General features: G+C 64.5%; 105 protein-coding genes, 2 tRNA genes and 3 pseudogenes. 41 read left to right on the top strand and 69 right to left on the bottom strand.

The window, feature by feature from the left end:
- Positions 1-26 precede the first annotated feature (26 nt).
- The 5 genes and pseudogenes from J2R78_RS36060 to J2R78_RS36040 form a co-directional block, all read right to left on the bottom strand.
- Positions 27-98 (bottom strand): annotated as a pseudogene (locus tag J2R78_RS36060).
- Between the two features lie 354 nt (positions 99-452).
- Positions 453-1097 (bottom strand): hypothetical protein, encoded by a 645-nt coding sequence (locus J2R78_RS36055; protein ID WP_253608565.1) that lies wholly within the window; start codon positions 1095-1097, stop codon positions 453-455.
- 222 nt (positions 1098-1319) lie between these two features.
- Positions 1320-1871, bottom strand: a complete 552-nt coding sequence (locus tag J2R78_RS36050; RefSeq protein WP_253608564.1) for a hypothetical protein — start codon at positions 1869-1871, stop codon at positions 1320-1322.
- Entirely contained in the window at positions 1868-2404 is a 537-nt protein-coding gene (locus J2R78_RS36045) for a hypothetical protein (protein WP_253608563.1), read from the bottom strand. The genes J2R78_RS36050 and J2R78_RS36045 overlap by 4 nt, the downstream gene beginning before the upstream one ends.
- A gap of 560 nt (positions 2405-2964) precedes the next feature.
- On the bottom strand, positions 2965-3945 hold the full coding sequence (locus tag J2R78_RS36040) for a hypothetical protein (RefSeq protein ID WP_253636034.1): 981 nt from the start codon (positions 3943-3945) through the stop codon (positions 2965-2967).
- Positions 3946-4071: 126 nt separating this feature from the next.
- On the opposite strand from J2R78_RS36040, the gene J2R78_RS36035 reads away from it, so the two are divergent.
- From J2R78_RS36035 to J2R78_RS36015, 5 genes are all read left to right on the top strand, one after another.
- A complete protein-coding gene (locus tag J2R78_RS36035; RefSeq protein ID WP_253608561.1) occupies positions 4072-4545 on the top strand; it encodes a hypothetical protein in 474 nt (157 codons plus the stop codon).
- Between the two features lie 459 nt (positions 4546-5004).
- Positions 5005-5697 (top strand): hypothetical protein, encoded by a 693-nt coding sequence (locus J2R78_RS36030; protein ID WP_253608560.1) that lies wholly within the window; start codon positions 5005-5007, stop codon positions 5695-5697.
- Between the two features lie 121 nt (positions 5698-5818).
- Entirely contained in the window at positions 5819-6025 is a 207-nt protein-coding gene (locus J2R78_RS36025) for a hypothetical protein (RefSeq protein WP_253608559.1), read from the top strand.
- Positions 6026-6445: 420 nt separating this feature from the next.
- The gene (locus J2R78_RS36020; RefSeq protein WP_253608558.1) at positions 6446-6901 is read left to right on the top strand and encodes a phage regulatory CII family protein; all 456 of its coding nucleotides are present in this window, start codon (positions 6446-6448) and stop codon (positions 6899-6901) included.
- A 27-nt stretch (positions 6902-6928) separates the two neighbouring features.
- Entirely contained in the window at positions 6929-7177 is a 249-nt protein-coding gene (locus tag J2R78_RS36015; protein ID WP_253608557.1) for a hypothetical protein, read from the top strand.
- A 111-nt stretch (positions 7178-7288) separates the two neighbouring features.
- Here the strand turns inward: J2R78_RS36015 and J2R78_RS36010 are convergent, their stop codons facing one another.
- The 13 genes from J2R78_RS36010 to J2R78_RS35950 form a co-directional block, all read right to left on the bottom strand.
- Positions 7289-8008: a hypothetical protein gene (locus J2R78_RS36010; protein WP_253608556.1), complete on the bottom strand. Its 720-nt coding sequence runs from the start codon at positions 8006-8008 to the stop codon at positions 7289-7291.
- Position 8009: 1 nt separating this feature from the next.
- On the bottom strand, positions 8010-8657 hold the full coding sequence (locus J2R78_RS36005) for an ATP-dependent Clp protease proteolytic subunit (protein WP_253608555.1): 648 nt from the start codon (positions 8655-8657) through the stop codon (positions 8010-8012).
- A 4-nt stretch (positions 8658-8661) separates the two neighbouring features.
- The gene (locus tag J2R78_RS36000; protein WP_253608554.1) at positions 8662-9687 is read right to left on the bottom strand and encodes a hypothetical protein; all 1026 of its coding nucleotides are present in this window, start codon (positions 9685-9687) and stop codon (positions 8662-8664) included.
- A gap of 23 nt (positions 9688-9710) precedes the next feature.
- Entirely contained in the window at positions 9711-9923 is a 213-nt protein-coding gene (locus J2R78_RS35995) for a hypothetical protein (protein ID WP_253608553.1), read from the bottom strand.
- 53 nt (positions 9924-9976) lie between these two features.
- The gene (locus tag J2R78_RS35990) at positions 9977-10366 is read right to left on the bottom strand and encodes a hypothetical protein (protein ID WP_253608552.1); all 390 of its coding nucleotides are present in this window, start codon (positions 10364-10366) and stop codon (positions 9977-9979) included.
- A complete protein-coding gene (locus J2R78_RS35985) occupies positions 10356-11384 on the bottom strand; it encodes a hypothetical protein (protein ID WP_253608551.1) in 1029 nt (342 codons plus the stop codon). The genes J2R78_RS35990 and J2R78_RS35985 overlap by 11 nt, the downstream gene beginning before the upstream one ends.
- A gap of 35 nt (positions 11385-11419) precedes the next feature.
- A complete protein-coding gene (locus tag J2R78_RS35980; RefSeq protein ID WP_253608550.1) occupies positions 11420-11644 on the bottom strand; it encodes a hypothetical protein in 225 nt (74 codons plus the stop codon).
- A 252-nt stretch (positions 11645-11896) separates the two neighbouring features.
- The gene (locus J2R78_RS35975) at positions 11897-12181 is read right to left on the bottom strand and encodes a hypothetical protein (protein ID WP_253608549.1); all 285 of its coding nucleotides are present in this window, start codon (positions 12179-12181) and stop codon (positions 11897-11899) included.
- Positions 12181-12459, bottom strand: a complete 279-nt coding sequence (locus tag J2R78_RS35970; RefSeq protein ID WP_253608548.1) for a P27 family phage terminase small subunit — start codon at positions 12457-12459, stop codon at positions 12181-12183. Before J2R78_RS35970 ends, J2R78_RS35975 begins: the two co-directional genes overlap by 1 nt.
- 314 nt (positions 12460-12773) lie before the next feature.
- The gene (locus J2R78_RS35965) at positions 12774-14129 is read right to left on the bottom strand and encodes a virulence-associated E family protein (RefSeq protein WP_253608547.1); all 1356 of its coding nucleotides are present in this window, start codon (positions 14127-14129) and stop codon (positions 12774-12776) included.
- A 6-nt stretch (positions 14130-14135) separates the two neighbouring features.
- A complete protein-coding gene (locus J2R78_RS35960) occupies positions 14136-14951 on the bottom strand; it encodes a hypothetical protein (protein ID WP_253608546.1) in 816 nt (271 codons plus the stop codon).
- A 255-nt stretch (positions 14952-15206) separates the two neighbouring features.
- Positions 15207-15395, bottom strand: coding sequence for a hypothetical protein (locus J2R78_RS35955; RefSeq protein ID WP_253608545.1), 189 nt, complete (start codon positions 15393-15395; stop codon positions 15207-15209).
- The gene (locus J2R78_RS35950; protein WP_253608544.1) at positions 15395-15583 is read right to left on the bottom strand and encodes a helix-turn-helix domain-containing protein; all 189 of its coding nucleotides are present in this window, start codon (positions 15581-15583) and stop codon (positions 15395-15397) included. The genes J2R78_RS35955 and J2R78_RS35950 overlap by 1 nt, the downstream gene beginning before the upstream one ends.
- A 167-nt stretch (positions 15584-15750) precedes the next feature.
- On the opposite strand from J2R78_RS35950, the gene J2R78_RS35945 reads away from it, so the two are divergent.
- Positions 15751-16239 carry an Arc family DNA-binding protein gene (locus J2R78_RS35945; protein ID WP_253608543.1) on the top strand — a complete coding sequence of 163 codons (489 nt, stop codon included), beginning with the start codon at positions 15751-15753 and terminating at the stop codon, positions 16237-16239.
- Between the two features lie 5 nt (positions 16240-16244).
- Positions 16245-17441 (top strand): tyrosine-type recombinase/integrase, encoded by a 1197-nt coding sequence (locus J2R78_RS35940; protein WP_253608542.1) that lies wholly within the window; start codon positions 16245-16247, stop codon positions 17439-17441.
- A gap of 28 nt (positions 17442-17469) precedes the next feature.
- Here J2R78_RS35940 and J2R78_RS35935 read toward each other — a convergent pair.
- The 6 genes from J2R78_RS35935 to J2R78_RS35910 all read right to left on the bottom strand — a co-directional run bounded on the left by J2R78_RS35935 (position 17470) and on the right by J2R78_RS35910 (position 27545).
- A tRNA-Cys gene (locus J2R78_RS35935) sits at positions 17470-17543 on the bottom strand.
- Positions 17544-17598: 55 nt separating this feature from the next.
- Complete coding sequence (locus J2R78_RS35930; protein ID WP_253608541.1) at positions 17599-18324, bottom strand: tRNA-uridine aminocarboxypropyltransferase; 726 nt, start codon at positions 18322-18324, stop codon at positions 17599-17601.
- A gap of 35 nt (positions 18325-18359) precedes the next feature.
- Complete coding sequence (locus J2R78_RS35925) at positions 18360-21464, bottom strand: efflux RND transporter permease subunit (RefSeq protein WP_253608540.1); 3105 nt, start codon at positions 21462-21464, stop codon at positions 18360-18362.
- The gene (locus tag J2R78_RS35920; RefSeq protein WP_253608539.1) at positions 21461-24589 is read right to left on the bottom strand and encodes an efflux RND transporter permease subunit; all 3129 of its coding nucleotides are present in this window, start codon (positions 24587-24589) and stop codon (positions 21461-21463) included. The genes J2R78_RS35925 and J2R78_RS35920 overlap by 4 nt, the downstream gene beginning before the upstream one ends.
- A 48-nt stretch (positions 24590-24637) precedes the next feature.
- The gene (locus tag J2R78_RS35915) at positions 24638-26086 is read right to left on the bottom strand and encodes an efflux RND transporter periplasmic adaptor subunit (protein ID WP_253608538.1); all 1449 of its coding nucleotides are present in this window, start codon (positions 26084-26086) and stop codon (positions 24638-24640) included.
- A complete protein-coding gene (locus J2R78_RS35910) occupies positions 26076-27545 on the bottom strand; it encodes an efflux transporter outer membrane subunit (protein ID WP_253610011.1) in 1470 nt (489 codons plus the stop codon). Before J2R78_RS35910 ends, J2R78_RS35915 begins: the two co-directional genes overlap by 11 nt.
- Before the next feature lie 616 nt (positions 27546-28161).
- Between J2R78_RS35910 and J2R78_RS35905 the strand changes: the two genes are divergently transcribed.
- Positions 28162-29196, top strand: coding sequence for a cysteine synthase A (locus J2R78_RS35905; protein WP_057016559.1), 1035 nt, complete (start codon positions 28162-28164; stop codon positions 29194-29196).
- A 149-nt stretch (positions 29197-29345) separates the two neighbouring features.
- On the opposite strand, the gene J2R78_RS35900 is transcribed toward J2R78_RS35905, so the two are convergent.
- Genes J2R78_RS35900 through J2R78_RS35885 form a run of 4 tightly spaced genes read right to left on the bottom strand, consistent with a single transcriptional unit; the run spans position 29346 to position 33860 of the window.
- On the bottom strand, positions 29346-30086 hold the full coding sequence (locus tag J2R78_RS35900) for an amino acid ABC transporter ATP-binding protein (RefSeq protein WP_225161972.1): 741 nt from the start codon (positions 30084-30086) through the stop codon (positions 29346-29348).
- Positions 30087-30097: 11 nt separating this feature from the next.
- Entirely contained in the window at positions 30098-31618 is a 1521-nt protein-coding gene (locus tag J2R78_RS35895) for an amino acid ABC transporter permease (RefSeq protein ID WP_253608537.1), read from the bottom strand.
- Positions 31615-32820, bottom strand: coding sequence for an amino acid ABC transporter permease (locus J2R78_RS35890; RefSeq protein WP_253608536.1), 1206 nt, complete (start codon positions 32818-32820; stop codon positions 31615-31617). The genes J2R78_RS35895 and J2R78_RS35890 overlap by 4 nt, the downstream gene beginning before the upstream one ends.
- 23 nt (positions 32821-32843) lie before the next feature.
- A complete protein-coding gene (locus tag J2R78_RS35885; protein WP_028339759.1) occupies positions 32844-33860 on the bottom strand; it encodes an amino acid ABC transporter substrate-binding protein in 1017 nt (338 codons plus the stop codon).
- Positions 33861-34188: 328 nt separating this feature from the next.
- Between J2R78_RS35885 and metC the strand changes: the two genes are divergently transcribed.
- From metC to J2R78_RS35860, 5 genes are all read left to right on the top strand, one after another.
- The gene (gene metC, locus J2R78_RS35880; RefSeq protein WP_253608535.1) at positions 34189-35385 is read left to right on the top strand and encodes a cystathionine beta-lyase; all 1197 of its coding nucleotides are present in this window, start codon (positions 34189-34191) and stop codon (positions 35383-35385) included.
- 281 nt (positions 35386-35666) lie between these two features.
- Positions 35667-36467: a Flp pilus assembly protein CpaB gene (cpaB, locus tag J2R78_RS35875; RefSeq protein ID WP_253608534.1), complete on the top strand. Its 801-nt coding sequence runs from the start codon at positions 35667-35669 to the stop codon at positions 36465-36467.
- A gap of 34 nt (positions 36468-36501) precedes the next feature.
- A complete protein-coding gene (locus J2R78_RS35870) occupies positions 36502-37950 on the top strand; it encodes a type II and III secretion system protein family protein (protein ID WP_038377148.1) in 1449 nt (482 codons plus the stop codon).
- Positions 37951-37983: 33 nt separating this feature from the next.
- On the top strand, positions 37984-38724 hold the full coding sequence (locus J2R78_RS35865; protein WP_253610010.1) for a CpaD family pilus assembly protein: 741 nt from the start codon (positions 37984-37986) through the stop codon (positions 38722-38724).
- Positions 38721-39989: an AAA family ATPase gene (locus J2R78_RS35860; RefSeq protein WP_253608533.1), complete on the top strand. Its 1269-nt coding sequence runs from the start codon at positions 38721-38723 to the stop codon at positions 39987-39989. Before J2R78_RS35865 ends, J2R78_RS35860 begins: the two co-directional genes overlap by 4 nt.
- Before the next feature lie 15 nt (positions 39990-40004).
- On the opposite strand, the gene J2R78_RS35855 is transcribed toward J2R78_RS35860, so the two are convergent.
- Both J2R78_RS35855 and J2R78_RS35850 read right to left on the bottom strand, forming a co-directional pair.
- Entirely contained in the window at positions 40005-40829 is an 825-nt protein-coding gene (locus tag J2R78_RS35855; protein WP_253608532.1) for a tetratricopeptide repeat protein, read from the bottom strand.
- A 140-nt stretch (positions 40830-40969) separates the two neighbouring features.
- On the bottom strand, positions 40970-41215 hold the full coding sequence (locus J2R78_RS35850; RefSeq protein WP_076828746.1) for a PilZ domain-containing protein: 246 nt from the start codon (positions 41213-41215) through the stop codon (positions 40970-40972).
- A 337-nt stretch (positions 41216-41552) separates the two neighbouring features.
- Between J2R78_RS35850 and J2R78_RS35845 the strand changes: the two genes are divergently transcribed.
- Positions 41553-43253 (top strand): Na/Pi cotransporter family protein, encoded by a 1701-nt coding sequence (locus J2R78_RS35845; RefSeq protein WP_253608531.1) that lies wholly within the window; start codon positions 41553-41555, stop codon positions 43251-43253.
- Positions 43254-43302: 49 nt separating this feature from the next.
- Here the strand turns inward: J2R78_RS35845 and J2R78_RS35840 are convergent, their stop codons facing one another.
- The 7 genes from J2R78_RS35840 to J2R78_RS35810 form a co-directional block, all read right to left on the bottom strand.
- On the bottom strand, positions 43303-45102 hold the full coding sequence (locus J2R78_RS35840) for a M23 family metallopeptidase (RefSeq protein ID WP_253608530.1): 1800 nt from the start codon (positions 45100-45102) through the stop codon (positions 43303-43305).
- A 198-nt stretch (positions 45103-45300) separates the two neighbouring features.
- Positions 45301-45639, bottom strand: coding sequence for a lipid-A-disaccharide synthase N-terminal domain-containing protein (locus tag J2R78_RS35835; RefSeq protein ID WP_016845896.1), 339 nt, complete (start codon positions 45637-45639; stop codon positions 45301-45303).
- Positions 45639-46430: a glycosyltransferase family 2 protein gene (locus tag J2R78_RS35830; RefSeq protein WP_035631165.1), complete on the bottom strand. Its 792-nt coding sequence runs from the start codon at positions 46428-46430 to the stop codon at positions 45639-45641. The genes J2R78_RS35835 and J2R78_RS35830 overlap by 1 nt, the downstream gene beginning before the upstream one ends.
- 66 nt (positions 46431-46496) lie before the next feature.
- Positions 46497-47342, bottom strand: coding sequence for a phosphatase PAP2 family protein (locus tag J2R78_RS35825; RefSeq protein WP_253608529.1), 846 nt, complete (start codon positions 47340-47342; stop codon positions 46497-46499).
- 1 nt (position 47343) lies between these two features.
- Positions 47344-49089 (bottom strand): ArnT family glycosyltransferase, encoded by a 1746-nt coding sequence (locus J2R78_RS35820; protein ID WP_375166624.1) that lies wholly within the window; start codon positions 49087-49089, stop codon positions 47344-47346.
- A gap of 82 nt (positions 49090-49171) precedes the next feature.
- The gene (gene pbpC / locus J2R78_RS35815) at positions 49172-51298 is read right to left on the bottom strand and encodes a penicillin-binding protein 1C (protein ID WP_253608527.1); all 2127 of its coding nucleotides are present in this window, start codon (positions 51296-51298) and stop codon (positions 49172-49174) included.
- A gap of 68 nt (positions 51299-51366) precedes the next feature.
- Positions 51367-56574 (bottom strand): alpha-2-macroglobulin, encoded by a 5208-nt coding sequence (locus tag J2R78_RS35810; protein WP_253608526.1) that lies wholly within the window; start codon positions 56572-56574, stop codon positions 51367-51369.
- A 286-nt stretch (positions 56575-56860) separates the two neighbouring features.
- Between J2R78_RS35810 and J2R78_RS35805 the strand changes: the two genes are divergently transcribed.
- Positions 56861-56937, top strand: a tRNA-Arg gene (locus J2R78_RS35805).
- A 737-nt stretch (positions 56938-57674) separates the two neighbouring features.
- Positions 57675-58145: a DUF992 domain-containing protein gene (locus J2R78_RS35800; RefSeq protein ID WP_253608525.1), complete on the top strand. Its 471-nt coding sequence runs from the start codon at positions 57675-57677 to the stop codon at positions 58143-58145.
- Between the two features lie 923 nt (positions 58146-59068).
- On the opposite strand, the gene J2R78_RS35795 is transcribed toward J2R78_RS35800, so the two are convergent.
- On the bottom strand, positions 59069-59482 hold the full coding sequence (locus J2R78_RS35795) for an SRPBCC family protein (protein ID WP_016842508.1): 414 nt from the start codon (positions 59480-59482) through the stop codon (positions 59069-59071).
- 233 nt (positions 59483-59715) lie between these two features.
- Here J2R78_RS35795 and J2R78_RS35790 point away from each other — a divergent pair, with 233 nt between their 5' ends.
- A complete protein-coding gene (locus J2R78_RS35790; protein WP_057016599.1) occupies positions 59716-60021 on the top strand; it encodes a hypothetical protein in 306 nt (101 codons plus the stop codon).
- A gap of 16 nt (positions 60022-60037) precedes the next feature.
- Here J2R78_RS35790 and J2R78_RS35785 read toward each other — a convergent pair whose 3' ends face one another.
- From J2R78_RS35785 to J2R78_RS35775, 3 genes are all read right to left on the bottom strand, one after another.
- On the bottom strand, positions 60038-60673 hold the full coding sequence (locus J2R78_RS35785) for a 2-dehydro-3-deoxy-6-phosphogalactonate aldolase (protein ID WP_253608524.1): 636 nt from the start codon (positions 60671-60673) through the stop codon (positions 60038-60040).
- Between the two features lie 10 nt (positions 60674-60683).
- A complete protein-coding gene (locus J2R78_RS35780) occupies positions 60684-61598 on the bottom strand; it encodes a 2-dehydro-3-deoxygalactonokinase (RefSeq protein ID WP_225646715.1) in 915 nt (304 codons plus the stop codon).
- A 140-nt stretch (positions 61599-61738) separates the two neighbouring features.
- Positions 61739-61954 carry a hypothetical protein gene (locus tag J2R78_RS35775; protein ID WP_026192800.1) on the bottom strand — a complete coding sequence of 72 codons (216 nt, stop codon included), beginning with the start codon at positions 61952-61954 and terminating at the stop codon, positions 61739-61741.
- A 208-nt stretch (positions 61955-62162) separates the two neighbouring features.
- On the opposite strand from J2R78_RS35775, the gene J2R78_RS35770 reads away from it, so the two are divergent.
- On the top strand, positions 62163-62339 hold the full coding sequence (locus tag J2R78_RS35770; protein WP_166205288.1) for a hypothetical protein: 177 nt from the start codon (positions 62163-62165) through the stop codon (positions 62337-62339).
- A 15-nt stretch (positions 62340-62354) separates the two neighbouring features.
- On the opposite strand, the gene J2R78_RS35765 is transcribed toward J2R78_RS35770, so the two are convergent.
- Positions 62355-62636, bottom strand: a complete 282-nt coding sequence (locus tag J2R78_RS35765) for a hypothetical protein (RefSeq protein WP_253608523.1) — start codon at positions 62634-62636, stop codon at positions 62355-62357.
- 140 nt (positions 62637-62776) lie between these two features.
- Positions 62777-62953 (bottom strand): hypothetical protein, encoded by a 177-nt coding sequence (locus tag J2R78_RS35760; RefSeq protein WP_162832424.1) that lies wholly within the window; start codon positions 62951-62953, stop codon positions 62777-62779.
- Positions 62954-63141: 188 nt separating this feature from the next.
- Between J2R78_RS35760 and J2R78_RS35755 the strand changes: the two genes are divergently transcribed.
- Entirely contained in the window at positions 63142-63366 is a 225-nt protein-coding gene (locus J2R78_RS35755) for a hypothetical protein (protein ID WP_057016542.1), read from the top strand.
- Between the two features lie 208 nt (positions 63367-63574).
- The gene (locus J2R78_RS35750) at positions 63575-63931 is read left to right on the top strand and encodes a DUF6481 family protein (RefSeq protein ID WP_253608522.1); all 357 of its coding nucleotides are present in this window, start codon (positions 63575-63577) and stop codon (positions 63929-63931) included.
- A gap of 56 nt (positions 63932-63987) precedes the next feature.
- On the opposite strand, the gene J2R78_RS35745 is transcribed toward J2R78_RS35750, so the two are convergent.
- Positions 63988-64221: a pentapeptide MXKDX repeat protein gene (locus J2R78_RS35745; RefSeq protein ID WP_256558712.1), complete on the bottom strand. Its 234-nt coding sequence runs from the start codon at positions 64219-64221 to the stop codon at positions 63988-63990.
- Positions 64222-64582: 361 nt separating this feature from the next.
- Between J2R78_RS35745 and dctP the strand changes: the two genes are divergently transcribed.
- From dctP to J2R78_RS35730, 3 genes are read left to right on the top strand one after another with little or no spacing between them, the layout of a single operon-like run.
- The gene (gene dctP, locus J2R78_RS35740) at positions 64583-65605 is read left to right on the top strand and encodes a TRAP transporter substrate-binding protein DctP (protein ID WP_253608521.1); all 1023 of its coding nucleotides are present in this window, start codon (positions 64583-64585) and stop codon (positions 65603-65605) included.
- Positions 65602-66156: a TRAP transporter small permease gene (locus tag J2R78_RS35735; protein ID WP_200844436.1), complete on the top strand. Its 555-nt coding sequence runs from the start codon at positions 65602-65604 to the stop codon at positions 66154-66156. The genes dctP and J2R78_RS35735 overlap by 4 nt, the downstream gene beginning before the upstream one ends.
- Positions 66153-67511: a TRAP transporter large permease gene (locus J2R78_RS35730; RefSeq protein ID WP_092083893.1), complete on the top strand. Its 1359-nt coding sequence runs from the start codon at positions 66153-66155 to the stop codon at positions 67509-67511. The genes J2R78_RS35735 and J2R78_RS35730 overlap by 4 nt, the downstream gene beginning before the upstream one ends.
- A gap of 38 nt (positions 67512-67549) precedes the next feature.
- On the opposite strand, the gene J2R78_RS35725 is transcribed toward J2R78_RS35730, so the two are convergent.
- Positions 67550-67687: a hypothetical protein gene (locus J2R78_RS35725; protein ID WP_229159944.1), complete on the bottom strand. Its 138-nt coding sequence runs from the start codon at positions 67685-67687 to the stop codon at positions 67550-67552.
- A gap of 80 nt (positions 67688-67767) precedes the next feature.
- Here J2R78_RS35725 and J2R78_RS35720 point away from each other — a divergent pair, with 80 nt between their 5' ends.
- On the top strand, positions 67768-67968 hold the full coding sequence (locus J2R78_RS35720; protein WP_225161947.1) for a hypothetical protein: 201 nt from the start codon (positions 67768-67770) through the stop codon (positions 67966-67968).
- An 18-nt stretch (positions 67969-67986) separates the two neighbouring features.
- On the opposite strand, the pseudogene J2R78_RS45460 reads toward J2R78_RS35720, so the two are convergent.
- Positions 67987-68746, bottom strand: a pseudogene (locus tag J2R78_RS45460) (SMP-30/gluconolactonase/LRE family protein).
- 389 nt (positions 68747-69135) lie between these two features.
- Here J2R78_RS45460 and J2R78_RS35700 point away from each other — a divergent pair.
- A complete protein-coding gene (locus J2R78_RS35700) occupies positions 69136-71355 on the top strand; it encodes a lytic transglycosylase domain-containing protein (RefSeq protein ID WP_253608519.1) in 2220 nt (739 codons plus the stop codon).
- A 67-nt stretch (positions 71356-71422) separates the two neighbouring features.
- Here J2R78_RS35700 and J2R78_RS35695 read toward each other — a convergent pair whose 3' ends face one another.
- From J2R78_RS35695 to eno, 13 genes are all read right to left on the bottom strand, one after another.
- Positions 71423-72391 (bottom strand): tripartite tricarboxylate transporter substrate binding protein BugD, encoded by a 969-nt coding sequence (locus J2R78_RS35695; protein WP_253608518.1) that lies wholly within the window; start codon positions 72389-72391, stop codon positions 71423-71425.
- Between the two features lie 79 nt (positions 72392-72470).
- Positions 72471-73712 (bottom strand): threonine synthase, encoded by a 1242-nt coding sequence (locus J2R78_RS35690; RefSeq protein ID WP_253608517.1) that lies wholly within the window; start codon positions 73710-73712, stop codon positions 72471-72473.
- A 147-nt stretch (positions 73713-73859) separates the two neighbouring features.
- A complete protein-coding gene (lpdA, locus tag J2R78_RS35685) occupies positions 73860-75281 on the bottom strand; it encodes a dihydrolipoyl dehydrogenase (protein WP_253608516.1) in 1422 nt (473 codons plus the stop codon).
- A gap of 17 nt (positions 75282-75298) precedes the next feature.
- Complete coding sequence (locus J2R78_RS35680; protein ID WP_253608515.1) at positions 75299-75541, bottom strand: hypothetical protein; 243 nt, start codon at positions 75539-75541, stop codon at positions 75299-75301.
- Positions 75542-75718: a hypothetical protein gene (locus J2R78_RS35675; protein ID WP_168858567.1), complete on the bottom strand. Its 177-nt coding sequence runs from the start codon at positions 75716-75718 to the stop codon at positions 75542-75544. It lies immediately after the preceding gene.
- Between the two features lie 12 nt (positions 75719-75730).
- Entirely contained in the window at positions 75731-77083 is a 1353-nt protein-coding gene (locus J2R78_RS35670; RefSeq protein WP_253608514.1) for a pyruvate dehydrogenase complex dihydrolipoamide acetyltransferase, read from the bottom strand.
- Between the two features lie 2 nt (positions 77084-77085).
- The gene (locus tag J2R78_RS35665; RefSeq protein WP_018271806.1) at positions 77086-77391 is read right to left on the bottom strand and encodes a DUF5076 domain-containing protein; all 306 of its coding nucleotides are present in this window, start codon (positions 77389-77391) and stop codon (positions 77086-77088) included.
- 5 nt (positions 77392-77396) lie between these two features.
- Positions 77397-78791: a pyruvate dehydrogenase complex E1 component subunit beta gene (locus J2R78_RS35660; protein ID WP_028334064.1), complete on the bottom strand. Its 1395-nt coding sequence runs from the start codon at positions 78789-78791 to the stop codon at positions 77397-77399.
- A gap of 45 nt (positions 78792-78836) precedes the next feature.
- Positions 78837-79856 carry a pyruvate dehydrogenase (acetyl-transferring) E1 component subunit alpha gene (gene pdhA, locus J2R78_RS35655; RefSeq protein ID WP_253608513.1) on the bottom strand — a complete coding sequence of 340 codons (1020 nt, stop codon included), beginning with the start codon at positions 79854-79856 and terminating at the stop codon, positions 78837-78839.
- Positions 79857-80015: 159 nt separating this feature from the next.
- Positions 80016-80330: a septum formation initiator family protein gene (locus J2R78_RS35650; protein ID WP_028339710.1), complete on the bottom strand. Its 315-nt coding sequence runs from the start codon at positions 80328-80330 to the stop codon at positions 80016-80018.
- 139 nt (positions 80331-80469) lie between these two features.
- Positions 80470-81021 carry an NADPH-dependent FMN reductase gene (locus J2R78_RS35645; RefSeq protein WP_076825467.1) on the bottom strand — a complete coding sequence of 184 codons (552 nt, stop codon included), beginning with the start codon at positions 81019-81021 and terminating at the stop codon, positions 80470-80472.
- Positions 81022-81191: 170 nt separating this feature from the next.
- Complete coding sequence (locus J2R78_RS35640; protein WP_253608512.1) at positions 81192-82328, bottom strand: zinc-binding dehydrogenase; 1137 nt, start codon at positions 82326-82328, stop codon at positions 81192-81194.
- Positions 82329-82375: 47 nt separating this feature from the next.
- The gene (gene eno / locus J2R78_RS35635; protein WP_057016595.1) at positions 82376-83659 is read right to left on the bottom strand and encodes a phosphopyruvate hydratase; all 1284 of its coding nucleotides are present in this window, start codon (positions 83657-83659) and stop codon (positions 82376-82378) included.
- 174 nt (positions 83660-83833) lie between these two features.
- On the opposite strand from eno, the gene J2R78_RS35630 reads away from it, so the two are divergent.
- On the top strand, positions 83834-84817 hold the full coding sequence (locus tag J2R78_RS35630) for a lyase (RefSeq protein WP_253608511.1): 984 nt from the start codon (positions 83834-83836) through the stop codon (positions 84815-84817).
- A 69-nt stretch (positions 84818-84886) separates the two neighbouring features.
- Positions 84887-85348, top strand: coding sequence for a preQ(1) synthase (queF, locus tag J2R78_RS35625; RefSeq protein WP_210262590.1), 462 nt, complete (start codon positions 84887-84889; stop codon positions 85346-85348).
- A 9-nt stretch (positions 85349-85357) separates the two neighbouring features.
- On the opposite strand, the gene glsA is transcribed toward queF, so the two are convergent.
- From glsA to kdsA, 3 genes are all read right to left on the bottom strand, one after another.
- The gene (gene glsA / locus J2R78_RS35620) at positions 85358-87208 is read right to left on the bottom strand and encodes a glutaminase A (protein WP_253610007.1); all 1851 of its coding nucleotides are present in this window, start codon (positions 87206-87208) and stop codon (positions 85358-85360) included.
- A 165-nt stretch (positions 87209-87373) separates the two neighbouring features.
- Positions 87374-88567: an MFS transporter gene (locus J2R78_RS35615; protein ID WP_253590183.1), complete on the bottom strand. Its 1194-nt coding sequence runs from the start codon at positions 88565-88567 to the stop codon at positions 87374-87376.
- A gap of 15 nt (positions 88568-88582) precedes the next feature.
- Positions 88583-89440 carry a 3-deoxy-8-phosphooctulonate synthase gene (gene kdsA, locus J2R78_RS35610; RefSeq protein ID WP_253608510.1) on the bottom strand — a complete coding sequence of 286 codons (858 nt, stop codon included), beginning with the start codon at positions 89438-89440 and terminating at the stop codon, positions 88583-88585.
- 165 nt (positions 89441-89605) lie between these two features.
- Here kdsA and J2R78_RS35605 point away from each other — a divergent pair, with 165 nt between their 5' ends.
- Entirely contained in the window at positions 89606-89941 is a 336-nt protein-coding gene (locus J2R78_RS35605) for a PAAR domain-containing protein (protein WP_253608509.1), read from the top strand.
- Positions 89942-90128: 187 nt separating this feature from the next.
- Here J2R78_RS35605 and J2R78_RS35600 read toward each other — a convergent pair whose 3' ends face one another.
- Positions 90129-90455, bottom strand: a complete 327-nt coding sequence (locus tag J2R78_RS35600; RefSeq protein WP_253608508.1) for an NIPSNAP family protein — start codon at positions 90453-90455, stop codon at positions 90129-90131.
- 168 nt (positions 90456-90623) lie between these two features.
- Between J2R78_RS35600 and J2R78_RS35595 the strand changes: the two genes are divergently transcribed.
- Positions 90624-91298: a response regulator transcription factor gene (locus tag J2R78_RS35595; RefSeq protein ID WP_253608507.1), complete on the top strand. Its 675-nt coding sequence runs from the start codon at positions 90624-90626 to the stop codon at positions 91296-91298.
- Positions 91295-92674, top strand: coding sequence for a HAMP domain-containing sensor histidine kinase (locus J2R78_RS35590; RefSeq protein ID WP_141342679.1), 1380 nt, complete (start codon positions 91295-91297; stop codon positions 92672-92674). Before J2R78_RS35595 ends, J2R78_RS35590 begins: the two co-directional genes overlap by 4 nt.
- Before the next feature lie 112 nt (positions 92675-92786).
- Here the strand turns inward: J2R78_RS35590 and J2R78_RS35585 are convergent, their stop codons facing one another.
- On the bottom strand, positions 92787-93869 hold the full coding sequence (locus tag J2R78_RS35585; protein WP_253604297.1) for an IS630 family transposase: 1083 nt from the start codon (positions 93867-93869) through the stop codon (positions 92787-92789).
- Between the two features lie 204 nt (positions 93870-94073).
- Between J2R78_RS35585 and J2R78_RS35580 the strand changes: the two genes are divergently transcribed.
- Positions 94074-94736, top strand: coding sequence for a class I SAM-dependent methyltransferase (locus tag J2R78_RS35580; RefSeq protein ID WP_057016525.1), 663 nt, complete (start codon positions 94074-94076; stop codon positions 94734-94736).
- A 23-nt stretch (positions 94737-94759) separates the two neighbouring features.
- Here the strand turns inward: J2R78_RS35580 and J2R78_RS35575 are convergent, their stop codons facing one another.
- Positions 94760-96391, bottom strand: coding sequence for a CTP synthase (locus tag J2R78_RS35575; protein WP_253608506.1), 1632 nt, complete (start codon positions 96389-96391; stop codon positions 94760-94762).
- A 167-nt stretch (positions 96392-96558) separates the two neighbouring features.
- On the bottom strand, positions 96559-96948 hold the full coding sequence (gene secG / locus J2R78_RS35570; RefSeq protein ID WP_028334048.1) for a preprotein translocase subunit SecG: 390 nt from the start codon (positions 96946-96948) through the stop codon (positions 96559-96561).
- 204 nt (positions 96949-97152) lie between these two features.
- Here secG and J2R78_RS35565 point away from each other — a divergent pair, with 204 nt between their 5' ends.
- From J2R78_RS35565 to J2R78_RS35555, 3 genes are all read left to right on the top strand, one after another.
- Entirely contained in the window at positions 97153-97719 is a 567-nt protein-coding gene (locus J2R78_RS35565; RefSeq protein WP_253608505.1) for an XRE family transcriptional regulator, read from the top strand.
- A gap of 3 nt (positions 97720-97722) precedes the next feature.
- The gene (locus tag J2R78_RS35560; RefSeq protein ID WP_253608504.1) at positions 97723-98253 is read left to right on the top strand and encodes a GNAT family N-acetyltransferase; all 531 of its coding nucleotides are present in this window, start codon (positions 97723-97725) and stop codon (positions 98251-98253) included.
- A gap of 264 nt (positions 98254-98517) precedes the next feature.
- Complete coding sequence (locus tag J2R78_RS35555) at positions 98518-99354, top strand: IS5 family transposase (RefSeq protein ID WP_253608503.1); 837 nt, start codon at positions 98518-98520, stop codon at positions 99352-99354.
- 57 nt (positions 99355-99411) lie between these two features.
- Here J2R78_RS35555 and tpiA read toward each other — a convergent pair whose 3' ends face one another.
- The gene (gene tpiA, locus J2R78_RS35550; protein ID WP_253590179.1) at positions 99412-100164 is read right to left on the bottom strand and encodes a triose-phosphate isomerase; all 753 of its coding nucleotides are present in this window, start codon (positions 100162-100164) and stop codon (positions 99412-99414) included.
- 241 nt (positions 100165-100405) lie between these two features.
- Here tpiA and J2R78_RS35545 point away from each other — a divergent pair, with 241 nt between their 5' ends.
- The 6 genes from J2R78_RS35545 to J2R78_RS35520 all read left to right on the top strand — a co-directional run bounded on the left by J2R78_RS35545 (position 100406) and on the right by J2R78_RS35520 (position 109184).
- The gene (locus J2R78_RS35545; protein ID WP_253608502.1) at positions 100406-102307 is read left to right on the top strand and encodes a peptidylprolyl isomerase; all 1902 of its coding nucleotides are present in this window, start codon (positions 100406-100408) and stop codon (positions 102305-102307) included.
- Between the two features lie 70 nt (positions 102308-102377).
- Positions 102378-103391 carry an anthranilate phosphoribosyltransferase gene (gene trpD, locus J2R78_RS35540; protein ID WP_253608501.1) on the top strand — a complete coding sequence of 338 codons (1014 nt, stop codon included), beginning with the start codon at positions 102378-102380 and terminating at the stop codon, positions 103389-103391.
- A gap of 15 nt (positions 103392-103406) precedes the next feature.
- Entirely contained in the window at positions 103407-104228 is an 822-nt protein-coding gene (gene trpC / locus J2R78_RS35535) for an indole-3-glycerol phosphate synthase TrpC (protein WP_253608500.1), read from the top strand.
- Positions 104229-104232: 4 nt separating this feature from the next.
- The gene (gene moaC, locus J2R78_RS35530; protein WP_050384518.1) at positions 104233-104760 is read left to right on the top strand and encodes a cyclic pyranopterin monophosphate synthase MoaC; all 528 of its coding nucleotides are present in this window, start codon (positions 104233-104235) and stop codon (positions 104758-104760) included.
- A 157-nt stretch (positions 104761-104917) separates the two neighbouring features.
- Positions 104918-107650: an EAL domain-containing protein gene (locus tag J2R78_RS35525; protein ID WP_253608499.1), complete on the top strand. Its 2733-nt coding sequence runs from the start codon at positions 104918-104920 to the stop codon at positions 107648-107650.
- 217 nt (positions 107651-107867) lie between these two features.
- Positions 107868-109184: an ISNCY family transposase gene (locus J2R78_RS35520; RefSeq protein ID WP_253608498.1), complete on the top strand. Its 1317-nt coding sequence runs from the start codon at positions 107868-107870 to the stop codon at positions 109182-109184.
- A 208-nt stretch (positions 109185-109392) separates the two neighbouring features.
- Here J2R78_RS35520 and J2R78_RS35515 read toward each other — a convergent pair whose 3' ends face one another.
- Entirely contained in the window at positions 109393-110751 is a 1359-nt protein-coding gene (locus tag J2R78_RS35515) for a S41 family peptidase (RefSeq protein WP_253608497.1), read from the bottom strand.
- A 153-nt stretch (positions 110752-110904) separates the two neighbouring features.
- A complete protein-coding gene (locus J2R78_RS35510; protein ID WP_253608496.1) occupies positions 110905-112098 on the bottom strand; it encodes an NADH:flavin oxidoreductase/NADH oxidase in 1194 nt (397 codons plus the stop codon).
- Positions 112099-112533: 435 nt separating this feature from the next.
- Between J2R78_RS35510 and J2R78_RS35505 the strand changes: the two are divergent.
- A pseudogene (locus J2R78_RS35505) lies at positions 112534-112719 on the top strand (hypothetical protein); the annotation flags it as partial.
- Positions 112720-113004: the final 285 nt, after the last annotated feature.

The following is a 113004-nucleotide window of genomic DNA, read 5'->3' as shown; positions in this document are numbered from 1 at the left end:
TGGCTGCAAGCCATTGATGAGATGAGTGGAGGCCACGACCAGAATTGAACTGGTGTACACGGTTTTGCAGTTCTAGGCCGATCGTGCCACTCAATCACGGACAATCCCTAGCAGTCTCTATAATAGAGAGAATTTAGAAGGGCGGCCCGTCACAGGTGCCGCCCTGTTTCGTCTCGTTCCAAGGTGTTGGGTAGCAAAATGGTAGCAGCTACCGTGCTCCCGCCAAGGCGCCACATCTCTATTAGAGCAACCCCAAGCCTCGCAGTACTTGATCAACCTGATCCTCGGGAATCGGATGAGGATTGGAGTCGCGAGCTATCTTCCGAAGCATTTTCACAATGCGTTCCCGATCTATTTTGCCCGCCGATCCCTCAGCGACTAACTCGGCTTTGGCCTTGAACTGTTCCAAGGTCATTTGTTTGAGCCCCACGCATTTCTTGCATTGGTAAAAGCTAAGAACGAGCCGAGTCAGCCATCTCCCTGTGCAACTGACGCTCGTACTGCGCGGCTATCTTTGGCCCGTACATTTCTTTGATGTAGGGTTGGGTTTTCTCGTGCACGCTCGCAAATGCCGACTTGATCTTCTGCTTGGTCGCCTCATCGGAGCCAAACTTATCAACCAGTTCCACCTTCGCTAGGTTCTCAACGACCGTGAGAAGTTCCTCGAGTTTCACTGCTTGCTCCTCGTCGGTTGGAATAAGGGCTTTCAAATAGCGCGGCAGTATCAGGACCACACCCAGAAGCGGTCCGGCGTTGATCAGGAACGCTGCGAGTACCGAATAACCAAATTCGCGCTCAGCCAGTTCCTTTGTCTGGGCATCGTTTGGGTCGAAGTTCCCGGTAAGCACTTTAAGCCAGTACTGCGCATGTGCATATTGCCGCGAATCGACCCAGCAATCCGTCCAGGCCGCTAAAGCTAGTAAGACAGCGATCGACGCGCAAAGGGTTAAGATCCAGTACTCTTTGCACTTGAATGTCGCAGATGAGCAAATTGCCGTGACGGTTGCCCAAATCCAGGTCTGCGCGCCCAAGATCGCAGAACGCACTCGCTCAAAATGTGAGCGTTTTGGTGCATTGAGCGTCGGAGTTTCGGACATTTTGACCTAATGGGCCGTCGAAATAGGAAAAAGAACCTCAACCGAATTGTCGCAATAGTCACTGTTGTGCCACACTCGCCCAATTCCTGCCAGGGCAATTTGAGCGTGTGCACCGGACCTTTTACCCGACGAGATTTGGTTATCGATCTGCAAAAAATCGCTTCCACCGTGGACCGGGCGCCGCCGGGCTTGAAATGCCGCATCCCGGCGGCGCAACTTTTTTCAGATCCAGGCGGCCGCCCATTCCGTCAGATCACCCGGAATCGGCTTATCGAGCAGTCCAGCGACCAGCACGGCGAGCGCTGCGCCTTCGATGGCGCCCTCCCTGTGCTCGACGTTGCCACCCCATTCGAAATGAAGGACCGCTAAGGCGATAGCCCGCATTCCCTCAATGGTGGTTGGCCGCATTGTGACCATGCGAGCGAAGGTCGCTCGCAACTGATCCATGGCGTCGTTGAAAGCATCTTCGGCCGCCATGAGGCCCGACTGCTCGTCTGCAGCATCGCGAGCGGCTAGATACGCGTCCCGCGCAACGGTGCCACGCAAGCAGGCTTCAACATAGGTCCCAGGCAGGTATGACCGGCGCGCTATCTCGTAGAGGCGGCCGGTCTCATCGCTTGCTGCATCCGCTAGCCGCGATATTTCAACGAACCGCGTCCCCAGTTCGATCAGCTCTGCGTCTGGATTTGCCAATAGCGTGGTGGTCGCCGATGCCGGGGCCGCTGCAGTAGCCGCCATGATCTGCAGGCTGAGCCTTCGTGTGACCGGTATCATGCCATCGCTCCCTGAAACGAATCCTGCGTGCCAACCTGTTCGCGCAGGCCATCAAGGTCGCCGATGCCGGATGCGGCCGGGTCCTGCTCGAGATCGCGGCGCCCACCCGCGGCCCAGTGGGTTTGGTCGCCTGTCGGGTTTGAGCCCTCTGGCCACCCGAGGCAGTACGGGTGCCGCTCCACAGCACCGAGACTCGGCTCGCTGTCCGCCTGATCTTGTTCGGCGTCGACCTCGGCCGTCTCCTCGCCGAGGCGCTGCCGGTTGCAGTGCTCCTGGTTCAGCATGCGGTCGAAGCTACCGAGATCCGGCTCGCGATCGTCGCCGCCGATGGACGGCTCGGCGTCGCCGTCATCCTCGAGCTCGCGAGAAACGTAGTCGTCGGTTTTGTCGAGAAACCGGATGAGCCGGTCGATCTCGTCCCTAGCCTCTTTGCGGAGGCGGCCTATGGCCTGGAATATCTGCTCGGGGGAAACGTCGGTTCGGAAATAAAGCCCGCCAGCGGACTCAGCTGGGGCTCCCAAGGGTGCTTTCATGGTGGTTCTCTGGATTGCCGGCTTGTCACGGCCGGGTGCCAGCGGACAGCGCTGGCGCCGGGAGGGTGACAACACCGCCAGAGACGATGCGCGACGGCCTTTCCCTTGCGGGTCTTGTATAGCCGCCGCTCTCCCGGCATAATGCGCCGGTTCGCGCCGACGGCTATCGGCACGTTCAAATTTCGATGGCGATGGAGATCCCGGCAAGGATCGCCCTGCCATCGCTCTGGTACCAAACTGGCCCGGCAAGGCCTTCGGCGGGAGTTGTCACGCTCCGCCCACCAGCACACCACCGAATGAGCGATTTGCCAACCCCCTTGGGGAGGCTTTCGCGCGCGAGCTGATGCCCATAAGCTCGTCGAAACTGGGGGCACAAATGGCCAAACAACTCTACGGTGTTACTGAGGCTGCGTCCGGAAGGACGCTGTATGTCAACCCGGACATGGTTCGATTTGTCCTTCCTCTAGGACACCAAACCACGCTCATCTTCTCCGAAACTCACACACTGACTGTGACCGCCGACCTTCAGTCTTTGCTCGAAAGCGGCTTGTTCGAAATCGTTAATCCCAAAGACCACGGGTAACGGTGTCCAGCCGCGTCGCCTCTCCGTCGTCGAATAACTGCTCATCCAGCGAAAGCAGCAGGCTGTCGCCGAACTTCCTGTATTTGGTCGGGAAAAGCTTTTCCCGCTCTTGGACGTAGAACCGGACGCGCTTCGCCACATCGGACCGGTTCAGCGCGCCGGACAGCATGTCTTCGAAAATGCGGCTCACGATCTCATCAGCGTCGGGGATGCCAGCCGGGACCATTGCGCGTATGGCGTGATAGTCGTTTGCCTGCTCGCGTCGCGTAGCGATGGTCCTGCGCGTGCGCTCGAATGACCAGCGCAGCTTCTGTGAGATGCCGCGACTATCAGTGATCTGCTCCTTAACGAAGCGATCGAAGTCAGGGTCCGCTTTGCGCGCGTTGTAAAATGCATTCGTGTTGACAATTCTAGGTCGCCTTTTGCCTCGCAACGGATTGCCCAGGATTTCCGCGATGGGTTTCTTTGCAACGAGCATTGCTTTGACAACCTGCAGCTGAGGTTCTGGAAGCGGAACAATCTTGTTCATCCGCATCCGAATGCAGGTTCGACAATTCCGCATCGTCCAGCCTTCAGGGCTCTGATAGACGTATGCGTCGTCAAGCGAGTGCCCCCGGCGGCAATGCGTCAAATCACGTAGCGGCGAGCCCTTCTTGAAATCTGATTGCTTTTTGTTTGCCTCGAGCAGGGGTAGCGCCACACGCGCGAACTCGGGGTTGGCCGCGCAATGCGCCTTGAACTGTTGCCGACTTGTGATCCAAAGGCCTCGCATATGCCGTTGGCCAATTCTGCCGCAGCAAATTGCATTGAGTGTGCGTCCGGCCCGAAGTGCATCAAGGATTCGTTGTGCGGTATCTTCCGATAACGGCTTCCGAGAAACAGCCATCTGCCCTGCTCCGCGCGCGGGATTGCGCGGGATGGCACAGAGACTGAGTCGCTCGGGATATTTGAGCAGCAAGGGTGACGCTGGTTCGGCTTCTCCACCGTAAAAACCCGGACTGAGCCCATATCCAAAGCTAGGCTTTCCCGCCCGCATAGGTTGAGCTACGATCCCAGCTCTATCGTTTTGAAAAGGGGCTCTTTGATGAAGATCAATATTCCTGTGTTGCCGAGCAAGTTCGATGACGTGCCAATTGGTGGCTTCTTTGCGAAGAAAACAGACTTCGGACTCTGTGTTTCAATCGATGGCAAAAAGCGGGCCGCCATTATCTTTTCGGAGACCGTTGGACCACGACTTCAGTACGGCGGCATGCCCTATCAGGTTCTCTATTATCCCGACGCGACCGCGCAGGTCGACTTGAATAGCGCCGTGCCCAGGACGGACCAAGATCCGGCCTATGGCGCACTCATCAAATCAGCCAACGGAAAAACATACATCCGAGTTGTCGATAGCGCCGCAGGCGACTACCGCACATTCGACGTCGCGACAGGGATGCAAGGGAATCTTCCGGACGATCCTGCGGTAGCTTACCTGCATTGGAAAGTTGGCCTGCAGTTGGACGGGGAATTTATGGAGTTGCTCGACGTGGGTGGCTCCCTGAAGCTCACTGGAGCCTAGTACGATTAGCACCCGTGCCTCGTACCCATCTTGGCCGGCGCATCTACCGACCGAATGTTCGAGCCGCGCTTGCCGCAAACCGTGCAGATGAACCGCGGCTCGAGGTCGGAAATGCGCACCTCATCAGGCCATCGCGACGCGTCCATCTGCACATTTGTGCGAGCACCGGTAATCCCTGCAGAAGACTATGATGCGCGTTGCGCCAGTTTCGCGCATTTCGCCGAATGTGATCTTGGTTGGATAGTCTTTCATGGGAGCAATTACAACGCTCGCTGAGGCGGCCTGCAATCCGCGAGAGCTAGCGCATGGGTGCAGCTTGGCACGCAAGAGGTCGGTCAAGCCCGGCTTCCGCGCCCGCTTAGGTTGCGATAGAGTGCCCCTTTTTACTGTTGGGGCAATTCAAATGATTCGCTCGATATCGAGCGCCGCCTTCAGCTAGCGGCGCTTGGCCAGAAGAATATGACCATTCCCAGAGATTCGATTTTTTACAAGACGCGATACCGTCAAGAGAAGGGGCAAATCGAGTTCAGCCACTTCCGGCAGCTGGCCGTTCAGCAGATCCCGGAAATTTGCCAGTCAATAGACCGCTTTGACGGAATTCGGCGAGCGTTCTCATTCTGGGTCGATAAGACCGACGAAGAGGATCGCCTACAAATCAATTTCGGCACCCGAAAGATGTGGGCAAAGGGAGTCGACGGCGGCACGGTGGCGGAGAGAGGACCACGTCTTCTCTACTCGTTGAGCTCCATCGACGGGGTGGTTCTAACGGCCCTATACCCCGCAACATCTGAGCTCGGCAGCGTCGCAGAAGACCATATCTTTCTGAGGATCGGCCATTACGGTGGCATCGACCTATTAGATAAATTGCGATCCGATCTCAAAGACCTTGTGGCCTACGCGTATGTCTCGAGCCTGGAGCTTGAGCCGACAATCGCCGATCGGATCAGATTCTGGTGGCTCAGAAAAACTCAGCCTCATTCCATCGACCAAAAGTTCGTCCGTCCCCTCACGCCAATGACTTGGGCAGCGTCAGCGTCGAAATTCACGGCGGCCGCCTTCCTGATAGCACTCTTGAGACCGGTAGGAGTGCTGTTGGCATACCTTGTGTTGGTTTATCTTGGACTTGCAGCCTTAGGTGAACATCTTCACTGAGCGAAAAAGCGGGTTGTTTCTGCATTTCCTTCCTGGGCTAGGGCAAGCTGACCGCATGAATTTTAAGCGGATGGCGCTGTGCTGATTCGTATTCCCGTTACGAAATACCTATCTTCCGGGCATGCCGATCATCCACAAGCCGCTCGAAATCCCGCCCGAGGTCGCCCGGCAATTCGCCGCGAAGATGGCACTGTTCCATGCCGAGTACAGCCCGCTCAAGCGGGACGAAATCGCCGCGGATACCAGGCACCTGCTCCTCCAGCACATGCCAAAGGGCGCGAAGCTGCGGCTTGCTGATGTCCTCGAATTGTTCGAGCTGATGCGATGACGGAACCTTGTCCGCGCTGCGACGGTACGCAATGGGTCTGCGAAAATCATCCGGACCGGCCGTGGCAAGGCGACCGTGCTTGCACTTGCGGGGGAGCCGGCGCCCCTTGCCCGGTCTGCAATACGCCGAACGAAGGCGAGATGCCAAGCCTACCGAAGGGCTACCGGACCACGTTTGACAAGCGTGGCTGGCGCCACTGACTCCGTAAAAACCACACCGCACAGGGGCTTCCGCACGCCCTCAGGTTGCGCTAGGATTCCGCCCTGTGCGCCAGATTACGAATGCGATCAGCAGGTTTGAGAGAGCCTGAAGCGCAAGGATCATTTGAATCTCGGTCATCGACGTTACCCCTTTCAATGACCGAGAAAGGAATCATTTGGACGGGCCTTTTTCACGTCAATTGCAAGGGCGGAAATTGCCATGGGCGAGCATTTCAAGAAGGAAGCCAAGCGGCTCGTTAAACACGCAATACAGAGGGCCGGCGGACAACACGCGGTATCGGGCCTTACCGGCGTCGACACATCCCAACTCAGCCGCTGGGGAAACGAGGACGATGACGAACGACACATCACGCTCTACCGCGCCATGGAGATCGATGAGGCTGCCGACGACGCCATCCTCAAGGGATGGGCGCGACGGCGCGGCGCTGAGCTCGTGTTCCGCGACCGCGCCGACGAGTCAGCGGAGAACTTTCACAAACTCGCCGCGCACGCGGCTAAGGCACACGGCGATTTCGTGTCGATGGCGCATGAGGCCGCGGCCGATGGCGTATGCACAAATCTCGAGGAACGCGAGCTGAGCGCGAAGAAGCACTCCCACGACGAGGCCTCGGACAAGCTTTTCGCCGCTGTGACCCGGATGAATGCAGGTCATTAGGGAACTGCGCACCAAGGTCCGGCGCCCATGTCTAACAAAGCTATAGTGCTTTCCGCTGCACTTGCAGTAGCTCTCATCATCGCTGCTCTCGAATTTGCCCCGATCGTTGTTGGCTGCGGTATCAAGGGCAACATCTCTGTGAGCGGCGAAAGGATCTATCACACGATTGGCCAAACCTATTATTGGCATACCCGCATTGATCCATTTCACGGCGAGAGATGGTTCTGCTCCGAAGAGGCCGCTAGGATTGCAGGGTGGCGCAAGGCCCGCATCTAGGCAAACGGTCTACTGGTCTAGACGCCATTGCGCATTGACCAAGAGATTGCGCGGTGAGCGGCTGGAGCGGCCGACACCTATCCGTTCAAACGCAGCCACACCCGGCATGGGCTACGCATCCAGAACGACGGTGATAGCTGACCAGCCGTTATTCCCGGACGTCGGGTTTCCATCGGACGTGATTATTCCGGTGGTGCTATTCCCAACGTTCAACGGAATATAACCACCGCACATAATATTGCTTGGCGTGGATACCGGCGTAACCTGTGTGGCGCCCGCCATGACTAGCTGCATGGTGACATTGCCAAACGCAAGCGTCCGAGCATTTGTCGCGAACACCACGCCCAACTGTCCGTCGGCCGTCCCCGTCGCAACGGCCGTCGCCGTTTGGCTAGCGGTTGTATTGTCAACATGGGCTGTGGCGTAGCTGTTGACGGTCGGAGAACCTGAGGGCTTGTGAAATGTGGTCATCACGATTTGGAACGTCTGCGCTGTCGCCTGGTGCCAGGTGCTGAAGGTTCCGGCCTCGCCGCCCACGGCTACTTTGCTATAGGCACTCAGAATATTAACGCCGGTCGGCAGGCCAGTGACCGCGGAGCTTTGTGTTGCGATCAAAGAGAACCCAGCCGGCGGCGTTAATGTATCTCGGTGGAGAATGAAGGCGAGTATCAGGTCGCCGGCAGCGCACTCCGGAATCCTGCAATCATTGTTCGCGGTGGCACCGATTCCCGAACTTTTGGTTTCGATGAAGCTTATGTCTGATGTCGCTGGCGGCGTCGTTAGTGACGAAACGCTGCACTGCAGGATTGACTCTGCGGTTATCTCGACCACGTCATTCTCCAATATTGATTGCGTCGGCGAACCCACACTCTAGCGCTTCGGTCGCCGACCACTGGCGATCTTCAAGCATCCATTGCCTGGCCGTTTGCTCAGCGACTCCAAGTCTCGTGACCAACAGCGAAGCAATCGCATCGTCAACGTCATTCAGCGACGCGTTGATGGCATCTTTCTCCGCAGCCGGCAGCATCCGCATGGCGTCGAACTGCGATTGGACCGCAAGGCGCATTGATCGATGAATCAACACAGTGCCGTCAGCAACGATGCTTCGATGATCGGCTGCCAGCGCGATCATGACCGCGGCACTCGAGCACCGGCCGACGATCTGACATTCCACGCGGTATGGGTGCGCCAAGAGAGCCCGCGCAATCAATAGCGCTTCATCTCCGTCACCACCCGCGCAGTCGATTAAGCACCGAATGCCGCGATTGCCCGCCTCGCGGATGGCTCGAAGATAGACGGAAGTATCTCGCTCGGGAACGCGCCCCAGGGCAATTTCGACGCCGTCGCGCACCGGGGAGAACAGCGCAAGCCGCAGGGGCGGTCCTACGCCCTCTGGCCGGAACCCAGGACCTGGGAATGCAGGAAGCGGCTTAGGCTCGCAGCGCGGTATCGCGCGGATCTGGTACAACGTCTCCGACATGAGCCTAGCTGCCGATCACGTAACCGCCCATGCCGCTGGAAGGCGCGGTAATCGTGATGCCGCTATTGCCGCCGCAGTCGAAGCTGTTCGACGCCGTCGGAGATCCAGTGCAATGCACGCCAAAGAGCGAGCACCATGTGCCAATCGCACCGCTGACGGTGATGGCACATGACGACGGCAGGGCCGACGAGGGCAATATGATAATCTGGTTGGTCGGTGTGCCTGCGCAGTTCATCGAGGTAAGGGTGTTGCTCCCCGAGGATGGAAACGCCACATAATTTGGCGCACTGACGTTGAGGGCAGCGATTGTATTGGTACCTACGATAGTCAGCCCGCCGCCGGCCGTTCCCGCCGCCACGGACACCGTGCCATAGGTCAGCCCACCGCCGCTAAAGGTGCGCGCTCCCGCACTGGCAAATGCGATCGTAGAAGAATCGCCAGTAAATGTTAGATTCGTCGTAGTTGCAGCGTTCCATATGCCGGCCCCGGTGATCGTGTAGGTCGCCGAACCGAGCTTGATCGTGCGCGTACCGCTGCCGCTGATGTTGAACGTCTGCGACGTGTTGCTGCATGTAATGTTGTTGCTATTGACGCTGTTATCGAACGTGCCCGTAAACGCGCCCATGGCGATCGACTGAATCGTGATCGTTCCGCCAAAGTTCGGCGTTACCGTTCCGGCGCCGCTGTTAGCATCCAGCGTCACGAAGTCGCCAGAGCCGGGTACGGTCTGTCCATAATCTGTGCCGCCGCTGGACGAGACCCAATTATTGGTGTTGGCTGTATCCCAAAAGCCGTTGATCGAACCCGTTCCGGTCGCCACGAAGCTTACTGCAGTGACGTCCAGATGGGTGCCGTCGATCACCGTAATCGTCTGCGAGCCGTTCAATCCCGTCGTGCCAGTGAACCCGAAGAATAGACGGGTATCGCCCGTCGTCATTCCGGTTGTCGACGCGACAGTGACGCGACACTTGCCGGAGCCGTTGTCGGCAATTGCGGATGCGGGCTGCGCCTTCCAGAACCTGCTGGCCATCTAAATTGATCCTTCGGTTAAGATTAAACGAGCCGGCTGCCCTTCCGCAGCGCGGCCAGAATTGCCATGCGGATTCCAGCCACGACGGGACGCGCCTGATTCCAGCAAAGCTCCGGCGTGCCGTAAGGGGCCGGACCTTCAAGATCATCGCGTAGCGATCCGCTTTCGCCCTCTAATGCCGCAATGCGCGCGTTATGGAAGACTGTACGGAGTCGCCCTAACTCGTCGATCGTCACAGATGTCTCGATTTGACGCTGATTTCCCACCTGCTTAGTTCTAGGCATTTGCTTTATTTGCTCGGGCGGGTGATCATTTCCTCGAGTTCTTGCACTCGCTTCTCCAGTCGATTGATTCGGAGTTGGTGCATGGCACCGAGTAGCTTCGAGCATTCTTTAGCGCTTTCCACGAAAGCCGCAGTTAGCCGCACAGTCCCATCTTCGGCATCGGCCGGCACGGCATCGGCAAAGTGATCGAAGATCTCCACGCCGATATCGCCGTAGAATTCGCAAAGTTGGTCGATGGCGGAGCGCTCCTCGGCGCTCATGCCATCCATCAAGTTACGATAGAAAAAATGCTTGACCCGATACCGAGAGTGGAGACGATGCCCCTGCAACGCTTTGGCTTGCTCGCCTGATGCCGAAGCACCGTCTCCGATGGCCGCGGTTTGCTCACCAGCCATACACACCATCCATGAAGGCGACAGCGCCAGAACGGCGTGTATTGAATCCCACGTCGAGCAGACAGCTCAGCGCGATCGAGTCGGTTTGATACAGTGAACGAGTTGGCGCCGCGGCAACGCCCGATTCAACGATCTGCTGCGGATCATCGTCCATGTGCAACAGCGCCGCGTTTGAGGCCGAAAACTCGGGCTCACCTCCAACCGCATGCGCCAGGCTGAGCGGGTCAACCGCGATTACCCGATCTTCAGGTACAGCCAACGACGGCAGGACAGGAATTTTGAAGTTGGGCGACCGCACCGAAATCGTCGCGGATCGTCCGGGACCAGTAACGAACACGACCTGACCGGAGCCCCCGGCTGCCGCCGCGACGGCAAGCGCGCCTAGATCATCGGTCATGTCGCCAGTCGTCGGCGTGGTCGAAACACCGTAAAGCAGCCCCTGATGGGTTACGTCGTCGCCGGCATCGGCCGAGAAGTATCCGGCATCCAGCGAGTAGGCAGCAGCCTCCCGCAAGAGCGCATTAAATGCGTCCTGCGAACTGGACCGCTTGGCCAGTTCGCTTGAGAACGCGAAGATCACACCCATCTTTTTCGTTTTGATCACAGTGCCAGTCATCGCACCCCTGGAAACGGGGATCGGTTGCCCTTCTCCAACCCATGGAAGCTGGTTGGGCGTGCCCGAGCGCCCCGGCAATGTCACCTGCAGAAACCTCGCCAAATCCACCTCAATGCCGCGGCTCATCAGTGCGCTTGCAGCACTCTGAGGTGCAAGCGATGCTAGGAATGCTCCCGTGGCTTGCTGCGCAAGGTTGGAAGCCCAGCCAGTAGTTGATCCGGGGTCCTGCACCGCTCTGACGAGAACCGGAACGACGTCGTCTTCAGGGAAGACGCGCGCCGCGTAGAATTCATCCTCTTCGTGCGCTGTCGCGACGACGGTCGCGAACGCAGCGCGCTCGAAATGAACCTGCGGCTCTGTGTGGACGGGACGAACGGAGATAGGTCGAGGTCTTTGTGTCATGCGCACATCAAACCACCGTCTGCGTTGGTTGGCTGTCACGACGTGACAATTTTTCGCTCGTGATCGGAAGTTAGGTCTGCGATGAGGGCCGCGACGGCGGCGCCGATCTGCTGCGAACACTCACTCTCGTTCTCGAGAAGCCAGCCAAGATCCATCAGCATGCCAATTGCTTCGTTCGTCACCGCTACGCGCACAAGGATCTCGCCTCGCCGCTCGCGAGCACGCTGAGCCTCCTTGCGCTGTGCGGCGGTGCGAGCCAAAAATTCAGCCTCTCGGCCTTCCGATCGCGGCGAGAATCTCGCGACGGATTTGAAGCGCCGCAGGCCGGGTCTGATTAACCCCCAGACTGTCACTGCCGTAGGGAGGCGGGCCAGCCAGGTCCGTCCACAAAGGAGATGCATGCCAAGGCGAAAGAGCAAGCGCACGACGCAGTGCGAGCTCGTCCGCGGCCTCGAACGCGGCAAATACCTCCGGCGTGAGATTGTATGGGTTACGCTTCGATTTCCTACGCTTCACCGGCATGTCGGCGCCCCGAACATCTCCATTGCATAGGGCGTCTGTCGAGCGTCGGACTGGTGCGTTTCCAGAAATAGCGCCCCCAGTCGCATCCAGGCATCGCGCGCGACTCCATAAGCCACCGCGCGTCCCTCCTCTTCCGGCACGCTGACGGGGTCGACGGCGCCGACGTCCTCCAGTTCGCCGTCAAAAGCCACACCGCTCTCAAACCAGGAGGACCACGCCGCCAGTTCGGTCGCGACGTCAGTTTTTCGCTTCGATTGCCTACGCTTTCTGGGCATTAGGCCGGTCTCCGATTGCTTCGCAGGCTGGGTGGCGCGCTGCGGAGCGCGCTCGGCGGCTCGGTGTCGAGATCCAGTTCGCGCAGCAACCTGGCGAAGGAAATCTCGGCGTCGCGACGGATCGCCACGGCCGGATGAGGACGCATCCCGCCTTCGCGGCCGGAGATCACCAAACCATCGCTGGAAAGCAGTCTCTGGGCTTCCTCGGCCCGGTCCCAGGCTTCGCAGGCGGCCTGCAGCAGTCGCAGATGGTGCGGATCAAGTTGATAGTCCCTCACGACCGATCGCCACCAGTTGCGCGTCGGTTCGGCGAGGTGAGACGGTGGTCTAGGTATAGCCATTGCGGGATCTCCTGTGCGTGGTGAAGGTGAGTTTTTGAACGGGGGCGGCGCGCGTGAACGTGAGAGGCCCTGGCCGGTTCGGGCACCCCAAGGCTGGAGATTTTTGCCCTCCCCCCGGGGTGCGGCCGCCCACGCGGCGCCGCGCAGGCACCACTGGGCACCACAGGCACTACCCGCTTCTATACGTCCTATAGAGATGTTCATTCTGTAGATGTTTTCAAAATGAGTGGTGCCTAGTGGTGCCGTGGTGCCTAAGCCTGCTGCGAAAGGGTTTCTTGGTCACTACTATGGGTGGTGCCTAGTGGTGCCACGGTCGCAGGCACCACTCTCAGGCTGGTGACATTGTTGTCTTGCTCGCCAACAGGCACCACTTGAGCTGCCCCAGGCACCACTCTCGAGTAGGTCCAGCGCTTCGAGGCACCACTTCCTCGCTGCCTGCGTACGAACCCCAAAGAGCGCAGTATGCGGGCGACCCGGGTCTGCTCTAGCTGACCGCAGGCTCCGATTTGCATATTAAGCGCGCGGATCAGAACGTCGTTGATCGTGGTCTCGACGTAGCCGGACTTGGATGTGATGGAGTCGGCGTAGTCCGCAACATACCGGTCCCATGGATCGCCAACGTAGCGGTCAGCCTGCTGGCTCTCGGCTTGGTCCTGAACGTCTGCCTTGGTCAGCCACCAAGGCACATTCGCGTGGTACAGGATCTGGGCTTCGGCCCAGAGCTGGTCACGATCTGCCGTCAGCCGATCAATGTCGATCTTGCCGACCTTGATCGGCCAGAAGCGCCGGCCGCCGGTCTCATCCTTCAGATAGCCTTCCGCGTTTGTGCTGCCCCAGAACACACAGGCGCGGTCGCTCTCGATGATGCGGCTGCCATACGGTGGCCTGAAACGATCAGTGGTGCGGCTGATGAAGGCTTTGATCTTAGACACCTCGCTGCGCGACATGGCGTCGAGCTCGGCGATCTCAGCGCACCAAATGCCTTGCGTCTGCATCGCGGCGTCCTTCGATCCAAGATCCGCAAGCTCGTCAGTGAACCAGGGCTCGAAGAGCACCTTGATCGCCGTCGACTTACGGGCGCCTTGGCGGCCCTCGAGAATGGGCACCGTATCGACCTTGCAGCCCGGCTGCCTGATGCGTGCGATTGCGGCAATCATCATCGCCCGCCCGACATGCTTGGCGTAGGCGGAGGGTTCAACGCCGAGGTATTCGGTCAGCCAATTGTCGAGCCGCGCCGTCCCGTCGTGTTCCAAGCTGTCCAGGTGGTCGATCACAGGATGGAATGATCGATCCCGCGCCACTGCCTCGATCGCCTGCGCGGTGGTTGCGACATTCACCGGAATGTCATGGCGTTGCAGCCAGTCTGCCGCCAGTAGATCGTCCTGTGGCGACCACGGGCGCGGTGTCCAGGTCAATTCCATCGACCACGGCGGCGCACCGTCCAACAGCGTGCGCAGCGCGAAGACGTCATAGGACACCACCGCGTTCCATGACGCGCAGTCGCGGAATGCCGTGATGGCGTTGGCCAGCAGCGGCTTTGGTGATCCACCCGCTGTTGTGATCAGGTTATTGCGCCACGCATCGGCGCCGGTGTGCTCGGTAATCACCCGCGCTTACCTCGCGCCCTTCCAATTCGACAGGATCGTCTGCAGGGACTCCAGCTCGGCCGCGTTCACGACTTCGCAGCGCTCCCAAGCGATCGGCTCGATACGCTCAACGATCTCCAGCTTGACGCATTCGCGCAGCTCGCGCGGGTCCATCGCGTCGATCTCCCAACAGCGGATTCCGTGATGTTGGGTGAACCAGGAATAGCGCGGGTCTTTTCGCTTGTCGGAGGCCGGGAACGACGGCAGCCCCTCGGTCTGGGTCGGCGTCAGCGCGATGCGCCTAAAGACGATGTGGTCGCCGCCATACTCGGCAAGGCGCCGCGGCAGGTCGCATTCCGACATGTACAAACCGGACGGATCGAAGTCGCCGACGTAGAGTACGACGAGCTGGCCCCCAACGTCATCGGTGGCGACGTCGTTGACGGCGGTCGCGCTGGTAAAGCCGTGCTTGACCCGAAAGCCTACGGCGAAGTGATCCAGCACCGGCTGCAGCACGCCGCGAATAGTGCCCTTCTCGGACCAAACTTCGACACGGCGGGGCTGCTGATCCCAGAAATCTCGCCGATAAGATCGCGCGACGGTCCGGGCATACGCCGCCGGATCTCTCCAGGTGGAAACCCGCTCTAGTTCCCGCGTCTCATCGACGATCCATTCCCACGGGATATCGCCCCGTTCGCGGGCAATCCGTAGAAGCCGGTAGACCTTCTGCATGTCGTTGGTCGACATCGACGGGATCAATCCCGCCGTGAACAGCTTGTAGCCGACGCCGCGGCCGGTGATCGGCTGGGCCGCCTTGGCGATATCGTGCATCGCCTCGATCAACTTGAGCGAGGCCTGCGCCATGCCGCGGCCGGGCTTTTTTAATCCTGTTTGAAATTGCTCCCTCACCGCGCGCTCCCATAGTAAGCGAGGTCGGCAACGGTCGCGGCGGTGGCGTGTTGAAGGGCGAACAGGCGACATAGCCGGCGCACTTGAATTTCGCGGGTGGCGTCGCTAGAGTTGATTTCGCTGACAGATGATGATTGCGAGATCGCCCGTGCCTTGGTTGCCGCCTTGGCCGGGCTTCGCATTTCGGGTTCAGGCGGTGGCAGCAATGCGCACCTCCCGGACGATGGTGAAGCGCCGGAATTTCACCGCCGGCCTGCGCTCGGGCTCCCTGCCCTCAGCGATTGCCACGGCGAACCCGTAGCTCGGGAACGGTCCCGCGGTGACGTCGCCGACGACGACGTCAAACATGCCATCGTCGCGTTGACGAACCTCGCGCATCAGGGTCGCCCCCCAGCATTCAGCTCAAGCATCTGCTCCAGGGCCCTAACCGGTACCCTCAAAAGTCTACCGATCTTGATCGTCGGAATGTCGCCGCGTTCGGCGGCTGCGTATGAGGCGTTGCGCCCCATGTCGAAATAGGCCTTCCCCGCTTCGGGCACTGACAGCGTTTTTGGCGCATCGGCCATAGTAGCCTCCGTCCAGTTTAAGGTACCGAAAATGGTACCCGGTACGAACGGATATAGAATCGCACCCCCTGTTCGTCAAGTACCGAATTTGGTACCGGGTACCATTTGCGGTACCACGCTTTTCGTGCTATATCATCCCCTCTAAGCACTTAGGGAGAGCCGGTTAAATGGCGCGGAAGGCTACAGAATTTGCCCAGTTCAAGCTTCGCATTCGCGAAAGCTTGCGGCGGCGGATCGAAAAAGAGGCAGAAAAGAAAGAGACCAGCACCAACTCGGAAGCCGTTGAGCGGCTCGAGCAGTCATTCGATTCCGAAAAGCGGATGGCAGAATTTCAAGAGCATTGGGAAGCTCGCGCCCGCGAATGGCGCGAGCGGGTGGATGAGCTTAGCCGGCAGGCTCATGAGAGGAATGAAGCGTTGGCCAAGGTCAGCGCTGAATTGGACGCGCAAGAGAACAACCTCGCTGACATTCAACGGCAACTAGATGCGCAATTGGCGTCAGTGAGTGTTGTCGATGCGCTTCTAGGAGAAAATCAAGCCTCACGCGATCTTATCAGAAGGATCGCCTTGGAGCTGGCGAACAATCCCGACTGGGACCGCACCCCGGCCGCCCGGAAGACGATGACAGACAAGATCAATTCATTCATCAAAGGATAGCGAACATGAAAGGGCACATCCGAGAGCGTTCGCCCGGCCGTTGGGCCATCATTCTCGAGCAGCGCGATCCGGCGACGGGAAAGCGCAAACGCAAGTGGCACAGCTTCAAAGGCACAAAGCGCCAAGCGGAGGTAGAATGCGCTCGCCTAATCACCGCGATCAGCGGCGGCACGTACCAGGAGCCGAACAAGGTCACGCTGGGAGACTTCCTGTCGCGGTGGACCGATCACATCAAGTCGCAGGTCTCGCCGAAGTCTCACGAGCGATATGCCGGCATCGTCAATCAGAACATCAAGCCCCTGCTCGGTGCCGTTCTGATCACCAAGCTCAAGCCGGCTCAGATCTCCGAGGCCTACACCAAGGCGCTTGTTGGCGGCCGCCGGGACGACAAGGAGGGCGGCTTGGCGCCGCGCACGGTCGGCCATATGCATCGGGTGCTGAAGCAGGCCCTCAGTCAGGCGGTGCGCTGGGAGCTTATCCCCCGCAATCCGGCCGATGCGGTCGATCCTCCAAAGGTCGATTGGAAGCCCATGCAGACCTACGATCTTTCCCAGACCGCCGAATTGATCGAGGCGGTTCGCGGGACGCCGATCTTCATTCCCACCCTGCTCGCTGTTCTTTGCGGGCTCCGCCGCGGGGAAATCTGTGCGCTACGCTGGCGAAATGTCGACCTCAACGCCGGGCAGATCTCGGTCGTGGAAAGCCTCGAGCAGACCAAAGCCGGGCTGCGTTTTAAGTCGCCCAAGAGCGGCAAGGGGCGGACGGTGGCGCTGTCTGAGACGGTGGTGACAGAACTGCGGGCCTACCGCGCTCAGCGAGCCCAAGAGTCTCTAAAACTCGGCATCGGCCTTCCGGACGACGCCCTGGTGATCGCCCACGCTGATGGGTCGATCGTCCAGCCGATCTATGTCTCGCAACAATGGGCGCGGTTAATTGCCAAGACTTCCCTCGCCCGCCTGCGGTTCCACGACCTCAGGCACGCCCACGCTACCCACCTGCTTGCAAACGGCGTCCATCCGAAGGTCGCCAGTGAACGCCTTGGTCACAGCAAGGTCGGCATCACGCTGGACCTCTACAGCCATGTGATTCCCGGCATGCAGGAAGACGCCGCAGCTACCGTCGATGCGGCGCTGAAGGCCGCTCAGAGCCGCAATGGTAGCAATCCGGTAGCAGGACGGATCGGCAGAACGGAAGCGGAATGATTTAAGTGAGATATTTCAGGGAGATGAGTGGAGGCCACGACCAGAATTGAACTGGTGTACACGGTTTTGCAGACCGTTGCGTAACCACTCCGCCACGTGGCCCCTTGCGGCGCACTTCATATACGCCCTCTCTGCGATAGGCAACCAAGCCGGACGGCTAACGCCGGCGTCTGCGAAAGTCCCGCTTCTTCGGTTTTGGCGCCAATTCCGGCATTTTGGCCTGCACTTCGCGGAATCTCGCCAGCATCCGCTCGAAACTATTAGTTAACGTTGCGGCAATATCCGGCCGCTTCTCCAGCCCCGCCAGCAGGATCGCGGCCGCCTCGATGGTGGACAGGCCGTCGCGGCGCGGTTCCCGCCGCAGTCTGCCGTAGAGCGAGGGCCGTTTCGGCCCGAGAATCACCCGCTGACACTTCAGCATCCAGGCATTGCGCCACCACAGCGCCTTGGCCTGGCTCCAGGTGCCGTCGAGCAGCACGATGCCCTCGATGTCGGAGAGGATGGCGCGCTGATGCGGCTCGAGCTCGCCCTTGCGGTTGATCGCAACGATCTCGGCATCGGTATCGAGGTCTTCGACCTTGGCGGAGCCGAGATAGAGCGCCGCCCAGCGTGACGGATCGGGTACCGGCCGGCCGAGCGCCTTGGCCAGGCTCGGCCAGGACAGCCCGATCCGGACCACGGCGTTTTCGAAATGCTGTGCCAACAGTCGCGCGGTGCCGAGCGCCCTGTCCTGCTCCTGCGGATGGATCAGGATCAGGAGCTGGATGCGGCTCTCGATCGGCGTGACGCTGTCGCAGATGCACAGCGGCAACGGCTTGCCGCAATGCGCGCACTCCTCGATCTCGGCGACAATATCGGTTTTTGCTTCGGTCGGTTCGGACATCGCTCCGCTATACGCTTGCAATCGTGCAATTCAAACTATTCCGCGGGTGCGTGCACGCCTGACGGCTCGCGGCGCTGGCGCAGCCGGTCGATCAAGAGATAGATCACCGGTGTCGTGTAGAGCGTCAGGATCTGCGACACGAACAGGCCGCCGATGATGGTGATGCCGAGCGGCCGGCGCAGCTCGGTACCCGGGCCGGTCGCAATGACCAGCGGAATGCCGGCGAACAGCGCGGCCATCGTCGTCATCAGGATGGGACGGAAGCGCGCGCGGCAGGCCTCGAAGATCGCGTCCCGCGACGACAGGCCCTGATGCCGCTCGGCCTCGAGCGCGAAGTCGACCATCATGATGCCGTTCTTCTTGACGATGCCGATCAAGAGGATGATGCCGACGAAGGCGATCACGGTCAGCGGCGTGTTGGTCACCTGCAAGGCGAGCAAGGCACCGAGGCCGGCCGACGGCAGTGTCGAGATGATCGTGATCGGATGCGCCAGGCTCTCATAGAGCACGCCGAGCACGATATACATCGCGACCAGCGCGCCGAGGATCAGCAGCGGCTGCCGCCCGCTGGTCTTGTTGAAATCGCCGGCATTGCCGTCGAAGCTGCCACGAATGCCCTCGGGCATGTGCAGCTCGTTGACCGCCTGCTGGATGTTCGTCGTCGCGACCTCCAGCGGCACGTCCGGCAGGAGGTTGAACGACACCGTGGTCGAGGGGAAGCCGCCGGAGTGATAGACCGCGAGCGCCGACAATCCACGCTGGTAGTGCACCAGCGCCGACAGCGGCACCTGCACGTCGTTGGCGCCGGCAACGTAGATGCGCTCGAGGTTCGACGGATCGCTCTGGAATTTCGGATCGATCTCGAGCACCACGACGTACTGGTTGCGCTGGGTGTAGATGTACGAGATCTGCCGCTGCGAGAAGGCGTTGTTGAGCGCGTTGTCGATGTCCTGCACGCGGACACCGAGGCTGGAGGCGGTCTTGCGGTCGATCACGAGGTTGAGCTGCAGGCCGCCAGGATCGCGGTCGGAGGAGACGTCCGTGATGCCCTCCACCGTCTCCATGCGCTTGGCCACGATCGGCGCCCATTTCTGCAACAGATCGAGGTCGGTCGAGGCGAGCGTGTACTGGTAGTCGGAATCGCTCTGCCGGCCGCCGGTGCGGATGTCCTGGGCGGCGAACATGAACAGGCGGATGCCCGGCACCATGAACAGGTTGCGGCGCAGCCGGTCGATCACCTGCGCGGTCGACAGGCCTCCCCGCTCCTCCGGCGGCTTCAGGCTGATGTACATGATGCCGCGGTTGGAGGTGGCGCCGCCCGGGCCGCCGCCGGAGCCGACCGACGAGCCGATGCCGGCGACGGCGGGGTCGGCCATCACGATGTCGGCGAGCCGCTGCTGCAGCTGAAGCATCGCCTGGAACGAGATATCCGCCGATGCCCGCGTCGAGCCGATCACGAAGCCGCTGTCGTCGGTCGGGAAATAGCCCTTCGGCGTCTTGATGTAGAGCGTCACCGTCAGCGCGACGGTCGCGAAGAACACGACCAGGGTCAGGAAGGGATAGCCGAGCACGATCCGCAGCGTCGCTGCGTAGAACGCCACGACACGGGACAGCGTGCCCTCGATGACGCGATCGTACCAGGTGGCATGATCCGAGGTCGCCTCCCTGATGTAATGCGCGCAGATCATCGGCGTGATGGTCAGCGACACCACGGTCGAGACCGCGATCGCGAACACCAGCGTCAGCGAGAATTCGCGCAGCAGCCGCCCGACGATGCCATCCATGAAGATCAGCGGCGTGAAGGCCGCGATCAGCGACAGCGAGATCGACAGCACCGTGAAGCCGATCTGCTTGGCGCCTTCGACCGCGGCCGGATATGGCGCCATGCCCTGCTCGAGATTGCGGTACATGTTCTCGATCATCACGATGGCGTCGTCGACCACGAAGCCGACGGAGATCGCCAGCGCCATCAGCGACAGATTGTCGATCGAGAAGCCGGCGAGCCACATTCCGGCGCAGGTGCCGGCCAGCGCCAGCGGCACCGAGACGCCGGCGGCGATCGTCGGCACCACGCGGCGCAGGAACACGAACACCACGATCATCACAAGCACGGCGGTCGCGAGCAGCGTGAACTGCATATCCTCGACGCTGGCGCGGATCGTTCCGGTGCGATCGACCAGGGTGGAGATCTCGACGCCCGCCGGAATCCATTTCTTCAGTTCCGGCAGCATCCTGCGAACGCCGTCGACGGTGTCGATGACGTTGGCGTCGCCCTGCTTGGTGATCTGGATCAGCACCGCCGGCTGCTTGTTGAACCAGGCGATCGAGCGCGAGTTGCGCACGGAATCCTCGACCTCGGCGACGTCGGCGAGGCGGACGTAATTGCCGTTCGAGCTTTTGATGACGATGTCGCGGAATTCGGCCGCGGTGCGCATCTGCTTGTTGATCGAGAGCGTCTCGCTCAGCCGGCTGCCATTGAAGATGCCGACCGGTCCCAGCGGGTTGGCATTGATGATCGCGAGCCGGACGTCGTCGGTCGCGATTCCGGCGTTCGCCAGCGACACCGGGTTGAGCGCGATGCGCACCGCCGGCTGGTCGGCGCCGCTCACGGTCACCTCGCCCACTCCCGGCACCTGCGAGATGCGCTGCGCCAGCACCGTGTCGGCGACATCGTACATCGCGCTGGTCGAGATCGTCTTCGAGGTCAGCGCCAGCACAAATACCGGCGACGCGGCCGGGTTGGCCTTGCGGAACCTGGGCAGCGACGGCAGGTCGCTCGGCAGATCGGCGAGCGAGGCGTTGATCGCGGCCTGCACGTCGCGCGCGGCGCGGTCGATATTGCGGCCGATCGAGAACTGCACCTGGATGCTGGTGGTGCCGAGTGAGCTCGTCGAGGTGATCTGGTCGACGCCCGAAATGGTGCCGAGCTTGCGCTCCAGCGGTGCGGCGACGGTCGCGGCCATTACGGAGGGATCGGCCCCCGGTCTGGACGCCGACACCCGAATGGTCGGGAAATCGACATTCGGAACCGACGACACCGGCAGGAACTGGTAGGCGACGATCCCGACCAGGAACAGCCCGATCGCAAGCAGTGTGGTGCCCACCGGCCTGCGGATGAAGGGCTCGGAGATCGAGATCACTGCATGCCCTCGGTGGCGCCCGCGATCGGCGGGCCGCTGGGACCCGGCTCCGGCACGGCCCGCTCGATCCGGCGGTTGAGGCGGTCGAGCGCCAGATAGATCACCGGCGTGGTGTAGAGCGTCAGCAGCTGGCTCAGCAGCAGGCCGCCGATGATCGAGATGCCGAGCGGGAAGCGCAGTTCGGCGCCGGTGCCGCTTTCGATCGCGAGCGGCAGCGCGCCAAACAGCGCCGCCAGCGTCGTCATCATGATCGGGCGGAAGCGCAGCAGGCAGGCCTGCACGATGGCGTCATAGGACGACATGCCCTGGTGACGCTCGGCCTCCAGCGCGAAGTCGATCATCATGATCGCGTTCTTCTTGACGATGCCCATCAACAGGATGATGCCGATCAGGCCGATCACCGAGAGATCCTGCCCGCACAGCATCAAGGCGAGGATCGCGCCGACGCCGGCCGAGGGCAGCGTCGAGAGGATGGTGATCGGATGGATATAGCTCTCATAGAGCACGCCGAGCACGATATAGATCGTGATGATCGCCGCCAGGATCAGCCAGGGCTGGCCGGCGAGCGAGCGCGAGAATTCGGCGGCGTCGCCGGAATAGATCCCGACGATGCTGCCGGGCATTCCGATCCTGCTCTCGATCGCCTTCACGGCCGCGACCGCGTCGCCCAGCGCCTCGCCCGGCGCCAGGTTGAAGCTGAGCGAGACCGACGGGAATTGCGCCTGGTGCGAGATCGCGAGCGGCGCCGTGGTCCGGACCAGCGTCGCCACCGCCGACAGCGGCACCTGCGCGCCGTTGGCGCCGGGCAGATAGAGCTTGTCGAGAATCGACGGGTCGCGCTGATACATCGGCAGCGCTTCGAGCACGACGCGGTACTGGTTGGCCTGGCCGTAGATCGTCGATATCTGACGCTGCGCGAAGGCGTCGTTCAGCGTGTCGGTGACGCCCTGCAGACTGACACCGAGCTGGCCGGCACGCTGGCGATTGACGTCGAGCGCCGCCCGCAAGCCGCCCTCCTGCGCCTCGGACGAGACATCGCGGAAGATCGGGTCGCGCCGCATCTCGGCGACGAGCTTTTGCGCCCATTGCGAGACCTCGGCGGCGTCGGTCGCGGTCAGCGTGTACTGGTATTGCGAGCGGCTCGACTGGGTCGAGATCTGCACGTCCTGCACCGGCTGGAAGTAGACTGTCATGCCGGGCACCGTCGCGATCTTCTCCTTCAGCCGCTCGATCACCTTGACGACGCCCTCGCGCCGCTGGTCGAGCGGCTTCAGCGTCATCACCAGACGGCCGACATTGGTGGTCGGATTGACCGAGCCCGAGCCGATCACCGAGACCACGCCGACCACATCAGGATCGGCCTTGATGATGTTTGAGACCGCGCTCTGCCGCCGCTGCATCTCGGCGAACGAGACGTCGGGCCCGGCCTCGGTCACCGCCGTGATCGATGAGGTGTCCTGCAGCGGCAGAAAACCCTTCGGCGCCAGCACATACATGATCAGCGTCAACGCGATGGTCGCGAACGTCACCAGCAGCGTCGCGCGCTGGCGCCGCAACACCCAGAGCAGCGTCCGATGGTAGAACTCCACCATGCGGTCGATGAAACGGCTGACCGCGGCGAGGCCCGGGACCGCCATCTCCTCATGGATGTTCTTGAGCAGCCGCGAGCACATCATCGGCGTCAATGTCAGCGAGACGATCGCCGAGGTCACGACCGCGACCGTCAAAGTGAGCGCGAATTCGCGGAACATGCGGCCAACCAGGCCGGACATGAACAGCAGCGGGATGAACACCGCGATCAGCGACACCGTCAGCGAGATCACGGTGAATCCGATCTCGCTGGCTCCCTTCAGCGAGGCCTCCATCACCGTCTCGCCGTCTTCCATGTGGCGAACGATGTTCTCGATCATGACGATGGCGTCGTCGACCACGAATCCGGTTCCGATGGTCAGCGCCATCAGCGACAGATTGTCGAGGCTGAAGCCCGCGAAATACATGATGCCGAAGCTCGTGATCAGCGACAGCGGCAGCGCAACGCCGGCGATCAGGGTCGCGCGCAGCGACCGCAGGAACAGGAGCACCACCAGCGTCACAAGCACGACGCTCAGGATCAGCGTGAACTGCACGTCGCGCACCGAGGCGCGGATCGTCACGGTACGGTCGGAGACGATGGTCAGCTTGACGCCGGCCGGGACCGCGCGCTGCAGCCGCGGGATTTCGCCGCGGATCTGCTTGACGACGTCGATGACATTGGCGCCCGGCTGGCGCTGGATGTCGATGATGACGGCCGGCGTGCCCTGGTACCAGCCGCCGGTGCGGTCGTTCTCCAGGCCATCGACGATCTGGGCGACGTCGCCGATCGTGACCGGCGAGCCGTTGCGATAGGCGATGATGATCGGCCGGTAGGCGTCGGCGGCGGCGATCTGATCGTTGGCGGCGATGGTGTAGGATTGCTGGGCACCGTCGAGCGATCCCTTCGGCCCCGACACGTTGGCACCGGCGATCGCGTTGCGCAGGTCCTCCATCGCGATGCCGTAGGCCGCGAGCCGGGCCAGATCGGCCTGCACGCGCACCGCCGGCTTCAATCCACCGAGGATCGAGACCCGGCCGACGCCGGAAATCTGACTCAGCCGTTGGCCCAGGATGGTGTCAGCGAGATCGCTCATCGCCCGCAGCGAGATCGTGTCCGAGGTCAGCGCCAGCGTCATCACCGGCGCGTCCGCAGGGTTCACCTTGGCGTAGACAGGCGGATACGGCAGCGTCTTCGGCAAGATGCCGGCGGCAGCGTTGATCGCGGCCTGCACATCCTGCGTGGCGCCGTCGATGTCGCGGTTGAGGTCGAACTGCAGCGAGATCTGGCTGACGCCGAACGAGCTCGTCGAGTTCATCGACGACAGCGACGGGATCTGCCCGAGCTGCCGCTCCAGCGGCGCCGTGATCAGCGAGGCCACCACGTCGGGGCTCGCGCCGGGCAGTTGCGTCGTCACCTGTACGGTCGGGAAGTCGACCTGCGGCAGCGCCGAGACCGGCAGCGCCCAATAGCCGAGCGCACCGCCGATCATCAGGGCGATGCCGAGCAGCGAGGTGGCGATCGGCCGGCGGATGAACGGTTCGGAGACGCTCATGGCTGCGTGCTCGCTGTAAGATCGGCCATTACGAAGTCAGGATGCCAGTCATGGCTGCGCCTTCGGCGCGCCGCCCGGCTGTTCGCCCCCTGCTGCCGGCGCGGGCGCCGGTCCGGTCTGCCCCTTCTGATCGCCTTCGCTATGCTCGTGCCGGCCGCGATGCTCGCCGTCCTTGCCCTGCCAGTCTTTCTTGCCGTCCTTGCCCTGCCCTTCGCCTTGGCCAGCGCCGCGCTTGCCGTCGGGATTGCGGCTGCGCTTGCGCGGCGCGAGATCGGCGGCCGGCGGCCCGTCGTCCTTGCCGACCACGACCTTCGCGCCATCGGCGAGATTGGCAAAGCCGGTCGTCACGACGCGGTCCGACGTGGTCAGGCCGCTGGCGATCACGGCCTCATGCTCGTTCTGCTGGGTGACCGTGACCGGCTTGGCGGTGACGACGTCGCCCTCGCCGATCACGTAGCTGAAGGTGCCGGCCGGACCGCGCTGCACCGCCGAGGTCGGCACCACGATCGCCTGCGGCAGCGTCTCGACCTTAAGCCGCACATTGACGAACTGGCCGGGCCAGAGCTGGTAGCTCGCGTTGGGGAATTCCGCCTTCAGCTTCAGCGTGCCGGTGGTCGGATCGACCTGGTTGTCGATGCCGGTCAGCTTGCCGGTATCGATCACGGTGACGCCGTCATTGCCGAACACATCGACCGCGAGCTGGCCCTTCGCCGCCGCGGCGTTGACGCGCATGATCTGCTGCTGCGGCAAACTGAACCACACCGCGATCGGCCGCAGCTGGGTCAGGATCACGAGCCCCGTGGTATCGGCGGCGTGGATGATGTTGCCCTGGTCGACCTGGCGCAGGCCCGCGCGCCCCGCGATCGGCGCGACGATCTTGGTGTAGCCGAGCGTGGTGCGCGCATTGTCGATCTGGGCCTGGTCGGCCTTGATGATGGCCTCCTGCTGCGCGACCAGCGCACGCTGCGTATCGGCCTGCTGCTTGGAGCCCGCGTTGGTGGCAGCGAGCTGCTCATAGCGGGCAAGGTCTATCTTCTGATTGGCGAGCAGCGCTTCGTCCTTGGCCTTCGTGGCCACCGCCTGGTCGTATTGCGCCTGATAGATCGCCGGATCGATCTCGCCCAGAACGTCGTCCTTCTTGACGTCCTGGCCCTCGACGAAATTCACCTTGAGCAGCTTGCCGTCGACCTGCGAGCGCACGGTCACGGTATTCAGCGCCCTCACCGAACCGACGCCGTCGAGATAAACCGGCACGTCATGCACCTGCGGCGTGGCCGCCAGCACCGGCACCGGCAGATCGGGCCGCCCGCCCGCGCCGCGCCCGCCGCCGCCATTTTGCTTGGGCTGGAAGGCGAGCCAGCCGAGATAGCCGAGCCCGCCGAGGATCACGAGCGTGATGAGCAAGGACACCATGCGCCCCAGCACGCGCGAGAGAAGGCTCCGCTTGCGCGGCGCCGTGCTTTTCCCCTCGTCCGTCGAGTCGGGCTTAAAGAGCATCGACCGGTCTTTCCATCTTCGGTTCCCAGCCGCCCCCTAATGCCTGATATAGGCTCACGATCGCCAATAGCCGGGCCAATTGGGCCTGCGAATAGGCATCTTCCGCCTGGAACAGGGTCAGCTGCGTGTTTAGCACAGTTACGATATCGGCGGTGCCGGCCTTGAGCTGCTGCTCGGCGAGGTCGAAGGCGCGCCGCGACGACGACAGCACGTCGCGCTGCAGCTGCAGCCGCCGCGTGGTCTCGCGGATCGCGACCAGCGCATTGTCGACGTCGGTGAACGACTGCACCACCGTCTTGCGGTAGGTCTGCAGCAACTCGTCCTGCTTGGCCTTGGTGTATTCGAAATTGCCGAGGATCCGGCCGCCGTCGAAGATCGGCTGGGTCATGCTGCCGACCAGGTTGAAGAAGGCGGCATGCGGCTGGAACAGCGAGACCAGCGCCTGGCTCTGGTAGCCGCCCGTTCCGGTCAGCTGGATGCTCGGGAAGAACTGCGCCCGCGCGCTGCCGACATTGGCGGTGGCGGATGCTAGCTGCGCCTCCTGCCGGCGGATGTCGGGACGCTGGGTCAGCAATTCAGACGGCAGGCCCGGCGTGACGCGCGGGATCGCAACGGCGTTGAGCGAGCCGCCGGAGACGCGCACGCTTTCCGGCGGCCGCGACACCAGCACCGCGAGCGCATTGATGCTCTGATCGAGCGTCTGCCGCAGCGGCGGCACCAGCGCGCGCTGGTTGGCGAGCACAGTCTCCTGCTGCGCGACATCGAGATCGGAGCCGGTGCCGGCCTTGAAGCGCTCCTTGATCGCATTGAGGATGCGCTCGGCGCTGGCGATGTTGCGCTGCGCGGTGCGCAGCCGGTCCTGCGTCGCGAGCACGGTGAAATAAGCATTGGCGACGCTCGCCAGCGTGGTCAGCGCCACCACCTCGCGGTCGAACCGATTGGCAACGGCGGTCTCCTCCGCCGCCTGCGCGGCGTCGCGGTTCTGGCCCCAGAAGTCGAGCTGATAGCTGGCGCTCAGCGAGGCGTTGTAGTTTACCACCTCGCGCCCGCCATTGGTGAGGCCGCTGGCGCTGGAGCCGGAGGTGCGCGAGTAGGTTTCCGATCCGTTGAGATTGAGGGTCGGCAGCAGCGCCGCACCGGCCTGCCGCGCCAGCGCGTCGGCCTGGCGGAAGCGCGCAACCGCAGCTGCGATGTCGAGATTGACGGTCTGCGCCTCCTCCATTAGCTGCGTCAGCTCCCTGGAGCGGAAGCCCCGCCACCAATCAAGCGTCGGAAGCGCGTCGCCCGGGCGGCCGAGACGCGCGGCCTTGTAGCCCTGCGGCACGTCGAGCGCCGGATCAGCGATGTCCTGGGTCAGGATGCAGCCGGCGGAGGCGGCGACCAGGCCGAGCGCAACAAGCGAGCGTGCAGCGAGCCGGCGCGCGCGGACGGCGAGGCCGAACCGGCCTCCAGGCACCATCACGGACACGGGCTGGGTCACACCCGTTCTCCGCCGAAGCCAGACTTCGCCCGTGGCGCACGAATGACGCGTTCAGCGATGGTCTGGGTGACGTTCACGGGGGTATGCTTCCAATGGAACCTGCCTGTCCCATCCTACCCTTGGGACAATGGGGCGGACAGCCCCGTCACGATTTGCGTGGCGTCGCATCGCAAGCGATTCGTAGCTACCTTGAATGCCGACTTTTCCCTGTTTTTTACGGCATTTCCGCGCATTTCAGACCCGTGCCGGAAGTCACGATTCTTACAAAGATTTCATGGGGATTTCTCGGCTCCTGTTGCATTGAATCCGCAAGATGTGCCGGCCGCGGCGCCAAACTCGCGCCACCGCGCACCGCGCCGTCAGGTCCTGATTGGCCGAGAGCGCGCAACTCACGCGAAACCGCGGACCACAGGATGATTCAGCTGGCCGACCCGACCGCCACAAAACGGCGTTCTCCCCAAGGCCGTGACATCCGCGCGTGTGAGGTCAAGCGCGTTGAACCCGTCTTTTGCCGCAGTGCAAAAGCCCTTCCCTTTTTCGATCAGCACACTAGGTTCGCCAAGCAAGACACAGCCCGGCAAAGAAATTCCCCGACATGATATTCAATAAAGACGTCATCGAAGCGATCGGCAACACCCCGCTCATCAAGCTGAAACGCGCGTCCGAACTGACCGGCTGCACCATTCTCGGCAAGGCCGAATTCATGAACCCGGGGCAGTCGGTGAAGGATCGTGCCGGCAAATGGATGATCCTGGAGGCCGAGAGGCGCGGCACGCTGAAGCCCGGCGGCCTCGTGGTCGAGTCGACCGCGGGCAATACCGGGATCGGGCTTGCGGTCGTGGCGAGTGCGCGCGGCTACCGCACCCTGATCGTCATTCCGGAGACGCAGAGCCAGGAAAAGAAGGACATGCTGCGGCTGTGCGGCGCCGAGCTGGTCGAGGCGCCTGCGCTGCCCTTCGCCAATCCGAACAACTATCAGCATCTCGGCAGGCGTCTCGCCGAGCAGCTGCGCAAGACCGAACCGAACGGCGTGCTGTTTGCCGACCAGTGGAACAACCTCGACAATCCCAAGGCGCATTACGACTCGACCGGACCGGAAATCTGGCAGCAGACCGACGGCAAGGTCGACGGCTTCATCTGCTCGGTCGGCACCGGCGGCACGCTTGCCGGCATCAGCCGCTACCTGAAGGAAAAGAACCCGGCCGTCGTCACCGCCTGTGCCGATCCGCACGGCTTCGGGATGTACGAACTGTTCAAGAATGGGCAGGTCAAATCGACGCCGGGCGATTCGATCACGGAAGGCATCGGGCTTGGACGCGTCACGCCTGTGGTCGAGACGGCGAAGGTCGACACTGCGTTCCTGATCTCCGACGAGGAAGCCGTGACCATCATCTATGAGCTTTTGGAGCACGAAGGCCTGTGCCTCGGCGGCTCGACCGGCGTCAACATCGCGGGCGCGATCCAGCTCGCCAAGCAGCTCGGCCCCGGCAAGACCATCGTCACCATCCTCTGCGACTCCGGCAACCGCTATCAGTCCAAGCTGTTCAACCCGGCCTTCATGCGCTCGAAGAACCTGCCGGTCCCGGAATGGCTGGAAAAGCGCAGCAAGATCGAGCTGCCGCTGGTCTAGGGAGCGAATGCGTCCCCGCAGACGTCATTGCGAGGAGCTATTGAGACGAAGCAATCCATGCTTCCGATGCGGAGGATTGGATTGCTTCGCGGTGTCTGTCATCCGGCGGCGCTTTGCGCCGACCGGGTGGCTCGCAATGACGGCAGAAATCACCGCAGAATCTGGCTCAGGAACAGCTTCGACCGCGCATGCTGCGGGTTGGCGAAGAATTCCTGCGGCGTGTTAGATTCGATGATCTGGCCCGCGTCCATGAAGACGACGCGGTTGGCGACCTCGCGGGCAAAGCCCATTTCGTGGGTCACGACCAGCATGGTCATGCCCTCCCTGGCAAGATCGACCATGGTGTCGAGCACTTCCTTGACCATCTCCGGGTCGAGCGCCGAGGTCGGCTCGTCGAACAGCATCACCTTCGGGTTCATGGTCAGCGCGCGGGCGATCGCAACGCGCTGCTGCTGACCGCCCGACATCTGGCCGGGAAACTTGTTGGCCTGATGCGGGATCTTGACCCGCTCGAGGAACTTCATCGCGGTGGCCTCGGCATCCTTCTTCGGGATGTTGCGCACCCAGATCGGCGCCAGCGTGCAGTTGTCGAGCACGGTGAGATGCGGGAACAGGTTGAAGCTCTGGAACACCATGCCGACCTCGCGGCGGACTTCGTCGACACGGCGAAGGTTCGGGCCGAGGTCGATGCCGTCGACCACGATCTCGCCCTCCTGGAACTCCTCCAGCGCGTTGATGCAGCGGATCAGGGTCGACTTGCCCGAACCGGATGGGCCGCAGATCACGATGCGCTCGCCCTTGCCGACCTCCAGGTTGATGTCGCGCAGCACATGGAAGTCGCCGTACCATTTGTTGAGAGCGGAAATGTTGACGATCGGGGTTGTGGACATGGTGACCTTGTTCAGTGGCGGCGGTGAGCGTTGAGCCGGTTTTCGACGAACAGCGAGTAGCGCGACATTCCAAAGCAGAACACGAAGTAGATCATTCCAGCGAAGGCGAAGCCGGTAAAGGCCGTGGTCGGCGTCGACCAGGTCGGATCGGAGAACGTCGCATGCAACGACCCCAAGAGGTCGAACAGCGCGACGATCGAGACCAGCGAGGTGTCCTTGAACAGCGCGATGAAGCTGTTGACGAGACCCGGAATCACGTGGCGCAGCGCCTGCGGCATCACGATCAGCGACGTGGTCTTCCACCAGGACAGGCCGAGCGCGCTCGCCGCCTCGCCCTGCCCGCGCGGGATCGCGGCAAGGCCGCCGCGCACCACCTCGGCCTGATAGGCGCCGGCAAACAGCGCAATGCCGATCAGCGCGCGGACCAGCCCGTCGACGTTGAAGTTGCCCGGCAGGAACAGCGGCAGCATGTAGGTTGCGAAGAACAGCACCGTGATCAGCGGCACGCCGCGCCAGAACTCGATGAAGGCGATCGAGAAGATCCGGATCAGCGGAATGGTCGAGCGGCGACCCAGCGCCAGCGCGATCCCGATCGGCATCGAGGTGACGATGCCGGTGACCGACACCACCAGCGTCACCAAAAGGCCGCCCCACAGCCTGGTGTCGACGATGGGCAGTCCGCCGCGGTCGAGCCCCATCAGCTTGATCACGATCGCGATGCCGGCAAAGCTCGCCAGGCTCCCGAACAGCGCCCGTTGTCCGGTTCGCATGCCGCCGCCGAGGAAAAACAGGATCAGCGAGACGATCGCCGCGGTCAGCAGGAAGTCGAACCACAGCGGCTGGCTCGACATCTGGAGCTGCTCGCGCAGCCAGGTCAGCGGAAAGATCAGCCAGCCGATCAGGCTGCCGGCGAGTACGATGATGTTGCCGACGGCCCACAGCAGCGGCCCGATCGCCGAACTCCGGCCGAGATTGACCAGCGCCTGGCCGGCATTGACGACGCTGTCGTCGAACAGCTGCAACAGGCTCGCGACCCAGCTGACGCCGAAACCGGCTAGTCCGCCGCCGCGCAGCAGGAAGAAGGCGACCGCCGGGAACGCGAAGAAGAACAAGCTCGCATTCAGGCCCTTCGCCGGCAGGCGCGGAATAAGGAGTGGCAGCAACAGGACGGCCGCGAGGACGAAGGTCAGGTTGACGCGCCAGCGTTCGGCTTCCGGGTAGAAGCCGTAGATCAGCTGGGTGAGCTTGGCCTGGATGTAGGGCCAGCAGGCGCCGACCTGACGGCCAGCGGTCTCGGCGAGGCATGCATTGCGGTCCTTGCCGCTCCAGACCGCATCGACCAGCAGGAACTTGAACGCGGGAACGATCGTGTACCAGAGCAGCCCCAGCGCCAGGATCGTCAGCAGGATGTTGGTCGGCGAATTCAACAGCCGCGTGCGGATGAAACCGACGAGGCCGGTGGTCTTCACCGGCGCCCGGCGTTCAGGCACCAGATCCTGCCGGACGAAGGATGACGCGGTGGCGTCGGTCATGCCCCAAGGCTCCGGTTGATGCGCCAGCCATAGACGCTCATGATCGCGCTGGTGACCAGCGAGATCAGCAGGTACACGCCCATGGTGATGGCGATGATCTCGATCGCCTGGCCGGTCTGGCTCAGCGTCGTTCCGGCAAATACCGAGACCAGGTCGGGATAGCCGATCGCGACCGCCAGCGACGAATTCTTCGTCAGGTTCAGGTACTGGTTGGTCAGCGGCGGAACGATGACGCGCATCGCCTGCGGCACGACGATCAGCCGCAAGGTGGTGGCGCGCGACAGACCGAGCGACGAGCCGGCTTCCATCTGTCCCTTATGGACCGACAGAATACCGGCGCGGACGATCTCGGCGATGAAGGCGGCCGTATAGGTCGACAGCGCGACCACCAGCGCAACCAGCTCCGGAATCACCCGCGCACCGCCGCCGAAGTTGAAGCCCTTGAGTTGCGGCAGCTCGAAGGTCACCGGCAGCCCGAACACCAGCATCGTCACCAGCGGCAATCCGGCCAGCAGGCCGAGCACATAGGGCCAGATCCGGATCGCCTGCCCGCGTTGAAACAGCGCCCGCCTTGCGTAGCCGCGCAGCGCCAGCGCGCCTGCGACGCCAATCGCAAGCGCGATCAGAAACGGATCAAGCCCGGGCTCGCCGATCGGCCGCGGAATCACCAGCCCGCGATTGGAGAGGAAGAAGGCGTTGAACAGCGAGATGCTCTGGCGCGGCCCCGGCAGCGCCGCCAGCACCGCGAGGTACCAGAATAACAGCTGGAACAGCAGCGGCAGATTGCGAACGATCTCGACATAGATCTCGCCGAGCCGCGCCAACAGCCAGTTCGGCGACAGCCGGCACAGCGCAATGATGAAGCCGATGATGGTGGCGAAGACGATGCCAATGCCCGCAACCAGCAGCGTGTTGAGCAGGCCGACGAAGAACACCCGCGTATAGGTGTCCGATCCCGAATACGGGATCAGGTTCAGGCTGACGTCAAAGCCCGCATTGTTCTTGAGAAACCCGAACCCGGAGGCAATGCGCTGCGTCTCCAGGTTGGTGCGGGCATTGGCCACGATCTCATAGGCGACCCAGGCCAACACCGCCGCGAACACGATCTGCACGGCAAGGCCAGTCCAGCCGGACTGGCCGCCGAGCGCGCGCTTCAGGCGGAAGATGAACTGCAGCGGTGGTTTTCGGGGCTCGGTCGTCATCGCCGCAGCCGCCTCGTCGCCGATCAGCGGATCGGAGGCGCGTACTGGATGCCGCCCTTGTTCCAGAGATTGTTGAGCCCGCGTGCGATCTGCAGCTTCGACCCGACGCCGACGTTGCGATCGTACATCTCGCCGTAATTGCCGACGGCCTTGATGATGCGGGAGAACCAGTCCTTGGTCAGGCCGAGCTGCTCACCGAGATTGCCGTCGGTGCCGAAGGCGCGCTTGAGGTCGGGCTTGTCCGACTTGGCCATCTCGTCGACGTTCTTCTGGGTGACACCGAGTTCCTCGGCATTGATCTGGGCGAACAGCGCCCACTTCACGATGTCGAACCACTGGTCGTCGCCATGGCGGACCATCGGGCCGAGCGGCTCCTTGGAGATGATCTCGGGCAGCACGACGTGGTCGGCCGGGTTGGCGAGCTTTAGCCGCTGCGCATAGAGCTGGGACACGTCGGAGGTGAACACGTCGCAGCGGCCGGTCTCGTAGGCCTTCACGGTCTCGTCGGCACCGGCGAACGCGATCACCTCGTACTTCATGTTGTTGCCCTTGAAGTAGTCGGCGAGGTTCTGCTCGGTCGTGGTGCCGGTCTGCACGCAGACCGACGCGCTGTTCAGCTCCAGCGCCGAGTTCACCTTCAGCGACTTCTTCACCAGAAAGCCCTGCCCGTCATAATAGGTCACGCCGGTGAAGTTGGCGCCGAGCGAGGTATCGCGCGACAGCGTCCAGGTGGTATTGCGCGACAGCACGTCGATCTCGCCCGACTGCAGCGCGGTGAAGCGGTCCTTGGCCGACAGCGGCACGAACTTGACCTTGGACGGATCGTCGAAGATCGCCGCCGCGATGCCACGGCAGATGTCGACGTCGATGCCGGTCCAGTTCCCCTTGTCGTCCGGCGACGAGAAGCCCGGCAGGCCGCCGCTGACGCCGCAGGACAGCTGGCCTCGGTCCTTGACCGTCTTGAGGGTTTGCGCCGAGGCGGCCTGGACCGACAGGGCGGCGGCAGCGGCAAGGGTGACAGCCAGGGATACGCGTTTCATGGGCGGGGCCTTTCAGGGTCGTCCGGTGGACGTTTGCATTGTGATCGCCTCGCGTTCACGGGCCATCCCAATGATCCCTTGCAGCAAAAATGCCGATTTGACCGGCAGTTTGACGTGCAAACCGGTCAGGCAACGGATCGTAGGTCGCGGCAGGCCCCTCAACGTGCGGCGACTGGTAGTTGCGCCGCATCACATAGCGACTGACGAGCCGGGTCAAGGGGTTGACGCATGTCTTCTACCTCTTGTTAGTAACACCTCCCGGCCCGGCCCCGTCTTCCCGACGCGGTACGGCTGCGGCAAAAAGTCTAAAGTTTAACGGCAGCGCTCCATGACCTCCTCCGACGGCTCCACGCCCTCCCACCCGCAACAGGCCGCCACCCGCCTGGTCACGGCCGGCCGCGACACCAGGGCCCAGAAGGGCTTTGTCAATCCGCCGGTGTTTCACGGCTCGACCGTGCTCTATCCGACCGCGGAGGACCTCCACGCCCATCGCGCCGAATTTACCTATGGCCGCCATGGCAGCCCGACCACGCGGGCGCTGCAGGACGTGCTGATGGCGCTGGAAGGCCCGCAATGCGCCGGCGTCGGCCTTGCCCCGTCGGGACTGGCGGCGATCAGCACCACGCTGCTCGCCGTACTCAAAACCGGCGATCACCTCCTGGTGTGCGACAATGCCTATCGGCCGACCCGCAATTTCTGCGACAACATGCTCAAGCGCTACGGCATCGAGACCAGCTATTTCGACCCGCTGATCGGCGCCGGCATCGAGACGCTGTTCAAGCCGAACACCCGCGCGGTGCTGATCGAAGCGCCCGGCTCGCAGACGTTCGAGATGCCGGACGTGCGGGCGATATCGGCCGTGGCGCACGCCCGCGGCGCGCTCATGATCGACGACAACACCTGGGCGACGCCGCTCTATCACCGCTCGCTCGAACAGGGCGTCGACATCAGCATGCAGGCCGGCACCAAATATATCGGCGGCCACTCCGACATCATGTTCGGCACCATCGCAGCCAATGCGAAAGCCTGGCCGCTGATCCAGGAGGCGATCCGCCTGCTCGGCGTCTGCGCCGGCCCCGACGACGTCTATCTCGCGCTGCGCGGGGTTCGCACGCTATCGGTGCGGCTTGCGCAGCACCACCGCTCCGGACTCGAGATCGCGCGCTGGCTCGGCGCGCGGCCCGAGGTCGATCGCGTGCTGCACCCTGCCCTCGACACCGATCCCGGGCACGCGATCTGGAAACGCGACTTCACCGGCGCCTCCGGGCTGTTCAGCATCGTGCTGAAGCCGGTGCCACAGACCGCGGTCGATGCAATGCTGAACGCGCTCACTTTGTTCGGCATGGGCTTTTCCTGGGGCGGCTTCGAAAGCCTCGCCATCCCGTTCGACTGCAGCGACTATCGCACCGCGACCAAATGGTCGCCGGGCGGGCCGACGCTGCGGCTGCATATCGGGCTCGAGAATCTCGACGACCTCAAGGCCGATCTCGACCGTGGATTTGCGGCGTTGAAGGCCGCGCTCTGATCCTCGCGCCCTGCCACGTTAGACGACATTAACCACGCTCCACCGGCGCTGACGCCGCGTTGCGACCAACGTCATACGCCTTAAGCACGCGCGATCCCCGGGATTCTGCGGAGATGCAACGGCGCCGATAACTCGCCGTTCACCATCCCCACCAATCCCTTAATTGTCCGGACCTTCCATCAAGTTCCCTTATACTTTTGCGGCCGTAGTGATGCCTCGGGAAGGGCTGTCAGTGCCGCAAGGACGCGATTGCCCTGTGTGAAGGGCATTCAGACAATCGCATGAAAACGGCACGCATCGTGGTCCTCGGCATCGCCGGCGTCGCAGGCCTCGCGGCCATGTACCTCGCGAGCGTTGGCGATCGCAAACCGGCGCCGGTCGCGCCGCCCGTCGCGCAACTGCCGACCGTCGAAGTGCTGGTCGCAAAGTCCGACATCGGGCTCGGTCAATCGGTCAAGGCCGAAGACATCCAGTGGCAGCGCTGGCCGGCTGAAACTGCAAGCAGCGCGTTCATCCGTCACGACGCCAACGCCAATGCCATGAACGACATCATCGGTTCGATCGCACGCGCGCCCTTCATCGTCGGCGAACCGATCCGCGAGCAAAAGCTGGTCAAGGCCAACGGAAGCGGCTTCATGGCCGCGATCCTGCCCTCCGGCATGCGCGCGATCTCCACCGAAATCTCGCCGGAGACGGGCGCCGGCGGCTTCATTCTGCCGAACGACCGCGTCGATGTGATCCTGTCGCGTCGCGACAAGAATCCCGACCAGCAAGGCGGCCGCGATATCGTCACCACTGAAATCCTGCTGTCCAACGTCCGCGTGCTGGCGATCGACCAGGCGCCGAAGGAGAAGGACGGCAACAACTCCCTCGTCGGCAAGACCGTGACCCTCGAGCTCAAGCCCGAACAGGCCGAGACGCTGGCGCGCGCCCGGCAGAGCGGAACGCTGGCGCTGGCGCTGCGCAGCATCGCCGACGTCAACGAGCAGATCGACGAGACCAGAGACCATGCCCCGAAGCGGGGCGAGAGCATCAAGGTGGTGCGTTTCGGCATCCCGAGCTCTCTGACGACACAGAAGTGATGGGGGCTTCGATATGACGACGGGTGCGAAACAAATGGCGACGTCGACCACGCTGGTCCGCGCGCTGTCATTGTCGGCGATCACTGCGCTGATGCTGATCCCTGCCCTTGCCAGCGCGACCGATCCCGACAAGAACGCGGATGTCGCGGTGACCAGCAGCATCGCCGCCAAGACGCGCTCCGTCTCGCTCGGCGTTGGCAAGTCGGTCGTGGTCGACCTGCCGCGCGAGGCCAAGGACGTTCTGGTCGCCGATCCCAAGATCGCCAACGCCGTGATCCGCTCGGCGCAGCGCGCCTATATCATCGGCGCGGCGGTCGGCCAGACCAATGTGGTGTTCTTCGACGCCGACGGCAACCAGGTCGCCTCCTACGACATCGCGATCAAGCGCGACCTCAACGGCATGCGCGCCGCGCTGAAGCAGATGCTGCCCGGCGTCCAGATCGAGGGCGTCGGCGACAGCGTCGTCCTGACCGGCACGGTGGCAAGCCCGGTCGAGGCCCAGCAGGCCGGCGACATCGCCGCCAAACTGGTCGGCAGCGCCGACAAGGTCGTCAATTCCATCGTGGTCCGCGGCCGCGACCAGGTGATGCTGAAAGTCACCGTCGCCGAAGTCCGCCGGGACGTCGTCAAGCAGCTCGGCGTCGACCTCAGCGCCAACATGAACTACGGCACCGCCGCGGTGGTCTTCAACAACGCCAACGCCTTCACGGCCAATAACGGCGCGCTCGCCCCCAACAACGGGCTGACGGGCGCAGCCCTGAACAAGCTCGGCGTACCGACGGTCACGGCGACGCTGCGCGCGATGGAGAGCGCCGGCGTGGTGAAGACGCTGGCCGAACCCAACCTCACCGCGATCTCCGGCGAGTCGGCGACCTTCATTTCGGGCGGCGAGTTTCCGATTCCGACCGGCGTCACCTGCCAGACGACGACGTCGGGCACGATCGGCAACTGCGTTCAGACCGTCAGCTTCAAGAAATTCGGCATCTCGCTCAACTTCACTCCGGTGGTGCTGACCGAGGGCCGGATCAGCCTGAAGGTGATGACCGAGGTCTCCGAAGTCTCGATGGAAAACGCCCTGACCGGCGGCCAGAACGGCACGACCATTCCCTCGATCAAGACCCGCCGCGCCGACACCACGCTGGAGGTGCCCTCCGGCGGCTCGATCGCGATGGCCGGGTTGATCCAGGAGCAGACCAAGCAGGCCATCAACGGCATGCCCGGCGTCGATCAGATCCCGATCCTCGGCCAGCTCTTCCGGAGCCAGGACTTCGTCAACAACGAGACCGAGCTCATGGTCATCGTGACGCCCTACGTGGTGCGCGCCGTTGCGCAGAAGGAGCTGTCCCGTCCCGACGACGGATTTGCCCCGGCTTCCGACGCGCAGTCGGCACTGCTGGCGCGCGTCAATCGCATCTACGGCGTCGCCGCCCGCAGCGAGCCGATCGGCGCCACGCCGGTCAATTTCGGCTTCATCATCGACTGAGGCGCGGACCTGAAGGGGTTGGGGGATCCTATGATGACACGCAACACACAAGCCGGTCGTGCCAGGACGCTGTCGCTGTTGGGCGCCCTTGTCACGTCAGCGATCGCGCTCGGCGGCTGCAATCTGACGGGCGACAATCTTGCCACCGGCGCCGTGGGCGACGACTACCGGCAGCGGCATCCGATCGCGGTGACCGAGGGCGAGCAATCAATCGTCGTCTTCGTCGGCCGCGCGCGCGGCAACCTCACCGAAGCGCAGCGCGACGACGTCATGGGGCTGGCGCGCACCTGGCGCCGCGAAGGCACCGGCGCGATTGCGATCGACGTGCCGACCGACAGCTCGAACGCGCGCTCGGCACAGGCGGTGTATCAGGAGATCCGCGGCCTGCTGGCGTCGATGGGCGTGCCCGCCCATGCCATCACCAGGCGCTCCTATCATCTCGACGATCCGCGCGCGCTTCCGACCATTCGGCTGAGCTATCCGAAGATGGCCGCCGTCGCCGGTCCCTGCGGAGTGTGGCCGGCCGACCTCGGTCCCTCGATCTACAATCCGAGCTACAACCAGAACAAGCAGTACGACAATTTCGGCTGCGCCACGCAGCGCAACCTTGCAGCCATGGTCGCCAATCCATCCGACCTCGAACAGCCGCGAACCGAGACCGCAGCCTATACGCCGCGCCGTACGATCGCGTTCGATAAATACCGCAAGGGTGAGTCGACCGCGACCGCCTACCCCGAAGCCGAGAAAGCCAAGCTGAGCGACGCCGCGAAATGACCGAACAACAAGACGAGCCGCAGCACGCCAACGATTACATCGCGCCGGCGCCGCGGATTTCCGTGCAGGCGTTCTGCGCCAGCGTCGCGACCGCCGCGAACGCACGCGCGGCTGCCGACGACCGCCGGCTAGCCAAGGCTCATCTCTCGGTCCATATGGGCGGCATCGCCGCGGCGATCGACGCCTACCACAAGGCGCCGACGCCCAACGTCATCATGCTCGAGACCGAGCCGGATCATGATTTCCTGGCCGGTCTCGACGAGCTCGCCACGGTCTGCGATCCCGGCACCCGCGTCGTGGTGCTCGGCACGGCCGGCGAGACTGCGCCGTATCGCGAACTGGTCCGGCGCGGCGTCAACGACTACGTCATCGGGCCGGTCAAGGTGCTCGACATCGTGCGCTCGATCTGCAGCCTGTTCTCGGCCTCCGAAGCGGTCTCGGTCGGCCGCCTGATCGCGGTCGCGGGCGCCAAGGGCGGCGTCGGCGCCTCGACCATTGCTCACAATGTCGCCTGGACCATCGCACGCGACCTCGGGCTGGATTCGGTCGTCGTCGATCTCGACCTCGCCTTCGGTACCGCCGGCCTGGACTACAATCAGGACCCGGTGCAGGGCATCGCCAACGCCGTGTTCTCGCCTGAGCGTCCGGACTCTGCCTTCATGGAACGCCTGCTCGCAAAGTGCGGCGATCATCTCAGCCTGCTGGCGGCGCCGGCCACCCTCGACCAGGTCTACGATTTCGGCGCCGAGGCGTTCGATGCCATCTTCGATACGATGCGCATGACGACGTCCTGCATCGTGCTCGACGTGCCGCATCAATGGACCGCCTGGACCAAACGCGTGCTGGTCGGTGCCGACGATATCCTGATCGTGGCCGAGCCCGACCTCGCCAACATGCGCAACACCAAGAACATGATGAACCTGTTGAGGACCGCGCGTCCGAACGACCGTCCGCCGCTCTACTGCCTGAACCAGGTCGGCATGTCGAAGCGCCCCGAGATCGAGGTCAAGGATTTCGCCAAGACGATCGAGAGCCAGCCGATCGCGGCGATCCCGTTCGACTGCAGGCTGTTCGGTGAAGCCGCCAACAATGGCCAGATGATCGCGGAAATCTCCGCGCGTCACCGCACCACAAGGACTTTCCTGCAGATCGCGCAGCGCCTCACCGGCCGGCCCGATCTCGCCGAAGCCCGCGAGTCGTTCCTGTCGCCGATCCTCAAGAAGCTGCAGTCGCGCCGAAACGACGGGCGCCGGGCCGCCGGCTAGCGTCCCGCTAGCGCCCTAGTCGCGGCGACTGGCTGCGACCGGGATCTTCTCGGCGTCGGCGCGACTCGCATCCCTGCGCGCCAACAGCCGCTTCAGCGCGGCGACGTTGGCTGAGCCCTGCTCCGCCGGCAAATCGGCCTTCATGATGGTTTCCGCCTCGGACTGGCGGCCCTGCAAGCCAACCACGACGGCGAGATTGGTTCGCACCCGCATGTCGCCGGGGGCGCGCTCCCGGGCACGGCGCAGCGTCTCCTCGGCCTTCGGCAGGTCCTTCGACAGCAGGTAGGACAGCCCGATATTGGAGAGCACTGACGGATCGTCAGGCACGATCTTCAGCGCACTCGCATAATACTGCCGCGCCTCGTCGTGGCGATCGAGCTGGTCGAGCACGGCGCCCTGCGCCGACAGGATGCGCCAGTCCGGATCTTCCGGGGTATGCGCGCGCCCGAGCACGTCGAATGCCTGCTGGAAATTGCCGTTGTCGGCGAGCGCCCGTCCGTAACCTGCGAGCAGCGCCTTGTTGCTGGGCTGCGCCAGCACCGCCTGCTCCATGACGGCGACCGCCTGGGCCCGTTGGCCGGTGGCGCGCAACGCCCGGGCGTATTTCAGTGCGGCGTCGGTGTCTTTGGGGTTGGCGCGGACGCGCTCGTGGTAGGTCGCGATGTCGCGCCGCGGATCGGCCGGCGCCGGCGTGGCCTCCGCCGTGTCGCCCAATGAGCCCGTGATGTCAGACGGGCCGGAGGTTTGACAGGCAGACAACCCGATCAGCAGGATCGCGGCAGATACCGTGCCCGCGAGACGGCGCGCGCGGCCTGAGGGTCGGGGGAATTTCTCAAACATAAAGCGAGACTCGGAACGGCGAAGGTTCCGGGATGCTCACAGCTTAACCCTAAGGTCCGGTTAAGGATGCCATCATGTCGCCGTCATCCGGCCCAGATGCGGTGCCGGACGCCTGGCGAGACAGCAGCCAAATGGCAGATTCAATCGACGAACTGGGCGCCGAACTCGTGCCCGATTTGCCAGGCCAGCCGGCACTGACGCGGACTGCCGCTCGACAGGATGATGGTGAATTCCGGCGGGATCTCCAGATATTCGGCGATCACCTTGACGCCGCCGGCCGAAATATCGGTGATCATGCAGTCGCGTGGCAACGACCCTGTGCCCAGCTGAATTTTGGCGACGCTCCGGCACGGGCGGCGTTCGCTCTTGCGGCGATTCATAAACATTCTGATCCCCAAGCCTTTCTGGGCAACTTCCTGGCCTATCGTCATAGCGGGGAAAGATTGGAAACTGCCTAGCGGAACCCATTGCAATTGAGCAGTCGCATTCGAGATTCGTTTACCGGCGGCGCCCCCGCCGGGCGACACGAGCTTTTATCAATCAGAGATTGAATAGTTGAAGGATCTGTGCTGCAGGTCGAATGACGTCTCCCCGATAGGCCGCCTCACTCGATAGCGTGCGTCGCTCCCGCCGTGGTCGCATGAGAACAAAAAGGGGTTGATCGCCAGTCGATAGACGATACCTATGTTCATTCGACTCGAATTCGCCGGGATGCCAGGAAGCATGGGAAGCATTGTTCTGCTCGATCTGATGGGGGGCGTGGCGCTCCTGCTGTGGGGCCTGCACATGGTCCATAGCGGGATTCTGCGCGCCTTCGGACCGGATTTGCGGCTGCTGCTCGCCCGGGCGCTGCGCAATCGCTTTACCGCCCTTGGCGCCGGCCTCGGCCTGACCGCCCTGCTCCAGAGTTCGACCGCGACTGCCCTGATCACCAGTTCCTTCGCCGCCGAAGAGATCGTCAGCCTGGTGCCGGCGCTCGCGATCATGCTCGGTGCCAATATCGGCACCACGCTGATCGTGCAGGTGCTGTCGTTCAACGTCGCCGCCATCGCGCCGGTCCTGTTCATTGTCGGCCTCGTCGCGTTCCGCAGCGGGCCGCGCTCCCGGATCAAGGATCTCGGCCGCGTCTCGATCGGCCTCGGCCTGATGCTGCTGGCGCTGCACATCCTGCTCGATACGATGGCGCCCGCCGAGAATGCTCCGGGCGTGCGCGTGTTCCTGGGCGCGATCACCGGCGATCCCGTGCTCTGTATCCTGATCGGCGCCGTCGTCACCTGGCTGGTCCATTCCAGTGTCGCCAGCGTGCTGCTGGTGATGTCGCTGGCCTTTTCCCAGTTCATCTCGCCCTATGCCGCATTTGCGCTGGTGCTCGGCGCCAACCTCGGCAGTGCCATCAATCCGCTGCTGGAGGGCGCGCGGCGCGACAATCCGGCGAGCTACCGGCTGCCGGTCGGCAATCTCGTCAACCGCGTCGTCGGCATCCTGCTGGTGGCGCCGTTCCTGCGCCCGATCACCGAGATCATCTACGCCTGGCAGCCCGATCTCGCCAAGGCGACTGCGCTGTTCCACATCGCCTTCAACGTTGCGACCGCGCTGCTGTTCATCGGCGTGCTCGACCACATGGCGCGGCTGCTCGAGCGACTGCTGCCGAAGCGAGCGCAGGAGACCGATCCATCACGGCCGCGCTATCTCGACGAGAGCGCGCTGGAGACACCTTCACTGGCGCTGGCGGATGCGGCGCGCGAGGTGCTGCATATGGGCGATCACACCGAGGCCATGCTGCGCAAGGTGATGGCGGCGATGCTGACCAACGATCGAGCCCTGGTCGACCAGGTGTCGAAGATGGACAACACCGTCGACCGGCTGAACGAGGCGATCAAGCTTTACGTCACGAAACTCACCCGCGGCAGCCTGGACGAGCGCGAGGGCCAGCGCGCGATGGAGATCGTCGCGTTCGCGATCAATCTCGAGCATATCGGCGACATCATCGACAAGAACCTGAGCGAGCTCGCAACCAAGAAGATCAAGCATCGCCTGCAATTCTCCACCGAAGGCGCCGAGGAATTGTCGGCGTTCCACAAGCGCACGATCGACTCGCTGCGGATCGCGTTCGGCGTGTTCATGTCGGGCGATGCCAACGAGGCGCGCAAGCTGCTCACCGAGAAGGCGGCGCTGCGCGCGGCCGAATTGGCCGCCGTCGAGCGCCATCTGGAGCGCCTGCGCGAAGGCCGGCCCGAAACCATCGAGACCACTTCGCTGCATCTCGACGTGCTGCGCGACCTTCGCCGCATCCATTCGCACATCTGCTCGGTTGCCTATCCCGTGCTCGATGCCGCCGGCGAGACCGCCGCCGATCGCGAGAGCACCACCATGGAAGCGACCGAGGTTGCGGCGCCCGCGGCTTCGAGCTCTCCGGGTTCCTAACGCCGGCAAGGCCCGCCGCGCCGGCATGGCGTGATGCGATCTGCGCTCGCTATGTCGGCGGCCGATGTTCGGAGCCGGAACGCCGCTGCGGAAGCGCAGAGACCGCAGCGAGTTGGTTGATGCTGTCACGCTGGCGATCGAAGGCCCCGAGCAGATCCCCTTGCAGCAGCCGGCCGCCCGACAGCTTCATCCGAAGCGGATCGACGTTGCGGCCGTTGATCCGCACCTCGTAATAAAGGTGCGGTCCGGTCGAGAGCCCGGTCGATCCGACAAAGGCGATCGTCTCGCCCTGACGGACGCGGTCTCCGATCTTCAGCCCGGGCGGGAAGCTCGCGACGTGGGCATAGGTCGTCTCATAGCCGCGGTCGTGCCGCACGCGGATATATTTCCCGTACCCGCGTTCGTACCCTTCGGTCTCGACGACGCCGGCGCCCGCGGCCGCGATGGGCGACCCATAGGGCGCTGCATAATCAACGCCCTCATGGAAGCGGCGGTCGCCAAGGATCGGATGAATCCGCCAACCAAAGCCGTCGCCGAGCCGCCCGCTCACGACCGGCTTGCGCAACAGGAATTTGGTGATGGACTGGCCGGTCTCATCATAGAAATCGGAGCTGCCATCGTCCGGCGCCGTGAAGCGATAGTACCGGCGGGTCTGCCCGCCCGCCGTCAAATCGATGAAGACCAACTCCGGCTGACCGATGTCGTTCGGCGCGTAGATGATCTCGGCCACATCGGCGTCGCCGAGCGGCTCGTCGAGATCGAAATCGCGGCCACAGAGCCGCATCAGTTCAGCAACGATCCCCTGGTCGACGTGGTTGGAGCGCGCAAGCGCGTCAAGGCCGTCACGCAGTGTTTCGCCCGGAACGGAATGCGTATCGATCGACTCACGCAGCGGGCTCTCGCTGCGCGCGGCGATGTCGGGCTGTTCGGGCGCGATCGGCTGGTATTGGCCGCCATCGGTGCGACCGACGGCGGACACATCGGAGCCGGCGCGTTCGATCGACACCTTCGCGACATGGCCGCGCGGCGAACCGGCGTCTTCGCCTTGTTCGATGACCGTGATTTTCTCGCCACCGGACAGCGTCTCCAGAGCGCCAGGCGACGGGAAAGCGGCCAGGATCGCCGGCGCGTCCTCCGCGGCCGCCGCCAGCGCCCGCAGAATGGCGGCCAGCGTGTCGCCGCTTCTCGCGATAATGACATGTCGGCGGTGACGCGACGACGTAGGCGACTTCGGAAGGTTGGTGACGTTGACAGCCTCGCCGATCGGAGCCGGCGGACGCGGCACGTCTTCACCGTCAGCATAGGCGCTGGTGCCGCCCGGCAGTGGGCGCCGCGTTGGACCTGTCCGTATGATGGCTGGCAGCTCCGACAGCAGGTCGCGTTGCGAGCCCGCTCGCGCGTCGTCCTTTTCGTCTCCCCGCGCTTCCTGGTGTGGCTCGAGATCGATCTCCGCGAGCCGCGCTGACACGCGGGTAAATCGACGGACCGCGCCGGCATCGCTCAGCTGCTCAATCTTGAGCGCAGCGGAATTGCCCTGCGGGCCGAGCCTCCGGTCGAGACGATCGCCGCGTCGCGCCTCGTCAACTACCTGCCCTGCGAAGCGCGGAAATGACACGACCGGCGCGGCTGCGAATCGCGCGTGATCGCCAAACGCCCCGCGAAGCGCGCCGGCAAGAAGAGCGACGGCGGCGGATCCGATCAGAATCGTCCCCGCCATCCAGCGGAGGCTGACGGCGCGCCGGTCAGGCAATTTGCGCTCGCCGGTCAGCGGTGGCTCGTCAAGCGACGGAATATCGCGGACGCTCGATAGATAACCACCCGCTTTCGTCGCTTCGTCACGGCTGGTCATCAACGCCCCTCATCCCCTGGGGCACGGTCTCGAGATGCCGCCACGCCCACGGCAAGCCGTAGATGCCATGCGGCTTGGGGCGAATGTTTGACCTTGGTTCAGATTCGGTCGCAATTGATGCCGGGCTGAGCCCGATGCTGGAATCTATCGAGATTCCCGAACAAGGCCTACCGCTCGCCGCTCCGACGATGACGGCAATCAGCTATCGAGCGTCTTCGACCCGCGGCCGCGGTTCTTCACGATCAGCATGATGTTGCGGATGTAGATCAGCGTGGCCAGCCCCTGCCCGATGATGATGACGGGCTCACGCTTGGCAAGCCCGTAGATCAGCGTCATCAGGCCGCCGCCCATCGAAAAGAACCAGAACGCCATCGGTACCACGCTCTGGCCGGCGCGCTCGCTGGAAATCCACTGCACGAGGAAGCGCGCGGTGAAGAACAGTTGCGCGATCAGTCCGAACGCCAGCCAGAAGTCGAACTTGGCGATGAACACGTCGTAGAGATAGGCGCTCAGCGCCTGACCGTACTGAATCAGCATCACTTCACCTCGGTCACGCCCGGCACACCGGCGACATCGGGCACTTCAGCGACCACTTCAGTGACGACCGGCGTCGGCTTCTTGCGGCGGATCAGCCACCACACGCCGGCGAGATCCATGATCCCGATCCAGAGCCGGTCGAAGAATCCATAGTTCGACACGCCGGAATGGCGCGGCCGGTCGACGACGTCGACATAGGCAATCGTCAGCCCCTCGCGGCGGACCAGTGCCGGAAGAAAACGATGCAGCCCGTCGAAGTAAGGCATCGCCAGAAACACCTCGCGCGGAAACGCCTTCAGACCGCATCCGGTGTCGCGGGTGCCGTCGCGCAGGATGATACCGCGCACCGTGTTGGCGATGCGCGATTGCAGCTTCTTGAAGCCGGTGTCCTTGCGCCCGACGCGCTGGCCCGCGGCGAGGCCGACGCGACCGTTGCCGCTTTCGACCGCCGCGATCAGGTCCGGCAGGAAGGCGGGATTGTTCTGCCCGTCACCGTCGAGCGTCGCCACGATCGCGCCGCGCGCGGCGCGCACGCCGCTGCGCACGGCCGCCGACTGGCCCGACGAGACTGCGTGGCGGAGCTGCCGGAGATTGCGCCGCTCGGCCATGACCGCGCTCAGCCGCTCGCCGGTGGCATCGGTCGAACCGTCATTGATGTAGATGATCTCGTAGGCCCAGCGTCCGTCGAGCGCGGCCGCGATCTCGGCGATCAGCGGCGCGATATTGTCCGCCTCGTTGCGCACAGGCACGACGATGGAAACGGCGACCGGCGTCTGGTCGGGAGCAGGCAAATAGGCACTCGTGGTTGGTGTTGTCGGCGATGGAACCAGCCCGATCCGGCCGTCGGGCGACCGCTTTTATGGGGCGAAGGCGCTCCTCGCAACCCTTTTGAGACGCCCGTCCGACGGTCCTGACAGCGCCACCGCGGTGCCGTCGCGATGAATGGCAAAACCAAGGCGGCGGGCGGCGAACCAGTAGCGCACGACCATTGCGCCGATCACCCCGACCAGCGCACCGGCCACCACGTCGCTCGGATGATGCGCCAGCAGCACGAGCCGGGTCGCGGCGATCACCAGCGCATAGACCAGCATCGCGAACCGCGCGCCTGGCCACACCGCGGACACGGCAAAGGCCAGAGCGAACGCCGTGATCGAATGTCCCGACGGAAAGCTCGAATAGGCCTCGGTGCCGGCGAAATGCTGGAAGTTGAAGGCATTGGCCTTGCCGCCGACAAAGGGCCGCCCGCGGCCGACGATCCACTTGATCAATTCACCGACAGCGACCGAGAGCACGACCGACAGAAACAGGTATTGCAGCCTTGTCCCGAGGCCAAGCAAGGTCGCGCGCGGCACGCCGCGCAGCGCAGGCGCCGCCAACGCGACCGCGATCAGCAGCAGGCCAAGCGCGCACAGCACATACTCGTCCTTGCCGAAATCGGTGAGCGTCTTCACCCACCAGAGACCCGGCGTGCCGCGTGGCGGCATCAAACTGATCTCGGTCACATCGAACGCATACATCAGCGTGATGATCACGGCGCCGACGATGACGACGAGCAAAAGTCCGTGGCGCGCGGAGCGGCGAGCCGCCTCGGCACGGCGCGAATGCGACGGCGCCCGCACGAGCTGGGCAAAGGACAGCCAAACCAGCGTCAGCAATCGTCCGAAATAGTTGGCGGATTCCGGGGTGGCTGGAAGCGCCGGCATGTCATTCCGTCCCTTCGGAACGGAAGATCGCGATCGAGACCGCCTTGCCCTGCGAGATGTTGTAGCCCTCGACGCGCACCGGCGCGTTGTAGCGCAGGCCGATCGCCTCGGCGCGCTGCACGAAGGCGCGCTCCGAGCGCTGTTCGACCAGCGCGAAGCGGCAGGAGCCCTGCCCGAGGAAATCCGCGGCGCCCGATCCGTCGGTGAGCAGCGTCGAGGTATCGGTCATGAACACGAGGCTCGGCTCGTGGAAGCCGGCGGCTGCCGCCTTCGGGCCGACGCAGGTCACGTTGCGCAAGGCGCGTGCGACCTCCTGGCTCGGAAATACGGTGGTAAGCCGCGGCAGCACCACACCATAGGTGCCGGCTGCCATCAGCGCCGCGGCAATCACCGCATTGAGCAGCGAGCGCTCGGCGCGGCTGTCCTCGAACAACCACCACGCGATCAGGCCGAACACCATCGCAACGGCGAACAACGGCCAGGCCGGAAACACCGGCTGATGGATCGCCTTGATGGCGCCGACGATCACCAGCACCGCACCGAATGCGGGGATCGCGAACCACCAGGCGGCGCCCCGCAACAGCCAGGGCGAGCGCGACAGCACGCGCCGCTCCAGCGCGCCGACGGTCAGGATCGCGATCGCCGGATAAAGCGGCAGCACGTAATGCGGCAGCTTGGTCAGCACGGCCTCGAACACGATCCAGGACGGGATCAGCCAGGCCAGCAGGAACTGCGCACCGGGCTCGCGCCGCGCCCGCCAGACCGCAGGCGCCGCCATGCCGGCGAGCGGCGCACCGGGCCAGAACGTGATCCAGAACAGCAGCAGATAGACTCCAGGGGGCGCACCGTGGGATTCCTGCGCACCGAGCTTGCTCAGCATGTCGCCGCCGACCGAGTCGGCAAAGAAGGTCTCGCCGGCGCGCAGGAAGATCAGCACGAACCACGGCAGCACCAGCACCAGGGTCCACATCAGGCCCCAGACCGGGCGCATGCGCCAGAACCAGGCCGCCGATCGGTCGAGAATCGCAAGCCCCGCCATCGCAAGGCCGACGAACATCAGGATCAGCGGCCCCTTGAGCAGGATGCCGACCGCCAGTGCCGTCCAGAAGACCGCGGGCGGACCCCATGAAGGGTGTGCGGGATCCTCGCCGCGCTGCCACGACAGATAGACTCGCGCCATCGCGCCCATCGCCGCGGTGACGGTCAGCAGCAGCATCGCGTCGGTCTTGGCGAGCCGCGCTTCGACCCCGAGCAACACGCAGCTTGCCATCATCAGGGCGGCCAGCACCGCCCCCTGCCGCGTCACGAAGGCCAGCGCCGTCCAATAGGTCAGCAAAACGGCGCCGATGGCGCCGATCAGGGACGGCAGGCGGTAGACCCAGATGCGGACCTGGGCGCGCGGCACCCCGAGCGCGGAGACGGTCTTCAACGCCGCCGCCTGCATCCAGTAGATGCCAACCGGTTTCTTGTAACGGACGTCGTCCTGGAAGCGGATGTCGACGAAATCGCCGCTCTCGACCATCTGCTTGGTCGCCTGGGCAAAGCGGACCTCGTCACGGTCGACCGGCGGGATGGTGAAGAAGCCCGGCAGGAACAGCACCAGGCAGGTCAGCGTCAGGAACAGGATCGAACGCCATTGGCTGGCCGTTGCGAACTCGAACGCCATGAACAGCCTGCGGCTCGAATGCGCAGGTTTTACAGACTGTTGCCCTGCTCCGAAGCGCCGGGGTTGGAGGCCATCCACCATGGGTTTCGCATACGATGAAACCGCAGCGCAAACAACTGTGCTGTTCCGCTTTCCGACCGTGCCGCTCCGCTTTCCCGTGCGATCATTGCACGCGGATCACAACGGTATCCGCGGCACCCGTGGCATCGATCACGGTGAGCCGGGCGAAGCCCGGCCCCGGCGGGTCGATCAGGCGCTGGCGCCGGCTGTCGATGTCCCCGGCTGAGACACCATTCACGAGCACCGTCAGCGGCAGCACCCCGCCGGCAACCTTGACCGGCATCGGCGCATTGCGGCCGTCCTCGGAATGATCGACATCGATGCGCGAGCCGTTCAGCGGAAACTGGATGTGCGGAGCCTGGTCGTTGCCGCTACGGACCAGTTCGCCGAGCGGCCGGAAGCGGCGCAGCGGCGGCGGCAGTTTCGCGTTGGAGGCGACCAGAACGCCGCGTGGCGGCTTCGGCAATGCCGCCGGGATTTTGCCGGTGCGCGCAAAGGCGTCGAACAGGATGGGTGCCGCGGCCGTACGGCCGACTAAACCCGGCACCGGCGCGCCGTCGGGACGGCCGACCCAGACGCCGATCGTGACGCGGCCGTCGAAGCCGACCGACCAGGCATCGCGATAGCCGTAGCTGGTACCGGTCTTGAACGCGATCCGGTTGTGCACGCCGTTCTCCGGCGGCGGCGTGCCGAGCAGGACGTTGCCGACCTGCCAGGCCGCAGCCTGATCCATCAGCCGCATCGTGTCGCGGCTGTCATTCTCCTGCATGATCTCGCGCAACGGTTTAGTCGCGCCGAGCCGTGCCAGGCCGGAATAGAGCTGGGCGAGATCCTGCAGCGTGATGCCGACACCGCCGAGACCCATCGCAAGGCCCGGCGCCTCGTCCTTCGGCAGCACGAGACTGGTGCCGGCCTGCTTCAGCCGCGACGACAGCCGGCTGGCACCGACCCGGTCGAGCAGCGCGATCGCCGGCACGTTCAGCGACAATTGCAGCGCCTTGCGGATCGGCACCGTGCCCTGGAACGTCATGTCGAAATTTTCCGGCGCGTAGGTGCCGAAGCGGATCGGCCGGTCCTCGATCAGGCTGTCGGGATGGACAAAGCCATCCTCGAAGGCAAGGCCATAGATGAACGGCTTCAAGGTCGAGCCCGGCGAGCGCACCGCGCGCGTCATGTCGACCTGCCCGGCCCGCCGCTCGTCGAAATAATCCGCCGAGCCGACGCGCGCGAGCACGTCGCCCGTCTCATTGTCGACCACGACGATCGCAACCGAGACATCAGGCCCCTGCGCAATGGCACGGTCGCGCGCCAGCGCCTCCAGGTTCCGCTGCAGCGTGGCGTCGAGCGTCAGCTTGATGACCGGCGCATCCTTCATCGTCGCGATCGCCTGATCGGACGAATGCGGCGCCAGGATGGGAATCTGCTTGCGCATCTTCGGCACCGCCGTCGCCGTGGCTTGCACGGCATCGTCCTTCGACACCACGCCATCCTCGACCATGCGCTCGAGCACGCGGTCGCGCGCGGCGTGGGCGGCGTCGGGGTAACGATCGAGCCGCCGCCGCTCCGGCGATTGCGGCAGCGCCACCAGCAGCGCGGCTTCGGCGAGCGACAGCCGCTTCGGCTCCTTGCCGAAATAGGCGATCGAGGCGGCGCGGACGCCCTCGAGATTGCCGCCGAACGGTGCCAGCGCGAGATAGAGATCGAGGATCTGGTCTTTCGAGAGCTGCCGCTCCAGTTCGACCGCGCGCACCATCTGCCGCAGTTTTGCGTAGACCGAGCGCTGGTGACGCGGCTCGATCAGCCGCGCCAGCTGCATCGTGATCGTCGAACCGCCCGAGACGATATGGCCGCTGGTGAGCAGCTGGAATGCGGCGCGCGACAGCGCCAGCGGATCGATGCCGTGATGCTCATAGAAGCGCTTGTCCTCATAGGCGAACAAGAGCTTCAGATAGGTGGGATCGACTGACGTCTTCGCATCGACCGGCAGCCGCCAGCGCCCGTCCGTCATCGCATAGGCGCGGAGCAGCTTGCCGTTGCGATCGATCACCGTGGTCGAGACCTGCTGCGCCTTGTCGAGCGGTAGCGGCCCGAGCGAAACGATCCAGGCGGCGAAGGCGCCGGTGATCGCAATATGGACGACGGCCATTGCGGCCGCGACGCGGAGCGCCAGCCGCCCGCTGCGCTTGTCATGCCCGGGCTTGACCCGGGCATCCACATCCTTCGTTCGCATGGACGCGCCTATGAATGGCCGGGTCAAGCCCGGCCATGACGAGAAGAGTTTGCGCCGCGCGTCCTTGTTCATTTCGCCGGCTTCACCTCAACCGCACCGGTTCCGCTGCGGCCATAGCGCGAGGGATTGTACATGTCCTCGACATAGGCCTGCGGCAGCACATATTTGCCCGGCGACACCGCGCGCACGACATAGGCGACCGTAAACACCGCTTTGTCGTTGGCGCCCCGATCGATCGCCGCCGTGAAGCGGTCATCGCGGAACTCGGTGTTCTTCGGCTCGACGCCGTCCTCGATCCACGCGAGCGTGCCGGAATCCCCCGATGACACCAAGTTCGGGTTGTCGATCTCGAGCCCGGCCGGCAGATAGTCGGCCACCATGATGTGACCGAACTCCGGTTTGGCTTCCGTCACCTTCAGGACAACCGCGAAGCGGTCATTCTGTTTCGCCTTGGTGACATCGGCCGGCTTGCCGTCGAGCGTGAAATAGCTGCGCTCGATCTTGAAGCCGTTGGAGGCCGCCGGCTCCGGCGTGACCGGCGAGCCCGATACCGAGATCACCGCCTGCACCGGCGCATCGCCGGTATTGGTGATCCTGAGCGGCTGGCCGGTCATCTCCTCGGCCTTGTAGCTGCGATAGACCGCGGTCTTGACCGGCTGGCCGTTGATGTCGAGCGCCAGCGTCTCCTTGGCGAGCGCCCGCGCCGCCAGCACCATCCACGCATTTTCCTGCGTCGAGGTGTAGGGCGACAGTCCCCGCGCCGCCTCGACCCGCAGCACGGCTTGGGTCAGCGTGGTGCGCGGTGCATTGCCTTCGCCAGCGAGCGAGACCAGCGCTGCAGCATCGCGCAGCGCCGAGCCGTAGTCGACCCGGCCGAACTCGATCACGGGTTTCGGGTTCAGCGCATCGAGCGCGGCACCATAGACCCGCTCGGCCCTCGCCTTGTCGCCGACCAGCGCCAGCGCCGCCGCAAGCTGGGCCTTGGAGATCGGGGTCGCCAGATTGTTCAGCTTGGTGTCGGCGAGATAGCGCAGATCACCGATCGGCGCCGCGCCGTTGCGCGCGAGCACATAGAGGCCGTAGGCCAGATCGCGGCCGCCGTCCTTCTCCGGCTCGTTGGCATTGACCACCGAGTTCCTGACGCGGTCGAGCGCGTTCTTGAACAGCACGTCCGGCACCGCAAAGCCCTTTTCGCGGGCCCGGGTCAGGAAGTCTGTGACGTAGGCATCGAGCCAGGCCTCGTCGCCGCCCGCCGACCACAGGCCAAACGAGCCGTTGGACCCCTGTCGAGCGAGGAGCCGCTCGATCGCGTCGCGGATGCGCTGGTCGACCGCGGTGTCCATCGCAAGATGGGCACCGGCGGCGAGATCATTGACATAGAGCAACGGCAACGCGCGGCTCGTGATCTGCTCGGAGCAGCCATACGGGTAGCGGTCGAGCGCCTTCAGAATGCTCGCGGCATCGAGCGCGGTCGACAGGCTCGCCGAGACCGAAACGCTGCCGGTACCCGGCACAAGATCGGAGAACATGTCCGAGGTCAGCGTCAGGCTTTCGCCCTTCGCCAGCGTGCGGATCGAACGGCGCGCCAGAACCTGGGTCGCCGGCTTGACGTCGAGCGCATAATGCCGCGCCAGCGTCAGCCCGTTCGGCCCGGAGATGTCGACGTCGAACTCGGCACGTCCGGCGCCGCCGGCCTCGAGGCCCAGCGACAGCGAGGAGCGCTGCTTGGCGGCGAGCTTCACCATCGTGGTCGAATTGCCGGAAGCCTTGATCGGGCCGCTCGCCTTGACGCTGATGGCATAGTTGCCGGCCGCACCTTCGACATTGTCGATATCCATGCTGATGGTGCCCTTGTCACCGGTCAGCAGGAAGCGCGGCAAGGTCGCGGTCACCACCACGGGATCGCGCACGATCACGTCGACATTGGCGCGGCCGACCTTGGTTGCGCTCCACGCCACCGCCATCACCCGCGCGGTGCCGGCAAATTCCGGGATATCAAAGCTCACCTCGGCCGTCCCGTCAGGCCCGACCGTGAGGATGCCGGAATAGAGCGCGAGCGGCTTCTGCGTTGGCGGCGAGCCCTGCAGCTCGGCGCCGGCAGAGTCGCCGCCGCTGCGGATCTGGCCGCGGGTACCTTGCATGCCGTCGATCAGCTGGCCGTAGAGGTCGCGGATCTCGGCGGTCAGACGGCGCTGGCCGAGATAGTAGTCGTCCGGCGCCGGCGGCTTGTAATTGGTCAAATTGAGAATGCCGACATCAACCGCGGCCAGCACCACCTTGGCGTCCTCGCCGGGATTGAGCCCGCCGAGCTTGACCGGGATCTTCAGTGTCGAGCCCGGCCGCACCAACGCGGGCGGCGACAGTTCGACGGCAAGCGTGCGCGCTTTCTTGTCGATGCCGAACCATTTCAGTCCGATCGCGCGGCCGGGCATGCGCCCGGCGGCGGCATCGAGCGGACGGCGCAACGTCGTCATGACATACGCGCCGGTGCCCCAGTCCTTGCCGACGGGGAGCTTGACCTGCCGGGTGCCCTCCGTGACGTCGACGCTTTGGGTGGTCAGCAGGCGGTCGCCAAGCACATAGACCGTCAGCTTGCCTGACGTGCGCGCATTGACCGACACGGTCATCGTGTCGCCCGAGGCATATTCCGGCTTGTCGATCGAGGTTTCCAATAGATCGGGCGTGTCGGCGCTGCCGTCGGAATACCAGCCGACGTCGAACTGCACCGAGGTGACGGGGCCGTCGGCGTCGGTCGATTTCACGTCGAGCCGGTAGCGGCCGGGCTGCGGCTGGAAGGCCAGGCGCATCGGCTTGTCGGCCGCGAGGTTGACGTCGCCATCGGCGACGCGGCGGGTCGACTTGACCGGCTCATACTGCCAGGACGAATTCTGCCGGTACCACTGGTAACGCGACTCCAGCTTCAACAGCTCGTAGCGCAGCCCGTTGCGCGGCAGCTGCTTGCCGTCCGGCGCGACGAACACGACGTCGAACTCGGCCTTGTCGCCCTCGGCAACGCTCTTGTCGCCGAACAGCGGCTTGACGCCGATCAGCGAGGCGCCAGGGGCCACCGGCAGTACGATCTTGCGCTCCACCGAGCGTCCGCCGGTCTCGGCCATGCGGACGTAGATCTGGGCCTCCTGTGGCCGCGTCGAAGTCGGCACCTTCTCGAGCTTCACCGGGAAGGTCGCCGCGCCGTTGGCATCGGCCTCCGGCAGGTCCTCGATCGGGGTCCGCTCGTTGCTCGCGGTCTGCTCGTCGTCGACGCCGAACTGATAGCCGGCATAACCGGGCCGGCCGTTCGCCGCGGGCGCTACCAGCATGTCGCCCTCGAGCTGCAGGCCCGATGCCGGCGCGCCGTAGAGGAAGTGGCCGGAGACCTGGAGTTCCACTGGAACTTCAGCTTTGATCACCTTCTCCTTGCTGGTCAGATCGAATTCGACCCGTTCGGGGATGTAATCCTCGACCATGAAGGTGGTCTCGCCGACCGACGAGCCCTTCGGGTCGGTAAAGACACGGGCGCGCCAGGTGCCGGTCGGCACCGCCGAATTGAGCGCCACCGCCAGCATCCGGCCGCCGGCGCCCTGGTCGGGCAGCACGGCGCGGCGGAATTCGACGCCGTCGGGGCGCTCGATCACCATGGTCAGCGGCGTCCCGGTCAGGGCGTTGCCCTGCCCGTCGCGCAGCAGGGCGGTCAGATAGACGGTCTCGTTGGAGCGGTAGACGCCACGTTCGGCGTAGACGAAGGCGTCCGCGCCGGCCGGGATCGCCCGGCCCGCGACGCCGCGGTCGGTGAGGTCGAACGCATTGGTTTTCAGGCTCAGGAAGGCGTAGTCGGCCTTCTCGCCCATGACCGTCAGCAGCGCCGGCGACAACCCGCCCTCGCCGCGGGCCAGGCCTTGCTCGAACAGCACGTGGCCTGCGGCATCGGTTTTGCGCGTGGCCAGGATCTCATTGTTGCGGGCGACCAGCTTCACGTCGGCGTTGGCGACCGGTTCGGTCGAAGCCAGCGAGTTGACGAAGACGTGGATACCGTCATTGCCGGAAAAGGCCGACAGGCCCATGTCCGAGACGATGAACCATTGCGTCGCCAGCGTGCCGTCGTCGTCGGTGCCCGGCCCCTTGGCCGCGGCGGTCATGACATAGACACCGGGTTGCAGGTCGCCGAGCGCCTGGTCGACCGGAAACGCCGTGACGACGTCCTGGTTCAGCGTGGTCGCTGTCGCAAGCTCGCCGGACCACACCTTGACGCCGCGCTGGTCGCCGAGATCGGAGAGCTGATAGCGGCTCAGCGTGCTCTGGAAGTCGCTGTCGATCACCGTGTTGATCAGGTTGCGGTCGCCGATCCGGAGGACGTCGACCTTGACCGCCGGCGTGTTGACGCTGACCACCGGGATACCGCGCTGTCCGGTCCGCGGCAGCACATAGGCCCGCCCGGTGAACCGCACGAACGGCTTGCGGTCGCGGACATAGATGTTGAACTCGGCCGATTTCGGCAGGGTCTCCTTGACGGTCGAAGGCAAGCCGGCGCGCAGATTGATGTTGTAGCGCTCGCCATGCTTCAGCCCGTCGACGCAGAGCTGCTGGCCTTCCGCCGACAAGGCCGGCTTGTCGGTGCCGGCGAGCGCCAGATAGGGCGCGAAGTCGACGCGCTTGGCGAGCTCCTCCGAGAACTGGAAGCAGGCGCGCGGCGAGGCCGCGTCGGAATCGACGGTATAATCGAGCAGCCGGAAACCGTGCTCGTCGCGCATCTTCTCGTACTGGCCGCGGACATCGGCGACCTCGCGCATGTCGAGCGACAGCCGCAGGCTGTCCAGCGCCGGGCGCCACAGCTTGCGCTCGGCAAGCGCTTTGCCGAGCACGGCGAGCGCGTCCGCCTCCTCGCCCGCATTGCCGGCGCGCTGATAGGCGATGTAGGCGGCGGTGGAGGCGCGCTCCATCAGAAACGTCTGTTCGCTGGAGCTCGCCGAGCGGATCTGGAAGATCGTCCTGGCGAGGCGCAGCCAGTTGGCGCCGTCCTCCGGCGTGGTCGCCGCGATCTGGCCGAGGATCGTGAGTCCGCCGCGGAAATCATTGCGCCTGAAGGCGGCGTCGGCGTCGGTGCGCAGGGTCGCGGCCGATTTGTTGACCGCGCCGGCCTCGCTCTTGATCTGGGCCTCCAGCTTGATCGCGGAATCGGCGAGATCGTCGCGCTTGAAGGCCTTGTCCGCGGCCTGGGCGCTCACCAGGGCGAGTAGCAGCGTGGCGCATATCGTGGCGGCACGAACCAATCCGATCATGATGGAGCTCCTGAACGCCCCGCGGTCGAACGCCGCGTTGGGGCCAAAAATGCGCGAAAAGGTGACGGAGTGAAGGCGCAGACATGAACGGACGAAAACGTCGCTGATCGCATTGCCGACATTCCTTTGACCAGCCCCGGCGGCAGCATCGTGCGGCGCGACGGGCTGGACAAGCCAACGCAGGGCGGGTCCCTGCTCGCCTTTGTCGCTTGACCACAAAAATCGGTTCGGCCGGACTTGGCGGAAAGGCGGATTTTTCATATTGGCGGTGCTACAAGGCCGCCACGGTCCCGTAGCTCAACTGGATAGAGTAGCGGATTTCTACTCCGCGGGTTGCAGGTTCGAATCCTGCCGGGATCGCCACCCTACTCCCCCTGAATGAAACCATTTTCCTGAAGCCGCGAAGCCGGCCGGAAACAAACCCGGCGTAGTGTCCCGGGCATTGGACCAAGGGGATTAGGTCATGTGGGATTTCATCAACGAATTGTATCGGGATTTCTGCCTGGCTCGCTTGCAGGAGATGCGCAAGCTCGAGCATCATATCTGACCGGGCGGAGCATCGGTGGCGATCAGCCGTTCTCGCGCCGCGGCTTGGATCACCCCAGACAATCGGACCTTTGCCGGCGCACAAGCAGCCAACACCAATCCATCGCGGGACGCCTAGTCCCCGTATGATTACGGGGGCGCTCGAACCTTGGCGCCGGTTTTGCAGACACAAACATGACTGGGATTGCGGGCCCAGATTGGAACAGGCGCCGCCGGGACAATGCATTTCGAGCCCGGCGGCGTAATTTTTCGGGACAGGCGCACCGCCTCGATCCGAACGGCCTGGCGTCAGTGCCAGGACCGGAGTCCCTTGCTTCGCCCCGTTACCTCTCCTGCCTGGAAATCAAGCACGCTCGTTCGACGTCGATAGACCCACCATCGAGGTGTCAGCCGGCACGGCGATGAAAAGGATCGCCGCTGGTTGATCGTCGTCCTCCTGGCCGGTCGCTCGCGAACGTCGACCGTCGGCAGCAATCAAACCAATCTCTAAGGCTCTCTTAACCACAAACGAAGGCCGCGCGCGGGGGCATGGGCCGATCGCGCGTCGATCCGCGTTGTCCGGCACCATGCTTATCACAAGCCGTGCGATCGCCTCTGCGGTGTGTGGTGCGGCGGTTCTCGCTGCGCCGCTCGCAGCCGCCGATGCGCAGCAGGTGCAGGCCGGAACGCTCGAGTGTCGTGGCGGACCCGATACCGGGTTCGTCGTAGGTCCGGTGACCAATCTCAATTGCGTGCTGCACGTCGATAGCGCGCCGGACAGTCGTTTTGTCGCGGCCATCCGCAACCTCGGCGTTTTGATCGGAGATCAAGAAGTCGCCATGAACTGGAAGGTGATGGCGCCCGTGCCGTGGCTTGGAAGCGACGATATTGCCGGCGGCTACGCCCATGCCGGCGGCGCCGGCGTCAACGTTCTCGCCGGCGGCACGAATACGCCGATCACGCTGCATCCGTTGAACGAGCAGAACGTCCCCTCAACGCCGCCCCTGAAAATCGAGAACCTCGAGATTCGGCCAGTGGACCGCTGACCCTGAGCGCAGCTTGGTGAGGGCCGGCGCGGTCGCCGGAATGCACAACGCCGTCCGCTTGAAATAGATGCGGACGGCGTTGGCCCTAGCCCCAGGAAGGTGATGCAAAATCCTGACGGCTCCAAGTGTGCACACTTTGTGCCAGCGGCGCATGTCCCAAATTGGCTATCACGCGGCATGGCCCAAATGGGCCATTTGGAAACACAGAAACACAGATAGGTTAGGCACCGAGGCGCCGGCGACGGTGCCTCACGACCAAAGTGTCTACTTGGCCTCAGCGTGGCCCACGCGCTGAGGCCTTTCTTTTTCGATGTTCGCCGTGTGCCGTGAAATCACTCGCGTCTTTATCATTCAGCGCACGAAACGATTCCGTAGTTCTCCGTGCGTGAACAAAGTTCCGGCGGCGATTGAGGGACTGATCGCTTTCCGTTCGTGCGATTGCAGGTTCCACTTGCCGTGAGCTCCGGCAGCGCGCTTCGCAATTTCTTAATCCAAGAATGTTTCTCTAGAGGATTGTGAGTGCGCGCATCGGTCGTCGATATTTTTCAGGACCGCGATGGACGATTCCCAGATCGTCCTTTTTGTTCGATGAGGATTCGCACGACCAAAACATCACGCGAGCGATGCGAACGCACGGCGCGCAGCGGTCACGCCGCGAGAGTCTCACTTTGGTTTGCTCGGCCGATGCGCCATTCCCATATACACCCCACCGGCCTTCAATTCCGCCAGCATCTGGTCGATCCGCTTGCGCTGTGTTGCAGTTCGCACGCTGCGGCCGATCCAGTGCAGATAGTCGTTGCGCTAATACGGCGGGCGCGTCTTGAACGCCTGCATCAGTCCGGCAGCATCGAGCTCGCGGCGAATGCTCGCCGGCATCGCCGCGCGCGGTCGCTTCAACGTCACGCCGCCCTCCGATCGCCGGATCAGGACCGCCGCTTGGCTTCGACGTAACGCTTGAAGTTATCCAGGATCGCCTGCCAGCCGCCGCGTTGCTGCTCGACCGAATGAGTATCCTCGCTGTCGAAGCTGACCTGCACCTTGACGCCGCCGGTCTCCGGCGTGAATGCGACCTGCGCGCTGCGATCGCCGAACGAATATTCGAGCAGCCGGGGCTCCTCGACCCTGGTGTAGGTGCCGGCGAAATCGAACCCCATGCTGCCGTCCTTGGCTTCCATTCGCGACGAGAAGGCGCCGCCGGTGCGCAGGTCGACGGTCGCGGCGGTCGTGTGCCAATCGTCGGAAGCCGCGTTCCACTGCTTGATGTCGTCGGGCGTCGTATAGGCGCGCCAGACATCCGCGATCGGCGCGGCAACGGTCGTTTCGACGGCAATCCTCATATCTATTCCCTCGTCGCGATGGGGTGAAATTGACGCGCCTCCCGGGCGGCGCCGGACCGCGGCCATTCTATTAGGGCCATGGACGCCTTCGTCAAATGGCAATGTCCGGGCCACCGGGAACATGAGGAGATCCGGGATGCCATTCAACCAACCAGATGGTGCGTGGTCGCCACAAGAATTTCGTCAGGAATGACCGTGTATGCAAGACGGGTCCAATGCCCGGAGAGCGCGTCATGCGGAACCTGAACACTGTCCTGAGCAAGCTGAACGACCGCCTGCTGCGGCTGGAGGGCGAACTGTTCGTGCTGCGATCGATCGCGCGCGCCGCCCTCACCGCCGGCGACGAGTCCGCCGTCCGCACCCGCAAGCTGCTCGAAGGCGCAAGGCTCGCGCTGTCAGACGAAGCCGAACGGCCGCTGGACGCCGCGACCGGGAAATACGTCGCGGCCGCGATCGCCATGGTCGAAGAGCTGCTTGAGAATCCACGCGAGGCGGCCCCGCTGTTCAGGGTGATCGACGGCGGCAGGCGGGACGATTAGCGCGCTTGCGCCGAGCCTAGCCGGTACCCTGCACGGCCTTGTCATAGGCCTCGATCGTCAGCCTTGCCCTGACCGCAATATCCGTGCCCGTCATGCCCGGCTTGTAAAGGCTGCTGCCGAGACCGAAGGCGCGAATGCCTGCCTTCACATACTCGGCGAAATTCTGGTCCGAGACGCCGCCGACCGCGGCGATCATCACGTCCGGCGGCAGCACGGCGCGGATCGCGGTGATGCCGGCGGCGCCGAGCACGCTGGCCGGAAAGAATTTCAGGCTCGATGCCCCCGCGCGCGCGGCGAGCAGCGCTTCCGTCGGCGAGAACACGCCGGGCATCGTGATCATCGCGTGGTCCCGGGCACGCGCCAGCACCTCGACATCGACATTCGGCGACACCATGAGGCGGCCGCCGACGTCGTGCAGGCGATCGACGTCGGCTGCGGTCAGCAACGTGCCGGCGCCGATCAGAACATCGGCCGGCGCGCGCTTCGCCGCGATCTCGATCGAGCGGAACGGCTCTGGCGAGTTCAGCGGAATCTCGATCGCGGTCATGCCGGCGTCGAGCAGCGCGCCGACGATGCCCAGCACCTCGTCCGGCTTGACGCCGCGTAGGATCGCGACCAGCGGGCGCTTCATCGGCGGAAACGGAATACTCATGCGTTGATCCTCACTTCTTCCAGATCGCCGCCGCCGCTCCGGCGAGGCCACGGCGAACCGCCTCCTCCGCATCCATGACATTGAGCGGAATCGAAAGGGCTTCGAGCGCCATCTGATAGAGCCGCTGCAACCGGCCCGAGGCAATCAGCGTAACCGGCGCTCCCTGCTTCCGTTCCGCGAGGCCCGCCGCCAGCTCGACGCCGATCAAAGTGCCCGAGATCGTCTCACGCGCGGCCTGTGCGTTGCCGCCGAACAGCAGCTGGCGCGACCGCACGCGAAATAGCAGATTGGCCGCCAGCGCCGGCGCCGCGAATGCCGCCGCGACCGCCGCGCGGAACGCATCGCCGTCAACCGCTTCCTCGGCGCCGGCGACGGCGTGCGACAGGATGGTGTCGCGCGCGACCGCGCTGAACAGCTCTCCGGTCATGAAGGTCGCAAAGCGTTCGACCGTTCCGCCGCGGACCCTCACCCATTTGGAATGCGTTCCCGGCATGCAGACGAGCGCCTCGCCCGGCGCATTCAAGCCGAGCGCCCCCAGCAGCTGGGTCTCCTCGCCGCGCATGACGTCGGGCGCGGCGGCATCGCGCTGCGCGATCCCGGGCAGGATACGGATCTCGCGCGCCTGCCCGCCGACCACGACGGCGCCGTTGAGGATGTCCATCAGATGCGCCGGCGTATCGATATAGCCGGCCTCGACCCAGCCCTGCCGCGCGCCGGCCATGCCGCAGATCACGACCGGCAGGTCGGCCGCCGCGCCCAGCGCATCGAGATGCGATTGCAGCACGGCCGCAAAGCCGGTCCTGGCTGCCGCGGTCATGCCTTCATCGCTGCGGCGCTCACCGAGCACCTTGCCACCGGCGCCCGTCAGCCAGAGCCGGAAGCTGCTGGTGCCCCAGTCGACCGCGACATAGGAAAGCCCGCTCATCGCGCCCTGTTCCACGCTCTCAGTGTCCCGCGCGCCGACGGCGCCGCTGCCAGACGCGATAAAGGCGATCATCGCGCCACGCAAGGTGGCTCGGTGGCGTGACGCCACGAGGCCTCGCTGGCATCGGACGCGCGGATCGATTACCGCGCGCCCTTCAGCGTGCAGGAGGTCGTGCAGGTCGTAACGTTGCCGCGGTCACATTTGATGCAGGCGTTGACGCACTGATCCATGACCTTGGGATTGTACTGACTGTAAAGATTGGCCGCACAGCTGTTGGTCGATCCCGTAACCTCCGGGTCGGACCAGCAACCGGACAGTAAAAATGCTGCGGCACTCAAAATGGCGACCTTGCGCATAAGGCCTCCTGCCACGCCGTATCCGAGTAATGTTGCAAGTAACCTTGATGGGTTAGGTTAAATTCCGGTTTCAATTGCGGCCTTATTCGGAAGCAGTATTGCTTATCCACCGGACATTTCCCCAAGGTCCGGGCCCACACCGGCAAGGCCGTCAGGCGACCCCGCCTGGCGGCTTTGTTGCCCAGCAATGCACAAGGAAACCAACAAGATGGCCCGAAAGCCGCGGTGGTCGTTCAAGGAGGACCGACGACTGATGGAACTGGCACGCTCCTCGAAGTCGCTGGAGGAGGTCGTGAAGGCGACCGGCCGCTCGCCGGAGCGGATCAAGAAGATGGCGATGCGCCTCGGCCTGTCGATCAAGCCGCGCAGTACCACCAAGAAATGACTTGAAATACGGCCGCTAGAGTTCTGGCGGACAATCGTCCTTCGCCCGCACCGGGATCGCTCTGACCTCGCCCTGCGGCTTGGCCTCAGCCTCAGCCTCAGCCTCAGCCTCGGTCCTCCTGGTGCAGGTGGTCAGCACGAAAGCAACCCGGCTGCATTGCCATTCCGGCCCGAGCGCCGCATTGGACACCGGCTCGGGCGACGCCAGTGTCAGGGATAGATACGCCACCAAAACGGCACCCGCCGCGCCTGCGGCAGCCAGCGCCGCGCCCTTTCCGGACCACAGCTTGGACATCATGGCCTAGGTTCCCGCCGATCTTCAGGAGTCGAGGCAGCCCGCCTGTCCGCGTGTGATCGGAATCACAACCGGGATCAAACAGTTCAGCCCGAGTCTTTGGCCTTGATGTGGGATCGATATTGCACTGCCGCAAGACGGGATCAGCGCGCCGGCTCGATCACATTACAGTTGGTCCGGCCCGACATCAGGCAGTCCTGCATCTTGCTCGCCGCCGTCAGGTCATGCGCGAGCCAGAGGCCGACCGCGAGCATGACCGCTGCGACCAGCAGTCCGATCAGCGCGCCCCTTCTGCTGCCTCCGTCGTCGGATTCGCTCATGCGAGCTTCGGTTCCCGGTTGCCACGGTCCGCATCATGACCCTTTGCACGGTTGCGTGCGATCAATTCTGCAACAGTCGCACAACGAAATGCACGGCCGCGGCCGTCGGCACCGCAATTCCGTTGCGCGCCAGGGGCGACTCGCGAAAGACTACTCGCTGAAGTGGAGCGCGTGTGCGGGGCGTGCCGATGAGCGAACAAGAAGCAACGACGTACGACTATCAGCGTTACAGGCAGTTGCTCTCGGAGGCTGTCGATGAGAGCAGCAGGCAGCGGCTGATCAGCCTCCTGATCGTCGAAAGGGCGCGCGACAGGCTGGAAGCCCAGCGCGCCTCGGACCGGAGCGCGATGACCGCCGAGACGGTCGCCAAAGTCCTGGGTAACGGACGACGCGAGCACCTCCAGCGCGGCTGAACTTTTCAACAGCCCTTGTTCAACAGCCCTTGGTGACCAGCCACTCACCACGCGTCCGCGGGGCGAACGATGGCCGCTTGACGCTGGCTCATATCTCCCTTGCTCCACAGCCCTCCGTTCACCACTGGCAATTTCGTCGCCATTCACTTATTGAAACGCCGAACCAACCCCATCCATCACCCGAACAGAAAGCAGCAAGGCTTCCTCTATGAGTGGCTTCAAGGAACCGGGTTTTGCCGACCGCCAGAAAGCGGCCCTGCAGGCGCGGCAAAACCTCCTCAACAAGTTTCGCGCCCAGCCGGGAGCTGACGATCCCGCTGTGAAGGCACGTGCCGAGGAGCGCGCGGCGATCGCCGAACGCCGCACCAAGGCCAAGGAGGCCCGTGAGGCCGAAAAGGCCGAGCAGAAGCGCCGCGAGGAAGAGGCCGTCGCCGCCGACGCCGCCCGCATTGCGCGCGAGAAGGAAGAGGAAGCCGCCCGCGAGGAGGCGCTGCTCGCCGAGCAGAAGGCCAAGCGCGATGCCCGCTACGCGGCACGCAAGGAGCGCGGCAAGAAGAAGCGCTAAGGCGCAACCAGGCCCGCCAGAGCGGCGGGCCTGCGGACAGCGGGCGATGACGGCAGTCAGTTCTTCTTCATGCCGTCGTCTTTCTTCATCATCGCGCCGCCGTCCTTCTTCATGGCGTCGTCCTTCTTCATCATGCCACCGTCCTTCTTCATGGCGTCCTTGGACATCGTGTCTTCCTTCTTCATCGCGTCATCCTTGCCCATCTTGTCCTGAGCGAAGGCGGCGGGCGCCAGCGCCAGGCTGAACGAGAGCAGCACGGCGGAAAGGCCGAGGCGGGTCTTGGTGGTCATGGTGATGATCCCTTGTGTGGTCGAATGTGAGCGCGACGACTTGCCGCTCTCTACTCGACGCACTTGCGCCGGCCGTCGTTACCTCCAATAACGAATTCTTGAAGCAGCACGGCTGCGGTCGCCCGGCGGCTGGTCGCGCGACGGTTGCGTGACGACGCGGCGTCACCGCGCATCAGTGTGCACCGCAACAACGGCAAGGCTTGAACGTCAGGACTTGAACGTCAGGACTTGCAGCCCCGTATCGGCTCGCACTATCAGGGCGCCTCGAACTATCAGACTAGAGAATATTCACGCGAAGACCGGCTAAGCTAAAGCTCCGCGCCGGCCTAACAGCCACTCAAGAAGCTCTCAGGGGAGAACAATGCTCACACGCCGCCACGTCCTCGCTTCCGCCCTCGCCGCACCCGCCATCCTGCGGATGGGCATCGGGACCGCACATGCCGCGACCACGCTGAAGATCTCGCACCAGTTCCCCGGCGGCACGATCGACAAGGGCGACTTCCGCGACCGGCTGTGCAGGATGTTCGCGGCCGAGGTCGCCAAGCGCTCGGGCGGTGAGCTGACCGCCGAGGTCTATCCGAACTCGTCGCTGATCAAGACCAACGCGCAGTTCTCGGCGATGCGCAAGGGCGCGCTCGACCTCAGCCTGTATCCGATGCCCTATGCCGGCGGCGAATTGCCGGAGACCAATATCGGCCTGATGCCGGGCCTCGTCACCACCTACGATCAGGGCCTGCGCTGGAAGAAGGAGCCGGTCGGCAAGGCCTTGAGCGACTTCCTCGCCGACAAGGGCATTCTGCTGATCTCCTGGGTCTGGCAGGCCGGCGGCGTCGCCAGCCGCTCCAGGGCGATCGTGGCGCCTGAAGATGCCAAGGGCCTCAAGGTGCGCGGCGGCTCGCGCGAGATGGACATGGTGCTGCAGACCGCCGGCGCCGCCGTGCTGTCGGTGCCGTCCAACGAGCTCTACGCCGCGATGCAGACCGGCGCCTGCGACGCCGGCATCACCTCCTCCACCAGCCTGATCTCGTTCCGCCTCGAGGAGGTCGCGAAATCGCTGACCTCGGGCGCCGGCGCCTCCTACTGGTTCATGCTGGAGCCATTGATGATGTCGAAGGCGATCTTCGACAAGCTGCCGAAAAACCAGCAGGACATCATCCTTGCCGTCGGCACCGAGCTCGAGGCGTTCGGCCGCAAGGGGGCGCAGGACGACGATACCGAAGTCGCCAAGGTCTATGAGAAGGCCGGCGCCAAGGTCAGCGCGCTCGATGCAACCATTGTCGGCAAGTGGCGCGACATCGCGCGCGATACCGCATGGAAGGACTATGGCGCCAAGACCGCCACCGCCGCCAACCTGCTGAAGCTCGCTAGCGACGTCGCCGCATGATCCATGGTCCGGTCGCGGATCAGGCCGAAACCGCAAGCATCGCCGCGGGCAACACGCCCGTGGCCTTGCTTGGGCGCGCGCTGTCCATCTGCAACAACATCATCGTGGTGTTCGCCGCGCTCGCTCTGGTCGCGGCCTGCGTGATCCTGAGCTACAGCGTGCTCGGCCGCGCCCTGTTCCACAGCCCGAACTACTGGCAGGACGAGGCGGCCGTCTTCCTCCTGGTCGGCGCCACCTTCATGACCTCGGCCTATGTGCAGAGCCAGCGCGGCCATGTCAGCATCGAGGCGTTCGTCGGGCTGCTCTCGGCGCGCGCCAACGCCATCAGGCTGTGGCTGGTCGATGTCGCGAGCTTCGCGTTCTGCGCCTTCTTCGCCTGGAAGTCCTGGACCCTGGCACATGAAGCCTATGTCGACGGCCAGGTGTCCAACTCGATGTGGTCGCCGCCGCTCGCCATCCCCTACGTGCTGATGGCGCTGGGCATGACGCTGCTCTGCGTGCAGATCCTCCTGCAAATCATCATTCCGCTGACGGGTGGCGCGCGCCGATGACCGTGTTTGGTATTGGTATCTCCTACGGACTTGCCACCCTGTTTGCGATGTTCTCCGGCATGCCGATCGCGTTCGCGCTCGGTGCGGTCGCGGTCGTGTTCATGGCGATCTTCATGCCGGCGGCCTCGCTCGATACGGTGACGCAGAACGTCTACGAGGAGATGGCCTCGATCACGCTGCTGTCGATCCCGCTGTTCATCCTGAAGGGCGCGGCGATCGGCAAATCGCGCGCTGGCCAGGATCTCTATTCGGCGCTGCACGCCTGGCTGCACCGCGTGCCCGGCGGCCTCGGCGTCGCCAATGTGTTCGCCTGCGCCCTGTTCGCGGCGATGGCCGGCTCCTCGCCCGCGACCTGCTCGGCGATCGGTTCGGCCGGCATTCCGGAGATGCGCAAGCGCGGCTATTCCGGCGGCTTTGCCGCGGGGATCATCGCCGCCGGCGGCACGCTCGGCATCCTGCTGCCGCCCTCGATCACGATGATCCTGTTCGCCGTCGCAGCCGAGAAATCGCTGGGACGGCTGTTTCTCGCCGGCATCGGTCCCGGCCTGCTGCTGGTGACGCTGTTCGGCCTCTACGCCGTGTTCCGCTTCCGCAAGGAATACGCCATGGCCCGCGCCGTCTATGACGCGACCGGCAAGGACGCGGCGATCCTGCAGCATGACGAATTCACCATGGCCGAGCGCTTCAGCGCGCTGCCGCGCGTGATCCCGTTCGTGCTGCTGCTGACCGGCGTGATGATCGCGCTCTATGGCGGCTACGCCACGCCATCGGAAACCGCCGGCCTCGGCGGCCTCCTGGCGCTCGGGCTGATCGCCGTGATCTACAGCGTGTGGACGCCCAGCGACCTGTCGCCGATCCTGAAATCGACCATCCGCGAGTCCACCATGCTGATGCTGATCATCGGCATGTCGCTGCTCTATTCCTATGTGATGAGCTATCTGCACATCTCGCAGTCGGCGGCGGAGGCGATCGTCGCCATGCACCTGCCGCGCTGGGAGCTGTTGTTTGCGATCCTCGTGATGGTGATCGTGCTCGGCTTCTTCCTGCCGCCGGTCTCGATCATCCTGATGACCGCGCCGATCATCCTGCCGCCGCTGCGCGCGGCCGAGTTCGACATCATCTGGTTCGGCGTCGTCATGACCATCGTGATGGAGATGGGCCTGATCCATCCGCCGGTCGGCCTCAACATCTTCGTCATCCGCAACGTCGCGCCCGACATCCCGCTGAGCGAGGTGATCTGGGGCACGCTGCCATTCGTGCTGCTGATGATGTTCGCAGTGCTGTTGCTCTGCTTCTTTCCGGAGATCTCGACCTGGCTGCCGAATCTGATCATGGGGCCGGACGGCGGGCGCTAGACCGCTTGCGCGCTGCGAGGACGCGGCAGACCGTAGTTTCAGGCAGCCTCCTGCTCGCGTTCCGCGAGCGCCCTCTCGATCCGGCGGACCAGCACCGCCGTCGGACGCCCCTCGCGCTGCAGCCGGCGGAGCTCGTTCCACAGCCTGATGATTTCGCGGTCTCGCTCGTCGTCCATGGCAGCACTCTCCCGGAGCGCGCCAATATGAACGAAACAAGAACGAAACTCAAGGCCCCGAGATCAAGACGCAGTCGCTCGTGCAGGAACCAGAGCGACGCGGCGCGATTGGTTCCTTCATGAAAATGGCCAAGGCAATTCGCAGGCAGGCGCAGACCGCGGAGCGGGTTGCATTGACGACGGCCGACGCACTTGTCGCCAACCAGATGCGCTCCCTCGCCCGCGCCTTCAGGAGTCAGGCCGATATCCTGAAGAGGAAAGAGAAGAAAAAGAAGAAGTGAGACGCGCCTGCGGTCGGGTCAGGGATAGCCATCACCCGGCGAGCCGACCTCGACCACATCGATCCGCGACGCGGACCTGCCCTTGCGTAGCTCCTCGTAGGACGTCTCCGCGCTCAGGCAGAACAGCGTCCTGCGGTCCGCGCCTCCGAGCGCGCAGGCAAGCGCGCGGCGGCCGGACACCGTGATGCGCTTACGCTCCACACCGGTGCGATCGATCCGGACAAAAGCATCTTCCGTGAAGGACGCGACCCAGGTCGCCCCGTCGGCATCGAGGCAGATGCCGTCGGGATCGTTGATGCTGCCGAACCGCCCGCGCAGGCTCAGGCCGCCGTTCCGGCGCGATGTCGTATTCGGCGAGACCGGCGCCATCCATTTCGGCAACGACGAGTCGGCGATGGTCGGAGGAGACGGCAATGCCGTTGGGAAACCGCAAGCCTTCAGCAACGACGCGCGCACTGCCATCGGCCGTCACGAGGATGATCCGGCCGACCGCACCGCGGCGCTCCGGCGGCGGCAGGTTGAAGCAGAGATCGCCGACATAGGCGCGTCCCTGCCCGTCGATGATCATGTCGTCGATCGTGCCGGTCGCGACCTCGGAGAGATCGGCATAGAGCGACAGCGCTCCATCGGAAAACCGCAGCAGCCGCTTCCTGAACATCGTCAGCACGACGATGTCGCCATCAGGCAGGACGCCGAGACCACACGGCGTGCCGTCGGTCAGCGCAGCATGCTCCTGCAACTCGCCCGACGAGCTGATGCTCAGAAGCGCCCGCGCCATGCAATCGACGAACCAGAGCCGCCCGCGATGCCATCGCGGGCCTTCGAAATAGCGGCCGCCGTCGAGGATCGTTCTGAGGCGAGCCGTCATGACGCACCGGCTCGAGAAAAGTGATGTGGCAGTGACATCGGCAGCCCCCACGTGCGCTCGCGACGACGATACAACTCACGCGGAACCGGTCAAAGCACGGTGCGGCCGTCCGTTTCCGCCGTAAAAACCCCGGTTCCCGCGGGTTCCACACGCCATATTCCATATTTCGCCGCGTTTTCCCTGTTGAGTTGCAGCTGCATTAAGACTCGAGAATCGAGGGTAGTGATAATCTGCGGCGGTTGTGCCGCCGTATGACGCGTTCTGTTGTGCCTCATGGTTTCTCAGGGGGGGACCAGGGAATGAACCGTTGCCTACGTCCGCTGGCGTGCTTCGCCACCGCCGCCGCGCTCGCGCTGCTTCCGGTCCAGGCGACCGCCAAGCCGCATCACCAGCACCAGGCCAAGAGCGGCCACGGGGACAAGAAGGCGCATGGCGGCAAGGCCGCGCGCGAGAGCACCTCCGGCAAGCGGCGGCACGCCAGACATGGCGCCGACAAACGTAAATCCGCGAAGGCCAAATCCGATCCTTCCAAATCCGCTGAGAAGGCGCCCGAGCCGGAGAAGCCCGCAGGGCCGCAATTGTCGGGCGATCTCGCCACGATCAAGGATGCGATCCTCGCCGCGCGCAGAGGCAAGACCAGCGATGCGACCGACATCCAGGCCAGGATCACCGACCCGGTCGGGCGAAAACTCGTCGAGTGGTATCTGCTGCGCCACTCGGAATCGAGCGCGCCGTTCAGCCGCTATGCGGCATTCGTGACGGCCAATCCGGACTGGCCAAGCGTCACGCTGTTGCGCAAGCGCGCCGAAGCGCGGATCTGGCAGGAGCGCAGCGATCCGGCCACGGTGCACGGCTTCACCCTCGATCAGCCGATCAGCGGCAAGGGCAAGTTCGCGCTCGCCCGCACGCTGCTGGCTGAAGGCGACCGCGACGGCGCCACCCGGCTGATGCGCGAAGCCTGGCGCTCGGAGGAACTGTCCGATCGCACCGAGAGCGACGCCTATGATGCGTTCAAGGACCTGCTGACGCGCGACGACCATCGGGCGCGCATGGACAAGCGGATCGGCGCCAAGGATCTCGCCGGCGCGAGGCGCGCGGCGCAGCGGCTCGGCAGCGACGATCTGGCGATCGTGAAAGCCTGCGGCGCGGTCCGCGGACAATCCAGCAAGGCAGAGGACACGCTCAACGATGTGCCGGCCGATGCCCGCCGCGATCTCGGCTACACGCTGTGCCGAATTCAGTGGCTGCTTGCGAAGAACAAGGTCGACGAAGCCGCGCGCGTGACGATCGCGGCTGAGCCCGAGACGATGGCGCAGCAGGACACCGACCAGTGGTGGCGCGAGCGCCGCATCCTGTCCCGCAAGCTGCTCGACCAGGGCGAGTACCAAGCGGCCTATGACGTGATCCGGCCCGCGGCGGCGCCGGACAATCCTTATTACCGCTCCGACATGCACTTCATGCGCGGCTGGATCGCGCTGCGTTATCTCAATGACGCCAAGACCGCCGCGGCGCACTTCGCGCATATCGACGAGGGCCAGACCAACCCGACCGTGCTGGCGCGCGCCGCCTATTGGCGCGGCCGCGCCGCCGAGGCTCTCGGCAATTCCGCGGCGATGCGGGCCGACTACCAGGCCGCCGCGCGCTACCCGACGGCCTATTACGGTCAGCTCGCGCTGGCCAGGCTCGGCCGTGATGGTGGCGTCGAGCTGCGCGCGCCCTCGCCGGCCGCCAGCGCCGGCAGCATGGCGGCGGATGAGCGCGTCCGCGCCGCCGATATGCTCTATGCGATCGGCGAGCCCGACGTCGTGCTCTATTTCGCCGCCGATCTCGCCGAGGAAAGCACCGATGTCGGGATGCTCGAAGCGCTCGGCGAGCTGACCGGCCGCCGCAACGATGCCCGCGCCATGCTGCAGATCGGCAAGATCGCGCTCGCGCGCGGCTTTGCCTTCGACCATTACGCTTTCCCGGTGATCGGCATTCCCAAGCACATGCCGATCGCGCCCGATATCGGGCGCAGCATGACCTACTCGATCGCGCGTACCGAAAGCGCGTTCGACCAGCGCGACAAGTCGGCGGCCAACGCCGTCGGCCTGATGCAGGTGACGCCGGAAGCTGGCCGTGACACCGCCAAGCGCTTCGGCGTCAGCTATGACTGGAGCCGGATGGTGTCCGATCCCGTTTACAACACCCAGATGGGCGCAGCCGAGCTCAGCGCGTTGCTGTCGGAATATCGCAACTGCCACATCATGACCTTTGCCGGCTACAACGCTGGCCGCGGCCGCGTCCGCGACTGGATCAAGGCCTATGGCGACCCGCGCGATCCCAAGGTCGATCCGGTCGACTGGGTGGAGCGGATCCCGATCTCCGAGACGCGCAACTACGTGCAGCGTGTGATGGAGAATTTCGCGGTCTACCAGGCGCGGTTCGAGGACGCCGGCACGGCGGTGGCTAAGAACGACGGGCGCGTCGTGACGCAGGAGAGCAACGCGGCGCCGGCTGAGGCAATGCCGTCGCAATAATCCAGCGTGGCCCCGGCCTAGTGCGCAATTGCGTACGGGGGCCGGGACGACGCGGAGAGAGCGCGGTTCAATCCACCTTCACGTTGGCGGCCTTGATCATCGGCCACCATTTTGCGATTTCCGCCTTCTGCCAGGTGCCGAGCGCTTCCGGCGTCAGCTGATCCTTCGGCGGCATCTGCAGGCCCAAATTCTCCAGCTGCTTCTGCACGGCCGGATCGGCCATCGCCTCGACCGCAGCGGCATTGAGCTTGGCCACGATCTCCTTCGGGGTACCCTTCGGCACCCAGAGGCCGGACCACAGCGTCATGTGGAAGCCCGGCAGGCCGGCCTCGTCGACCGTCGGAACGTCAGGCGCATTCGCGACCCGCTTGGAATCGGTGACCGCATAGGCGCGGATATTGCCGGCACGGACCTGGTTGATCGAGTTCGAGGTCTGGTCGACGATGATGTCGATCTGGCCGGCGACGAGGTCGTTCAGCGCCGGCCCGGTGCCGCGATACGGCACATATTGCAGCTTGATGCCGGAGACGTTCTCGAAATAGAGCCCGGCGATATGGCTGCCGCTGCCGGCGCCGGCGGTGCCCGCGGTCGGCGGCGCCGGCCGCGACTTCAGCCACTCCAGCAACTCCTTCAGCGATTTCGCCGGCACGGCGTTCTTGCTGACGATGATCATCGGGTTGCTCGGCAGCAGCACCACCGGCTCGAGATCGGTGACGAGGTCGTAGCCGAGCTTGTAGATCGCGCCGTTGGCGACATGGGTGCCGAGATGGCCGAACGAGATGGTGTAGCCGTCGGGCGCCGAGCGCACCGCACGGCCGACGCCGATCGAGCCGCCGGCACCGGTCACGTTCTCGATCAGCAGCACCTCACCGAGCGACTGCTTCATGCGCTCGCCGAGGATGCGTGCCATCGCATCCGAAGGACCGCCGGCGGCAAACGGCACCACGATGGTGATCGGGTGCGTCGGATAGGTTTCCGCGGAAACGTTCCCCGTTAACGCCAACATCGCCAACACGGCCAGAACCAGCTTCCGCATCACGCTCTCCCTCAATTTTCTTGTTTCCAATTATTTTTGAAGGGCCACCTCTCGACAAGATGGCCCTTCGGATGAGGCGTCAGAACTGCGAGAAGTCGATCGGCTTGTGCCGGTCGAGCGTGCGGGTGATCGGCGGCAGCGGGTATTTCAGGCCGCTGGCGCAGTTGAACAGCATCACGCGGTCGCTCTTGCTGACACGGCCGTCGGCGAGGCTCTCCTTGTAGGCGGCGTAGGTCGCGGCGCCCTCGGGGCACAGCAACAGCCCCTCCTCGCGCGCGACCTCATTGAGGGCGGCGCTGATCTTGTCGTCATCGACGGCGATCGCAAAGCCCTTGCTCTCGCGCACCGCGCGCAGGATGAGGAAGTCGCCGATCGCCTGGGGCACGCGGATGCCCGAGGCGATGGTGTGGGCGTCCTCCCAGCGCGCGGCGTGCTCGGTGCCGGCCTCATAGGCCCGCACCATCGGCGCGCAGCCGGAGGCCTGCACCGCGACCATGCGCGGGCGCTTGCTTCCGATGAAGCCGATCTTCTCGAGCTCGTCGAACGCCTTCCACATGCCGATCAGGCCGGTGCCGCCGCCGGTCGGGTAGAAGATCACGTCGGGCACGTCCCAGCCGAGCTGCTCGGCAAGTTCAAGCCCCATCGTCTTCTTGCCCTCGATCCGGTACGGCTCCTTCAGGGTCGAGGTATCGAACCAGCCGACCTTCGCCTTGCCCTCGCCGACGATCTTGCCGCAGTCATCGATATAGCCGTTGACGCGATAGACGGTGGCGCCCTGCAGCTCGATCTCGCTGACATTCACCTCCGGCGTATCGGCCGGGCAGAAGATCGTGGTCTTGATGCCGCAGGAGGTCGCATAGGCCGCCAGCGCCGCGCCGGCATTGCCGTTGGTCGGCATCGCCATGTGCTTGATGCCGAGCGCCTTGCCCATCGACACCGCCATCACCAGGCCGCGTGCCTTGAACGAGCCGGTCGGCAGCCGGCCTTCATCTTTCACAATGATCTCGCCGCCGCCAAGCTTGGCGCCGAGCCGCGGCAGCCGGATCAGCGGCGTCGTGACCTCGCCGAGGCTGACGATATCCTTGCATTTGCGCACCGGCAGCAGCTCGCGGTAGCGCCACAAATCGGCGGGACGCTGCGCCAGGGCGTCCTTCGTCAGCGCCTTCTTCACCCCGGCAAGGTCATAGCGCACCAGCAGCGGCTTGCCGGCCTTGGAGAGGTTGTGCACCTGGTCGGCGGGATAATGATCGCCCTCCATCGCGCATTCGAGATGGGTGACGAAAGTCGGGCGTTCGATGGTGAGGTTGTCGTTGTCTTTCACTGGCTCTGTTCTTTCTCAGGCTTCTTGCGTCAACGGCTCTTTCCGCTTGTCATCGCCGGGCTTGACCCGGCGATCCATCTTGCAAAAAAGCTTTCGCTTGATGGATGCGCGGGTCAAGCCCGCGCATGACGAGCTGAATTCGGCCACTCAAATATTCAGCACCCGCCCGTAGGCGTCGAGCACCGCTTCCTTCATCATTTCCGACAAGGTCGGATGCGGGAACACGGTGTGCATCAGTTCCTCTTCCGTGGTCTCCAGATTCATCGCCACGACGTAGCCCTGGATCAGCTCGGTGACCTCGGCGCCGATCATGTGGGCGCCGAGCAGCTGGCCGGTCTTCTTGTCGAAGATCACCTTGACGAGGCCCTGGTCCTCGCCGAGCGCGATCGCCTTGCCGTTGCCGACGAACGGGAAGCGGCCGACCCGGATCTCGCGGCCGTCTTCCTTGGCCTTGGCCTCGGTGAGGCCCACGGAGGCGACCTGCGGGTTGCAGTAGGTGCAGCCCGGGATCATCAGCTTGTCCATCGGATGCGGATGCAGGCCCTTGATCGCCTCGATGCAGATCACGCCCTCATGCTCGGCCTTGTGCGCGAGCATCGGCGGTCCCGCGACGTCGCCGATCGCATAGATGCCGGGAACGTTGGTCTTGCCGAGGCCGTCGATCACGATGCAGCCGCGATCGGTTTTGACGCCAAGCTTCTCCAGCCCGAGATTCTCGATATTGCCGACCACGCCGACCGCCGAGATCACGCGCTCGAACTCCACCGCTTGCGGCTTCTCCTTGCCGTCGTCGATGGTCGCAACCACGCTGTCGGCCTTCTTCTCGAGCTTTGTCACCTTGGTCGAGGTGAGTATCTTGATCCCCATCTTCTCAAACCGCTTGCGGGCGAGCCCTGCGATTTCCGCATCCTCGACCGGGAGAATCTGCGGCAGCACCTCGACCACGGTGACGTCGGCGCCCATGGTGTGGAAGAACGAGGCGAACTCGATGCCGATCGCGCCGGAGCCGACCACCAACAGCGACTTCGGCATCCGCTCCGGCACCATCGCCTCGAAATAGGTCCAGATCAGCTTCTTGTCGGGCTCGAGCCCGGGCAGCACGCGCGGCCGCGCGCCGGTCGCCACGATGATGTGCTTGGCCTGATAGGTGCCCTCGCCGCTGGCGCCCTTTGGCGCCTCGACCGCCGACTTCTTCACCGTGATCTTGCCGGGGGCATCGATCGTGGCTTCGCCCCAGATCACCGTGACCTTGTTCTTCTTCATCAGGAAGCCGACGCCGTCATTGAGGCGCTTCGAGACGCCGCGCGAGCGCTGCACCACCGCCTTCGGATCGAACGAGACGTTGTCGGCCGACAGGCCGTAATCCTTGGCGTGCTGCATGTAGTGATAGATCTCGGCGGAGCGCAGCAGCGCCTTGGTCGGGATGCAGCCCCAGTTCAGGCAGATGCCGCCGAGATAGGATTTCTCGACGATCGCGGTCTTGAAACCGAGCTGCGCGGCGCGGATCGCGGTCACGTAGCCGCCGGGGCCGGAGCCGATGATGATGACGTCAAAGGATGTGTCGGCCATGGCGGCTCCCGTTCAACTCAACGTGTGACGCCGCGGGCGCGGCTTCTTGCGATCAATGACCTGACCAGCCATTCGAGCCCGATCACCACGGCCATGATGGCCAGGGCCGTCAGCACGATCGGCTGGGCGATGTTCCGCGCCAGCTGTTCGCCGGCGAAGAACGCGGAGTGCAGAAAATCGAACCCGACCGGATTGCAGACCAGCGCGGCCGACAGCAACAGCGAGATCCAGGGCCAGCGCGTGCGAGCCGTGCCGGCCATTCATCCGTACTCCCGCCATACCGCACCGAGGAACACGGACCACGCCAGCGCCAGCACCGCGGCGCCGATCATCATGATCCTGAACTGGATCGTCGATATCAGGTCGCGGTTGACCGCGACGAGCAACGCGACGGCGATAGCGGCGAGCAGGACGTACGGACCGACGATCGCGTACATGGCGGATGCCTGTCACACCATCATCATCACGGGGTTTTCGATCAGCTGCTTGAAGGCACCGATCAGCTCGGCGCCGAGCGCGCCGTCGATCGCGCGGTGATCGCACGACAAGGTCACGCTCATCATGTGCGCGATCTCGATCTTGCCGCCGCGCACCACCGGACGTTCCTCCGAGGTGCCAACCGCGAGGATCGAGGCATGCGGCGGGTTGATCACGGCGGTGAAGTGGTTGATGCCGTACATGCCGAGGTTGGAGACCGCGGTGGTGCCGCCCTGATATTCCTCCGGCTTCAGCTTGCGGGCGCGGGCGCGGGCGGCGAAATCCTTCATCTCGTTGGAGATGGTCGAGAGCGTCTTGGTCTCGGCCTTGCGGATGATCGGCGTGATCAGGCCGCCCGGCATCGCCACCGCGACGCCGACGTCGGAATGCTTGTGCTTGAGCATGCCGCCTTCGGTCCAGCTGACGTTGCAGTTCGGAATCTTCTGCAGCGCGACCGCCATCGCCTTGATGACGAAGTCGTTGACCGAGATCTTGTAGAGCGGCTTCTTCTCCTTGTCCTTCGGCGCTGCGGCGTTGATCTCCTCGCGCGCGGCGAGCAGCTTGCCGATGTCGCAGTCGATGGTGAGATAGAAGTGCGGGACGTTCTGCACCGAGGCAGTGAGACGCTGCGCGATGGTGCGACGCATGCCGTCATGCGGCACCACCTCGTAGGAGCCCGGCTCGAACAGCGCGAGGATCTGCTTGTCCGACATAGACGGCGCGATGCTCGGTCCCGCGGCGGGCGCTGCCGCCGGCGCCTTCAGGCCCTTGCCGGACTTGGCCTCGTCGACGTCGCGCGCGATGACACGGCCATGCGGGCCGGTGCCGGTGACGCGGGCGAGATCGATGCCGGCTTCCTTTGCCAACCGGCGCGCCAGGGGCGACGAGAACACGCGGGCGTGGCCGTTGACCTGCGCGGCGGGTGCGGCGGCCTGAGGCGCGGCGGCCGGCTTCGGCGCAGGCGCTGCAGCCGGTGCGGGAGCCGCCGCAGGCGCGGCCTGCGCGGCGGGCTTCGGCGCCTCGGCGGGTTTCGCGGCCGGTGCGGCGCCCGCTCCGGCGCTGGCCGCCGCCTTCACATCCTCGCCGTCGCCGGCCATGACGGCGATGACGTCGTTGACCGGCACGTCCTGGGTGCCCTCGGGCACCAGGATCTTGGCGATCGTGCCTTCATCGACCGCCTCGACTTCCATCGTCGCCTTGTCGGTCTCGATCTCCGCGATCACGTCGCCGGACTTGACCTTGTCGCCCTCTTTCTTGAGCCACTTGGCGAGGTTGCCCTTTTCCATCGTCGGCGACAGCGCGGGCATGAGAATATTGATCGGCATTGTCAGTGACCTTGTTGCGACCGCGGTTTGGTTTGGCCCATGTCGGTCGGCCGGGCGATTTCGGCTTCGAACATCTCGACGATGCGCGCGAGCGCCTCGTCCTCGGTGTATTCGCTCTCGCGCGCATAGGCGCGTGCGGCATGGCGGGCGATGTCGACCAGCATCAGCCCCCACATGTCCGGCTCCTCGAAAGCGCGCTGGAACGCGATCGACAGGCCGCCATCGACGACGAAGGCGCGCAGCACCTCGATGGCGTCGTCGCGGCCCATCACGTCAGGCGGCAGCGGCTGCTCCTTGGGACCGGCCATCGGCGTTACCGGTAGGATACGGCCTTGGCGGCGGCGACCACCTCGGCGACGGAGGGCAGAGCGAGCTTTTCGAGGTTGGCGGCATAGGGCATCGGCACGTCCTTGCCGGAGACGCGCGCCACCGGCGCGTCGAGATAGTCGAAGGCGTGCTCCATGATGCGCGCGGCGACCTCGGAGCCGACGCCGCTCTGCTGCCAGCCCTCCTCGACCGTCACCGCGCGGCCGGTCTTCTTCACCGAGTTGATGATGGTCTCGGTATCCATCGGACGGATGGTGCGGAGATCGACGACCTCGGCCTCGATACCTTCCTTGGCGAGTTCGTCGGCAGCCTTCAGCGCATAGGACATGCCCATCGCCCAGGAGACGATGGTGACGTCCTTGCCGGCGCGGGCAATCCGCGCCTTGCCGATCGGCACCACGAAATCAGCCAGCTTCGGCACCTCGCCGGTGTGGCCGTACAGCACCTCGTTCTCGAGGAAGATCACCGGATTGGGATCGCGGATCGCGGCCTTGAGCAGGCCCTTGTAATCAGCGGCCGAATACGGCGCGATCACCTTGAGGCCCGGAATCTGCGAGTACCACGCCGCGTAGTCCTGGCTGTGCTGCGCGGCGACACGCGCGGCGGCGCCGTTCGGGCCGCGGAACACGATCGAGCATCCCATCTGGCCGCCGGACATATAGAGCGTCTTGGCGGCGGAGTTGATGATCTGGTCGATCGCCTGCATGGCGAAGTTGAAGGTCATGAACTCGACGATCGGCTTCAAGCCCGCCATCGCCGCGCCGACGCCGACGCCGGCAAAGCCGTGCTCGGTGATCGGCGTGTCGATCACGCGGCGGGCGCCGAATTCCTGCAACAGGCCCTGCGTCACCTTGTAGGCGCCCTGATATTCCGCGACCTCCTCGCCCATGATGAAGACGTCGCCGTCGCGGCGCATCTCCTCGGCCATCGCATCGCGCAGCGCCTCGCGAATGGTCTGCGTGACCATCTCGGTCCCCGCGGGGATTTCCGGATCAGGCAGTGGCTCGGTCGCGGGCGCGGCCGGCGCCTTCGCCGCGGGCTGCGGCGCTTCCGCCTTGGCTTCGGCCGGCGCGGCCTCGGCGGCCTTCGGCTGCGGCGCTGGGGCAGCCGGCGCCTTGGCGAGGTCGGCGGCGCTCTCGCCGTCGACGAGAATGGTGGCGATCGGCGTGTTCACCGCAACGTCCGCGGTGCCTTCCGGAATCAGGATCTTGCCGAGCGTGCCCTCGTCGGTTGCCTCGACCTCCATCGTCGCCTTGTCGGTCTCGATCTCGGCGATGACGTCACCGGACTTGATGGTCTCGCCTTCCTTTTTCAGCCATTTGGCGAGGTTGCCCTTCTCCATGGTGGGCGACAGCGCAGGCATCAGCACTTGAATGGGCATATCGGCTCCCGAAATCGGTCTTGAGATTCGTCTGCGCGGGTGGGGTCAGCGGTAGATGTCGGTGTAGAGCTCGGCTGGATCCGGCTCCGGATCGTGCTGCGCGAAGTCGGCGGCCTCGTTGACGATCTCGCGCACCTGGGCGTCGATCGCCTTCAGGTCCTGCTCGCTGGCGCCCGAGCCCAGCAAGCGGTTGCGCACCTGCTCGATCGGGTCCTGGTCGTGACGCACCTTCTCGACCTCCTCGCGCGTGCGGTACTTCGCCGGATCGGACATCGAGTGGCCGCGGTAGCGGTAGGTCTGCATCTCCAGAATCATCGGACCGTTGCCGCCGCGGCACCAGGCCACGGCCTCATCGGCGGCGGCCTTGACGGCGCGCACGTCCATGCCGTCGACCTGCTTGCCCGGAATGTTGAAGGAGGCGCCGCGCTTGGAGAAATCCTGCTGGGCCGATGCGCGCGACACCGAGGTGCCCATCGCATAGCGATTGTTCTCGATCACATAGATCACCGGCAGCTTCCACAGCTCCGCCATGTTGAAGCTTTCATAGACCTGGCCCTGGTTGGCCGCGCCGTCGCCGAAATAGGTCACGCTGACGTTATCGTTGCCGCGATAGCGGTTGGCGAACGCAAGGCCGGTGCCGAGCGAGACCTGCGCGCCCACGATCCCGTGACCGCCATAAAAGTGCTTCTCCTTGCTGAACATGTGCATGGAGCCGCCCTTGCCGTGGGAATAGCCGCCGCGGCGTCCGGTCAATTCGGCCATCACGCCCTTGGCTTCCATGTCGCAGGCCAGCATGTGGCCGTGGTCCCGGTAGCCGGTTATGACCTCGTCGCCCGGCTTCAGCGCCATCTGCATGCCGACCACGACCGCTTCCTGGCCGATATAGAGATGGCAGAAACCGCCGATCGCACCCATGCCGTAGAGTTGACCGGCCTTCTCCTCGAAGCGCCGGATCAGGAGCATGTCCCGCAGTGCCTTGAGCTCCTGCTCCTTGGTGAATTCGGGGGGAGAGCCGGCCTTCTCCTGCCCTGATTCTTTTGCGACGCTTTTCTTGGGTGCGGCCATGGCAATTCCGGGTGAGAGAAGTCGGAGAACCCTCTCTAACCCAACTCAAATCGCCTTGGAAGGATTGCGTTCGCCCGATGGAATTTTGCTATGCCGCACTGCAGCGCAGCGCGACATTTTTGTGATAGCGCGCGAGTGATTTTGAAATTTGAGAACGCGTCAGTTCTTGTTGATCCGAACGAGATCACGCGGATTGGCGTAGTCGAGCTGGAAGCGCGCGCGCTCGTCCAACATGTCGGGATCGACCCGGTCCGACCGCAGCAGCGACACCCGCTGCTCGCCCTCGGCCCGCTCCTTCTTCAGCCGCGCCAGTTCGGAAGTCAGCGCGATGATCTCCTGATCGAGCTCCTGCCGCGCGTTCAAGCCGTATTTGCCGGTGTAGGCGTTGACGCCGAAATAGCCGACCATCAGCGCCGCCAGCGTATAGAGGGCGAGCCCGGTCAGAATCGATTTGAGGCGTGTGCGGGAAACCATGGCCGCGAGCATGCGGCCATGGGGTTAACGAACGCTGAACCAGAGCGTTTTCGAACGAAGTGGATGCCGGTTCGCGTGAAGACAACGCGTCAAAGCAAGTTCAGAGCCCGTTCCGATTCATTCGGAACGGGACTCTTGCTCAGCGGTTCTGCTTTTCGATAAAGGCCGCGAAGGCGTCGAGATACTGCTGCAGCACACCCTTGAGCGACTCCTTGGTCAGTTCGCCGTTGTCGTCGAAGGCATCGCCGACGCCGTTGAGATAGGCTTCCGGCTGACCGAGGATCGGGCCGGAAATGCCGGGCAGGATGTTCTGCAGGTGCTTCACCGCGCTGACGCCGCCGAGCGGTCCGGGCGAATTGCCGATGATGCCGACCGGCTTGCCGATGAACGAGCTCTTGCCGTAGGGCCGCGAGGCGACGTCGATGGCGTTCTTCAGCACGCCCGGGATCGAGCGGTTGTATTCGGGGGTCACGAACAGCACGCCGTTCGACTTCTGCAGCTTCTCGCGGAAGGCAAGCCAGTCCGCCGGCGGCGCGGCCTCGAGGTCCTGGTTGAAGAAGGAAATTTCCTGAAGCGTCGTCACATCGAGCTTCAGCGACGCCGGTGCAAGCTTGGCCAGCGCATTGGCGATCTTGAGCGAGAAGCTCTGTTTGCGGATGCTGCCGACGATGGTGACGATGTTATAGGCCATAGCAAATTCCCCTCGGATTGCGCGTGAAACTGGTGGCCCTCACCTACCGGCGCACCAAGAAAGATGCAAGTGCATGGATCGTCCAATTCCGGAAACGCAGCGTTTCGCGGAATTGGTCTATGCAAAGCAAAAAGGCCGTCCCTTCCGGGACGGCCCTTGCGTTTCGATCCTCAGCCCTTGTTCGGGTTGATCAGGAATTTCTCGCCGGTCGCGCGCTTGTTGTACACGGCGATGTTGTCGAGCTGCAGGGTCTCCTGCAACGACACCACCTTGGTGTAGTGACTGGCGAAAGTCGTCTTCAATTCGGCCACCACGCGCTGGCGCAGCTTGTTGCCGGCCTCCGGACCGATCTTCATCAGGAATGGGAACAGCAGCCAGCCGCCGACGCCCCAGGCCATGCCGAAACCGCGCGGCAATTCGATCGAGCGGGTGTCGAGGCTGCCATAGACATAAACCTGCTTGTGCACATTCGAGCCGTAGCGGCTGTAGGCCTTGGCGGTCTTGTTGATCGCGGTCTCCATCGCGACCAGGATCTGGCCCGCGAGCTTGCCGCCGCCGATCGCATCGAAGGCGATGGTGGCGCCGGTTTCGACCAGCGCGCCTGTGAGCTTGTCCATGAAATCGGGCGCGGAGGAATCGACGACATACTTGGCGCCGATCTTGTGCAGGATGTCGGCTTGCTCCTTGTTGCGCACGATGTTGACGAGGCCGATGCCGTCCTTGAGACAGATCTTGTTGAGCATCTGGCCGAGATTGGATGCCGCCGCCGTGTGCACCAGCGCCTTGTGCCCCTCGCGCCGCATCGTCTCGGTCATGCCGAGCGCGGTCAGCGGATTGACGAAGCAGGACGCGCCTTCCGCCGGCGTGGTGCCGTCGGGCAGCGGCAGGCATTCGTTGACGCGCAACGTCCGGTATTGCGCATACATCGCGCCACCGATCATCGCGACCGTCCGGCCCATCAGCGCTTTCGCCGCATCCGATGAACCAGTCCTGATCACGACGCCGGCGCCTTCATTGCCGACCGGCATGGACTCGTCGAGCCGTGCGGCGAGGCCCGGCAATGCCGCTTCCGGCACGCGCGCAGTCACCACAGGCAATTCCTTGCTGCCGGAGACCTTGGCGGCCGACATGTCGGCCGGGCCGATCAAAAGACCGAGGTCGGACGGATTGATCGGGGTCGCCTCGACCCGGACCACGACCTCGTCGGGCCCGGGCTCGGGGGTCGGGACATTGACCAGCGATATCTCGAGCTCGCCATTCTTCTTGAGCAGCGAACGCAGTTGCAGACCGCTCTTGCCGTCGCTCATCCCGACCTCCCGTTTTGCGTGTGTTGGATCCCGATCAAGTTGGGGCGCTACGCCAGCGCCTTCAAGGCCGCCCTGCCCGCGTATTTCGCTTGGGTGCCGAGCTGCTGCTCGATGCGCAGCAGCTGATTGTACTTGGCGGTACGGTCGGAGCGCGCCAGCGAGCCGGTCTTGATCTGCCCGCAATTGGTGGCGACCGCAAGATCGGCGATCGTGGAATCCTCGGTCTCGCCGGAGCGGTGCGACATCACGGCGGTGTAGCCGGCCTTGTAGGCCATCTCGATCGCCGCAAGCGTCTCGGTCAGCGTGCCGATCTGGTTGACCTTGACCAGGATCGAATTGGCGCGGCCGTTCTTGATGCCGTCGGCAAGCCGGGTGACGTTGGTGACGAACAGATCGTCACCGACCAGCTGACACTTCTTGCCGATCGCATCCGTCAGCTCCTTCCAGCCGTCCATGTCGTCCTCCGACATGCCGTCCTCGATGGTGACGATCGGATAGCGGCCGACGAGATCGGCGAGATACTTCACCTGCTCGGAGCGCGAGCGGGTCTTGTTCTCGCCGCCATAGACGTAGGAGCCTTCCTTGAAGAATTCGGTGGAGGCGCAGTCGAGGCCGAGCACGACGTCGTCGCCCGCCTTGTAGCCGGCCTTGCCGATCGCATTCATCACGAACTCGAGGGCGGCGTCGGCCGACGGCAGGTTCGGCGCGAAGCCGCCCTCGTCGCCGACATTGGTGTTGTGGCCGGCCTTCTTCAGCTCGCCGCGCAGCGTGTGGAAGATTTCCGAACCGCAACGTAGCGCCTCGGCGAACGACGTGGCGCCGACCGGCAGGATCATGAACTCCTGGAAGTCGATCGGGTTGTCGGCATGCACGCCGCCATTGATGATGTTCATCATCGGCACCGGCAGCGTCCGCGCCGAGGTGCCGCCGACATAACGATACAGCGGCATGTCGAAGGATTCGGCGGCGGCCTTGGCGCAGGCCAGCGAGACGCCGAGGATGGCGTTGGCCCCGAGCCGGCTCTTGTTCGGCGTGCCGTCGAGCTCGATCATGATCTGGTCGATCGCGACCTGCTCCTCGACCGCCTGGTCGCTGAGCGCCTCGAAGATCTCACCGTTGATGGCGGCGACCGCCTTCTCGACGCCCTTGCCGAGATAGCGCGCCTTGTTGCCGTCGCGCAGTTCCACCGCCTCATGCGCGCCGGTGGAGGCGCCCGACGGCACGGCCGCGCGACCGATTGACCCATCCTCCAGCACCACATCGACCTCGACCGTGGGGTTGCCGCGGCTATCAAGGATTTCGCGGCCGATGATGTCGACGATGTCAGTCATGACGTGCTCTTTCTCGATATGGGGTTGGCTGATGCGCCGCGTCATACACGGCGCGCAAGCAAATGTGAACGGCCCGCCCGCCCGGCCCGTCTGACGGTGCAATGTGGTGGGTTTATGCTGTCGGGGATTACCTTCGCGTGCTGGCCCATTGTTTCACGAAGCCGGGATAACGCAATGAACCGTCGCCAGTTTCTCGCCTCTACCACTGCCGCGATTTTGACCAAGAGAGCGCAGGCGCAGGATGCCCAGACGCCGTTCCGGGTGAAATATTTCAACGTCGACGCCGGGACCGGCCTGCACGATGTCACGCCGGCGCCCGATGGCACCGTCTGGTTCACGGGCCAGCGCAGCGGTGCGCTGGGCCGGCTCAATCCGCGCGACAGTGCGTTCAAGCTGGTCAGCCTCGGCAAGGGTGCGGCCCCGCACGGCGTCACGATCGGCCCCGACGGCGCGCCATGGGTAACCGAGGGCGGGCAGAATGCGATCGCCCGCGTCGACCCCGGCGACCACAAGGTGACGCTGTTCCGCCTGCCTGAGAAAGCCGCTGACGCCAATCTCAATACCGGCGTGTTCGACAAGCGCGGCGTCTACTGGTTCACCGGCCAGTCCGGCTTCTACGGCCGGCTCGATCCGAAATCCGGTGAGATGAAGGTGTTCGAGGCACCGCGCGGCGTCGGCCCCTACGGCATCACCGTGACCCCAAACGGCGACATCTGGTACGCCTCGCTTGCCGGCAGCTATATCGCACGGATTGACCTTGCGACCGGCAACGCCAGCGTGGTCCAGCCGCCGACGCCGAAACAGGGCGCGCGACGGGTGTGGTCGGATTCGCGGGGGCGGATCTGGGTCAGCGAATGGAACAGCGGCAACGTGTCGGTGCACGATCCCGCCGACGGGACGTGGAGGGCCTGGAAGCTGCCCGGCAGCAATCCACGGACCTATGCCGTCTATGTCGACGACAAGGACAAGGTCTGGCTCACCGATTTCTCGGCCAACGCGATCATGCGCTTCGATCCGGTGGGCGCGACCTTCAACGCCTTTCCGAGCGACCGCGCCGGCGCGAATGTCCGGCAACTCGATGGCCGGCCCGGCGAGGTCTGGGGCTGTGAATCCGGCCAAGACCGCTTGGTCCTGATCCAGACTGCCGCGCCCGCGTAGCACCCTGCCCCCGCACGCGGACGGTTGACGAACCGCCTGCTTCCGTTCATTTCGGCCGCTCCCACAAGGATGAGGCCCATGGCGAAGAAAACCCTGCAACTCGGCCGTGCCGTCGCTTGGCCGGATAGCCCGGACAAGGCGGTGCTCGACCGCGTCCCCAATCCGCAGGCCGGCACGGATTATCTGGTGCGCTTCGCTATCCCGGAATTCACCTCGGTCTGCCCGATCACCGGCCAGCCGGACTTCGCCCATCTGGTGCTCGACTATGTGCCGGGCCGGTGGCTCCTGGAATCTAAGTCGCTGAAACTCTATGCGGCAAGCTTCCGCAATCACGGCGCCTTCCACGAGGATTGCACCGTCATGATCGGGAAGCGCATCGTCGGGGAAATCAAGCCGAAATGGCTGCGGATCGGCGGCTATTGGTATCCGCGTGGCGGTATCCCGATCGACGTGTTCTTCCAGACCGGCCGGCTGCCGAAGGGCATCTGGGTTCCCGATCAGGGCGTCGCGCCCTATCGAGGCCGGGGCTGATCCGGCGTCTCAATAGGCGCTCAGCAGATCGACCTTGGCATTGGCGAGGATGAGGCGGCGCGCCAGCAGTGCGGAAAGATTGCGCATGATCTTCATCGAAATCTGCGGGTGGAGTTGACGATAGTCGGCAAAGCTGTCGATCGGTAGCTCGAGGCATTTGACCGGCGTGTCCGCCCAGACGTCGGCGCTGCGGTGGCTCTCGATGATCGCCATCTCGCCGAACTCCATCCCCGGCCCGAGCGAGGCAAGCCGCACGCCGCTCGGCAGCTTCACGCTCACCATCCCGCTTTGCAGGAAGAACAACGAATTGGCCGGCTCGCCGGCCACGACGATGCGCTGGCCGGCGTCGTAGCGGCGCGGCGTCGAGAGTTCGGCGAGCGCAGCGATCTCCTCGGGCGCGAGATCGGCCAACAGCGCCTGCTCGCCGAGATGGGCGGTCTCCTTGGTCTCGGTGAAGCCGCCATAGCGGTAGATCAGTTGATCCTCGGCCCATTCAACGGCGTCGTCGAGCAGCGGAAAATGCCGCAACCGCTTCGGCTCTTCGATCTGCGCGCGGATCGTGGCCCAGACCGGCGACGTCGTCTCGACACCGGAGATGATCGTCGTGACACCGGAATTTCCGAGCGTGGCGATTTTCTCAGCCAGCAGCTGGGCGCCGGCTGCCGTGATGTCGGGCACGCGGTGGAAATCTAGGATCAGCAGCGGCGCGCCGGGCGGCTCGCTGGACAGCCGGCGAGTGACGTAGTCGATCGACGCGAAGTTGAGCGCCCCCACCAGCTCGATGACGCGGGTGTCGCTGTGGCGGTCATCGAGGATCTGCTGTTCGTGCGGCTGGCGGCTGCGGCGGGAGGTGATGCCGAAGATGTCGTAGTCGGCGATGATGCAGGTGCGGACGTCGCCGCTGCGGTTGAGCATATGCAGATCAAATCGCGCCGACAGCGCCTCGCAAACCTTCAGGCCTCGCACGCTGTTGAAGTGCCCATCGAGCAGCGGCGAAAAGGTGCCGAGCCCCAATTGCGACGGGAGCGCTGCGACGATGCCGCCGCCGACCCCACTCTTGGCGGGCATTCCGACGCGATAGATCCACTCGCCGGCATAGTCGTACATGCCCGAGCTCGTCATCACCGACAGCGTGCGCGCGACGACATGCGGCGTCACCACCTGGACGCCGGTGACCGGATTGACGCCGCGATTGGCGAGCGTTGCGGCCATCACCGCGAGGTCGCGCGCGGTGACGAGAATTGCGCATTGCCGGAAATAGATATCGAGCACGGCATCGACGCCGTCCTGCAGCACGAGGTAGTTGCGCAGCAGCCAGGCGATCGCGCGATTGCGGTTGCCGGTCGCCGTCTCCGACGCATGGACCGCGTCGTCGACGTCGAGTTCGCGGCCGGCAAACTGGCCGAGCTTGTCCCGGATGCGCTCGAATGCGGCGCGGCCATCGACCTCGTGGATCAGCCCGGAGCAGGCAATCGCGCCGGCGTTGACCATCGGATTGAACGGCTTGTTGTCGTTTGTCAGCCGGATCGAGTTGAATGCCTCACCGCTCGGCTCGACGCCGATCGCCGACGCGACGCGCGCTTCGCCGACGAGATCGAGGGCCAGCGCAAACACGAACGCCTTCGAAACGGACTGGATGGTGAAAGGAGCGGCGCTGTCGCCGACTTCGTAGACATGGCCATCGATGGTGACGAGGCTGATGCCGAAATGCGCCGGGTTGGCCCGATTCAGCTCCGGAATGTAGTCGGCGAGCGCGCCGGAATTGTCCGATTTGAATTCTTGGTGGCAGGAGGCCAGAAAACGCTGAAGTGGAGGCTCGGTGCCATATCCCGTTGTCCTGACGTCCGCATTCCCTCGAATAGGCCAGCCAGTCTGGACGTCCACGCTCTCACCTCAAATGGCGAGAAATAAGCAATCCTCATGCCATGCGCGGTCGTCCGAACGCTGCTGCGAATGCGTCATCCTGACGCTGCACCCCGCTTCCCTGCATGTTGTGTCTGCCACCGCCGGTGGGCCCGTGGACGCCTAGGTTGTCTGCGCATCGGCGGGCCTGGTCTGCCGCAGAAACCGCGCGCAGATAAAGCCGAGCACGACCATCACGGCGGCAGCTGACACCAACGTCGCGGTCTTGCCGACGTGTTGCAGGCCGAAGCCGTAAGCGATCGGGCCGACGGTCTGGCCCATGAAAAAGAAGAACGAGTGCAGCGACAGCGCGGTGGCGCGCGCCTCGACCGACAGCTCGCTGGCGAACACCTGCAGGCAGCCGTGGATCATGTAGAAGCCGAGGCCCATCACCAGGAGGCCCGCCATCTGCAGCTTCCAGTGCGGCCCGAACGCGACGCCGACCAGTTGAATCGCAACCAGCGTCGCGCCGACGACCATCATGCCCCTCACCCCGATCCACGGCAGCAGGCGCGACACCGTCAGCGTGTAGAGCAATCCGCCGATCGCAAAGCCCGCGATCACGATGCCGGCGATCGACAGCGAGGTCTCGCCGAGCTCGAACAGGAACGAGGCGATGAAGGGAAACAGCCCGAGCACGCAGCAGCCTTCGATGAAGACCGCCGAGTAACAGATGCGGGCGTTAGGATTGGTGAAGATGGTGCGATAGCCGTGGCGCAGCGCCTTCAGGCTGGTGCGCGGCGGACGGTTCAGCGCGGCGCCGCGGAAGCCGGCTGCAACCGCCAGCGCGACGACGATCACGAGGCCGCCGAGCACCGCGAGCACGCCGCGCCAGCCGAGGAAGTCGCCGATCAGGCCGGATGCAGTCGCACCGAGCAGATTGCCGGTCATCGAGCCCGCCAGCGTTCGCCCGATCGCAAGCTGCCGCTTGTCCGGGCCGACCAGATCGCTGGTCAGCGACAGCGCCACCGGAAACACGCCGCCCGAGCCGATGCCGGCGAGGATGCGGGTCACGAACAGCATCGGAAACGAGGTCGAGAGCGCGCCGAGGATGTTGGCAACGCCGAGCAGTCCGAGGCAGATCGTCATCAGCCGCGCCTTGCCGAACAAATCGGCGGCGGCGCCGATCGCCGGCTGCACCGCGGCAAAGGTGAAGGCGAACACCGCGGCAAAGCTCGCCGCGGTCGCGATGCTGACGCCGAAATCCTCGGCGACATGCGGCAGCACCGGATCGAGCGCGCGCACCGACAAGCTCGCCGCGAAGGTCGCCAGCGTGATCACGTTGAGGGCCGGCGGCATGCCGCTGGTTGCGGTCATGTCGTTGTCCGCCGGTCAGGCCGCCGTCTTCGCCAGCGCGTCGAACTGCATCAGCCGCTTGACGAGGGACTCGAAGTCACGGAGCGGCACCATGTTGGGGCCGTCCGACGGAGCGTGATCCGGATCGGGATGGGTCTCGATGAACACGCCGGCGACGCCGACCGCGACCGCGGCACGCGCCAGCACCGGCACGAATTCACGCTCGCCGCCCGACGAGGTGCCCTTGCCGCCCGGCTGCTGCACCGAATGGGTGGCGTCGAAGATGACAGGCGCGCCGGTGGTGCGAGAAAGGATCGGCAGCGCGCGCATGTCCGAGACCAGCGTGTTGTAGCCGAACGACGCGCCGCGCTCGGTGACCAGCACATTGGCGTTGCCGGCGCCAGTGATCTTGCTGACCACATTGGCCATGTCCCACGGTGCCAGGAACTGGCCCTTCTTGACATTGACGACCTTGCCGGTCGCGGCCGCGGCCAGCAAGAGATCGGTCTGCCGGCACAGGAAGGCCGGGATCTGCAGCACATCGACCGCCTGCGCCACGTCGGCGCACTGCGTCGCCTCATGTACGTCGGTCAGCACCGGCAGCCCGAGCGAAGACCGGATCTCGGCGAAGATCGGCAGCGCCTGCGCCAATCCGATGCCGCGTGCCGCCGTCGCGCTGGTGCGGTTCGCCTTGTCGAACGAGGTCTTGTACACCAGACCGATCTTGAGCCGCGCCGCGATCTCCTTCAGCGCGGACGCCACTTCAAGCGCGTGCGCGCGGCTTTCGAGCTGGCAGGGACCGGCGATGATCGAAATCGGCAAGGCATTGCCGAATTTGGCCGATCCGACGGCAACGATCGGCGCGGCGGCCTGCGCGGAAACCTGATTGGTCAAAATGCTGCATCCTTTTGCCGGCGACCATGCAGTCCCGCGCGGGACGGATCAAGCCATCCCGCACGATGAGGGGGTTGCGCTGACGCCGTGGGTGCGCCGTGCTAACACAATCCCGCCCAAACAGCGCCTATAAACTGGCGCGGAACAGATTCCCATGAGGAAGCCATGCGCATCCCGCTGATGATCGGAGTCGTCGCCGCCCTCTCGGCGATGTCGGGCCTCGCCTACGGCCAGACCAGCAGCCAGCCCGGGGTCGTCACCAGCGGCGCCACCGGCGTGACCGTCAATGGCAAGCCGGCGGCGCGCAGCGGCGACACCACCAGCAATGGCGGCGCGCTTGTCGAGGGCGTGCCCAACGTCCTGATCAACGGCAAGCCGGCGGTGGTCATGGGCGATCGCACGCATTGCGGCGGCAAGACGACCTCCGGCAGCCACGGCGTCTTCATCAACGGCAAGCCGATGGTGACCCAGGGCGATCAGACCTCGGGCTGCCCGCAATAGCGTCGCTACAACTTTCCCTCCCCAAGGGACCGAGAAAAGATGCCTCCCCGTCATTGCGAGGAGCTCGCGACAAAATTGCGAAGCAATTTTGCGCTGAAGCGACGAAGCAATCCATCGCTCCGCATATGTGGTGCCAATGGATTGCTTCGCTTCGCTCGCAATGACGGGAACATGGCCGCAGCGGGCGTCACTTGACCGACGAAAACGCCGTCGGCACCAGAAGCTGGTTTTCGATGGTGAGAACGATCTGGCCGTCCTCCTCGGTCTTGGCGCGTGCGGCGATCCATTCCGGATCGGTCGCGAACGCGGTCCACTTCTTCTCGCGCTCGGCGAGCGATTCCCAGGCCAGCAGATAGGTCAGGTCCTGGTTGGATTCCCCGACCAGCGTCGTGAAGAAACCGGCCTGCCTGATGCCGTGCTTGTCCCAGAGCTTCAGCGTGATGGTCTCGAAGCGCTTGAGCAGCGCCGGCAGCCGTCCCGGCAGGCAGCGATAGACGCGGGTCTCGTAGATCATTGGCAGTCCTCCCAGATTTGTGTGCGGGCGGTTATAGCCAGCGCCTTCCGGACTGTCTTGAGGGGGTGACAACATGGCACCCCTGCTCGCGACGGGCGGCCATTTCCGCAATGTTGTTGCAATGTTACTTGCCCTAAAACCTGCCTTCAGGAGTTGGACCACAAGGACATGCGGATACTGCTGGTTGAGGACGAGGCCGAAATGGCGGCGGCGCTGTCGCAGGCGCTGAAGGGCTACGACATGGTGGTCGACCACGTGCCGAACCTTGCCGAGGCCGAGGAAGCGATCTGTGCCGACGTGCATGGCGCGGTCCTGCTCGACCGCCAGCTTCCGGACGGCGACGGCCTCACGCTGATCCCGAAGCTGCGCGCCAAGGCCGACGGCGTGCCGATCATCGTGCTGACCGCGCGCGGCGATCTCACCGACCGCATCACTGGCCTCGACAGCGGCGCCCACGACTATCTGGCCAAGCCGTTCGCGGTCGAGGAGCTGATGGCGCGGCTGCGCGCCGTGCTGCGCCGCCCCGCCGGCCTGCAGCTCGAGATCATCAGGGCCGGCCGCGTGGCGTTCGATTGCGGCCATCGCGAGGCCAGTGTCGACGGCCGTCCGCTCGAGCTGCCGCGGCGCGAGCTGCTGGTGCTGGAGACGCTGCTGCGCCGCATGGGCCGCACCGTGCTGCGCGCGACGCTGGAGGAAGCCGTCTACAATTTCGAGGACGAGATCCAGTCCAACGCGCTCGATGCGCACGTCTCGCGTCTCAGGCGCAAGCTTGCCGACGCCAACGCCGGCGTCGAGATCCACAGCATCCGCGGCGTCGGCTATCTCTTGAAGCAAACGTCATGAGCGAACAGGCCGAGCACTATTGCCTGCGCTCGCAACTGAGCTGGCGGCTGGTGACGCTCCAGGCGCTGCTGCTTGCCATGCTGATCGTTTGCCTGATCAGCGCGTTGTGTGCCACCGGCTTCCTGATCGTTCCGCGCGATGAGGATCATGTGATTTCCATCGTGCAGGGCGCGGTCGCACGCGACGGCAAGGGCGAGTTGATTTTGCGCCCGACGGCCGAACTGCAAAAGCTTCGTGACGACACGCCGGACCTCTGGTTCCTGGTGCGCGACCGGCAAGGCCGTTCGCTGACGGAAGGCGCGGTGCCGCCGGAATTCGCCAGGATCGGCGACGCGCTCGACCAGATCAGCCAGGCGCGGCTCGGCTGGCAGATGTTCGAGGATGATCCGCGCAAGCCGCCGGCGCGGCTGAAGCGCGTCAATTCCGACGCCGGCCCCGTGCAGGTGCTCACAGCGACGCAAGGGCCAATGTCGAGCGTCAAGACCGCGCTCGCCACGACGCTGGCATTCCTCGCCATTGCCCTGCCCGGCCTTTTCCTGATGGCATGCGCCACCTTCATCGCGACGCCGATGGTGGTGAAGCGCGCCTTCGCCGGTCTCGATACCACCGCCGACGAAGCGCGCCGCATCGATTTCCGCCAGCGCGGCAGCCGACTGTCGGCGGACCATCTGCCGCTCGAGGTAGCGCCGCTGGTGACCGCCATCAACGATGCGCTGAAACGGCTCGACGACGGCTATTCCCGGCACCAGCGATTCGTCGCCGACGCGGCGCATGAATTGCGCACGCCGATCGCGATCCTCAACACGCGGCTGGAGTCGCTGCCGCCAGGTCCGGAGAAAACCCGCCTGCTCGAGGATTCGGCGCGGCTTGCGACATTGGCCGAGCAACTGCTCGACATCCAGCGCTTCGACCAGTGCCGCAATCCGTTCGTCCGCGTCGATCTCGTCGCGGTCGCCCGCAATGTCGCGGCCGACCTCGCGCCGCTCGCGATCGCGGCCGGCTACGAGCTGTCGCTCGATACCGCAACCGATCGCGTCGAGATCTTGGGCGATCGCGCCGCGCTGGAGCGCGCGCTCACCAATCTGGTGCAGAACGCCATCCAGCATGGCGGCCGCCGCGGCACCATCACCATCCATGTCGGCAGCGCCGCGACGATCGACGTATCGGATGAAGGCGACGGCATTCCCCAGGACCAGCGCACCCGGATCTTCGATCCGTTCTATCGGCTCGCGCCGCTCGACCGCGGCGCCGGCCTCGGCCTCAACATGGTGCGCGAGATCGCAAGGCTGCACGGCGGTCACGTCTCCGTGCTCGACGGCCCGAAGGGCGGCGCGTGCTTCCGCCTCACATTACCGCCGGCGCCGTTCGCGTCGTGATGCCAAAGCGTTTTCGAGCGAAGCCTGTCCCGCACTCGATGCGGGATGGGCACCGGTTCGCGTGAAGGAAACGCGTCGAAACTAGTGTCCTGAACCAAAAGTTCATGGCATTTTATGCCTTGGCGGGCAGATTGTAAGCGCAGAAGCGTTCGATTGAGCCGAGAATGTCGTCAGCTGATTTGGTCCATCGGAACGGCATTGGGTCAGCGTTGTGATGGTCGATGAAGGAGGCAATCTCGGCCCGTAGCGCCGCCACACTGCGATAGATGCCGCGCCTAATCTTACGCTCGGTGATGAGTGCAAAGAAGCGTTCGACCTGATTGAGCCAGGATGAACTGGTTGGCGTCAGGTGGACGTGCCAGCGCGGCCTCTTTGCCAGCCAGTTGCGGATCAACGGCGTCTTGTGGGTTGCGTAATTGTCCATGACGAGGTGGACGTCCAGATCGTCTGGAACCGCAGCTTCGATCTCATCGAGAAACTTGCGGAACTCTTTGGCACGATGGCGTCCATAGCATTTGCCAATGACCCGGCCGGTTGCGACGTCGAGGGCGGCAAACAGCGAGGTGACGCCATGGCGTTTGTAGTCGTGACTACGGCGCGCCGGCTGGCCAGGTCGCATGGGCAGCATGGGCTGGCTGCGATCCAGCGCCTGGATTTGCGACTTCTCATCGACACACAGTACGATGGCGCGCTCGGGCGGAGCTACGTAAAGGCCGACGATGTCGCGAACCTTGGCGACAAAGTCGGGGTCGGTTGAGAGCTTGAAGGTCTCCAACCGATGCGGCTGCAAGCCGAAAGCGCGCCATATACGCTGTACTGTTGAGACTGACAGCCCGCTGGCCCGCGCCATGCTGCGCGAACTCCAGTGGGTGGCCCCGGGAGGCTGGGTCTCAAGGGTGCGAACGATCACCGCCTCGATCCGGGCATCCTCAATCGTGCGTGGCGTCCCCGATCGCGGCTCGTCCCAAAGACCTTCAAGCCGATGCTCGGAGAACCGCCGCCGCCATTTGCCGACCGTGTCGGGATCGACAGCCAAACGGGCCGCCACGACCTTGCTCTGCTCGCCCTCAGCACAGGCCAGGACGATCCGAGCCCGCAGCGCCAACGCCTGAGCAGTGCTTCGACGCGACGCCAACGATGTCAACTCAGCACGTTCCACCTCATCAAGCTCCAGCGGAGCAAAGCGCCGACCCATCGCCAATCCTCCCCAAATCAGGAGAGTCCGCTATCATCGAGTCGATTTGGAGTCCGCCGAACTTTTGATTCAGGACACTAGAGTCCATTCCGATTCAATCGGAACGGGGCTCTCGCGCAATGTTGTCGCAATGCAGCTCCCGCAAACAAGGCGTCACGCTTCGCATCTGAGTCGAAGCGCCGCGACACTTTGCTGGGAATCCCAATGTCACATGATCTGCTGTCTTTCTTCACGGCGTGGATGGCGGCCCCCGGCCGCGTCGGCGCCATCGCGCCGTCGGGCGCCGCGCTCGCCGAACTGATTACGCGCGACATAAGCGCCGACACCGGCCCGGTGCTCGAGCTCGGACCGGGCACCGGCGCGTTCACCTATCAGCTGTTGAAGCGCGGCGTGCGCCAGCAGGATCTTACGCTGATCGAATACGGCTCGGATTTCATGCGGCTGTTGCAGCTGCGCTTTCCCGGCGCGCGCGTGCTGTGGATGGACGCGGCGCGCCTCGCCTCGGAGCGGCTCTACGATGGCGCGCCGGTCGGCGCCGTCGTCAGCGGACTGCCGCTGCTCAACATGTCGCCGCGCAAGGTCATCTCGATCGTCGGCGGCGCGTTCAGCTATCTACGTCCCGGCGGCGCGTTCTATCAATTCACCTACGGCATGCGCTGTCCGGTGCCGCGGCCGATCCTCGACCGACTCGGCCTGCGCGCCACGCTGGTCGATCGCGCCATCCTCAACGTGCCGCCGGCCGCGGTCTACCGGCTGACGCGACGCCCGCAATACAAGCTGATGACGCGCGACGGCACGCCGGCGGCTGGTGCAAACGTTTCACCGATCAAGAAAGAACGCCGGACCAGCGAGGACTGCGCCGTGTAGCGGCGCAGCTGACGGCCGCTCAGTTAAACCAGCCGGCTCTGCTTGGCTGCCGCCTCGATGAACGACGCGAAGAGGGGATGCGGTTCAAAGGGCCGCGATTTCAGCTCGGGATGGAACTGGACGCCGATGAACCAGGGATGGTCCTCGTACTCCACGATCTCCGGCAGTACGCCGTCGGGCGACATGCCGGAGAAGCGCAGGCCGTGCTGCTCGAGGCGGTCCTTGTAGGCGGTGTTGACCTCGTAGCGATGGCGGTGCCGCTCGGAGATCTCGGTCGCGCCGCCATAGACCTGCGAGACGCGACTGCCGCGGTTCAGCGCCGCGGGATAGGCCCCTAGCCGCATCGTGCCGCCGAGATCGCCGCTCTGCGAGCGCTTCTCGAGCTCGTTGCCGCGCAGCCATTCCGTCATCAGGCCGACCAGCGGCTCCTTGGTCGGGCCGAACTCGGTCGAGTTGGCGTCCTCGATGCCGACCAGATTGCGCGCCGCCTCGATCACCGCCATCTGCATGCCGAAGCAGATGCCGAAATACGGCACGTCACGCTCGCGCGCGAACTGCGCCGCGCGGATCTTGCCCTCGGCGCCGCGCTGGCCGAAACCGCCGGGCACCAGGATGCCGTTGACGTGCTCGAGGAACGGCGCCGGGTCCTCGTTCTCGAACACCTCGCTCTCGATCCAGTCGAGATTGACCTTCACCTTGTTGGCGATGCCGCCGTGCGACAGCGCCTCGATCAGCGATTTGTAGGCGTCCTTCATGCCGGTGTATTTGCCGACGATGGCGATCGTCACCGCACCTTCCGGATTGCGGACGCGCTCGTTGATGACGTGCCAGCTCTGCAGCGCCGGCGGAATCTTCGCGGTGATGCCGAACGCGGCCAGCACCTCGTCGTCGAGGCCGGCGGCGTGATAGGCCTCCGGCACGGCGTAGATGTTGTCGACGTCGCGCGCCTCGATCACGGCGCTCTCGCGCACGTTGCAGAACAGGCCGAGCTTGCGCCGCTCCTCCTTGGGAATCTCGCGGTCGGTGCGGCACAGCAGGATGTCCGGCTGGATGCCGATCGAGCGCAGCTCCTTCACCGAGTGCTGCGTCGGCTTTGTCTTGAGTTCGCCGGCACTTGGAATGTACGGCAGAAGCGTCAGGTGAATGTAGACGGCGTGATCGCGCGGCAGGTCGTTCTTGAGCTGGCGGATCGCCTCGAAGAACGGCAGGCCCTCGATGTCGCCGACGGTACCGCCGATCTCGACCAGCACGAAATCGAACTCGTCGTTACCCGACAGCACGAATTCCTTGATCGCATTGGTGACGTGCGGGACCACCTGGATGGTGGCGCCGAGATAATCGCCGCGGCGCTCCTTGGTGATGATGTCCTGGTAGATTCGCCCGGTCGTGATGTTGTCGGCCTTGGTGGCCGGACGACCGGTGAAGCGCTCGTAATGGCCGAGATCGAGATCGGTCTCGGCGCCGTCGTCGGTCACGAACACTTCGCCGTGCTGATACGGCGACATCGTTCCGGGATCGAGGTTGAGATAGGGATCGAGCTTGCGAAGGCGGACTTTGTAGCCCCTGGCCTGCAACAGAGCGCCGAGCGCCGCTGAAGCCAGACCCTTGCCGAGCGAGGAGACCACGCCGCCGGTGATGAATATGTACCGCGCCATGGGACTTTACCTTTAATCCGACTCCGGCGATTCGCAAAACGAATCGGCTGTTCCCGGCAAACAATTCGCCGGGCTGTGGGTTGCATCAAACTGGAAGCGATTTCAGAGCATTGATGGGGGTTTCTGATGCAGGATGCCAGCGGGGCATCCTGCATGGCCACCCTGCTTTATTGCGACCGTGGCGCCTGCGGGCCGCTCGGGGCCTGCTGCCCCTGCTGCTCGTCGGCCTTCTTCAGCGAATCGAGGATGCCGCCCGAGGTCGGCGCGTTCATCGGCGTGCCGCCGGCCGGCTGCGTCTGCGCCGGCGCGCCGGTGCCGACGATCGAGCTCGGCTTGCGGTCGTAGCCTGCGTACCAGGACAGGAACAGGCTGGTGATGAAGAAGCCCACCGCGAGGATCGCCGTAGTCCGCGTCAGCAAATTGGCGGTGCCGCGGCTCGACATGAAGCCGGCGCCGCCACCCATGCCGAGGCCGCCGCCTTCGGATTTCTGCAACAGCACGGCGCCGATCATGACGGCGACAATCATGAGGTGGACAATGATAACGACAGTCTGCATCGCAAGCCTTCCGTCACAAGCCGCCAAGCGGCCAGACAAACGGCGCTATCGGCTCTACGGTTTTCGTGAAGTCGCGCCCTGTTACACGATTGCACCGGGCATTGTCACCCCCGAGATAGTCGCACTGTCGACGATCACAAGCGGCGCCGATGGCGGCCCGGCCGGGCCTTGCCGGGAACCGGCAATTTCTACTATAGTAGACAAATGGATACTTTGGTAGACGATCTGAGTCAGCGCCTGGCGCAGCGGATCAGGCTCGAGCGCGATGGCCGGGGCTGGTCGCTGGCCGACCTCGCCGAACGCGCTGGCGTCTCGAAGGCCACGATCAGCAAGATCGAGCGCGCCGAGGTCAGCCCCACCGCGGTCGTGCTGGTGCGCCTCGCCTCAGCGTTCGATCTCACTTTGGCCGGCCTGATGTTGCGCGCCGAAGGCCAGGGCGAACGGCTGTCGCGCGCCGCCGCGCAACCGGTCTGGCGCGATCCGGAAACCGGCTATCTGCGCCGCCAGGTGTTCAGCCGTCCCGACCATCCGGTCGAACTGGTGCGGGTCGAGCTGCCGCCAAAGCAGACCGTGACCCTGCCCGCCTCCTCCTACGCGCATATCCGCCAACTGGTCTGGGTGCTCAGCGGCAGCCTCGTCATCACCGAAGGCGGCGCGCGCCATTTGCTCGCCGCCGGCGATTGCCTCGGATTCGGACCGCCGGCGGAGACGACCTTCGCCAACGAGACCAACGCCTCCTGCACCTATGTGGTCACCCTGGCCCGGAGCTGATGCATGTCGCACTTTGCCATCAAGCCGCTCGAGGACGCGCCCGGGATTCGCAGCGCACTCAGCGAGCTGCTGGTCGAGACCGTCGCCGGCGGCGGCTCGGTGAGCTTCATGCATCCGTTGTCGCCGGATGACGCCAATGCATTCTGGCAGGACTCGCTCGGCGCCGCCGCGCGGGGCGAGCGCATTGTGCTCGGCGCATTCACCGGCAATGATCTGATCGGCACCGTGACGCTGCTGCTCAAACTGCCGCCGAACCAGCCGCATCGGGCGGAAATTGCAAAAATGATGACGCGCGTCGCCCATCGCCATCGCGGCGTGGCGACAGAATTGATGCGCGCGGCCGAGCAGCTTGCGATCGCGCACGGACGCACACTGCTGGTGCTCGACACCGCCGAAGAGGATGGCGCCGCGCCACTCTATGAAAGACTGGGATTTCAGCTCACCGGCATCATCCCCGACTACGCGCTGAAGCCGCATGGCGGCCTCACCGGCACGATGATCTACTGGAAGCGGATCGGGGCGGCGGCAGCCTGAATCCGTAGCCAAGCAGAGATGCCGATGGCAACTGTCTGCGCAACACTGCCAATCCCATCACCCTGAGGAGCGCCAACGGGTCCGCGCAAAGCGCGGCCCGATGACAGGCTCCGCGCGTCTCGAAGGGTCGACGGCCACCAGCTGGGCCGTCGATCCTTCGAGACGGCCGCGTTGCGGCCTCCTCAGAGCCTGACTGAAAAATGGGTGAGTGATCTCAGTGGGGTGTGATTCCATCGGATTTGCAAAGATTCGAGGGAGAGCACGATGCCCTGGACCAAGATCACTCGGGAGCAATATCGGCGGGACGGTCTGCGTTATGCAAGCGATATGACCGATGCGGAGTGGGCGCTGATCAGACGCCTGTTGCCGCGAGCGAACCGGCGCGGCCGGCCGCGTAAGACGGAGCTGCGTCGTGTGATCGAAGCGATCCTCTATATCGTTTCGACCGGCTGCCAGTGGCGGGCGTTGCCGCAGGAGTTCCCGCCCTATTCGACGGTGCAGGGCTATTTTTATAGATGGCGGGATACAGGCCGGTGGCAGAGGATTGTCAGCGTGCTTGTCCGACGGGCGCGAAAAAAGCTTGGACGGACACCGAAGCCGACGGCAGCCGTGATCGACAGTCAAAGTGCGCCGACCACCCAAGCTGGCGGACCGCGCGGCTACGATGCAGGCAAGCGCATCTACGGCCGCAAGCGGCATATCGTGACGGATACCAATGGCCTCCTCCTTGGGGTTCATGTTCATCCGGCCAACGTTCAGGACTGCCATGGCGCCGTACCGCTGCTGAAGAACGTGCGGATGAACTTCCCCCGGCTGCGCCACGTCTTTGCCGACCGGATCTACCGCGGAAATCAACTCCTCGACGCGCTCTCAGACTGCGGTCCATGGACTGTCGAGATCGTCGAGCGGCCTCAAGGCGTCAAAGGCTTCCAGCTTCTGCCGAGGCGGTGGGTGGTTGAACGCACATTCGCTTGGTTCGGCAGATGCCGCCGCCTCGCCAAGGACTTCGAGGCGACGGTGGCAACCGAAGCTGCCTGGCTGCTGATTGCACACATCAGGCTCCTGACCCGCAGACTCGCGGCTGCAGCTAAGGTTGGGTGATTTATGAGTCAGACTCTCAGGATGACGGTGTGAGAGCTCGGTGCGAAAGGGGCAGCCCTAACACCCCGCAGCGATCGCCAAAAAGTCCGACGCCTTCAGGCTGGCGCCGCCGACCAGTGCGCCGTTGACATTGGCGACCGCCATCAGCTCGGCCGCGTTCGACGGCTTGACCGAGCCGCCATAGAGGATCCTGATCCTGTTTCCCTCGCCCTTGAAGCGATCGGTGAGCTGACCTCGGATAAACCTATGAACTTCCTCGACATCCTTGGCGGTCGGGGTCAGGCCGGTGCCGATCGCCCAGACCGGCTCATAGGCCACCACCAGGTTGGCCGCGGTCGAGCCGTCGGGCAGCGAGCCCGCAAGCTGGGTGCCGCAGACATCGAGCGTCTTGCCGGCGTCGCGCTGCTCGCGCGTCTCGCCGATGCAGACGATCGCGGTCAGCCCGGCGCGCCAGACGGCCTCCGCCTTCTGCCGAATCAAGGCGTCGGTCTCGCCGTGGTCGGCGCGCCGCTCGGAATGGCCGACGATGATCGCGACCGCGCCGAGATCCCTGAACATCTCCGCCGAGAGATCGCCGGTGTGGGCGCCCGATGCCTTGGGATGGCAATCCTGGGCGCCGACCGCGACCTTCGAGCCGCGCGCCTTGTCAGCGAACGCCCCGACCAATGTCGCGGGCGGACAGACCAGGAGATCAGCCTTCCCGGCGACATCGCCGGCGCCTGCCAGCATCGCGTCGAACTCGGCAAAAGAGGATTTCAGGCCGTTCATTTTCCAGTTGCCGGCGATCAGCGGCCGGATGGCGTCGGTCATGTCGGATTTCCCATCGTTCAAGCGTGTCCCTGCGCTACCAGAGCCGGGCGGCGACTTCCAGAGCGCGGCTTCGCGCACACCGTGCGACGCTTCCGCCCGCGCGGCCAAGGTTGCGGGGGCGCTTCGGCCACTTTATGATGGGTTTTCAACCCGGTGACACCCTGCTGCGGGACAAAAGCCTCGACTTTCGGCTCCCCATTGGGCACGACCCGGTTCCCCTCCTGTAAAACAAGTTGGACCCATGCTTCGAGGAATGCGGAAAGCCTCATCAAACTGGCTCGGCAAGACGATTATGGCCGTGGTGATGGGCGTTTTGATCGTCAGTTTCGGAATTTGGGGCATTGCCGACATTTTCAAGGGGTTTGGCCAGTCGACCTTCGCCAAGGTGGGCGGGACCGAGATTTCGGCCGAGCAGTTCCGCCAGATCTATACCGACCGCCTGCAGCAGCTTGGCCGCCAGTTCGGCCGTCCGCTGACGCCGGACCAGGCGCGCGCCTTCGGCATCGACCGCCAGGTGCTGCAGCAGACGCTTGCGGAAGCCGCGATGGACGAGGAAGCGCGCCGCATGGGCCTCAATGTGTCCGACGCCGAGGTGCTGCGCGCGATCTACAACGATCCGAACTTCAAGGGCCTCAACAACCAGTTCGACCCACAGCGTTTCCAGGCCGTGATCCGCAACTATGGCTATACCGAAGGCCGCTACATCGCCGAGCAGCGCCGCGTTGGCCTCAGGCGGCAGATCGCCGGCACCATCTCGTCCGGGATCGAGCCGCCGAAATCGCTGGTCGAGGCGCTGACCCGGTTCCAGAACGAGCAGCGTTCGATCGACTACATCACGCTCGGCGCCGCGCAGGCCGGCACCATCGATCCGCCCTCGCCCGAGGCGCTCGCCGCCTATTTCGAGGACCACAAGGCCCAGTTCCGCGCGCCCGAATACCGCAAGATCTCCTTCGTCGCCATCACGCCCGAGGAGATCGGCAAGTGGGAAACGGTGTCGGACGATGACGCCAGGAAGATCTTCGAGGAGCGCAAGGACCGGCTCAGCACGCCGGAGAAGCGCGAGGTTTCGCAGATCGTGTTTCCGGACGCCGGCGAGGCGCAGGCCGCGCGCGGGCGGATCGCGTCGGGCACGTCGTTCGACGACATCGCCAAGGAGCGCAACCTCAATCTGGCCGACGTCAATCTCGGGCTGGTCGCGAAGTCGGCGATCCTCGACCCTGCCGTCGCCGATGCCGCCTTCTCCCTGCCCGCAGGCGAAGTCAGCCAGCCGGTGCAGGGCCGCTTCGGTGTCGCGCTGGTCAAGGTCGGCAAGGTCGAGCCCGGCGCGACCCCGAGCTATGAGAGCCTCGCCCAGCAGGTGAAGAACGAGATCGCCTCCGAGCGCGCCCGCACCAAGGTCGCCGACCTGCGCGACAAGATGGAAGACGAGCGCGGCGGCGGCGCCAGCGTCGTCGAAGCCGCACAGAAACTGAAGCTGACGCCCGTCACCATTGACGCGGTCGATCGCTCCGGGCGGCTGCCGAACGGCCAGGTCGCGACCAACATCCCGCGCGGCCTCGACGTGGTGTCGCAGGCCTTCAACAGCGACGTTGGCGTCGACAACGACCCGATCCAGTTCAACGGCGGCTATGTCTGGTACGACGTGCTCGGCATCACGCCGTCGCGCGAGCGCAGCCTCGACGAGGTTCGCGATCAGGTCGAGGCCAAGTGGCGCGAAGACCAGATCTCCACCAAGCTGCGCGCCAAGGCGACCGAGATCGTCCAGAAGCTCGACAGCGGCGCCAAGCTCGCCGACGAAGCCGCCGCTGCCGGCGTCAAGGTCGAAACCGCGGCGAATTTCAACCGCGAGGCCTCGCTGCCTGCCGTGCCGGCCGGCGTGATTGCGGCGGCATTCCGGACCGCCAAGGACGGCGATGGACAGACCTCCGTCGCCGGCGGCAGCCAGTGGGTGGTCTTCCGCGTCACCAACGTGACGGTGCCGCCGGTCGACTTCGCGTCCGACGCGGCCAAGCAGCTCACCGAGGCGCTGCGGCGGTCGCTGAGCGACGAGCAGGTCGCGCAATATGTCACGAAGATCGAGTCCGATATCGGTGTGACCATCAACCAGGCAGCCTTCGCACAGGTGACAGGCGCTAATAATTGAGCATGATCGGGACAGCGCGACGACGCGCTGCGCGGCGATCAAGCTCCAACAACAGACCCTGAGCCAGCGAATGGACGACCTGAAATCGATCATCGGAAAAGTCGCCACCGGCGCCACGCTGACGCGTGAAGAGGCGGCGTCCGCCTTCGACAGCATGATGTCGGGCGAAGCCACGCCCTCGCAGATGGGCGGGCTATTGATGGCACTGCGGGTGCGCGGCGAGACCGTCGAGGAGATCACCGGCGCTGTCACTGCGATGCGCGGCAAGATGCTGCCGGTCACGGCGCCGGCGGAGGCCGTCGACATCGTCGGCACCGGCGGCGACGGCTCCGGCTCGGTCAACGTCTCGACCTGCGCGGCCTTCATCGTGGCCGGCGCCGGCGTGCCCGTGGCGAAGCACGGCAACCGCGCATTGTCGTCGCGCTCGGGCGCCGCCGACGTGCTGGCCTCGCTCGGCGTCAAGCTCGATTTGACGCCCGAACAAGTCGGGCGCTGCGTCAAGGAAGCCGGCATCGGCTTCATGTTCGCGCCCGCGCATCATCCGGCGATGAAGAATGTCGGTCCTACCCGGGTCGAGCTCGCCACCCGCACCATCTTCAACCTGCTTGGCCCGCTATCGAACCCGGCCGGCGTCAAGCGGCAGATGGTCGGCGTGTTCTCGCGGCAATGGGTGCAGCCGCTGGCGCAGGTGCTGAAGAACCTCGGCTCCGACAAGGTCTGGGTCGTGCATGGCTCCGATGGCCTCGACGAGATCACCCTCACCGGCCCGACCTTCGTTGCGACGCTCGATAACGGCAAGATCAGGACATCAGAGGTCACGCCCGAGGATGCCGGCCTTGGCCGCGTCGGCGGCGAGGCGCTGAAGGGCGGTGACGCCGATGCCAACGCGATCGCACTCTCCAGCGTGCTGCAGGGCAAGCCGAGCGCCTATCGCGACGTCGCCCTGCTCAACGCCGCCGCCGCGCTGATCGTGGCCGGCCGCGCCAAGGACCTCAAGGAAGGCGTCGCGATCGGCGCTCAGTCGCTCGACAGCGGCGCTGCCGCCGCGCGGCTGAAGCATCTGGTCGCGGTTTCGAACGGTTAAGCAAGGCGCCAAGCGATGTCGGACATCCTGACCAAGATCGAGGCCTACAAGCGCGAGGAGATATCAGCCGCGAAGCGCGCCCATCCGCTCGCCGAGGTCGAGGCGCAGGCCAAATCGGCCTCGGCCCCGCGCGGCTTCGTCCGCGCCCTCAAGGACAAGCATGCGCGCGGCGACTACGCGCTGATCGCGGAAGCGAAGAAGGCCTCGCCCTCGAAGGGCTTGATCCGGGCCGACTTCGATCCGCCCGTGCTCGCAAAGGCCTATGAGGCCGGCGGCGCGGCCTGCCTGTCGGTGCTGACCGACGCGCCCTCGTTCCAGGGCCATCTCGACTTCATGGTTGCGGCCCGCGCGGCGACCAGCCTGCCGGTGCTGCGCAAGGATTTCATGTTCGACACCTACCAGGTGACGGAAGCGCGCGCCCATGGCGCCGACTGCATCCTGATCATCATGGCCGCGCTCGACGACGCGGCGGCCGGGGAGATCGAGGACGCCGCGCTCGGCTACGGCATGGACGTGCTGGTCGAGATCCACGACCGCGCCGAGCTTGACCGTGCCTTGAAACTTCGCTCGCCGATGATCGGCGTCAACAATCGCAATCTGCGCACCTTCGAGACCACGCTCGCGACCAGCGAGGCGCTGGCGCCGCTGATCCCGCCCGACCGCCTGATGGTCGGCGAGAGCGGCATCTTCACGCCGGGCGATCTCGCCCGGCTCGAACGGGTCGGGATGTCGACCTTCCTGGTCGGTGAAAGCCTGATGCGCCAGCAGGACGTCACTGCGGCCACCCGCGCCTTGCTGACGCGGCAGGCCGCCCCGCGCGCCACCGCAACGCGCTGACGCAATGGCGCGGAACAGCAAGGGCAAGACCAAGGCCGAGCCTTCCGGCTCGGGCACCGCCCTCACCCATATCGACGCCAAGGGCGAGGCTCGGATGGTCGACGTCTCGGCCAAGCCCGCGACCGAGCGGACCGCGGTCGCCGAAGGCCGCGTCGTGATGAGCAAGGCGACGCTGGCGCTGATCGAAACCGGCCAGGCCAAGAAGGGCGACGTGCTGGCGACGGCGCGGATCGCCGGCATCATGGCGGCGAAGCGGACCTCGGAATTGATCCCGCTCTGCCATCCGCTGGCGCTGACCAAGGTCACGATCGACATCACACCCGACCGCAAGCTGCCCGGCTGCATCGTCCGCGCCAGCGTCAAGGTGACGGGGCCGACCGGCGTCGAAATGGAGGCGCTGACCGCAGTCTCGGTCGCATGTCTGACGATCTACGACATGGTCAAGGCAGTCGATCGCGGCATCCGCATCGAGGGCATCCACCTCGTCGAGAAGATCGGCGGCAAGTCGGGGCACTATCGCGCCGGCGCTTGATCGCCGGTGCGCAAGCGACGGCCTGTCGCAAATGCCCGCAAGGTTTCATTAACCAATCTCGCTAACCCGCGCTCCATTTCGATTGGATACGACTTTCGCGGGCCGGGGGTGCACGAAACCTACTTCCGGGTGAAACACCTGGAAGCGATTGCGGCACATGAATCCAAACGGCAGCGCCTCGTTCAACATCACCTCGGTGATCGGCAGCGGTCCGATCCGCTGGCTGATCCTCGGCGGCGCCGTGCTGATGGCCGCGATCGCGATCGGCGCTACGTTGATGGCGGAGAATTTCCGCGATCGCGCCTTGCACAACAGCGAGCGTGAGCTCGAGAACACCGTGCTGCTGCTGGCGCGGCATTTCGACCAGCAGCTCGACGATCTCGAGGTTGTCCAGCGCGACCTGATCGCGTTCATGCGCGACAATGCAATCGCGACGCTGGAGAATTACAGGCGCCGGATGTCGGCCGCCGACATCCATGCGATGCTCAAATCCAAGATGGACGCGCTGTCCAATGTCGGCAGCCTCAACGTGTTCGACGCCGACGGCGTTCTGATCAACAGCTCGGGCGCCTGGCCGCTGCCGCAGGCCAGCATTGCCGATCGCCCCTATTTCCAGATCTTCAAATCGAGCCCCTATTCGCCCGACATGCAGGTCGCGCCGGTGGTGAGCCGCGTCACCGGAAACTGGACCACCGTCATCGTCCGCAAGGTCACCGGTCCGCATGGCGAATTCCTCGGCGTGGTCGGCCGCGGCATCGAGCCGGCGACCTTCGAGAAGTTCTTCTCCACGGTGGCGCTCGGCGACGGCGCCGCGATCTCGATGCATCATCGCGACGGCACGCTGCTGGCGCGCTATCCCCATGTCGAGGAGCTGATCGGGAGGAACTTCCGCAACGGTCCGGTCAATCAGCAGCAGGTCTTCGAGCAGCCGCAGAGCACGACGCGGCTCGCCAGCCCGGTCGACGGCAAGGACCGCCTGGTGTCGTCGCGGGCACTGACCAAATTCCCGATCGTCGTCGTCGCGACAAGCACTACCGAGGCAGCGCTCGCCAACTGGCGCGAGCAGATCGGCATCCTGATCGCGGTGACCAGCATCTCGGTGCTGGCGATCGCGATCCTGCTGACGCTGGTGGTGCGCAAGCTGGTGCAGCAGCATCGCGCCCAGCAGCAACGCCTGACGCTGGAGAAGCTGCGGCTCGACACCGCCGTCAACAACATGACGCAGGGGCTGTTGCTGTTCGACGCCGCGCAGCGCCTCGTGATCTGCAACAGGCGCTATATCGAGATGTACGGGTTGTCGGCCGACATCATCAGGCCCGGCTGCAGCTTCCGCGACGTCATCGTGCATCGACACCGGACCGGATCGTTCCAGGGCGACGTCGAGCGCTACGTCAATCTCGTGCTGCGCGACGTCGGCATCCGCAACACCATGGTGATCACGACGCCCGACGGGCGCTCGATCCAGGTCGTCAACGAGCCGCTGGCCGACGGCGGCTGGCTTGCGACCCACGAGGACGTCACCGAGCGCCGCCGCGCCGAGGAGCGCATCACGCATCTTGCCCACTACGATGCACTCACCGACCTGCCGAACCGCGCGCTGTTCCACGAGGAGATCAGGCGCGAGCTGCCGCATGTCACGCCCGACAGCCAGCTTGCGGTGCTCTATATCGACATCGACGAATTCAAGGGCGTCAACGACTCGCTCGGCCACATGGTCGGCGACGAGCTTCTCAAGTCCGTGGCGCGGACGCTGAGCGGCGTGATCGGCGAAGGCGATTTCGTCGCCCGCCTCGGCGGCGACGAGTTCGCGATCGTGCAGACCAGGGTGAAGAGCGAGGCCGAGGTCGCCGACCTCGTCGCGCGCATCTACGAGGTGATCCGCGCGCCCTATCAGTGCCTCGGCCACCAGGTCACGACCGACGCCAGCATAGGCATCGCGCTGGCGCCGAAGGACGGCACCGATCTCGACCAGATCATGAAGAACGCCGACCTTGCGATGTATGCGGCGAAGTCGGCCGGCCGGCGCGTCTTCCGCTTCTTCGAGCCGGCGATGGATGCCGACGCCCGCGCCCGCCGCGAGCTCGAGATGGAGTTGCGGCAGACGATCGCCGCCAGCAGCGGGCTCGAAGTGCATTACCAGCCCTGCGTCGACCTGCGCAGCAACGAGATCACCGGCTGCGAGGCGCTGGTGCGCTGGCGTCATCCACAGCGCGGCATGATCTCGCCGGCCGAATTCGTGCCGATCGCGGAAGAGACCGGCCTGATCAACCAGCTCGGCGAGTGGGTGCTGATGACGGCCTGCAAGGAAGCCGTGAACTGGCCCGACCACGTCAGGCTCGCCGTCAACGTCTCGCCGGTGCAGTTCCGCAGCGGCACGCTGGCGCTCAAGGTGATCGCAGCGCTTGCATCGTCGGGGCTGTCAGCGAGCCGGCTCGAGCTCGAGATCACCGAGGCGGTGCTGATCCGCGACGACGAGACGGCGCTGGCCGCACTGCACCAGCTGCGCGCCATCGGGATCAGGATCGCGCTTGATGATTTCGGCACCGGCTATTCGTCGCTGAGCTACCTGAAACGATTCCCGTTCGACAAGATCAAGATCGACCGCTGCTTCGTCACCGACATCGCCGATCCGCAAGGCTCGGCCGGCATCGTCGAGGCCGTCGTCAACATCGCCGCCGAGCGCAGCATGACGACGACGGCGGAAGGCGTCGAGACCGCGCAGCAACAGCAATTGCTGCGCGAGCTCGGTTGCTCGGAGATGCAGGGCTATCTGTTCAGCCCGCCAAAGCCCGCTGCCCAGATCCGCGAGCTGCTGGCCGGGCATCGCCGCGGCCCCGCTGCGGGCGCGAGCACGGCGCGGCGACGCAAGCCGGTCGCCGGCGCGGCGTAAGGCTGCTCGCAAGTCGGAGCCCGAGGGGCGCCTGCACGATTTCGGAATTTTGGAAGAATACCCTGTAATTGCCCGACGTGTCAAATTGCCTGGTCGAGCGCTGTCAGTAGCTCGTGATCTGTCGCCTGTTTGTAGCTCGTGAAGTGTCGTGTTTTCGGTGCTCCGGAACAAGGGGGGCACGATGGGCACGGCATCCATTCACGAGGGTGTACGACGGATGCGGTTTTCAGATTTGCTGGATCGGACGGAGGCGAAGGAACTGACGCAGGAGGCAGCTTCGGAGGTTCTTGGGATCAGTGTTCGGACGTTTCAACGCTGGGCGGAGCGCTATGAGGCGGAGGGCGACGACGGGCTTGTCGACCGCCGGCTGGGGCGTCGTTCGCCACGGCGGGCGCCGGAGGAGGAGCTGGAACGGATGCTTGCGCTGTACCGGGACAAGTACGCGGACTTCACGGTGAAGCACTTCCACGAGCAGATGCAAAAGCGGCACGACTATGTGCTGGGCTATACGGTGACGAAGCTGGCGCTGCACGCGGCAGGGCTGGTGCGGAAGGCTCCGAAGCGTTCGGCGCACCGCAAGAAGCGGCCGCGGCGGCCGCTTCGGGGCATGCTGCTGCACCAGGACGGATCGCGCCACGTTTGGATCGAAGGCCTGCCCGCGAGGGACCTGATCGTCACGATGGACGATGCGACGAGCGAGATCTACTCGATGGTGCTGGTCGAGGAAGAAGGAACGGCCTCGACCTTCCAGGCCTTGCGCGAAGTGATTGGCGAGCATGGCCTGTTCTGCGCGCTCTACACCGACCGCGGCAGCCATTATTTCCTGACCCCAAAAGCTGGCGAGAAGATCTCGAAGACGCAACAAACCCAGGTGGGACGGGCTTTGTCGCATCTTGGGATCGAGCATATCGCAGCCTATTCGCCGCAGGCGCGCGGGCGCTCCGAGCGGGTATTCGGCACCTTGCAGGATCGGCTGCCGAAGGAGCTGCGGCTTGCCGGGATCACGACGGTTGAGGCTGCCAACGCGTGGCTGAAGGCGCATTACATCCCCGGGCACAACGCCGCGTTTGCGATCAAGCCCGAACAGGAAGGCTCGGCATTCGTAGCCGACCGGCATGAGGCCTGGCGCGAGGCGCTGTGCGTGATCGAGGAGCGAACCGTCGCCAACGACAATACCGTTGCATGGAACGGTCGGCGGCTGCAGCTGCCGCAGAGCCGGCTCAGACCTCACTTCGTCAAGGCCTTGGTGCGGCTACATGAGTATCCCGATGGCACCGTCAGCGTGTTCCTTGGACCGCATCGATTGGCGAGGTTTGCGCCTGACGGACAGCAGATCAGCCCCGACGCGCTTCAGCCTGGCGGTGTGCTCGGAGCCGTCAAGGACAAGCCCTGGCGGGCGCGCAAGCGCGCGTCCTTGACCGCTCCTGCGCGCGCCGCCGTCGAGAAAGCGCGGGTCGGGACGGAGAAACGGGCTTCAAGTCGAACAAAGAAACTCACCCACAGGGCTAAAACCGCCACAACAGCCGTGGCATGATCAATCAGGGAAAGCCGTCCCCGCCTTCCGGCTCCCCTGCAAATCAGAAACGAAGGCGACAGATCACGAGCTACAAAAACACGACATCTTCACCCGCTACGGACAGTTGCCGTGTCGAACGCCGGCAGCCGCCGACTCCTTTGCATGGGGTTGTTTTCGATATTTTGGCAGCTGCGTAGCCCGGATGGAGCCATCCGGGCTACAGGTTCTAGTTCGGCACCGGCCGCTTCTGCGCGGCCTTGGTGTCGGCGTTCTTGGCGTCGGCGTTGACGGTGACGCCGCGCAGCTGGTTGAACGCCGCGGCCAGCGCCTTGTCGTTCTTCTCATCCGGTGGCACGTAGGATTGCGAGCCGGTCTGCTCGGCGCCCTCGGCGGAGAGATGGCCACGCATCGAGGCCTCGCCCTTGATCTCCGAGCGGGTCTTGAACTCGTCCGGCACGTCTTGCAGCACCTCGATGTCGGGCTTGATGCCGAGTGCCTGGATCGAATGGCCCGACGGCGTGAAATAGCGCGCCGTGGTCAGCGCCAGCGCGCCATTGCCGGTGCCGAGCGGAATGATGGTCTGCACCGAGCCCTTGCCGAACGAGCGGGTGCCGATCAGGGTCGCGCGCTTGTGGTCATGCAGCGCGCCGGCGACGATCTCGGAGGCCGAGGCCGAGCCGCCGTTGATCAAGACGACGAGCGGCTTGCCCTTGGTCATGTCGCCGCCATGCGCGGTGAAGCGCTGGGTTTCCTCGGGATTGCGGCCGCGGGTCGAGACCACCTCGCCGCGCTGCATCAGGGTCGAGGTCACCGAGACCGCCTGGTCGAGCAGGCCGCCGGGATTGTTGCGGAGGTCGACGACGTAGCCGGCGAGCTTGTCCTGCGGGATCTGCTTCTGGATTTCGCCGATCGCCTTGCGCAGACCTTCGGTGGTCTGCTCGTTGAACGAGGTGATCCTGATATAGCCGATGTCGCCGCCCTCGACGTGATACTTGACCGGACGGACGCGGATGATCTCGCGCGTAATCGAGACCTCGATCGGCTTGTCGGCGTCCTTGCGGATGATCTTCAGCCGGATCGAGCTGTTGGGCGCGCCCTTCATCTTGTTGACGGCCTGGTCGAGCGTCATGCCCTGGATCTGGTCGTCGTCGATCGACGTGATCACGTCGCCCGACATGATGCCGGCGCGCGAGGCCGGCGTGTCGTCGATCGGCGCCACCACCTTGACGAAGCCGTCCTCCATGGTGACCTCGATGCCGAGCCCGCCGAACTCGCCATGCGTGGTCTCCTGCATCTCCGCCCAGCCCTTCTCGTTCATGTAGCGGGAGTGCGGATCGAGCGAGGAGATCATGCCGTTGATCGCGCCCTCGACGAGCTTGGAGTCCTCGGGCTTCTCGACGTAGTCGGTCTTGACCTTCTCGAACACCTCGCCGAACAGGTTGAGCTGCGAATAGGTGTTGCTGTTGTCGGAATGCGCGGCGGCGTTGGCGACGGCGAACAGATGCGCGCCCTGCGGCGAGGCCACGAGCAGGGTGAGACACGCGCCCGCGACCGTCCCGAGCAAGAAGCCAACATGTTTGCGCATTATCCGTGATCCCTTCGCTAACGGCCGGCAACGTTTCGCAACATTCGGCCCCACCCCGACGCGGGGCACCACACAACGGCTTTTTGGTCGGATCAAGGCCGCCCTGTCACCGGACCATTACGGTCCTGTCACGGTGCCCGGATCGGCCTCTTGTCAGCCCCCTGTCAGCCTTTCGTCGGCCTCTGGCCCAGTCTCCTGCAACCCGTTCTGCCAGGTCGACGGCTGGGTGCCGAATCCGCGCTTGGCCCGCGTGCCCAGCCAGTAGCCGAACTGCGGAGGAACATTGCGGAACGGCCCCTCGACGCCGAGCTTGAGCGCGGCGTCCATCGGCCAGTTCGGGTTATTGAGGATTTCCCGGCCGACCGCGATCAAATCTGCTTGTTTATCACGCAGGATTTGTTCGGCCTGGTCCCCGTGGATGATCAGGCCGACCGCCATGGTCATGATATCGGCATGGGTGCGGACATATTCCGCGAGCGGCACCTGATAGTTGTATTTGATCTCCCTGCCCAGGATCGGCGCCATCTCGCTGATTCCGCCCGATGAGCAGTCGATCACATCGACGCCCTTCGCTTTCAGGATCCTAGCGAGCCGGGCGCTCTGCTCCGGGCCCCAGCCGGCGTTGTCCTCGACCGACAGCCGCACGAACAGCGGCTTGTGATCCGGCCAGTGCGCCCGCACCGCCTCGGTGACCTCGATCAGGAAGCGCATCCGGTTGGCTTCGGAGCCGCCATATTCGTCGCTGCGCTGGTTGGAGCGCCCGGAGAGGAATTCGTGCACGAGATAGCCATGGGCGCCGTGCAGTTCCAGCACCTCGAACCCTGCCGCATGGGCGCGCCGTGCCGCCTGCCCCCAGGCTGCGACGAGGTCCTTCACCTCGTGCGTATCCAGCGCGCGCGGCACCGGCCAGCGCTTGCTATGGGCGATCGCGCTCGGCGCCACCGGCGTCCAGGCATCCCAGTCCTCGATCTCGGCGGTGCGTTCGAGCGGACGATCCCCCTCCCAGGGGCGGCTTGCGCGCGCCTTGCGGCCGGAATGGCCGAGCTGGATGCCGGCGACCGCATTCTGCTGCTTGATGAAGCCGACGAGGCGGCTGAGCGGCGCGATGAACTTGTCGTCCCAAATGCCGAGATCGCCGATCGTGCCGCAGCCGCGCCGCTCGACCTTGGTCGATTCGACGATCACGAGACCGGCGCCGCCGGCGGCGAACTTGCCGGCATTCATCAGATGCCAGTCGGTCGGAAAGCCCTTCTCGGCGGAATATTGGTGCATCGGCGGCACCACGATGCGGTTCTTCAGCGTGACGCCGCGGATGGTCATTGGCGAAAACAGCAGCATGTCGGACATCGCTTCCTCATTAGGCGTCGTTACCCGGCGTGCGGGACCGATCTTGTGTTTGGCGCGGACGATATACGCACCGCGCGATGGCCGATAGAGGCGCGCCGGCGGCCGCAATTGGCCACTCGAACGGATCGCGCCAGGTTCGCGGCGGCGATTTTTCGCGCGCACAGGAAATGATGATCGCGATGCGTGTTGTCCCCGGTAACCCGAGGAGGGACACTCATGAGAACCCGCACAATCGCACTGCTCATCGCCGGCGCCATGGCAACCGGCCCGATACTGGCGCAACACGCGGTTGCCCAGAACCTGCAAAACGAGGCCGACAAGGGTGCCAAGACCCGCAACTCCGGTGAATCCGGCTATGTCGGCGATCAGGACAGGCCCGGCGCGGCCGCAACGCCTCCGGGGCGCCCCGACACGGCCGCCGGTTCCCCAAACGCCACGACGTCCCCGAGCGCTCAAAGTTCCGGAACCGGAATCGCCGGCGCGCCGGGCAACAAGAGCGGGCCGCCCGCCAAGCAAGGCACGGTCGGTTCGAACTCGCAGAACCTGCATGTCCAGGAACAGGATCCGTCGAACATCAAGGGACAGCCCGGCAATAAGAGCGGCCCACCCGCAAAGCGCTAGGCTGCGCGCCATGCTGACCAGGCGGCCGTGAACCGGGATCGAGTCGCTCAGATATTATTGAGCGGCCTTCCGGCTCGCGGAGAGGTCGGTCGGACAATTTGCTCCGCATTCAATCGACTTCTTCTGGTCGGCAACGCGCCATATCAGCAACGCGACCAGGACAATGATGGTGACGGTGAGCTTGGCCAATGCGTCGTGGTTCAATGTCGGCTCCGCAGAACAATCGGCATAGCGAAAAAAATCAGCTGCAAGCAGAAATGTGACCCCGGCACCCTTTGGGGCCGA

Origin of the sequence: Bradyrhizobium sp. USDA 4538 (genome assembly GCF_024171045.1) — a bacterium.
Classification (GTDB): Bacteria; Pseudomonadota; Alphaproteobacteria; order Rhizobiales; family Xanthobacteraceae; genus Bradyrhizobium; species Bradyrhizobium australafricanum.
The sequence above is the reverse complement of the archived record's forward strand: the minus strand, read 5'-3'. Positions and strand labels throughout refer to the sequence as shown.

Bases quoted from the DNA above. Each gene is read 5' to 3' on its own strand.
- J2R78_RS35545 (WP_253608502.1), top strand. From the start codon at position 100,406: ATGCTTCGAGGAATGCGGAAAGCCTCATCAAACTGGCTCGGCAAGACG.
- J2R78_RS35750 (WP_253608522.1), top strand. From the start codon at position 63,575: ATGAGTGGCTTCAAGGAACCGGGTTTTGCCGACCGCCAGAAAGCGGCC.
- metC (WP_253608535.1), top strand. From the start codon at position 34,189: ATGACCTCCTCCGACGGCTCCACGCCCTCCCACCCGCAACAGGCCGCC.
- J2R78_RS35890 (WP_253608536.1), bottom strand. From the start codon at position 32,820: ATGACGACCGAGCCCCGAAAACCACCGCTGCAGTTCATCTTCCGCCTG.
- J2R78_RS35585 (WP_253604297.1), bottom strand. From the start codon at position 93,869: ATGGGTCGGCGCTTTGCTCCGCTGGAGCTTGATGAGGTGGAACGTGCT.
- J2R78_RS35700 (WP_253608519.1), top strand. From the start codon at position 69,136: ATGAACCGTTGCCTACGTCCGCTGGCGTGCTTCGCCACCGCCGCCGCG.
- J2R78_RS35565 (WP_253608505.1), top strand. From the start codon at position 97,153: ATGGATACTTTGGTAGACGATCTGAGTCAGCGCCTGGCGCAGCGGATC.
- J2R78_RS35905 (WP_057016559.1), top strand. From the start codon at position 28,162: ATGATATTCAATAAAGACGTCATCGAAGCGATCGGCAACACCCCGCTC.
- J2R78_RS35920 (WP_253608539.1), bottom strand. From the start codon at position 24,589: ATGAGCGTCTCCGAACCGTTCATCCGCCGGCCGATCGCCACCTCGCTG.
- J2R78_RS35560 (WP_253608504.1), top strand. From the start codon at position 97,723: ATGTCGCACTTTGCCATCAAGCCGCTCGAGGACGCGCCCGGGATTCGC.
- eno (WP_057016595.1), bottom strand. From the start codon at position 83,659: ATGACTGACATCGTCGACATCATCGGCCGCGAAATCCTTGATAGCCGC.
- J2R78_RS35955 (WP_253608545.1), bottom strand. From the start codon at position 15,395: ATGCGCGAGGTTCGTCAACGCGACGATGGCATGTTTGACGTCGTCGTC.
- J2R78_RS35645 (WP_076825467.1), bottom strand. From the start codon at position 81,021: ATGGCCTATAACATCGTCACCATCGTCGGCAGCATCCGCAAACAGAGC.
- pbpC (WP_253608527.1), bottom strand. From the start codon at position 51,298: ATGCGAACGAAGGATGTGGATGCCCGGGTCAAGCCCGGGCATGACAAG.
- J2R78_RS35675 (WP_168858567.1), bottom strand. From the start codon at position 75,718: ATGTACGCGATCGTCGGTCCGTACGTCCTGCTCGCCGCTATCGCCGTC.
- J2R78_RS35725 (WP_229159944.1), bottom strand. From the start codon at position 67,687: ATGGACGACGAGCGAGACCGCGAAATCATCAGGCTGTGGAACGAGCTC.
- J2R78_RS35940 (WP_253608542.1), top strand. From the start codon at position 16,245: ATGAAAGGGCACATCCGAGAGCGTTCGCCCGGCCGTTGGGCCATCATT.
- J2R78_RS35600 (WP_253608508.1), bottom strand. From the start codon at position 90,455: ATGATCTACGAGACCCGCGTCTATCGCTGCCTGCCGGGACGGCTGCCG.
- dctP (WP_253608521.1), top strand. From the start codon at position 64,583: ATGCTCACACGCCGCCACGTCCTCGCTTCCGCCCTCGCCGCACCCGCC.
- J2R78_RS36035 (WP_253608561.1), top strand. From the start codon at position 4,072: ATGAAGATCAATATTCCTGTGTTGCCGAGCAAGTTCGATGACGTGCCA.
- J2R78_RS35820 (WP_375166624.1), bottom strand. From the start codon at position 49,089: ATGGTGGATGGCCTCCAACCCCGGCGCTTCGGAGCAGGGCAACAGTCT.
- J2R78_RS35765 (WP_253608523.1), bottom strand. From the start codon at position 62,636: ATGATGTCCAAGCTGTGGTCCGGAAAGGGCGCGGCGCTGGCTGCCGCA.
- J2R78_RS36020 (WP_253608558.1), top strand. From the start codon at position 6,446: ATGGGCGAGCATTTCAAGAAGGAAGCCAAGCGGCTCGTTAAACACGCA.
- J2R78_RS35785 (WP_253608524.1), bottom strand. From the start codon at position 60,673: ATGAGTATTCCGTTTCCGCCGATGAAGCGCCCGCTGGTCGCGATCCTA.
- J2R78_RS35790 (WP_057016599.1), top strand. From the start codon at position 59,716: ATGCGGAACCTGAACACTGTCCTGAGCAAGCTGAACGACCGCCTGCTG.
- J2R78_RS35795 (WP_016842508.1), bottom strand. From the start codon at position 59,482: ATGAGGATTGCCGTCGAAACGACCGTTGCCGCGCCGATCGCGGATGTC.
- trpC (WP_253608500.1), top strand. From the start codon at position 103,407: ATGTCGGACATCCTGACCAAGATCGAGGCCTACAAGCGCGAGGAGATA.
- J2R78_RS35975 (WP_253608549.1), bottom strand. From the start codon at position 12,181: ATGCCCAGAAAGCGTAGGCAATCGAAGCGAAAAACTGACGTCGCGACC.
- J2R78_RS35845 (WP_253608531.1), top strand. From the start codon at position 41,553: ATGGGAAGCATTGTTCTGCTCGATCTGATGGGGGGCGTGGCGCTCCTG.
- J2R78_RS35665 (WP_018271806.1), bottom strand. From the start codon at position 77,391: ATGGCCGGTCCCAAGGAGCAGCCGCTGCCGCCTGACGTGATGGGCCGC.
- J2R78_RS35865 (WP_253610010.1), top strand. From the start codon at position 37,984: ATGACACGCAACACACAAGCCGGTCGTGCCAGGACGCTGTCGCTGTTG.
- J2R78_RS35745 (WP_256558712.1), bottom strand. From the start codon at position 64,221: ATGACCACCAAGACCCGCCTCGGCCTTTCCGCCGTGCTGCTCTCGTTC.
- J2R78_RS35575 (WP_253608506.1), bottom strand. From the start codon at position 96,391: ATGGCGCGGTACATATTCATCACCGGCGGCGTGGTCTCCTCGCTCGGC.
- J2R78_RS35595 (WP_253608507.1), top strand. From the start codon at position 90,624: ATGCGGATACTGCTGGTTGAGGACGAGGCCGAAATGGCGGCGGCGCTG.
- queF (WP_210262590.1), top strand. From the start codon at position 84,887: ATGAGGCCCATGGCGAAGAAAACCCTGCAACTCGGCCGTGCCGTCGCT.
- J2R78_RS35930 (WP_253608541.1), bottom strand. From the start codon at position 18,324: ATGTCCGAACCGACCGAAGCAAAAACCGATATTGTCGCCGAGATCGAG.
- J2R78_RS35580 (WP_057016525.1), top strand. From the start codon at position 94,074: ATGTCACATGATCTGCTGTCTTTCTTCACGGCGTGGATGGCGGCCCCC.
- J2R78_RS36025 (WP_253608559.1), top strand. From the start codon at position 5,819: ATGCCGATCATCCACAAGCCGCTCGAAATCCCGCCCGAGGTCGCCCGG.
- J2R78_RS35525 (WP_253608499.1), top strand. From the start codon at position 104,918: ATGAATCCAAACGGCAGCGCCTCGTTCAACATCACCTCGGTGATCGGC.
- J2R78_RS36000 (WP_253608554.1), bottom strand. From the start codon at position 9,687: ATGGCCAGCAGGTTCTGGAAGGCGCAGCCCGCATCCGCAATTGCCGAC.
- J2R78_RS35855 (WP_253608532.1), bottom strand. From the start codon at position 40,829: ATGTTTGAGAAATTCCCCCGACCCTCAGGCCGCGCGCGCCGTCTCGCG.
- J2R78_RS35900 (WP_225161972.1), bottom strand. From the start codon at position 30,086: ATGTCCACAACCCCGATCGTCAACATTTCCGCTCTCAACAAATGGTAC.
- secG (WP_028334048.1), bottom strand. From the start codon at position 96,948: ATGCAGACTGTCGTTATCATTGTCCACCTCATGATTGTCGCCGTCATG.
- J2R78_RS35510 (WP_253608496.1), bottom strand. From the start codon at position 112,098: ATGTCCGACATGCTGCTGTTTTCGCCAATGACCATCCGCGGCGTCACG.
- J2R78_RS35885 (WP_028339759.1), bottom strand. From the start codon at position 33,860: ATGAAACGCGTATCCCTGGCTGTCACCCTTGCCGCTGCCGCCGCCCTG.
- J2R78_RS35695 (WP_253608518.1), bottom strand. From the start codon at position 72,391: ATGCGGAAGCTGGTTCTGGCCGTGTTGGCGATGTTGGCGTTAACGGGG.
- J2R78_RS35985 (WP_253608551.1), bottom strand. From the start codon at position 11,384: ATGACACAAAGACCTCGACCTATCTCCGTTCGTCCCGTCCACACAGAG.
- J2R78_RS35735 (WP_200844436.1), top strand. From the start codon at position 65,602: ATGATCCATGGTCCGGTCGCGGATCAGGCCGAAACCGCAAGCATCGCC.
- J2R78_RS35990 (WP_253608552.1), bottom strand. From the start codon at position 10,366: ATGGCTGGTGAGCAAACCGCGGCCATCGGAGACGGTGCTTCGGCATCA.
- J2R78_RS35650 (WP_028339710.1), bottom strand. From the start codon at position 80,330: ATGGTTTCCCGCACACGCCTCAAATCGATTCTGACCGGGCTCGCCCTC.
- J2R78_RS35630 (WP_253608511.1), top strand. From the start codon at position 83,834: ATGAACCGTCGCCAGTTTCTCGCCTCTACCACTGCCGCGATTTTGACC.
- J2R78_RS36015 (WP_253608557.1), top strand. From the start codon at position 6,929: ATGTCTAACAAAGCTATAGTGCTTTCCGCTGCACTTGCAGTAGCTCTC.
- pdhA (WP_253608513.1), bottom strand. From the start codon at position 79,856: ATGGCCGCACCCAAGAAAAGCGTCGCAAAAGAATCAGGGCAGGAGAAG.
- J2R78_RS35660 (WP_028334064.1), bottom strand. From the start codon at position 78,791: ATGCCCATTCAAGTGCTGATGCCTGCGCTGTCGCCCACCATGGAGAAG.
- J2R78_RS35670 (WP_253608514.1), bottom strand. From the start codon at position 77,083: ATGCCGATCAATATTCTCATGCCCGCGCTGTCGCCGACGATGGAAAAG.
- J2R78_RS35615 (WP_253590183.1), bottom strand. From the start codon at position 88,567: ATGACCGCAACCAGCGGCATGCCGCCGGCCCTCAACGTGATCACGCTG.
- J2R78_RS35810 (WP_253608526.1), bottom strand. From the start codon at position 56,574: ATGATCGGATTGGTTCGTGCCGCCACGATATGCGCCACGCTGCTACTC.
- J2R78_RS36050 (WP_253608564.1), bottom strand. From the start codon at position 1,871: ATGATACCGGTCACACGAAGGCTCAGCCTGCAGATCATGGCGGCTACT.
- J2R78_RS35870 (WP_038377148.1), top strand. From the start codon at position 36,502: ATGGCGACGTCGACCACGCTGGTCCGCGCGCTGTCATTGTCGGCGATC.
- J2R78_RS35840 (WP_253608530.1), bottom strand. From the start codon at position 45,102: ATGACCAGCCGTGACGAAGCGACGAAAGCGGGTGGTTATCTATCGAGC.
- J2R78_RS35520 (WP_253608498.1), top strand. From the start codon at position 107,868: ATGCGGTTTTCAGATTTGCTGGATCGGACGGAGGCGAAGGAACTGACG.
- tpiA (WP_253590179.1), bottom strand. From the start codon at position 100,164: ATGACCGACGCCATCCGGCCGCTGATCGCCGGCAACTGGAAAATGAAC.
- J2R78_RS35950 (WP_253608544.1), bottom strand. From the start codon at position 15,583: ATGGCCGATGCGCCAAAAACGCTGTCAGTGCCCGAAGCGGGGAAGGCC.
- J2R78_RS35770 (WP_166205288.1), top strand. From the start codon at position 62,163: ATGGCCCGAAAGCCGCGGTGGTCGTTCAAGGAGGACCGACGACTGATG.
- lpdA (WP_253608516.1), bottom strand. From the start codon at position 75,281: ATGGCCGACACATCCTTTGACGTCATCATCATCGGCTCCGGCCCCGGC.
- J2R78_RS35680 (WP_253608515.1), bottom strand. From the start codon at position 75,541: ATGGCCGGCACGGCTCGCACGCGCTGGCCCTGGATCTCGCTGTTGCTG.
- J2R78_RS35555 (WP_253608503.1), top strand. From the start codon at position 98,518: ATGCCCTGGACCAAGATCACTCGGGAGCAATATCGGCGGGACGGTCTG.
- cpaB (WP_253608534.1), top strand. From the start codon at position 35,667: ATGAAAACGGCACGCATCGTGGTCCTCGGCATCGCCGGCGTCGCAGGC.
- J2R78_RS36005 (WP_253608555.1), bottom strand. From the start codon at position 8,657: ATGTCGGAGACGTTGTACCAGATCCGCGCGATACCGCGCTGCGAGCCT.
- J2R78_RS35945 (WP_253608543.1), top strand. From the start codon at position 15,751: ATGGCGCGGAAGGCTACAGAATTTGCCCAGTTCAAGCTTCGCATTCGC.
- J2R78_RS36045 (WP_253608563.1), bottom strand. From the start codon at position 2,404: ATGAAAGCACCCTTGGGAGCCCCAGCTGAGTCCGCTGGCGGGCTTTAT.
- J2R78_RS35895 (WP_253608537.1), bottom strand. From the start codon at position 31,618: ATGACCGACGCCACCGCGTCATCCTTCGTCCGGCAGGATCTGGTGCCT.
- J2R78_RS35915 (WP_253608538.1), bottom strand. From the start codon at position 26,086: ATGCTCTTTAAGCCCGACTCGACGGACGAGGGGAAAAGCACGGCGCCG.
- J2R78_RS35835 (WP_016845896.1), bottom strand. From the start codon at position 45,639: ATGCTGATTCAGTACGGTCAGGCGCTGAGCGCCTATCTCTACGACGTG.
- J2R78_RS35850 (WP_076828746.1), bottom strand. From the start codon at position 41,215: ATGTTTATGAATCGCCGCAAGAGCGAACGCCGCCCGTGCCGGAGCGTC.
- J2R78_RS35825 (WP_253608529.1), bottom strand. From the start codon at position 47,342: ATGCCGGCGCTTCCAGCCACCCCGGAATCCGCCAACTATTTCGGACGA.
- J2R78_RS35640 (WP_253608512.1), bottom strand. From the start codon at position 82,328: ATGAGCGACGGCAAGAGCGGTCTGCAACTGCGTTCGCTGCTCAAGAAG.
- J2R78_RS36030 (WP_253608560.1), top strand. From the start codon at position 5,005: ATGACCATTCCCAGAGATTCGATTTTTTACAAGACGCGATACCGTCAA.
- J2R78_RS35775 (WP_026192800.1), bottom strand. From the start codon at position 61,954: ATGCGCAAGGTCGCCATTTTGAGTGCCGCAGCATTTTTACTGTCCGGT.
- J2R78_RS35860 (WP_253608533.1), top strand. From the start codon at position 38,721: ATGACCGAACAACAAGACGAGCCGCAGCACGCCAACGATTACATCGCG.
- J2R78_RS35730 (WP_092083893.1), top strand. From the start codon at position 66,153: ATGACCGTGTTTGGTATTGGTATCTCCTACGGACTTGCCACCCTGTTT.
- J2R78_RS35910 (WP_253610011.1), bottom strand. From the start codon at position 27,545: ATGGTGCCTGGAGGCCGGTTCGGCCTCGCCGTCCGCGCGCGCCGGCTC.
- moaC (WP_050384518.1), top strand. From the start codon at position 104,233: ATGGCGCGGAACAGCAAGGGCAAGACCAAGGCCGAGCCTTCCGGCTCG.
- J2R78_RS36055 (WP_253608565.1), bottom strand. From the start codon at position 1,097: ATGTCCGAAACTCCGACGCTCAATGCACCAAAACGCTCACATTTTGAG.
- trpD (WP_253608501.1), top strand. From the start codon at position 102,378: ATGGACGACCTGAAATCGATCATCGGAAAAGTCGCCACCGGCGCCACG.
- J2R78_RS35755 (WP_057016542.1), top strand. From the start codon at position 63,142: ATGAGCGAACAAGAAGCAACGACGTACGACTATCAGCGTTACAGGCAG.
- J2R78_RS35605 (WP_253608509.1), top strand. From the start codon at position 89,606: ATGCGCATCCCGCTGATGATCGGAGTCGTCGCCGCCCTCTCGGCGATG.
- J2R78_RS35515 (WP_253608497.1), bottom strand. From the start codon at position 110,751: ATGCGCAAACATGTTGGCTTCTTGCTCGGGACGGTCGCGGGCGCGTGT.
- J2R78_RS35760 (WP_162832424.1), bottom strand. From the start codon at position 62,953: ATGAGCGAATCCGACGACGGAGGCAGCAGAAGGGGCGCGCTGATCGGA.
- J2R78_RS35780 (WP_225646715.1), bottom strand. From the start codon at position 61,598: ATGAGCGGGCTTTCCTATGTCGCGGTCGACTGGGGCACCAGCAGCTTC.
- J2R78_RS35590 (WP_141342679.1), top strand. From the start codon at position 91,295: ATGAGCGAACAGGCCGAGCACTATTGCCTGCGCTCGCAACTGAGCTGG.